The sequence below is a fragment of the Pseudomonas orientalis genome (assembly GCF_001439815.1).
In the GTDB taxonomy this organism is placed as follows: Bacteria; Pseudomonadota; Gammaproteobacteria; order Pseudomonadales; family Pseudomonadaceae; genus Aquipseudomonas; species Aquipseudomonas orientalis.
Map to the genome: position 1 here is coordinate 57672 of NZ_JYLM01000011.1, position 115343 is coordinate 173014.

The window sequence follows — 115343 nt, forward strand, 5'->3', positions numbered from 1 at the left end:
TTTCCAGCGTTCCCGCACATGCAGCGGACATTTGGCTGGACGTCGCCACGACCGGCTGGGCCACGCAGAATGGCGGGACCAAAGGCGGCTCCCGGGCTGCCGCGAACGACATCTACAGCGTTAAAAACGCGGCCGAACTGAAAAAAGCCCTCAGCGCTTCGGCAGGCAGCAACGGTCGCATCATCAAGATCACCGGCATTATCGACGTCAGCGAAGGCAAGGTTTACACCAAAACGGCTGACATGAAAGTTCGCGGCCGCCTGGACATTCCCGGCAAGACCACAATCGTGGGCATCGGCGGGAATGCGGAGATTCGTGAAGGTTTCTTTTACGCGAAAGAAAATGACGTGATCATCCGCAACATCACCATCGAAAACCCATGGGACCCCGAGCCGATCTTTGATAAGAACGATGGTGCCGACGGCAACTGGAACTCCGAGTACGATGGCCTGACCGTCGAAGGCGCCAACAACGTGTGGGTCGATCACGTGACCTTTACCGATGGCCGCCGTACCGATGATCAGAATGGTACCGCCAGCAACCGCCCCAAGCAGCATCACGATGGCGCACTGGACGTCAAGAACGGTGCTAACTTCGTCACTATCTCGTATTCGGCATTCAAGTCCCACGAAAAAAACAACCTGATCGGTTCCAGCGACTCGCGCACCACCGATGATGGCAAGCTCAAGGTCACCATCCACAACACCTTGTTCGAAAACATCTCCGCCCGTGCACCCCGCGTGCGCTACGGCCAGGTGCATCTGTACAACAACTACCATGTGGGCAGCACCAGTCATAAGGTGTACCCGTTCTCCTATGCCCATGGCGTGGGCAAGAACTCGAAGATCTTCTCCGAACGCAACGCCTTCGAGATCGCAGGTATCAGCGGTTGCGACAAGATCGCCGGCGATTACGGCGGTAGCGTCTATCGTGACACCGGCTCGACCCTCAACGGCAGCGCACTGAGTTGCTCGTGGAGTTCGAGCATCGGCTGGACCCCACCCTACAGCTACACCCCGCTGACTGCCGACAAGGTCGCCGCGGACGTCAAAGCGAAAGCCGGAGCCGGCAAGCTCTAAGCGATAGTGCAACTTCAGTGAGTTGAAAAGCCCTTGGCGACGAGGGCTTTTTTGTGCGTGCGCCTACTGCACCAGCTGGTTGATCTCGATGATCGGCAACAGTATTGCCAGCACGATCACCAGCACCACCGCGCCCATCACCACGATCATCAAAGGCTCAAGCAGTGCCGTCATGCCCATCGCCCGGCGTTCGATATCGCGAGACAGCGTTTGCGCCGCACGATCGAGCATCGGCGGCAACGAGCCGGTCTTTTCACCGCTGGCGATCAGGTGAATCAGCAGCGGCGGGAATACTTTCTCCACCGCCAACGCCGTGGCCAGGCTGACCCCTTCACGTACCTTCGCAGTGGCGTCACTCACGCTTTGGCTCAAGCAATCGTTGGACAAGGTCTGGCGCGCTGCTTCCAGTGCGCGCAGCAGCGGCACCCCGGCGCCACCGAGGATCGCCAGGGTCGACGCGAACCGCGCAGTGTTGAGCCCGAGCACAAACCGCCCGATCAGCGGCAAATGCAACACGCGCCGATGCCAGCCCAAGCGGGCCACAGGGTTGCGCAGGTACACGCGCCAGCCCCAGAAGCCCGCCACCAGGGCACTCAAACACAGCCACCCCCAACCGCGAATAAAATCGCTGGCGTTGAGCATGGCCAGGGTCAGCCCTGGCAAATCCTGGCGTGCCTGGGAAAACGCGCTGACCACTTGCGGCACCACGTAGCTGAGCAAGAAGATCACGATAGCAACCGACACCAGCCCTACGACCCCGGGATAAATAAATGCGGTGAGGATTTTGCTGCGCAGGTTATTGCGTTCTTCGATGTAATCGGCGAGCCGCTCCATCACTTGGGCCAGATCGCCGGACTCCTCTCCTGCCGCAATCAGTGCACGGTAAATCTGCGGAAAGTCCCGTGGCCGCGCGGCCAGGGCGTCCGCCAGGCGCATGCCGCTACGCACATCGGCACGCACCGCACTGAGGGCCTGGACGATGTGTTTGCGCTCGGCCTGCTCCACCGTGGCGCTCAACGCCGCCTCCAGCGGCAGGCTCGCGCTGAGGAGGCTGGCCAGTTGTCGCGTGGCCCAGGCCAGGTCGTTGTCTGACAGTTTGGCGGCGAAAATCCCGGTATTCGCGGCCCCGTCACTGCTCTCAAGTTGTACCGACAATGCGGTCAAGCCGCGCCGATGCAAAAGGCTGAAGGCTTCACGCGGGCTGTCCGCATCCAGATGCCCGATCTCGACCTTGCCCGTGGCGTCGGCAGCTTCAAAACGATAGCGATTCATCAGGCGTCCCGTGTCACGCGAAGCACTTCTTCGGGCGCGGTCACGCCGCTACTGACCCAGCGCTCGCCGTCCTCACGCATGCTGAACATACCCGCACGGCGTGCTGCGGCTTTGAGCGCCTGTTCATCGGCCCCCTGGTGGATCAGCGTGCGAATGTCATCGTCAATGCAGAACAGCTCATGAATACCGGTGCGGCCGCTGTAGCCCGTGTGGTTGCATACCGGGCATCCAGGCGCACGCCAAATTCCCGGACGGGCCTGATCTTCTTCCTTGCAGTGCAGGCAAAGCCGGCGTACCAGACGCTGAGCCAGAACGCCGAGCATTGACGACGCCAGCAAGAAGGGCTCGACCCCCATGTCCAGCAAGCGGTTGACGGCGGACACTGCGTCGTTGGTGTGCAACGTCGCCAGCACCAAGTGCCCGGTGAGTGAGGCCTGCACCGCAATCTGCGCGGTCTCCAGGTCGCGGATTTCACCGATCATGATGACGTCCGGGTCCTGACGCAGGATCGCGCGCAGGGCCAGTGCGAAGGTCATGTCGATCCTGGCATTGACCTGGATCTGGCTGATACCCGGCAGGTCATATTCCACTGGGTCTTCTACGGTGAGAATATTGCTGGTACTTGCATCCAGCCGTGCCAGGGCGGCGTACAAACTGGTGGTCTTGCCGCTGCCGGTGGGCCCGGTGACCAGTACAATGCCGTGGGGCTGGCGAATCAGGCTGTCGAGCCTGGCCAGCACCGAGGGCGCCATGCCGAGGGTTTCCAGTTGCAGGCGACCCGCCTGCTTGTCCAACAGACGCATCACCACCCGCTCGCCATGCCCGGTAGGCACCGTCGACACCCGGATATCAATAGGCCGCCCGGCCACACGTAGCGCGATGCGACCGTCCTGGGGCAAGCGTTTTTCAGCGATATCCAATTGCGCCATGATCTTGATCCGCGAGATCAGTGCACCATGCAAGGCCTTGCGTGGCGACACTACATCGCGCAGCGTGCCGTCGACCCGATAACGCACCACCGAATGACTTTCGTAGGGCTCGATGTGGATGTCGCTCGCCTCGTCCCGCGCCGCCTGGGTGAGCAAGGCGTTGATCATGCGGATCACCGGTGCGCCGTCCTGGGTGTCGAGCAGGTCGGCGATCTCGGGGATGTCCTGCATCAGTCGGTCCAGGTCCACTTCGTTTTCCGCCGCGCCCACCACGGCGGCGGCACTGCCTGTGTCGGCATAGGCGCCGGCAAGCAGGCCGTCGATCTCGGCATCACCTACTCGCTCCAGGCGCAGGGGGCCGAACTGACGGCGGGCTTCAGCGATCGCCCAGCTCGCGGTGGACGGGCATACCGTCAGCATCGCGCCCTCCTCGCCCTCACGCAGCAGAATACGGTGTGCCTTGGCCCAGGCGTAAGGCAGCGCACTCATACTCAATACACCTCTCGCCCCGCTGGCGCGGCGGCCTGCGGTACCGCGCGGTGCGTCGCGCGTGGTTGGGCACCCCCTATCGGCACGGCCTGGGCCGCCTCGGGCAATTGAGGCGTCTGCATGTCGGGTAATGCCCAGTTATGTTCCGGTTGCAAATGCCCCTGAGCGCGGCGCATGTAGTCGTACCGGTTCAGGGTGATTGCGCGCCCGGCGCCACTGTCGCGGATGATATACGGGCGCAAAAACACCATCAGGTTGGTCTTGGCGATGGCCCGTCGCTCGTTGCGAAACAGCGCCCCCAGCCCCGGAATGCTCGACAGCCACGGTACGGCTTCATTGCTCTGGCTGTAGCCATCCTGGAGCAGGCCGCCGAGGACCATGATCTGTCCGTCATCGAGCAAAATACTGGTGTCGATCGCGCGCTTGTTGGTGACGATGCCGGCCGACGTCGCGCTGCTGGAGGCGCGCTCGTCGATGCTGCTGACTTCCTGGTAGATATCGAGCTTGACCGTGCCACCTTCGGAGATCTGCGGGCGCACATTCAGTTTCAAGCCGACCTCTTCGCGGGTGACGGTCTGGAACGGGTTGTTGCTGGTACCGCCGCCGCCCGTGACGTAGCTGCCGCTGACAAACGGAATGGTCTGCCCCACGAAAATGCTCGCGGCTTCGTTATCCAGGGTCAGCAGGTTCGGCGTCGACAGTACGTTGCTGCCGCCTTTGCTTTTCAGGGCGCGAGCCAACACTTTGAGGTCCATGACCTTGCCAATGCCGGGCACATCCACGCTGCCGTTGATAAAGCCCAGGCTGAGGCCGCCGGGCAGCACGTCAACGCTGGTCTTGCCATTGAGGTTAAAGCCCGTACCGCCCAGGTTGGCTCCGCCGATCACGCCTTTACCGGCCAGGTCGCCGCTTTGCCACTGCACACCGAACTCGTTGGCATCGTCCTCGTTGACTTCAACGATCAGGCTTTCAATGACGACCTGGGCGCGGCGCTGGTCGAGCATGTCGATGACTTCCCGCAGGTTGCGGTACAGCGGTTCAGGGGCGGAAATCAATAAGGTGTTGGTGGTCGAGTCCGCTTGAAGGGTCACCCCGCCGGCGCTGAAGGCAACGTTCTGCTCGCTCTGTTGCTCGCCGGGTTGGCCGGTCGAGCTGCTTGCCATCAGCGCCGACTCATCATTGCCGTTATTGACAGTGCCTTGGCTGCTGCTCTGCCCGATCTGGCTGCCCGTGGTAGTGGCGCCCATCGCGCTGAGCACCGAACGCGCATTGTCGCCCCCTCCCTTGTCGCTTTCACCCGTCAGCAAACCGCGCAGCGACTGAGCCAGTTTTGCCGCCTGGGCATTGCGCAGGTACACCACGTGCAAATTACTGGGGTTGGCTTGGGCGTTATCGAGCTTGTAAATCAAATTACGCGCCAAGTCGGTTCGCTCCGGGCTACCGGCACGAATCACGATGGCATTGGAGCGTGGATCGCCCACCACGGTGATTTTCTGCGTCGCATCGCTGCCCGGCTGTTCCAGCAGTTGCGCAACCATCTCGGCGATATCCACGGCGATACCGTTCTGAACCTGCACCACGTCGGTGTCGATGGCGCTTGGGGTATCGATGCCTGCAATCAACTGCGCCACCCGTGTGAGGTTCTCGGCGTAGTCGGTGACAACGATGGTGTTGTTGCCCGGATAGGCATTGATCGGGTTGTTGGGTGAAACGATCGGGCGCAATACCGGGACCAGGTTCACTGCGTTTTCGTACTGCAGGCGAAACGTACGTGTGAGCATGCCGTTACTGCCGACGCTGTCGGCACTGTAGACCGGCCCGCCCAGCAGCTTGGCATCAGCCTCGGGCACCACCTGTGCGATGCCGCCCACATCCACGACGCTGAACCCTTGCATACGTAACGTCGCCAGCAGCATGTCATAGGCCTGATGCGCCGGCACCTGCCCTTCGGAGACCAGCGTGAGCGTGCCCTTGACGCGGGGGTCGAGCAGAAATTGCTGACCGGTGGCGCGGGACAACGCTCGCACTACCGCTTGAATATCGGCCTCGACAAAATTCAACGTAATGGGTTGATCACCCAAAGGCTTGCTCGGTGCCGTTTGCGTCCGACCGGCAGCGCCGTTGTGCGCGCTGCGGGTGACCTTGTGCAACGGTCGCGGCTGTCGTTCGATCTGCACTTGCGCGCGCTGCCTGTCGACCAACGCATCGCCGCTGCGTTGGGTGGTGGCCAGGGGCAGACCGAGTTCACTGTCCCGCGGCGACTGCGCTGGAGGGAGTGAGCTGCATGCGCCCAGCGCCAGTAACAGAAACGGCGCGGCCGTGCGTACATAATTGGAACCTGACCACTTCATGATGCTTCCTTAGCGCCTTGCATCTGATCCATACGGACGGTTCCCGAGAGCGTGCCAGCCGTGTTATCGGTCGTGGCCTCGCCCGCACGCTGCAGGCGAGCCTCGACCACTTCCAGTGAAAATTGATTGGGGTAACTCAATAGCCAGGCGATCACCGCATCGGCGGGTGCCTCTGCGAACGTCAATTGCCAGGATGCATCACTGGCCTGCAATCGGTAGCGCCCCGCCAGGCCAGCGGTGTCCAGCGATTGCTGCAATGATTGTTCAATGCTCGACCCAGCGGGTATCGCGACCTCGCCAAGCAACAGCTCCAGCGCCTGGTTCTGGGCGCGCAATTTTGGGGTTTCGGTTTGCCAATACTCAATATCCTTGAGCGGTGGCCGGATCAGCAACGACCACACCAACAAGCTCGCGAAGAACACCGTCGCGCCAATCAGCATGCGTTGTTCGCGCGGGACCAATGCCTTCCAACGCCCTCCAAACATCACCCGCAGCTGATTACTCATCGTCGCTTTCCAAGGTGGCATTACGCTCACTCGACACTGCGTCCGCCAGCCTGCTCAACGTCCAGGTGCGCTCATCGCGGTTGGCGGAAAGCCCGGCCTGGTTCAATGTCAGTTGCGCAGCAGCGTCGGCAACGGGAGGTGCCTCGTCCGTCATCCGCACCTGCAACTGGCGCTGGCTGAATGTCATTTGCTCGACGCTGCCCGCCATGAACGGCAACGCAAGCGCGGCTTGCCGCACCAGGAAAGTAAAATCATGAGTAGCCGCCCCGCCCCCTTGCCGGATCGCCAGTTGCTGACGGGCCTGTTGCAAGGGATTGAGAATCACCGGCAGCTCTGGAAATGTTTGCTTTACGCGTTGATTCATCCGTTGTTTGAGCTGCTGCCCTTGCGCCGCTTCGCGGGCAGCATAAAGGTTCAGCCCGACCACCCAAATGCCAACGGCCAGTGCGCAACAGCCTAATGCCCGCCCCCAGCCTGCAGCGTGGGCGGTGCGCTTAGCCACCCCGCCATGCAGCCCCCAGCCAGGGACTGCGCCGCTCCAGCGTTGGTGATCGACGGACCACAACAGCGTTTCGCCAGTGGCTGCGAGCGCCTGCAAGGTGTCCTCAACCAACGGTTCCACGGTCCCCTGCTCAAGGGCGAAACGCAGCAACAACTGACCGTCCACCACACACGCGCTGATCTGCCCCGCCGGTGGTACGGCTAAGCGGTAAGGTGCCGGGTAAAGGCCGCGCAGCTTGAGTCGATGCCGGCCCAATAACTGACCAAGGCGATCGAGGTCGAACGTTGGCAGCCAGCTCAAATGCACCTGCCCGTCCGCGTGGCGGGCACTGTGCGCCACATGCATCTGTTCGCTTCGCCCCAGGATCAGCGCCTGTGCGGCGCAAGTGACAGCCGCACCGATACGAGCCGGTGATAGAGGCGGCAGCGCTATGCGTGTGAGTACCGTATCCATCGGATGAAGGAAACATTCGACGAGCTGAGACTTGGTGGGTTGCCCCAGCTTCTCAAGGGTGCTGATGCCGGTTTGGCTGACCCGTCCCTTGCGGTCCAGTTGTGCGAACTCAAGCTCGCTGTGTGACGTCAAGGTACCCAGCGCAGGCAAGGCAATGCGCAGGCCGGTCATACGCCCAGCCTCGACCAGATGACCTTGGGCATTGCGTCTTCGGGGCGATGCAACAGCGCATCCATATGAACACGGCGCTGATTGCGATGGGCCTGGCCATGAAGCATGAACCACTCACTGGTGACCCCCACGCGCAGTTCATCCACGCTCAGGTTGGGCAATTGCACGCGATTGACGAAGTCACCTCGATTGACAAACCACTGGCCGCGGTCACGTTCAGCGACCAACGCGCCGGCCTGCGACAGTGACAAGCCGGGCACCACCGCCGCCAGGACCTCGGCGCTGGCGGTGTTGCTGTTGACCCATGTGTTGGCCGGAATAATGCTCACGTAACGCGCCAGCCGTGCCAAGAGTCGCTCACTGAGACCGTCAATACCGCGTAGTTGGTCAAGCGTGCGCAGCATCGGCTGGGTGGCGGGTAACAGCGGCCCAGGCTGCCCCGAGGCTGATGCAACCGGCCTGCGCGGGTAAGCCGCAATGACCCGCCGGCTGATGCGCTGCGCCAGGTGGGCCTCGATACCGATCATGTCGCACAGCCGTTCAAAGCTGCGCACCTGGCCAAGATCAACGTGCTCGCGGGCGACTAAATTACGGAGATTGAACTTGCCTTGCTGATCCTCGAGATGACCCTCAAATTGGCCGTCCTGCGCCGTATTGATCGGCCGCGCCCAAGGCTGGTCGAGCCGGGTCAGCGCATCATGCTCGCGGGCATCCCTGAGCAATTGTCTGCTGACTTCCAACCCGCCCAGCAACAATGCGCTGCCCTGCACACGCGCCTGCTCAGCCTCAAGTGAACGGGTAAAAATGCTTTGGCGAGTGAGCATGCCGGCGGCGATCACTGCGACCACCGTGACGATCAACAACGCGCTGATAATCGCCGTACCGCGCTGTTTCGCCACTGTCGGCGACTGCGATTTCATGACGGCGCTTAAAGCTGCCAGGATCCGATATCGGCATTCACGCCGTCACCATCCGGCTGGCCGTCGGCACCGAGAGAGAAGATATCGACCTCGCCGTTCGCGCCGGGATTCAGGTAATGGTAAGGACGGCCCCATGGGTCGTTGGGCAGGCGTTCCAGATAAGAACGCCACTGGGTATTTTTTGCATCCGCCGGGCGCTCCACCAACACCTTGAGGCCCTGGTTCATGCTGGGATAGGTGCCGTGGTCGAGGCGATAAAGCTTGAGCGCCTGCATCAGGCCGGCGACGTCTTGCTTCGCCGCAATCGCCCTGGCCTGATCCGGGCGATCAAGCACTTTGGGTACGACAATCGCGGCCAGGATGCCAAGGATGACGACCACCACCATGATCTCGATCAGGGTGAAACCGTGCTGAGCGTGACGGCCGCCAGACCCATATTTGATGCGCGCGAAATCCATATCCACCATCCTTGGTTTGATCCTAATTCGGCGCGCAGTGTAACAAAACTAACTAGCCGGATAGCAAAATTAATTGGCCGCTGCCCGCGGCTCTGCGAGTGCTATCCTGCGACGTGTTTTTACACCAAGAGTGACCCATGGAGCTGTCGCGCAAGGAGCAAGGTTTTACGTTGATCGAGGTGCTCGTGGCCTTGGCGATCATTGCCGTCGCGATGTCGGCCGCAGTCCGCGTTGCAGGCCTGATGACCCAGAGCAACGGCTTGCTGCGCGATCGTTCGATTGCTTTGTTGTCGGCTCAAGGCAGGCTCGCCGAATTGCGCCTGGACGGACGACTCTCCTCGGGGCACAAAGCGTTTGACTGTGATCAGGGACAATTACAGCTGCTCTGCGAACAAACCATTGCACCGGCTGCCGATGGGCGCCTGTTGCGTGTCACGGTTGAGGTGTCGGAGCGCAAGCGTGAGGCGCCACCGTTGGCGCGACTGGAAACCCTGCTGAATCCGCCAAAGGAAGCGCGCCAATGAGCGTGCTCAAGGTTGGGTCAATCGGGGTAGAACCACGGCGTTCGGCAGCGTGCTGACGGTGATGCGCGAGTTCTGCGGGCCACGCCCAATGACCACACCATCCGCCTCGATGGCCACCAGGCGAACGCCCTGGGCCAACGATTCACCCACCACAAAGCTGCGCGGCGGCCCCCCGTTCAGGCTGAGGATCGCCACCGCTCCCCGCGCACCGGCCATCACGCCAGAGACCTTGATCTCCACCGCAGCCGGCTGGTTGGAAATCCACTGCAGCGCCGTCGTATCCGGGCGAGCGACCAGAACGGGGGGCTCAACCTGCGGCGCCTGGGACTCGGCCGACGTCAGCAAGACAGAAGACCAGACCAGCACACCCGCGAGCGCCGTGGCCAACGCCACTGCCTGCAATAGCCGCGGTGCCGTTAAACGAAAAATAGAGACCAAGACAAAACCTCCCTGTTGTCCTGCGGGGCAGTCTACAGGAGAGATCCATGACGAAGGAGCGTTGTGTCATGAACACGGACAACCAGCGGGGCTTCACCCTGATCGAGTTGATGGTGGTGCTGGTGATCATCGGCATTGCCAGTGCAGCCATCAGCCTGAGTATCAAACCCGACCCGTTGCAGTTACTGCGCAAGGACGCCAACCAAGTGGCCCAGAGGCTGCAAATCGCCCAGGCCGAAGCCCGTGCCGACGGCCGCCCAATCACCTGGCAGGCAGACAGTAAAGGTTTCCGCTTCAGCCGTCGCAGCGAATCAGGCCATGGCTGGGATCACTTTGTGAACGACCCGCAACTGCGTCCCCGGGCCTGGGAAACGCCGTCAATGAGCGTGCGCGTAACCCCCAGACAACGAGTGGTAGTGAATGCCGAATGGTTCGCCTCCCCTCTCCAGTTGCGGCTCTCGGATGGCCAGCACCAACTCACCGTTCAACTCACCGCGACCGGGCAAGTTCGTGTGGCGAACGAACCATGAAAACAGACCAGCACGGTTTTACGCTTATAGAGGTCATGGTGGCGATCATGCTGATGGCCATTGTCAGCCTTATCGCCTGGCGCGGCCTCGACAGCGTGAGCCGGGCCGACAGCCATCTGCAGAGCAGTACGGAGCAGACCCAGGCGTTATTGCGCACATTGAACCAGTTGGAACGCGACCTGGCCCTGCGCGCCAGTAGCGAGCTGCGCACCCCAGGCTTGACCGAGGACGAGCAGCCCGACGCCCTCCCGGCAGTCAGCGTTCGCAGCGCCGACAATCATGATTTCCAACTGAACGTCATCCGTAGCGCAGCACCTCCAGAGATCGGTTTGCAACGCGTGCGCTGGTGGTTGGACGGCGACACCTTGTACCGCGCCACATCAGCGGCCAGTGACCGATACCCCTTACCTGCGCCCAAAAAAGCAGCGGCGGCATTGTCCGGCATCAGTGACCTGCAGGTACGCTTCTGGGAAGCCGGCAAAGGCTGGCGTCAGCTCGCCGGCAACCGCAAGAACGACCCTCTCGGCCTGGAGATCAAGCTGACCCGCCAGACGCCGCAAGGGGAAGAGCGTTATCGGCAAGTAGTGGGCCCCTTGCAATAAAGTCAGTCCAGTGCTCAGCGCTGGACTCTGGGCTTGGGGATACTGGCCGGAGGCTGATGCAAAGTCAGTGCGTCTGCAAGGCACAATCAGTTCTCCGGCAACTTCAGGCGCCAGCCCTGCCCCTCGCGGGTTATCAAGCCCCGCTGCTCAAGGGAAACCAGGTAGTTGCGATGGCCGGTTTCGCTTTTGCGCTGAAACAGCGGCAACACCCGGGGCAAGATACCGGGAGCCAGCATCACCAGGCGTGCCGTCCAGGATTCGCTCGGTCTTACGAACATCTCCAAGCGAGGTTTATCCAGCGCCTTGAGCACGGTTTGAGCCACGTCCTCGGGCATTTGCGGTGGGTCCAGGAACTGCATTTTGTTACCGTCCTCAATCGCCTCGCGCATCAGCATCGGCGTTTCGGTGGCCGATGGGTTGACGATGGTGAACGTGACGCCGAGCCGTTTACCATCCAGCCCCAGGCACAGCATCGCCCCGCGCAGACCGAACTTCGACGCCGAATAAATACAGGTTTCCGGCATTGGGAATAACCCACCCACCGACACGATGGAAATCACCCGACCGTCAAGAGCCTGTTGCAGCAACCCGAGGAACGCCTGAGTCAGCGCGATCGGCACCAGCATGTTGAGCTGCACTTCATGGCTGATCGATTGCATTGAGCGGACTTCGAACGGCGTGTTGCTGAGTATCCCGGCATTATTGACCAGCAGGTCCAGGCGCCCAAACTCATCACGCACATGGTTGATCAGCCCTTCCAGCGCCGTGGCGTCCGTCAGGTCGGCCTGGTAAGTCAGTGCCATCGGTCCAAGGGCTCTGCTTGCCTGTGCCAGGCGATCAGGGTCGATGTCCACCAGCAGACACTTGATACCGCGCCCGATCAGCGCGGCGGCAATCGCACGGCCCAATCCACCCGCGCCGCCAGTGATCAGCGCAACCCAGCCCGTAAACATCCGATTACTCGCCATGGACGCTGACCTCCTGCAATACCGGCGCCGGCTGGGGTGTCATCATTGCCTGACGAGAGGACTGCTTCAGGGCATCGTAGGTATGCTCGCCCAAGGCTGGCCAGTTCAGGTCGGCGCGCAGCTTTTCCAGGTAGGCAAGGAAGGCGCGCGCGTCCAGATACACCGCATGGCGGTCCGACTTGACGAATTGAATACCGCCGCTCAGGTCAGGCTCATCGCGTTGGATCAGTTGTTCGAACTGCAAGGCCGTCGCCGAGCCTTCAAGCTGCGCACGGAAATACGCGGCCAGGGTCAGCGCCTGGGTATCGAAGGTTTTGAACGCGCTGGAGTTCTGGTCCAGATAGCCAATGGCGCAGAGGTTGCGGTGGGTGCGGCTGAACATCGACAGGTACATCAGCGGGCGCCCGTTCTTCCACTCGAAAAACTGCGTCGCGCAATCGGCCCCCCACTGGTAGCCCGTCGCGCACAGCACCAGGTCGACCTGCTCGCGAGTACCATCCTCAAAGACCACGCTGTCGCCTTCAAAGCGGTCAATGTTTTTGCGCACGGAAATATTGCCGTGCTGCAGATGGTGCAGCAGTTGCGAATTGATGATCGGGTGGGTTTCGAACAACGCGTGATCCGGCTTCGGCAGCCCCCAGCGTGTCAGGTCGCCGACCAACAAGCGCAACAGCCCTTTGAACACCGGCCGCGCCAACCACAACGGCAAATGCGGGCCTTCGTTGAACTTGTCGACCGGCATGCCGAACACATGCTTGGGAATGAAATAATAACCGCGGCGCATGCTGATAAAGGCCTGGTCGGCATGGATCGCCGCCTCGCAGGAAATATCCGCGCCGGAATTGCCGGCACCGACCACCAGCACGCGTTTTCCTTGGAACTCACGCCCGGATTTAAACGTGTTGGAGTGACGGATTTCGCCGTTGAACTCTCCTCGGAATGACGGCAGGTTGGGTTTCCAGTTGGTGCCGGTGGCCAATATCACCCAGCGATAGCGCTTTACAACACCGTCGCTGAGCGTCACCCGCCAGCGGTTTTCAGGGTCTTTTTCGATCAGGCTGACCGAGGTATTGAAATGAATCGCCTCGCGCAAGCCGAAGGCGTCGGCGAAACTCCTGAGGTAGTGAGCGATTTGGCGGTGCGAGGGGTAGTCCGGGTAATCCCGGGGCATGGGAAAACCGACGAAGCCGGACAGGTCACGAGAAGAGATGAAGTGCGCCGACTCGTACATCGGTGTACCACTGTTATTGATGTCCCAGATGCCACCCACTTGCGCGTGCCGCTCGAACTGATCGTAGGCGATGTTTTGCGCTTTCAGGGCGCGCGCCGCACTTAAACCACCCGCCCCCGAACCGATGATACAAACGCTGTCGCCCTGATCGATCACAGAGGTATTCCCGAGCGCACTCATGGCTGATTCCTTCCTTTATTGTTAGATAGGCTTTGAACCTGGAATGTAAAGCACGCATCATCCAGGCACGGGGCTTTGGCGGTCAGGAAGGGTTCTTTACCGGACAAATTAGCGCCCAGATACCCGCCTGTTCACAAGCCAAGAGTCCTGCCCATGTTCGAGACTGCCGGTGACGCCCACGATTGGACCCAGCACCCACAGCACAACGAAGCCGTGGTGGTGCCCAACGTTGCACGCGCCTTGCTCAGCCTGGTCAGTGAAAGCGGGCAGTCCACCGAGCGCCTCTGCCGCGGGCTGGGCTTCGGCTACGAGGAACTGCTGGACTTGGACATGCGTTTGTCCTACCGCCAGACCCGCACATTGATCACCCGCGCACAGCGGGCCATGGGCGATCCGGCGCTGGGGTTATCGACGGGGATACGGCAGACGCCGGTGTCATGGGGTTTTGCAGGGCTGGCGATGCTGACCTGCAAGACCCTCGGCGAAGCGATGAGCTACGGGCTGGAGCATCAGGGTGACACCGGGGCCTTGATGGAGCATCAAGCCAGCCGGCAGAAAGAGGCGTTGATCATTGAGGTCAAACCCAAAGTGTTTGACCTGGACATCGAGCCGTTTCTGGTGGAAGAGGCGTTTTCCAGCGCCGTGGCCATTGTGCGACGGCTGGTGGGCCAGCGCTTCACGCCACTGCGCGTCGAACTGGCCTATTCACGCCCGGCCTATGCGGATACCTACAGCCGGGTATTTCGCTGCCCCATCAAGTTCAAGGCCGGCAAAAACCGCTTGATCAGCGAGGCTCACTGGCTGACCACGCGCTTGCCCGATTATGACGACATCACCTGTGCGCCTCTGCGCGCCAAACTCGACAAATTGCTCAACCGTGGCGTGAGTTTCGATGCGCTGATCGAAACGCTACGCAGCCATATTCGCACCCACCTGGACGATCCGCAGGCACTGCAGGCGTATGCCAGCCAGATGAACATGAGTGAACGCACCTTGCGCCGCCGTCTGACAGCCTCCGGGGTTTCCTATAGCGAATTGCTCGACCAGATCCGCCACGAACGCGCCCGAGACTTGCTGAGCAATACCGCCATGACCCTGGCGCAAGTTGCCCATACCCTCGGCTACAGCGACGCCCGCGTGCTGCGGCGGGCGTTCAAGCGGTGGACCGGCACCTTGCCCAGCGAACAGCGCCGGCGTTGAGGGTCAACCCGGTTTATTCAGTGACATGCGTGCCTCACATTGCGCACCCGCCACCTGCGCGCTCGGCAGTTCCTTGCGCAACACCCACAATGTGAGCGACTTGGGCATGACTCTGGCCAGGCGGATCACCCACCTCATCGGCCAGGGAAACAAGTAGTCCCAGCGCTGACTGCGCATGGCATACAACATATGGTCGACGGCTGCCGCTTCGGAAATTTCCAGCGGTGCCGGCATGCCATCGTTCGCCGTTTGCGCGGTGGCGACAAACCCTGGGTAGAGCGATAGAAAGCGAATGCCACGGCCGCCAAACTCGATACGGCAGGTATCGATCAGCAAGCGCAGTGCGCCCTTGGCTGCGCTGTAGGGCCCTTGCAAGGTCACGCCGAGGAAACCCGCGAGGGAGTTGGTGTGCACCACAAACCCATGGCCCTGGCGACTCATCTGTTCCAGGGCCGGGAACAAGTAGTTGACCACCACATCGTAGTTCGAGCGCATGTACGCGGTGACGTCGGCGGCTTTCATTTCGCGCATATCCAACGCGGGCGCGCCGCCGGCATTGAGCACGATCACATCGAGCCGGCCATAGTGCTCGACGATTTCATCCACGAGGCCGGCGGCGGCCTGTACATCCAGGGCATCCACCGCCGAAACCCGGCATTGTCCCCCCTGAAGCGTGATTTCCAGTTGCAGGTCGCTCAGCAATTCCTTGCGTCGGGCCGTGGCCACCACACAGGCGCCCTCCTGCGCCAGACGCACCGCCAGCCCACGGCCCATGCCGGAGGACGCGCCCACCACCAACACCACTTTGCCCGCGAAACTGACGCGCTTGCTCGCCGGGCATCGGCGAAGCAAACCAACCAAGGTCAGGGCAATCAGCGAGAACACGGCGCTGACCAGCAACACGTACTGAGCGTTCTCCCCCACCACCCACTGCGACGCCATCAAAGGCCCGAAGGCGCACCCCAACAGTTGCATGCCCGGCACCAGCGCCGCGACTCGTCCCGAAGGATCAAGCTGCAGTGCGATACGGACCTGGAACGGCGTCAGCATCAGCCAGACCAGGCCAAACGCGCCGCACAACGCCAGGAATAGCCGAACGCCCATGTCGGCGGAAAAATACATGCCCAGGGCAATACCGCCTAACAACACCGCGGCGACGGCCAACAATCCGAAATCCGAAACGCGGCGCACCAGCACAATCCCCAGGCACCCGCCCAACACTTGCATCAGCAGTGTGCCGGAGACGAGCAGTTGTGCGTTTTGTGCATCCAGCCCCACGTATTTGCTTAGCGGTTCAAGGTAAGCCCACAGCCCACCGACGGCGCTCAGTTGCATGAAGGCCAGCCCCAGCAGCAACACATGGTTGAGGCCCCATGAAAAACCGGCATCCGCGGTGCACTGTGCTTGCTGACTGGCCAGGCGATTGGGCTGCCACCGAACCAACACCAGGGACGCCGCCGTCAGTGCCCCCAGGAACACGAAGCCAAAAGACGAGGTGCGCTGAAGCGGCAATACCCAGTACGCCAGCACCGCCGCCACCAGTGCCTGGCCGAGGGTTTGCACCACCATGAACACACCGGCGACGCGATCAGGCGCCGGCCCCTGGATGATCAAGTTGACGGTGCCCCATAACAGCAGGCCTTCGGCCAACCCGGCCAACGACCGCGTCAATGCCAGCGCACCATCCCCGGTGGTATTGGCCGTGACCAGATCCATGCCCGATGCCGCCAGAATGGCGACGACCGTGATCACGCGCAGGCTGAACACCGAACGCAATAAATCCCCCAGGACCACTCCCAAACCCAACGAAAGGATTTCGCCCATCGCGACCAGACCGACACCCTCGAGTGACAGACGGTTTTGCTCCAGCAATTCCCCCAGCAGCAAGGGTTGCAGCCCCACCATCAGCACAGCGATCGAGCCCAGCGCCAAGGCGGCGCTCAGGTGTTTACGGGAAACAGCGGACGACATGTGCATGGCGTTACACCTCTTGAAGGGTTTTAGTAACCGCGATTTTCCGGCGGAATTTCGCCTCGGGCAAAACACTGCGTCGCGCGTTTCTCATCTTTCATCAGGCGACTGTTGGCCACCCGCACGACCCACCAGGGCAGCAGCGTCATCCTGGCCCCGGACGCCTTGGCGAGGGTGAAGGCCTTGGCGCACTTTTCAAACAGCTGCGCATTCATCGCCATTCGCGTACCGGTGGTGCCCAGGACCGCAGGCACGCCCTTGATCAATGCCGCGTTACCGCCGCGCTGCAAGGCCGTGGCAATGTCCTGGATTGAAGCCGCCGGTACGCCCATATGGCCAATATGCCGCGCCTGCTCGTCGAACAGAATAGGCATGACCCCGCCGAAATCCGCAAGGCTACGGGCAAAGTCGCCCCCGCCCAGCAAAATGGCGCCTACGTCCGAGCGGGCATGGTAGATCACATGGTGGATCTGGCTGTCACCCATGACATGCACCGGCCAATCGATACGGGCGGGGCTCAGGTCATCCACCAGCCCCCACCACATGCTTTCCTTCCCCGGAATCCGCAAGGAGACGCTGCTTCCCGCCTGCACCAGGCCGATAAGTCGTTGCTGCAGTTCCAGCCATTGTTGTCGCAGTACATCCTGCATCGTGCTCACCTCACACCAGTTGGAAAACGGCGTCGAATCGCTCGAGCGCGTCGTCGATGACATCATCGGTATCGGCCAGGCTGGTGTAGATCCGGCTGCCGGCCAGCGTGATCAAGCCGTGCGCGGTATACGCGGCGCCCATCTCTTCCATCATGTGCTTGCGCGACTTGGCCTCATTGCGCGCGCGCAGGAGCTTGAGCGGGTTGCTGGTGTCGAGCAACAGCACGCCGGAGGTCTGCAAATGCACGATCGAGCCCATGTTATAGGCCACATACGGCAAACCGCGGCGGTTGATGATTTCTTCCAGCCCCTTGCGCATGCGGTCGCCGGCGCGTCCCGCCAGGGCCGGCGCATTCAGTTTGCGCGCCTCGAGCAAGGCGTAGTAGCCCGCGACGCAAGACAGCGGATTGGCCGACAGCGTGCCACCGACAAACGCCCGGCGCGCCGAGGTGCCGATGCCGCCGGCGAGCAACTGCATGACATCCCTGCGCCCACCGATAGCGCCCGCCATCGGGTAGCCGCCGGTGAGGCATTTGCCCAGCACGGTGATGTCCGGCATCACGTTGAAATACGCTTGCGCACCGCCCAGGCCGGCACGGAAACCGGTGACCACTTCGTCGAAAATCAGCAGCGTGTCGAATTCGTCGCACAGCTTGCGCAGTTGACGGTTGAAGTCCGGATGTACCGGGCGTGTGCCGCTTTCCGGGCCAAAGGGTTCCACCATGATCGCCGCCGTACCGCCGCGCAGACGATTGATCTGCAAGCGCCGACGCAACGCATCCAGGTTATTCGGCGGGCTCTCCTGGGTGTGGGCCGTGGCGCCGCGCGGGATACCGACGGCCTCCATGCGGCCGGTGCCCGGCAAGCGCATGCCATACACCAGTTGGTCACTCCAGCCGTGATACGCGCCGCCGATCTTGATCACCCATTTCTTGCGGGTATACGCACGCGCCAGCCGAACCGCCGCCATGACCGCCTCGGTACCGGAGCCCAACAGGCGCACCATGTCGACGCCGGGCATCACTTCACAGACCAACTGCGCCAGCTTCACCTCGTATTCATGCAGCAGGCCGGTGACCGGGCCGCAGTCGTCGAGGATGCGGTTGACCTGCTCACGAATCGCCGGGTGGTTGGAGCCCAGCAAGGTCGGACCGCCGGCCTGTAGAAAATCGATATAGCGGTTGCCGTCCACATCGATCAGGTGCGCGCCTTTGGCCTGGGCGACAGCGAGCGGGAACGGGTGGTTGAACGCCAGGTTGTGCTGCACGCCACCGGGTATGAATTTCTTCGCTTCCTCGGCGAGGCGTCGCGAGCCCTGGCAGCGCTCGTCGAAGTAGCCCATGACCTTGTTCAGCGCCTCACGCTTCAAGGGGCGAATCGGCTGCTTGACCAGCGCATCGAAACGCCGATACAGCGAGTCGACATCCGGCCATTGCGAAACCGCTGAATCTATCGGCGCAGGCAATGTGATGGGATCAAGAGGTTTGTTCATGATGGGGTCTCGGAAGAAGAGTGGGCTTGGGCAGCGCTGGAACGCACCAGTGCGTCGACCAGACGTGCGACGGCGGCAGGTGACTGTGATTTATGCCGGGACTGTTCGGTGATTTGGCGTAACAGGTAGTCACGGCAAAAGGTCTCGAGGTCCTCAAGGCGCGCCAGGGTGGTCTCGACATCCGGGCCGCAGCACAACACCCCGTGGTTGCGCATCAGGTACGCGTTGTAATCCCAGCGAATGGCCCGGCCGAACTTGCCGGCCAGCCAGTTGGAGCCTGAAGGTGCATACCCGACCAGGGGAATGTGTTTACCCAAGGAATCCCACAGTTCAGGGTTGGGCACATCCATCGGTTCGCCGAGCAAGGTGCAAGCACTGGCTACGGGTTGATGCGTGTGAATGCTGCACTGCACGTCCGGGCGCGCCCGCAGGATTTTTGCATGCAGCCCGCTTTCAACCGTGGGGGCACGTTCGCCGGAGAGCTGCGCCAGATCCTTGAGGCGCAGCACGCAGACATCCTCGGGGCGCATGGTGAAATAGTCAGTGGCCGACGGCGTGACGGCGATGTGTTGCGCATCGATGCGCAACGCGAGATTGCCGCCGGTGGCCGCAAAAAAGCCGCGGTGACACAGATGCTGCGAGAGCTCGACAATTTGCTCTTGGACATGACTCATGAGGCAGTCTCCTGTGGAGGGTTCAGGCGTCGGTAAAGGGGCGCGAGGCGTTTGCGAACCTCCTGAAACGTGGCGAATTGATCGTCGTACAGCGCGCGAGTGGCACGGGACGGTTCAAACAGGCGGTGCGGGCGTTTGAGACTGGGTAGGTCGTGAAACTGCAGCTTGCCCAACGCCACCGCCGCAATGAACGCCGCCCCGCGTGCATTGGTCTGGATCGCGTTCTGCGGCTGCTGGATAACGCGCCCACAGACGTCAGCCATGATCTGGCACCACACGTCCGATTGGGCACCGCCACCGGTGGCCACGATCACATCGCTGGGCTGGCCGAGAAAGCGCGCGAACGGTTCGAACATCCAGCGCGTATTGAGCGCGACCCCTTCCATGAAGGCGCGAATAATGTCCTCCCGTGAGTGCTCCAGTTTCAGGTTGAACAAACCGGCGCGCAGGCTCGGATCACTGATCGGCGAGCGTTCGCCACATAACCAGGGCGTATAGATCAAGCCTCTCGACCCTGGCGGTACCCGTGCGGCGATACGGTCAAGCAAGGCGTAGACGTCCGGTTGCTGTTCATCACTGAGCAGCTCATCCGGGTGGTACAGCACCTTGTCACGCAGAAATGAAAGGTTAGCGCCCGCCGCCGACTGCATGGCCATCGCCAGGTAGCGACCGTTGACCGCACTGGGTACCGCCGCAATGTGGTGACGCACGCTGGTTTTCTTGAAGGGGACATGTGCGCCCACCCACGATGAGGTTCCCAGATACAGGTGTGGGGCAAAGTCACTGACAGTGGCGCCAACGGCCACTGCCGAGGTGTCGACGGCGCCCGCTACCACTTGCGTGGTGCGCGCCAGACCGAGCGCTTCGGCAAGCTCCGGGCGTAAGGTGCCGATAACATCCGTGGAGCGGACCAGCTCAGGCAGTTTGCCCGCCTCGATGCCCAGCGCCTTGACCAGGCCGTCGTCGTAACGGATGCGGTGGGGATCGCGGTTGTCGGTGATCCAGGCGGTCAGCATCGAGTCGTTGGTGGCGCAATAGCGACCCGACAGGCGCAGGTTCATGTAGTCGAGTACGTTGAGGAACTTGTGGGTTCGCTCGTAACGCTGCGGCTCATGATCGAGGATGTAGGCCATGTGCCCGGCCGAATCCATGCCGGACAAAGAAGCCACGCCACCGGTCAGGCGCAGTGAGCGCCAGAGTTTGAGCGGCCCGTACCCGGCCAGGCTGAATCGCCCTCCTCCCATGCGTTTTTTAACCGCACCGGCGCCGCGTTTATCCAGCCACAACATCGCGCGCCCAATGGCCACGCCGTCCCGATCCACGCACACCGTGCCTTCGCTCTGTGTCGAACAACACACCGCGATCACTTGGCGGCGCCTGGCGGGGTCGGCGCCCAACAGTTCGTTGGCGCCGCGCAGGAAGGCATCCCACCAGTCCTGCGGCGCCTGCTCGACACTCAACCCGTTCACATGCAGCGGCACGCTGTGAAACGCCCATGCGCGAATATCGCCTTCCAGTGAAACCAGGGCGCACTTGCAACCGGAGGTGCCGAGGTCCACCGCGAGGACAAGTTGCTCCAGACCGGTGGCCGCCTGAGGCGTCCGGGATAAGAAAAGCGAAGTCATAAAGGTCTACTCAGAAAGTACGCGAAATCGACGCCACCCAACGGTTTTCATCCGTGGCGCGCACATGGCCGTCGTCCTCGGCCATGTACAACTCGCGCGCGCGCGTCTTGGCGGTGACAAAGTCCAGCCCCCAATCGAAGCCCCACAAGTGATGGATCAGGCCGATGTCGTAGTCCGCCGCGTTCGCTTCGGAGAAATTGACGATTTGCTGATAGCCCGCATGCAGCTTGAGCGTGGTGTTCATGCCGAGTGCGTATTTGTAGTCCAGGTCATAGAGCATGCTGCCACGGGAGTTGCGGTCGCCCTTGGCGTAACATTCCAAGCCCTTGGTGGGATCGTCGCGGAACTGCAACTGGGCCCCGCACACGCCACCGGTGTTGGCACCACGGTAGGTTTTTGACAAGACCCGCGCGACTCGACCTTCCAGCGCGCCGTAACCGATTTCCAGCACGGCGAACTGGCTGTTGTAGTTGGTCGTACGCTCATCGGTTGGAGTGAAAGTGTCGAAGTCGAATTTGTTCGGCGCCTTGAACTGCGCCCCCGGGAACATCTCCGCCGCCAGGCCCACGCCGTAGTGCCACGCTTCCGGGTCGCCAAAGCGATAACCGCCGGCGAGCAAGACGCCCAGTCCATCACCTTCAAGAAACTGCTTTTTGCTGACGGTGGTGAACTCGGCAAGCGCGACCAGGCCACTTTCATGGGCAACCTGAACGGTGACGCGGGCGCCGGGATGATTCAAGGAATCCGAAACGCCCCGAGTGCGGACGTCGGATACCGCCTTGGCCGTGACATCGATGGCATAGCTGGCCATTTCGTCGGCGAAGGCCAGGGATGGGCTGACAATGGGCCACAGCAAGGCGGCCATCAGATAATGGTGTGTTGTTGCACGCATGAGGCTCTCCTACAAGAAAGGTCGGATTTACAAAGTGCAAACCGGTGCAGGAGGCAGTGAGGCAATGCGTTCGAATTGCTCTGTCTTGCCGAGAATCTCGGTGCCGACAAAAGCCCGGACATTGAGGATTCCCTCTTTGACCCGAACGACGCCTTTGTATTTTTTATGATCACGGGGGTCGAACACCCAGCCATCGCGCCACGCTTGCTGGTCAAAACGCTCCAGCTGCATGATCTGTACGCCGCAATCGTTTGTGGTGGAGGCCACGTCCTTGACCCAGACCACCTTTCCACACAGCGCGCCAGGCTTGTCGGCGCAATCGTCTACCTTGACCACAGCGTCCTTTTCCGACGTGAGCCACAGGCCCTTGGCCTCCTGTGGGCCCGCTGCCGCATAACCGCTGGAAGAGCACACCAGTGCCAGGGAAAGGAAAAGCCATTGCCGAGCGTTCATAAGTAGTCACCTGTATTTTTTGTTTTAAGAGACCGTCACACTAACGACACATCGGTTATGATAGTCATCGCTACACGATAGTTATAACTACCATTATCGAGCTCAGCAACATTTTTTTTCATTTTGATAAGCTGACTCTTCACCCTTTTTTGCCAGGTACCTATGGTCAAGCCCAACACTGCCAGCGCCCGCGCCGCCGCCACCGGGAAAACCCAGGAACACAAGAAGCCGCCTGCACAGCAACGCAGCACCGAGACCTACGAACGCATCCTGGTCGCCACCGCGCAGACCCTGTGCGACGTTGGCATCGAACGCCTGTCCACCAACCTGGTCTGCGAATGTGCCGGGCTGACGCCGCCGGCGCTGTACCGCTACTTTCCGAACAAATACGCACTGCTGAGCGTGCTGGGTGAACGTCTGCTGGAGAAACAGAACGGCCTGATCGACAACTGGATCACGCCGCAGCTGTTGTCCGGACCGCCCGAAGTCCTGGAGTCGGCGCTCGCCGAGCTGATCCTGGACACCTACCGGGTCACCCAGGCGACGCTGGGCGGCATGTGGATTCTCAAGGGCTTGCGCGCCGTACCGGCACTGGAGCACGTGCGGCTCGACTCCCACCGCAAGGTGTCCGCCGCACAGGCGCAGATCCTCGCGGCGATATTTCCACAGGCCGATCCTCAACAGCTGGCCACCGCTGCCCGTGTCGCGGTGGAGATGATTCACGCCACGATCGAACTGTTGTTCGATGAGTCCATGGACCCCAAAAACGTATGTGCGATGGTCGCGTCGATGATTGTCAGCCATCTGGATCGGTTGGCGCCTGCTCCAAGCGCATGAAGTGAAGTGCGGGCGAACATGGCCGGCGTGAACCCGTTGGCCGGCCGCATCGCACCTTCATCGTCATCCAGACACGCTTTACCCTCCCAGCGGCGAGACCACGCGTCATTTCACTTACCGCTGAACTCATTGGGTCCTTCATGCGCCGTGTCGAAACTGCCCCGCTGCTTCCCGCTCGCGATTACGCCTATTACCACCAGGTGCTGGACGGGGTGCGGTTACCTGCCGCGTTCGTCGACCTGGATGCGCTGACCGCCAACCTCCAGCAGTTGGGCAAACGTGCCGGGCGCCTGCCCGTGCGGCTGGTGACCAAATCCATACGTTCGGTGGAGATGATGCGGATGATCATGAGCGCAGCGCCCTTCGTGCAGGGCCTGCTGTGCTACTCCGCCGCCGAGGCCGCCTGGCTGGCCAGCCTGGGTTTCGACGATATCGTGGTGGCCTACCCGACGGTCGATGCGCGCAGCCTGGTCAAAGTCGCCTGCCAGTTGCGCCGGGGACGCTCGATTACGCTGATGGTCGACAATCGGGCTCAGGTGCAGGCGATCAACGAGGTCGCGGTGACGCAAGGCGTGGTCATGCCGTTGGCCATCGATCTGGATATGTCCTCGGTTTTTCCAGGGCTGTACTTCGGTGTGCACCGCTCGCCGACCAATGACGAGGCGAGTGCACTGGCCCTGGCCGCCGCTATCGCCGCTTCGCAAGGCGTCGAGCTGCAGGGCCTGATGGGCTACGAAGGGCAGATCGCCGGGCTGATGGACGCGGTGCCGGGCCAAGCCATCAAGAATGTGATCATCCGTTTTCTCAAACGTCGTTCCATTGCCCAGGTCAATAAACGCCGTGAGCAGGTGGTGCATGCCTTGCGCAGGGCCGGCCACACTTTGCGGTTCGTGAACGGCGGCGGCACGGGCAGTTTTGAAAGCACCCGTCTCGACCCTTCAGTGACCGAGTTGGCGGCTGGCTCCGGCCTGTACGCGCCGACTCTGTTCGACCACTACCAAGCCTTTGAACTGACGCCCGCCGCCGGCTTTGCCTTGCCCGTGACACGCACCCAGGCCCCCGGCGTGATGGTGTGTTCCGGCGGCGGTTACATCGCCTCCGGGCCTGCGGGCAAGGACCGATTGCCCCAGCCCTGGTTACCTGGCGGCTGGCGTTTGATCGACAACGAAGCCGCCGGCGAAGTCCAGACCCCCTTGCGGGGCAACCTGGATGACGCCTTGAACATCGGTGATCCGATGCTGTTCCGTCACGCCAAGGCGGGCGAGTTGTGTGAACGTTTCGATGAATTGCTAGTGATCAGCAACGGCCGTGTGATGGAACGCGTGCCGACGTATCGCGGCGAAGGCAAGAACTTCTTCTGATGACCCGCGCGCTCCAACCCGCCTCTTCCGGCATCACGCCCAAGGAATACCGTCATGAACCAGCCCATCAGCAGCCTGCCCTCCTCGCTTGAACCCGTGCCGTTGCTCAATGAGCTGTTCACCGCGCAACAAGCCGCCGTGTATGCCCAGGGTGCTCCCAGCTACGCGCAGCGCATCGCTGCCCTGGACGCGGTGTTACGCCTGGTGAGCGATCACCATGATCAACTGTTGGAAGCGGTGAGCGCCGATTTCGGCAACCGTTCGTTCGCCGAGACCCAACTCAGTGAGCTGATGCCCATCGTCAACGGCATCAAGCATATCCGCGCGCACCTCAAAGCCTGGATGCGCCCCAGCAAACGCAAGGTGGGCATCGCCTTCAAGCCCGCATCGGCCAAGGTGATCTATCAACCCTTGGGCGTGGTGGGCATTCTGGCGCCCTGGAACTATCCGCTGACGCTGACCCTGGCGCCGCTGGTGGAAGCACTGGCGGCGGGCAATCGGGTGATGATCAAACCGTCGGAGCTGACCCCGCGCACCGCCGCGTTGCTGCAATACTTGCTGGCCCAGACCTTTCCCGCCGACCAGGTCACCGTGGTCATCGGCGACGCGCAATTGGCCGGGCGTTTCAGTGAGCTGCCGTTCGATCACTTGTTGTTTACCGGCTCCTCCCAGGTCGGACGCCTGGTGATGGCGGCCGCGGCGCGCAACCTGACTCCGGTGACCCTGGAGTTGGGAGGCAAGTCACCGGTTGTGCTCACGGCTGATTTCCCGCTGAAAAAAGCCGCACGCATGATCGCCATCGGCAAGTTGTTCAACGCCGGGCAAACCTGTGTCGCCCCCGATTACGTGCTGGTACCGCGCCAGCTGGTCGAGCGCTTTGCCACCGAATGGATGGCGGCGGCCAAGCAGCTGTACCCCAGCATCGACGGCAACAAAGACTACACCTCGATTATTTCGCGGCGTCACTATGAGCGCCTGTTGAACCTGGTGGATCAGGCCATCGTGGCTGGGGCCAAGGTATGGCAGGACAGCGCGTTCGATAAGACCACCGAGCGCAAAATCCCACCGACCCTGCTGACCGATGTGCCGCTGAGCACCGACATCATGCGCGAGGAAATCTTCGGCCCGCTGTTGCCGGTGGTCGCCTATGACAGCCTCGACGAGGCGCTGGCATTTATCAATACACGTCCCAAACCCTTGGCGCTGTATTGCTTCTCCAACGATCGAAACTGCGTTGAACACGTGGTCCGGCACACACGCTCGGGCGGTGTGACGATCAATGGCACCATGCTGCACGCGACCCAGGACGACCTGCCCTTCGGTGGCGTTGGTGAAAGCGGCACGGGTGCCTACCATGGCTATGAAGGGTTTGTGCGGCTGTCCCATGCGCGTGGCGTATTCAAGCTGAGCCCCTTCAATATGTCCGACAAGGTCGCGGCGCCGTATGGGCGGCTGACACGCCTGGTCACCCGCCTGATGCTGGGCAAATAACCGCGCGACAAGGAGTACGGCATGCTCGGTCCCCTGCGGCACACCGCCGACTTACCGGTCAACCTGCTGCGCAGTCTGGCGCAGCTGATCGCGCAACTGGGCCTGGACCCGGATCGGCTGTGCCTGGGGCTGGGTTTCAACCTCGCGGACCTCGCCAACCCGCAAAGCCGGGTGTCGATCCGTCAGGCGTGCCTGATGATCAAGCGCGCCCTGGACATGACCCAGGGCCGCGACAGAGGGCTGGGCCTGGACATGAGCGCGACCGAGTCCATCGCCTCCATGGGCCTGGTGGGTTATGCGATGTTGACCAGCGCCACCCTCGGCAACGCGATCGCACTGGGCATCGACATGCAGAAGCAGACCGGCGCGCTGTTGAGCTTCGAACACCTTGAATCCCCAGGGCATATCACGCTCCAGGTCGCCTGCGCGTTTCATGAACCCGAGGTCCTGACCTTTCTGGTGGAAGAAGCCTTCGGCATGCTCCTGAATATCGCGCGTACCCTCGCGGGCCCGGCGTTCAGCCCGTCCTCGATCGAGCTGACTTACCCAAGGCCCACCTACGCCGACCACTATGAGCACCTGTTCCGATGCCCGGTGCACTTCGACTGCAAGGACAACCTGTTTGTCTGCGCCAATCACTGGGCCAACACCCCCATCGGTACTCACGATGCGTTGAGCAATCGACAAGTGGTGGAGTTGCTGGAGATGAGTGCCGAACGGGGCGGCGAAATCGAGTTCGTCGAATCCATCGAGCGTATCCTGCGCCGCGATCTGCGCACGCCCCTCAACTTGTCTGCCGTAGCCGCGCAGCTGTGCATGAGCGAGCGCACCCTGCGCCGACGCCTGGCGCAGAATCAGAGGCCCTATCAAGCCATTCTGGATGATCTGCGCAAGCAGCGCGCGTTGTCGTTGCTGGGCAATGTGCGTATGACGCTGGATGAGGTCGCTTATGAGGTGGGCTTCAGCGACGCGCAGAACTTCCGCAAGGCGTTCAAGCGCTGGACCGGGCATGGCCCGCGCCAGACGCGGGCTTGACCACCGTCACTCCCTAGGCTTTTGACTGAACGCTTCCAACCGCAGACCATGCCAGGCGATCGCCAGCAGGCGCAAGCGTTGCGGCCCGTACAGCGCTTGAATAAAACGTTCGAACAGCGTGAATTTACGCTGCGTGTAGGGGTACCAGTTGGCTTCGATCTTGCTGCCGGACTTGTCGATCAGCACCGCCTTGCTACGGGTGAACCCCAGCAATCCCTCCGGCCCGCGCAGTTTGCCGAAGCCGCTTTTCTTTGCACCGCCAAACGGCAAACCTGGGTTGCCCTCGCTCATGTTGACGTTATTGATCGACACCCCACCCACTTCCAACGCACCGGCCACCCGCAGCGCGCGTTGCGGGTCGGCGGTAAACACACTGGCACACAAGCCGTAGTGGGTATCATTGGCCAACTCAATGGCCTGTGCTTCGCTGCTGAAGGCCATGACCGGCAACACCGGCCCGAAGGTTTCCTCGGTCCACACCCGCATCCGGGGCGTGACGCGGTCCAGAATAATTGGCTGCACGGTCAGGCAGTTCGCGCTGGGGATGGCACCGAATCGCAGGCGCGCACCAAGGTTCAGGGCATCCTGGACATGCTCGATGACCTTGTCGCGCTGAAAGTCCACGGTCATGCGCCCGACATCGGCATCGCCATTATCGCCCACACGCACAACAAGCTTTTGCGCCTCCTTGACCAAGTTGTCGACAAAACGATCTTGTATGCTGTGCTCCACCAACAGCCTCTCCACGCCGCTGCAGGATTGCCCGGCGTTGGTGAAACCGCCCCACAGCGCCGCTGCTACCGAGCGTGCGATGGGTGCGTCGGCAAATACAATCATCGGATCCTTACCTCCCAACTCCAGCTCGACCGGAATCAACTCGCGACTGGCCTGGGCCATGATTTTGCTGCCGGTGGGGCCGCTACCGGTAAAGAAGATCTTCGCCGGCTGTTGATCGATCAACGCAGAACCCAGGCTGCCGGTGCCGTACACCACTTGGACCAGCGCTTGCAAAATGGGCGAACACGCCAGGACGCGCTCGACCAACCCCTTGCAGGGTGCATGTTCGGAGGGTTTATAGACCACCGCATTGCCCGTTACGATCGCCGCCGCGATGCCCGTGATTGCGTTATGGAAGGGGTAATTCCAGGGGCAGATGATCAGCACGACGCCCAAGGGTTCGTGCAGCAGCAACGACTGCTTGCCCAGCAGCGTAATCGGCGTCTTGACCTTTTCCGGCCTCAGCAGCCGTTCGGCATTGCTTTCCAGCCAGTTGAGCCAATCGAGGGTGCCGAGAATTTCAGCGACCAGCGCATCCGTTCGACATTTACCCACCTCCTGCATGACCTGCGCGATGATCATCGAGCGATCGGCCAAAATCGTTTGTTTGAGCTTGGACAGCTCCGCCAGACGTGCCCGTATCGACAGCTGAGAATGGGTGCTGAACGCCTGCCGGGCCTTCGCAAATGCGACTTGGGCAGTCTCGGTTTCGCAGGGCTGCGTAATGTCGAGCGGATTAGCTTTCAACTCAAAGGGGGTGTCCATGCAACGCTCCTCGGGATCATCAACCAACCTCCAAGGTAACGGGCTGCAGCATCGTGAGGCAGGGTTGAGACGGACGAAAACCGGTTAAAAACGGCTAGCTGATAACGCCCTGCTGAACCTCAGCTGAAAGCAATGACTATCGGGCTTAAATCATTTGATAAATAACCGCGCCTATTCAGATCATGGCGAGCCTGTTTCGCAAGGCTTGGCCGCCTGTATTGAACCCTCAGGAAACCGCCGTTGACGTTCTCGATTCCCCAGTGTCTTTCAGCCCTCGTGTTAGCTGCCGCTGCGCTGGTCGCGCAACCCTCTCTGGGGGCAAGCCATGCCGACGGTTTTGCCAAAGACGTGACCGGAGGTGGCCAGGCTGGCACCGTGCATCCCGCAACCCTGGACGAACTGAAAAAAGCTCTTTGCGCGAGCTTCGACACCCGGGGCAATTGCACCGATGACACCCCGCGTGTGATTGCTCTGGACCATACGTTTGATTTTCGCGGTTCGGTTGTGTCCGACGGCAGCGCCCAAGTCACGGATGCCGGTTGCATGGCCAACGCCTGCCCCCACGGCGGTGGGCAGTGGGCAATCGACGGCGCCAATCATTTTTGCCAGTCTAAACCGCCGGCCACGGTGACTTATGACAAGGCAGGCTTGCAGCGTTTGAAGATCGGTTCGAACAAGACCCTGCTCGGTGTGGGCGCCCATGCCGGTATCCAGGGCATGGGGTTGTTCATCGGCAGCGGCGCGCACAATGTCATCGTGCGCAACCTGGTCCTCTCGGACATCAATCCCCGCGTGGTCTGGGGCGGCGACGCACTCACGCTGGACGATGCCGATGGCGTATGGATCGATCACGACACCTTTGCGCGTATCGGTCGACAGATGATCGTGACCGGCTGGGGCAGCGCGACCCATGTGACAATCTCCAACAACGAATTCGACGGCCGCACGCCCTACTCCGCGACCTGCGATGGTCATCATTACTGGGTATGGTTGTTTCTGGGCCATCACGACACCCTGACGCTGCTCAACAACTATGTGCATGACACCTCGGGACGCGCCCCTCATTCCGGCGGCATGGGCAATGCCGAAGTGCGCGCGCAACTGGTCAATAACCTGTTTGTTCATCTGACATACCAGGGCGCGGTCATGTCGCGTACCGCCAGCTCCTATCTACTGGTGGAAGGCAATGACTTCGAAGACGTGTCCCACCCGCTGTTCAACGATACCCAGCAACCGGGCAGCGCGTATGCCCTCTTCACGCCCCTCCCACCGTCGCCCGACGATGGCTGCCAGGCTGCGCTGGGCAGGCCCTGTGTCGCCAACCGGCAGCGCCTGAGTGGCGATGATTATCGTCCCCGGGATGCTTCTGTGCTGGAGGCGTTCAAGGCCTACCGTCAATACCTTGTTGCACCGCAGCCAGCCGACATTGCGCGAATTGGCGTGCTGCGCGATGCCGGTGCGGGCCAGCTCACCCCTGGAAACCACTGATGCGACGTGTCCTGCTGCTAATGCTCTGCTCACTGGCGACCCCTGCCTTCGCCGGTTTCGGCTTCACGCGCACCGACTCGCGCATCGTCGTCGACACCGATGCACAGTTGCTGTTCAGCGTGGACACCCGCAATGGCGATCTGGTCTCCCTGCGTTATCGCGGCAGTGAATTGCAGACCACCGAACCCAAGGCCTCGCAGGTCGCATCCGGCTTGGGCAGCGCACAGGTCGAGGCGCATACAGTGGGTGATGTAATCGTCATCAGCGCGCGGGCGGGTGATTTGATCCACTACTACCTGGCAAAAAAAGGCCGCGCGGCCATTTACATGGCGACCTATGCGCCCACCTTGCTGCCTGTGGGCGAGCTGCGCTTCGTGGCGCGGCTCAACGTCGGCAAGCTGCCCAAGGCTGTGCATGGCACCGATTCCAATGTCGGCACGGCGATCGAAGGCAAGGACGTGTTCCTGCTAGCGGATGGCCGCACCAGTTCCAAGTTCTATTCGGCGCAACCGATGATCGACGACCCATTGCACGGCGTAAAAGGCCCGGGTGTCGCGGTGTATATGCTGATGGGCAATCGCGAGCTCAGCTCGGGCGGTGCATTTTTCAAGGATATTGCCACCCAGAAAACCCCGACCACCCATGAACTTTACAACTACATGTACTCCAACCACACCCAGACCGAGCCCTTTCGCGGCGGCCTGCACGGGGTCTACGGGCTATTGTTTACCGACGGTGATGGGCCTGATGCACGCTTGAGCGACCTGGGTTTTGTCGACGATCACCTGGGCCTTGCGGGCTTCGTGGACAGCACCGGACGCGGCACCCTGGCCGGCCAGGTATCCGGTGTGGCCGGTGCGCTGCCTGCAGTGGTGGGTTTGAGTAATGCCAACGCCGAGTATTGGGCGCGCGCCGATGGCAGCGGGCGGTTCGTCGTGACCGGGGTAAAACCTGGATACTACCGGGTCACGCTGTACCAGAATGAGCTGGAAGTCGCGCAAACCACCGCCGCAGTGAGCGCCGGCGGCACCACGCAAACCAGCCTGCAGGCGCAGCCGCCGGCCGGCCAGGTGAAGTGGCAAATCGGTATGCCCGATGGCACGCCGGCGGGTTTTCGCAACGCCCACCTGCTGGCATCCGCCCACCCCAGCGATTCACGCATGGCGCCATGGGCCCCGGTCATCTACAGCGTTGGCAGCAGCCCTGTCGACGCCTTCCCCGCCGCGCAATGGCGCGACGTCAACAGCCCGACCCGCATCCAATTCGTGTTGGCCGCCAACGAGGTGACGGCTTACCGATTGCGCCTGTTTATTTCACTGGCCCAAGCCGGAGGGCGCCCGGCGGTGAGTGTCAATCAGCACTGGGAGGCGCCCGTGCCAGCGGCCTCGAATCAACCTGACAGCCGTGGGATTACTCGAGGTACTTATCGCGGTAACAACAGCGTGTTCGAGATCAATGTTCCGGCCACGGCGCTGCATGCAGGTGTCAACACACTGGAGATCGGCGTGGCATCAGGTAACACGGGAAAAGGCTTTCTTAGCCCGGGCTTTGTGTTCGATAGCGTGCAATGGGTGCAGTAATGATCACCGGCACTCGATTAACCGACTTACCTTCGGCAAGCACGCCGAAATGATAGCTAGCGAGTGGCTGACAGGGGCTGGCCTGGTCATTCTAGGTATCGTGACTGGCTTTGTCGGCACCAATACGGGAGGAAGCGTGTTTCTCACAGTACCGGTCATGATTGGGCTAGGCATTGCACCGCAGTCGGCTGTAGCCACTGCCCGCTTGGCCTCACTGGGCACGATGCTGGCTGGACTGCGTCATTTTCACCAATACGGAAAAATCGATTATGCCGCCGCCTTCCCAGCGGCCCTCCTAGGTCTGCTTGGGGCGCTGGCGGGGGCGAGTCTGCTGATTGAAATCGATCCTCTGCTGCTGCACAAAATAATTGGGGCACTCACGCTGTTACTTGTGTTGCTTTCGCTAATCAAAAAGCCGCTTGCCGGAGAGCCCCACCCTTCCTGGACAAGGCGACTCGCAGGCTATTTGCTGTTCATCCCAGTAGGCGCAATTGGGGGTTATTTGGCGGGCAAGCAAAACTGTCGACGTACATCTACATTATTTTTTTCGCAAAACGATCAGCGAATCCATTGGCACCCGTAAGGTAGGAGGACTGGCTCTGTCAATCGGCTCGTTAATACTCTTCGGCCTGAATGGTATCGTCAACTGGCGGTACGGCGGCTACCTCTTGACAGGCACATTGCTTGGTGCAAACGCCGGGGCACGATTTGCATTAAGCAAAGGCGATGAATGGATGGAGTGGGTATTCAATATCGTGGTGATCGGCTTGGCGTTGAAGCTGCTATTTGGATGATTGGCATTGACAGGTGCCACCAGGAAGTTACTGATCACAAACGCTGACTCCGAGCAACAATACGCCGCAAGAGCCAGGTTATGACACAGTCGTGAATTTCAAGATCAGCTCAAACCCAGATTGATCAATCATTGTTTCGTTGAGCGCCCACGCGATGTAGCAGCTACCTTCAAGCACGCTCAAAATCGCTCTAGCTACGTCCTTAGGGTTGATTCCCACGGTGATCGTATGGGCCATTTGACCTTCGACCAGGTTGTCTTCCAACCAGATAAGATGGATTTCGAAGAACGTTTTCGTCAGTGCTTTCAGACGCGCCGGCAGCACCGATAACTCAGCGGCAAGCGCACCACAAAGAGGCAGCATTCCATTTTTTGAGCTTTCTGAAAAAAATGCAGAGAACGCCCTTAACCGCGCAACAATATCAACATTTTCCTGATTGATCTTCGCCAGGCTTTTAGTGAATCGAAACAAGTAACTGTCAACAATCGCGACGCTCATTCCTTCTTTGGTAGGGAAGTGGTGATGAATACTGGACTTTTTAATACCTACTTCGTCCGCTAGGTCAGCGTAACTGAACGCAGCGTAACCCTTGGTTCGCAACACTTCATGTAGATCGCGATCGCTGTTATGTCCACGACGCCGGTTAAGGTCCACACCAAAAAATACATCCAACCGGCAACAAATGAAGCTCCCTCCCCCATAAACTCCCGGGTGTAAGACACAAAACTGCCGCTTCTCGGACGGTGCATCACCAGCTCACCCAACGCCCGCAAGATAAAGAAAGCAAACACCCCACAGACCAAATACACAATGGCCAATGACGGCCCCGCAATTTGCAACCTCGCGCCGGCCCCCAGAAATAATCCCGTTCCTATTGCTCCACCCAATGCCATCATTTGCACGTGGCGTTTTTTTAGATGCTTCGCATAGCCGGTCTCATGGGAATCGAGCCAGTTCGATCGCGTTACTGATTCGTCATGTCCTGCCAGGGCATTATTCTTTTTCATATTCCACCCACGCTATTGATGTGCAGTTCGTGTTTTTTTCGTGTTATCTAAGATGTCCGCCCACTTCCAGTCCGCAATCCAACACAAGTGCTTTATAACTTGTCACTGATACATCGTGACGCACCTTTTTGAAGCATTTCCTGCGCATTGTTATTTTTTACCGAACACCCCAAACACTAAAAACCTACCATCCACATGAATGCCGTTCAACGAATATTTTATAAAAACCAATACCTTGTTGATTTTTCTAGTCTTTTAAAAAATACCATCCTATTGGTAGACATTTAATTATTTTGATAGCTTAATCCAAGACAGCGTCAGAGACGCGCAGTCAGCCCCTCAGGACATTCTTGGACGGTCGCATGAAAAAATATAAAAGCGTACAAACCCTGCTCGCTCATGCGTCGATCGAGCCCGAGCAGCATCATGGGTTCGTCAACACCCCGGTCTATCGCGGTTCGACAGTGGTGTTCCCCACCTGTGAATCCATGCGCGAAGGCCGCCAGAAATACATGTATGGCCGCTGGAATAACCCTTCGACTGAAGCACTCACCCAGGCCCTGCAGCAACTGGAGGGCGCCCAAGGCACGGTACTTTGCCCATCGGGACTTTCAGCGTGTACGACTGCCATCCTCAGTGTGGTAGGTGCTGGCGACCACCTGCTGATTGCCGACAACGTCTATTCACCCATCAGAGCATTCGTTGAACACGTCGGTAGCCGACTGGGTATTGAAGTCACGTTTTACGACCCGGCCATCGGTGCTGACATCGCAGGTTTTATCCAGCCGAATACAAAAGCCATTTACGCCGAGTCTCCTGGCTCGCTGACCCTGGAAATACCAGACATTCGCGCAATCACTAAGGTTGCCCACGAGCATGACGTTTTGGTTATTGCGGACAATACATGGGGGACCCCGCTTTACTTTCCATCGCTGGAGCTTGGCGTGGACCTTTCGATCATGGCCGCAACCAAGTACATCGTTGGTCATTCCGACGCCATCCTGGGAACTGTCTCGGCGTCGGAGCGAGCCTGGGACAGCCTCAAGAAATATCACTTCAACACGGGATTGTTTGCTAGCCCGGATGACGTCTCACTGGCCCTGCGAGGCATGCGCACGCTGGAAGTGAGACTGGAGCGTCATTTCAAAAACGCGACTCTGGTGGCCAAGTGGCTGGAAACCCGGGACGAAGTGGAGGCCGTTTATTATCCAGCGCTGGCCTCTCATCCGCAGCATCACTTGTGGAAAAGAGACTTCAAGGGGGCCTCAGGCTTGCTTTCGTTCCTGACTAAACCTTCCCCGCAGGCGGCGGCGGATGCACTTCTGGATAATTTATCGCTGTTCTCGATTGGTTACTCATGGGGAGGTTTTGAAAGCCTGGCGATGATTGCAGACCCAACACCCGTCAGGAGTGCTACGACCTGGGCAGCCGACGGGCACCTAGTCCGCCTTCATATTGGTCTTGAAGATCCGGATGACCTGATTGCGGATCTGGAGCGCGGGTTCGAAAGGTTCAACCGTTTACGCGGGTAATACGGTTTTCAGAGGGGGCAGTTCGTTAATATCACACGCCGAATTGAACACCTACCAACCGGATGGTAGCGTTTGTGAAAATTAACGGCCTCCCTCCACCTACGTTAACCGCTATCGAACAGCAGATAATTCGCACTGCTGGCCAGCCAAGGAAATTGAAATGACCTACGATTTTGACCTTTACGTAATCGGTGCCGGTTCCGGTGGCGTCCGAGCGGCGCGTTTTGCCGCTGGGTTTGGTGCAAGAGTAGCCGTGGCCGAGAGTCGCTATTTGGGCGGTACCTGCGTAAACGTGGGCTGCGTCCCGAAGAAACTGCTGGTGTACGGCGCGCATTTCGCAGACGAATTTGAGCTGTCCGCCGGTTTCGGCTGGAGCTTGGGTGAAGCGAGGTTTGATTGGGCAACTCTGATCGCCAACAAAGATCGCGAAATCACCCGCCTGAACGGTATTTATCGCAATCTGTTGTCCAACAGCGGCGCCACGTTACACGAAGGGCATGCAAAAATCGTCGGCCCCCATACCGTCGAGTTAAACGGTGAACGCTTTACCACCAAACACATCCTGATCGCCACGGGTGGCTGGCCGCAAGTACCGGATACTCCAGGCCATGAGCATGCAATCAACTCCAATCAGGCGTTCTTTCTCAAGACATTACCCAAGCGTGTGCTGGTGGTGGGTGGCGGTTATATCGCGGTCGAATTCGCCGGTATTTTCCACGGCCTGGGCGCCAAGACTTCACTGCTGTATCGCGGTGACCTGTTCTTGCGTGGTTTTGACGGTGCGGTGCGCAAGCACCTTCAGGAAGAGCTGAGCAAGCGTGGCCTGGACCTGCAATTCAATGCCGATATCGAGCGCATCGACAAGCAGGCCGACGGTAGCCTCAAGGCCACCCTCAAAGACGGTCGCGTACTGGAAGCCGATTGTGTGTTCTACGCCACCGGTCGCCGCCCGATGCTGGACAACCTGGGGCTGGACAATACCCGCGTTGAGTTGGATGACCGAGGTTTTATCAAGGTCGATGAGTACTATCAGACCGGCGAGCCATCCGTTCTTGCGCTCGGCGATGTGATTGGCCGTGTGCAACTGACACCGGTGGCACTGGCCGAAGGCATGGCCGTGGCGAGACGTTTGTTCAAGCCTGAGCAGTATCACCCGGTGGATTACAACTTGATCCCGACGGCGGTGTTCAGCGCACCCAACATTGGCACCGTGGGCCTCACCGAGGAAGCCGCACGCAAAACCGGCCACGATGTGGTGATCTTCGAAAGCCGTTTCCGACCCATGAAGCTATCGCTCACAGAATGCCAGGAACGCACCTTGATGAAGCTGGTAGTGGACGCCAAGACCGACAAGGTATTGGGCTGTCATATGGTCGGGCCGGATGCGGGTGAAATAATTCAAGGCTTGGCGATCGCATTAAAAGCAGGCGCGACCAAACGCCTCTTCGATGAGACTATCGCCGTGCATCCGACCTCTGCGGAAGAGTTCGTCACCCTGCGCACACCAGTGGCGGGTTAACTGTGGTGCCTTCCCCCGAAGTGTCGACCAAGCCAACAACCCGCCAAGTAGTACTGCTCACCGGGCTGGCGATGCTGGCATTTGCCGCCAATTCGGTTCTTTGCCGACTTGCACTTCGCCACACCGAAATTGATCCAGCAACGTTCACGCTGATTCGCTTGTTCAGCGGAGCAATGATGCTCTGGCTGATCATGGCGATCAAAAACCGTACTGAACGCCCTGCCGGTACATGGCTGGGAGGCTTTACGTTGTTTATCTACGCCTTTGCCTTTTCATACGCTTACCTGCACCTGGAGACAGGCTCCGGCGCACTACTGCTGTTTGGCGCAGTTCAACTCACCATGTTGGGCTTCGGGTACTGGCGTGGAGAGCGGATGCAGGGCGTTGCGATTGCAGGACTTGCCCTCGCAATTGGCGGGCTCATTGCATTGTTGTTGCCTGGTGCAAGCGCACCCGCACCTGGCAGTGCGGCGATCATGCTGCTGTCTGGCGTCGCATGGGCGGCATACTCGCTCATTGGCAAGCGCGCCCATGACCCATTAGCCTCTACAACCGGCAATTTCCTTAGGGCCGTGCCCATGATGCTGGGCGCGGCGATTGTGTTCATCGCCGACGCATCGATCGATATCCAAGGCGTGCTATGCGCGATTGCCTCCGGGACCCTTGCCTCGGGTGTCGGTTATGCCATTTGGTATGCAGCCTTGCGCTCATTGTCATCGTTTCGAGCGGCAACCCTGCAGTTGAGTGTGCCCATACTAGCGTCGTTAGCCGGCGTACTTATCCTGGATGAACCGCTCACCGCGCGCTTGGTCCTGACATCGTTGGCCGTACTGAGCGGGATTGGACTGGTGCTCAGCGCCGGACACTCAGCGCGTGCCTAGAGGTTCACGGTAAGCCTGCCGCGCTGATATAGAGCAATCGCTGCCCATCAAAGCCAAACCGTCGCCAATCTGCGCGAAAAATTTCATTGATAGTAGGTATCAACAAAACAACATTGTACGCCTACCAACTGGATGGTAGCCTTGTTTGCAGTTAAATCCCACGCAAACAGTGAGAATCACCATGCAAGATTGGAAGCAAACCCGCAAAGACATCAACGCTCGCCTGATGGAACTCAATGCACTCACCCCTGAAACCATGAAAGGCATGGCAGCACTCGGTAGCGCTGGGGCCAAGACCAATCATCTGGATGCCAAGACCCGAGAGCTTATTTCCCTTGCCGTCGCAGTGACTACCCGGTGCGATGGCTGCATTGCCTTCCATGCGGCCGAGGCCAAGAAAGTCGGCGTGACCAGCGAAGAAGTCGCTGAAGCACTGGGCGTGGCGATCAACATGAACGCCGGTGCCGCACTGGTCTACAGCACACACGTGCTGGACGCGTTCGACAAGTCATAAGCCTGCACTCCCCTCTTACGACATTGAGATAACTCATGAATAAGCTGTTTGCTCCTTACGATTTAGCTGGCCTGGCATTGGCCAACCGCGTGGTGATGGCGCCGATGACCCGTACGCGCACTCCGGAAAACATTCCCGGCGATTTGACCGTGCTCTATTACGCACAGCGCGCTTCGGCCGGCTTGATCATCACCGAAGGTTTGCCGGTGTCGGAAGAAGCCCGTGGCTATCTGTATACCCCTGGCCTCTACACCGATGAGCAAACCGCAGGCTGGCGCAAAGTCACGGATGCGGTGCACGCTGAAGGCGGCAAGATCTTCGCCCAACTGTGGCACGTAGGCCGTCTGTCACACGTATCGCTGCAACCGGGTAATGCGGCGCCCGTTTCTTCGGGCACCGTTCCCGCCACCACGACCATGGTCTACGCCTGGGTCGAGCCCGGCAAAGAAGGCCCGGTGCTGCCAAGTGCACCGCGCGCCCTGACAACCGATGAAGTCCAGCGCGTCATCCAGGATTTTGTCGCATCTGCGCGCAGGGCGATGGATGCCGGCTTCGATGGCGTCGAGGTGATGGCAGCCAACGCGTTCCTGTTCGATCAGTTCCTGAGCAGCAAACTGAACACGCGTACTGACCAATACGGTGGCTCCATCGCCAATCGCCAGCGCCTGCTGCTGGAGACCGTTGATGCACTGGCCGCCGAAATCGGCGCAGAGAAAGTCGGCGTACGGGTTTCGCCCTTTGGTCGAATCTACGACATGGAGGCCTTTGACGGCGAGGCCGAGGCCTGGATGAGCGTGGCGTCGGCGTTGAACGAACGCGATCTGGCGTACGTGCACCTTAACTACCAGACGACCATTTCTGCAGCCGGCACACCTGAAGGCTTCGGCGCGGTATTCCGTGAGGCCTACCGCGGCACCTTGGTCGGCGCCGGTGGTTTTACCCAGGACCTCGCCGACCAGGAGTTGAAAAAAGGCGAACTCGACCTGATCGCCTTCGGTACTGCCTTCATCTCCAACCCGGACCTGGTGGCACGCATGAAGAACGGCTGGCCGCTGGCCAAACCGGATCCCTCCACGTTCTACGGCGTCATTGGCGCCAAAGGCTATACGGACTATCCGGAATACACGCAAAACCAGGCCTGATCTCACGTCCAACCCAAGGAGCACACCATGCCACTCGTTACCATCAAAGGCATTGAAGGCGTTTTTACCGATGAACAGAAAGCCGAGGTCATTCGCAAAGTGACCGACGCCATGGTTTCGGTGGAGGGCGAAAACATGCGCGCCCTCACCTGGGTCATCTTCGAAGAGGTCAAGAGCGGAGATTGGGGGATTGCCGGCAAGCCCATCACGGCTCAGGAAGTCTTGAAGCTGCAAGCCGGTCAATAAGCGGTTTCAGCTTTAAACACCATAACTCCCGGCTGCTGAGCACTCCCATGCTCAGCGGCCGGGAGTTTTTCCGTTCTGAAGGAACAGCACATTTGTCGGAGTGTACCTCCATGATTCTGATCGTTTTTGCCCACCCCTACCCCGATAAATCCAAGGTTAACCAACTGATGCTCAAGTTGGCCGCCAATAATCCGGATGTCACCATTCGCTCGCTGTACGACCTGTACCCCGACTTCAATATTGACGTCGAGGCTGAACAAAAGGCCGTAGAACAGGCGCAACTGCTGGTGCTGCAACACCCTCTTTACTGGTACAGCTACCCTCCACTGTTGAAGCTGTGGATCGACAAGGTCCTCACCCAAGGCTGGGCCTATGGCAAAGGCGCTACCGGGCTAAAAGACAAAAGCATGCTCTGGGCCGTGACCACCGGCGGCGATCATGATCACTTCGACCTCGGTGATCATCCAGGCTTCGCCGCTCTGGCTCAGCCGCTGCATGCCACTGCCAGCTACTGCCAGATGCGCTGGTTGGCGCCGCAAGCAATACACGGCGCGTACGGTGCCGACCAGACCGCCCTGCTCTCTCAAATACGCCGATACGCTGCCCGCCTGGCTTCTTGGAAGGAAGATTGATATGGAGACTCACAGCCTGATTGAAATGCTTATCTACCTGGGCTCCGCTGCGTTGATTGTGCCTATCGCCGTGCGATTGGGGCTGGGCCCGGTGCTGGGGTATCTGCTGGCAGGCTGCCTGATCGGCCCCTGGGGCCTGAAGCTGGTCACGGATGTGCAATCGATCCTGCACTTTGCTGAAATCGGCGTGGTGCTGATGCTGTTTATCATTGGTTTGGAGCTCGACCCCAAGCGCCTCTGGGCGATGCGGCGGATGGTCTTTGGTGGTGGCGCCTTGCAGATGCTGGTCTGTGGCGCGGCGATTGCTGTGTTTTGCGCAGCCCTGGGCTTGAACTGGAGTGCCGCTTTGTTGGTGGGGCTGACGCTGAGCCTGTCGTCCACTGCGATTGCCATGCAGGCCATGAACGAACGTAACATGACGCCCACCGCCGTGGGCCGCAGCAGCTTTGCCGTCCTACTGTTTCAAGACATCGCGGCGATTCCACTGGTGGCCATGATCCCGCTGTTGGCCGCTAATGGCGGCACGCCTTCCGGTGCCGAGCTGCTGCTGTCCATCGCAAAGATCGTCGGTGCGATTGTGGCAGTGGTGCTCCTGGGGCAATACGTCTCCCGCCCGGTGCTGCGTTTCGTCGCACGCTCGGGGTTGCGTGAAATCTTCAGTGCGGTGGCATTGTTTCTGGTGTTCGGATTCGGCTTGCTCCTGGAAGAGGCCGGTCTGTCCATGGCCATGGGCGCCTTTCTGGCCGGCGTGCTGCTGGCCAGTTCGGAATACCGGCATGCCCTGGAAAGTGATATCGAACCCTTCAAGGGACTATTGCTCGGACTGTTCTTTATCGGCGTCGGCATGTCGATCGACTTCGGCACGCTGATCCATTCACCGCTGTCCGTGATTACGCTGACCCTTGGGTTTATCGTGATCAAGCTGCTGATGATTAAACTCCTGGGACGCTTTTTGAATGTCCCTGCAGAGCAGCGATCCTGGCAGGCGGTGTTTCTCGGCCAGGGCAGTGAATTCGCCTTCGTGGTTTTCGGCGCAGCCACCGTGGCAGGCGTCCTGGTCGACCCGTGGGGCAAAAGCCTGACCCTGGCGGTGGCATTGTCCATGTGCGTCACGCCGCTGCTGATCATCGTGCTCAACCGCCTGGAATCGGCGAACAGAGGCAACGACCGGCCGGCGGATACTATCGACAAGCGCAATCCTCGCGTGATCATCGCCGGTTTCGGTCGCTTCGGCCAAGTTGCGGGGCGTCTATTGATGTCGTGCGGGTTTGAGGTCGTCGTGCTGGATCACGATCCCGACCATATCGAAACGTTGCGCAAATTCGGGGTCAAAGTGTTTTACGGGGACGCAACACGCCTCGATTTATTGCACGCCGCTGGAGCCGACCAGGCTCTGGTGCTGATCAACGCCATTGACGACACGGACGACAACCTGACGCTGACGCGGTTGGCCCAGGAGCATTTCCCATCCTTGAAACTGGTGGTGCGGGCCCGCGACATGGGACACATCATTATGTTGCGCCGGATGGGTATCGAAGCGGTCGAGCGGGAAACCTTCGAGAGCGCTCTGGCGCTGGGACGCAGAGCGCTGGAACAACTGGGTGTGGGGCGTTACGAAGCCCGTGAGCGCGCGGATCGGTTTCGCCGCCTGAACCTTGCGATGCTTGAGGAAATGGCCGCGCAACCACAAGAAGACACCGAATACCAATATGATGCCTACCAACGCGCCAATGCGATGCTGACGGACATCTTCAATGAGGACCGCGCCCATCCTATCGATAACGGGCCTGGTAAGTCCCAATCGGCAACGCGAGCACACCAGGCGGACTAGACTCGATCAGCGAGCCTCTTCCAGCTCCGCCAGTACGGCTTTCTTCAGGGCAGCGACTGAACGTGAGCCAGGCATGACGCGCAGCAACCGTCCCTGGTGAAACACCGCCAGGGACGGTACGGCGCGAATGCCATACATCTGCGCGATGGTCGGCGAGACGGCGACGTCGATTTTCCCAAAGGCGGCCAGGGCGTGGAGCTTGTCTTCCAGCGCATGGAATATGGGTTTCATCTCCTGGCACGGCTTGCACCAAGACGCCGAAAACAACACAACACTGCTGCCTTTGGCAACAAAGCGAGCGAACTGTGGGGCGCTCAATTCAACGATACGGTTCATCGGGACCTCATTGAGCGCTGCCTCTTGTTAGGCCGCGCCACGTTGCCAGTCAAATTTTGCAGCCGTCGATGCCGCAGACCTGGCCGATAAACGCGCCCTCATCGAACCGCGCCTTCTCCTGCATCTTGTTCAGCGCCTCGAGGAATGCCGCCTCAGGCTGAGCGCCGGCGACAGAGAACGCGTTATTGAAGACAAACAACGGCACGCCAGAGCCCAATTGCGCGGCGAAATGTTCGTCTTCTTCCATCTCTACGCGCAGCTCAGGGGACGACCACGCGTGTTCGATTGACTCATCCGATACACCCGCCGCTTTGGCAATGGCCGCCAGGCTGCTGCGATCAAACAGTGACTTGCCGTAAGTTGTGCTCTGTTCATAGAGCGCCTCTACGAGCCGCTTTTTCACCACAGGGTCCTGTACCGCCTTGACCAGAACGTGGGCGTCAGCGGTATCGCCGAACAACAGGGTGCCAAAACGATATTCCAACCCGTCAGACCGTCCGTATTGGGTGACGGCGTCCATCATCGCATCGGCAGAATGAGGATTGCCGAGCTTGCGCTTGAGCGCCGCGATCATGGGCTCCGGGGCTTGATTGGCGGCTAGACGATAGGCTCTGACATTGACTTGCACACTGTCCTTGCCGGAGAACTGCTCCAGCGCTTTTTCAAAACGGCGCTTGGCAATCCAGCACCAGGGGCAAACGAAGTCGGACCAGATATCGACGACGTACTTTTTCGTAGGAGTTTGCATAAGTCATCCTGCACACATAAGTGAAGACCGCATTGCCAGCGTTTCAAGTAAATGGTTGAAACCCGACAAGGGGTCGTTTGATCCGTCCAATGCCCAATTAATGAGACTTGCGCCCTCAAGGGCACCCAGTAACATAGCGGCGTAGACCTCCAGGGGTTTGTCCAGCACCCAGTGATGCTGGCGGGCGGCATCACTGAGCGTGCCTTGCAGCCAATGGAGTTGAGACTCGAAGAAGCACCGAGTGAGCCCCTGCAGCGACAGCGGCAATGCCGCCATTTCCGCGGCCAATGCGCCGCACAGCGGCAACAGCCCCTCGTTGGCGCTGATCACGAAAAGCTGAGAAAAACCACGCAGTCGCAACAGCGGATCGGCATGCATGACCTCAATCGTGACCAGCGTCTCTTCAAAGCGCTGGATGTAGTCCTTGATCAGCTCCGCCCCCAGGCGCTCCTTGGTGGGAAAGTGATGGTGAATACTGGCCTTGCGGATGCCGATCTGCGCCGCAAGATCGGCATAGCTGAACGCTGAATAGCCTTTGGAACGCATGTGTATCTGTGCGGCATTGAGCAGCGCGGCTTTTGTCGTGACAGACATTCGAGCCTCCAGCGGCCAGCGTTCAGCCCTTGATCATCGGCTAAGGGGTATTCAGGCGCGCACGGCCATGACACCGGCGTCCACGTCCCAGATGGCGCCGGTCACCCAAGAGGTTTTGTCCGACAACAGGAACAGGATCGTATTGGCCACGTCTTCCGGCACGCCGACGCGTCCCAGCGGGTGGAAGGCGTTAAGCGATTTCATTGCTTCCGGGATCGCGTCCTTGTCCATGAACCCCTCGTAAATCGAGGTGTGCACGATGCCAGGGGAAACCGCATTGACGCGAATACCCGAATGCGCCAATTCAATCGCCAAGTTACGTGTCAGCGCATGCAAACCGGCTTTGGCCATGGAGTACGCAGAGGCCGGCGAGCCGGCCAGCGCAGCCTGAGCGCCGATGGAACCGACATTGACAATCGAACCTTCACGCTTGGCGGCGAGCATGTTCTTGACCACGGCCTGGGTGATGAAAAACGTCGAACGGTTGAGGGACATGTACATGTCATACTCGGCCGCATCATGCTCGGTGAACGGCTTGGGAACGAAGATCCCAGCGGAGTTGACCATCAGACTGATATCGCTGTGGTTGGTGTTGATATCCTGAAGAACGCTGTGCATGCCCTCTTCGGTCATCAGGTTGGCCACGATCACCGACACGTTACCCAGTGGGCTCAGTTCGTTACGCACCGCATCGGCCTTGTCTTGCTTGCTGCCGGTGAGCACGACACTGCCGCCCGCCTTCAGCACCATGCGGGCCGTTTCCAGGCCCATGCCGCTGGTGCCGCCGACGACCAACAATTTCTTGCCTTTGAAGTAATCGTTCATTACAGACTCCGGACTTCTATGTTTCGTGAGGGTGGCACTAGCGCAATTACTGGCCGTCTGGTGCACACAAGGTGTGATCTATTTGACGGGCGAATCAGCCCTCACGCACTTCCAGCGTCGGCACCATACGAATGGCTTTCGAGAAGTTGGCGTAGTTCACCGACGTTTTCAGCACAACTTTATGCAGCTCTTCAACACGTTCACGAGAGGCATCGGTGTGCAGGCGAATCACAACGCTGACTTCGTCATAGCCTGGATTGACGCTTTCGTCGATGCCCAGGAAACCACGCAGGTCGAGAGTGCCGTCGGTTTCAATTTCCAGGCTGTGGATCTTGATGCCCATCATCGCGGCGTTGGCGGCATAACCGACCGACATGCACGCGTTCAGTGCTGCCATCAGCAGTTCCTGTGGGTTGGGTGCAGTGTTCTGACCCAACAGCTCATTTGGCTCGTCGGCGGCAATTTCGAAGTCACGTGAATAGGTTTCGCCGGCCAGGCTGTAGCGATTGACCTTCGCGACGGAACGGGTCTGCCCCTTCCATTGGGTTTTGACATTAAAACTGGCATGACGCTTGGTCGCATCCTCGGCAACGCCTTGGGCAAACTGCTGGAGTGCGGCAACTTCGATACCGTTCAAGTTAGTGCTCATGTGTACATTCCCCTTCGGATGGACCGGGCGTTCGGCTCGGAATGGAACAAGCCTACCAACTAGTAGGTAATGAAGCAAGAAATTTAACTTACCGCCCTGCCCCTGCTGATTTTTAAACCAAAAAAAACCTCGAATAGTCGAGGTTTTTCAACGCATTAACTTGTCAGTGGGGTTTGGGCAGTGTGCGCATTGCCTCCAGAATAAAATCGAATCCGGATGCCTGCTCGTACTGATCGCTCATCGCCCACGCCACAAAGCTGCCGCCTTCCAGCGTATTCAGGATCAGCCTGGCGACCTTGTTGACGTCCAACTGCGCCTTGAGCTCCCCGTTCGACTGCCCCAGTGCGATATTGGCCTGAAGCCACTCAAGATGTATCTCGAAAAAGTGCCGCGTCAGCGCCTGCAGGCTTTCCGGCAGTGCCATTAACTCGGCAGCCAGCGCGCCGCACAGCGGCAACAAGCCGTTTTGACTGCTCTGTGCAAACATCAGGACAAACGCGTTCAGGCGCGCGACGACGTCGGTATTTTCGTCATTGACCTGCTCCAACTGTTTCTTGAACCGGAACAGGTAGCTCTCGACGATGGCAATCGCAAGACCTTCCTTGGTTGGGAAATGATGATGAATACTCGCCTTCTTGATACCAATTTCAGCGGCAAGGTCAGCGTAGCTGAAGGCTGCATAGCCTTTGGTGCGCAACAGGATCTCAGCGCTGCTTAGAAGGTCGGAACGTGTACTCATGGTGCCGCATCCAGGTTTTATCAATCGAGCATCATAAATCAGTCATCCGTGAGTTGACAGTGTGCGAGCCTCATGCAGAGCGCCCGATGCAGGTAACGGACGCTACAGCGCCGGCCGACGCCGCACGCACGTCGCTGGGCGTACGCCCATAGTGCGCCTTGAAGACTTTGGCGAAATGCGCCTGGCTGGTGAACCCTTGGCGATAGGCAACCTCGGCAATATCCAGCCCGCCACCCTGGGGCTGGCTAAGCAGACGGAACGCTCCCTGCAAGCGCTTTTCCAGAATGAAACGGTGGGGCTGTGTGTCTTCCAAGGCGAACAGCCTGGCCAGGTGCCGTGTGGAAACACCGGTTTGAATCGCTACTCGCTCACAGCTCAACGTCGGATCGGCAAGTTGTTCAAGGATGCATTGCTTGGCTGCCAACAAATAGGAAGCACTCAATGCGTTGATCCGACGATTGCCCATTTGGCCCGCGATGAGAGTGCCCAGTAATTCCAGGGCGTCATCTTGATAGCTGTCTGCCGCCTGGCTGAGCGGCTGCTCGAAAAAACCGCCGGTGCGCTGGCTCAATGTTCTGACCAGTAGCCGCTGGGTGCCGGTGTGCGCGCTGATCTTGACGGCGTTATCAAATCGGCGCAGACAGCGGGAGGCAAACACGTCCTGAGGGATATCGAAGATAAACTTGTGCATCGAGCCGGAGAAACCGAACAGATAGGGCTTGTCGGTGCGATACACCATCATCTCGCCCGGCTCCAGCAAGTGACAGTTACCATTCTGAAAGAAAAACGAAGCACTGCCCATGACCAGCGAGACGAACACCGACTCCTTGGGCACCGAGCGAATCATTGAACCGTCACGTTCTATCACGTGTTGGTTGCCGACAATATGGGCCACCCGCAGACGGTCCAGGCTCAGGTTGTCTTCCTGCGCGCTGAACCCGGTTTCACAGAATGAAGAACACTTCAGACCCACGAGCGTCGATGCGTTGTATTGCTCCCAGAACGCCACGCGCTGGTCCACGGGAAGGTCGTCGGTACTGGCGCGCTGGGTATCGAGCAAAGGGGCGGGTAGAGGCATTTTCGTTTTTCTCTTTCTTATTGACTGCCTGGCCCGCGCAAGGCGGATTACGGGGCCTGCAGCCGCCATTAGCCGCTCCCCCGGACACACTGTCAACCAATAACCGATACAAAGACAGCGCGACGGTTGAAGTGAAAATATCCGTCCGATACAGACAACAATGCCGTCCGTTTCGAACAAACCCTAGCGCCCGCTTCACCCTACAGTGCGCCTCTGTATTCCAACAATCAGAGGCCAACATGCCCGAATTAGCCAGTAACGAATTTTGGAAAGACCTGCAGCCTATCGCGAACTGCTTCAAGCCCGACGCCAAGCCTGAGGTGTACCTGCCCAATGCTGCCAGTGATGATCTGCGGCTCTACGTGCCCTTCACCGAGACCGTCTCTTCCCGCCCCTTATGGATTTCTCCCAGCGAAAATCGCTGGTGCGACATCTTGATGTCCAGCCGGGCCGGCCTGGTCAATCGCCACTACCACCCTCATGAAGTGTTCGCCTACACGCTGTCGGGCAAGTGGGGCTACCTGGAGCATGAGTGGACCGCCACGGCCGGCGACTTCGTCTATGAGACGCCCGGCGAAGGTCACACCCTGGTGGCCTATGAGCACGACGAACCCATGCGCGTGTTTTTCATCGTCAAGGGGCCGCTGATCTGGCTCGACGATCAAGGCGAGTCCACCGGCTACTTCGACGTGCACTCCTACATTGCTCTGTGCCGTGAACATTACGAAAAGGTCGGCCTGGGGGCTGATGCAGTGGACCGTCTGTTCCGTTAAATCCCGTGCTACGGAGAACCACCATGGCTCACAACAATAATAAAGCCAGTTATGAAAATACCCTGCTCTGCGTGTTGTTCCTGACGTTCGGTTTTGTGTTTTTCGACCGCCTTGCCCTGTCCTTCCTGTTTCCGTTCATGGCTAAAGACCTGCAACTGAGCAACAGCCACCTCGGCATGTTGTCGTCGGTGCTCGCCTTGGCCTGGGCCATTTCGGGCACGCTGGTCGGTGCGTGGTCGGATCGCCGAGGGGTGCGTAAACCGCTGCTGATTGCGGCGGTCATTCTGTTTTCCCTGTGCTCGGCCCTCTCGGGGCTGGTCTCGGGATTTCTCAGTCTGTTGCTGTTTCGCGGCATCATGGGGTTGGCCGAGGGGCCGATTCTGCCGCTGTCCCAATCGATGATGGTGGAGGCGTCATCACCACATCGCCGGGGCCTGAACATGGGCTTGCTGCAAGGTTCGGCAGCGGGCCTGTTGGGTGCGGTGATCGGCCCGCCGGTGTTGATCGCCCTGGCCGAAGCCTATGGCTGGCGGCATGCGTTCATTGTATCGCTGCTGCCAGGGCTGCTGATTGCCTGGCTCATCTGGCGCTATGTGCGTCAGGATGAACCCCGCCAGACTCCGGCAATTAATGCCAAACCCACCGGGCATCGCCTGGCCTTGCTCAAGAGCCGCAACATCGTGCTGTGCACTTTGATCAGTTGCGTGTTTCTGACCTGGTTCGTCATCCTGATCTCCTTTACGCCGACATTTCTGGTCAGCGTCCGCGGTTACAGCGCGCCGAGCATGGGCACGATCATGAGTTGCCTGGGCGCCGCCTGGGTCGTATGGGGGTTTGTGGTGCCCAGCATTTCCGACCGTATCGGCCGTCGTCCGACGCTGGTGCTGTTCTCGCTGGTTGCTGCCTGCTGCCCGATAGCCCTGCTATTCGCGCCTTCGCCGATGATACTCGGCGTGCTGATGGTGCTCACCTTCACCGGGCTTGGCTGCTTCACGCTGTTCATGTCCATCATTCCGGCTGAAACCGTCCCGCGTGAAGTCATGGCTACGGCGCTGGGCATGATCATGGGCGTTGGCGAACTGGTGGGAGGGTTCGTGGCGCCGACCATTGCCGGGTTCGCCGCCGATCAGTTCGGGTTGTCGATTGTGATGTGGATCTCCTGCGGCGGCGCCTTGCTGGCGGCTGGGCTGTCCCTGCTGCTCAAGGAAACCGCGCCTCGCGTGCTGCAACGCCGATCAATGCAAGCCTGCACACAGCGTGCGTGATCCGGGATCACCACGCTGCTCCATTTACTCATCACAACAACAATAAAATGAGTCCCAAGACCATGCACCCTACTCTTCGTTTGTGCGCGTTTTTGTTCCTGGTGTTTACCTACCCCCCAGCTTGGGCACAAGACCGTGAAGGTCCACTGGCCGGCCTGGGCGAGCAATTGGCGGGCTACGGCATTCAGCCCCATGTGCAATTCACCAGCCTGTCGATGAAAAACCTCGACACCGGCCCGCGCCCCTACAGCTTCGGCAACAGCGGCGACCTGTATATCGGCGCAGACGTTAACCTCGCCACGCTCGGTGGCCTGGAAGGCGCCGCCCTGCATGTCGAACAGACCGTCTTTATCCTCGATAACGGCACCGGCCAGCCTACCGCAAACAAATGGCAAGGTGCTGCCGGCAGCTATTTCGCAGGCGCGCCGCTGCACAACGACATCGCCAGCAACCAGCTAAGCCTGTTGACCTACGAACAGAAATGGCTTGATGGTCAGCTCGATATGCACATCGGCCGCACCAATGGCCGGCGCTACTTCTACATCTATAACTGCGAAACGGCGGTCACCTGCACCGACCCGATCCTGGACGCATCAAGCGGCATGCTGCCACCGCCCTTCGGCGCCTGGGGTGGCTACCTCAAGTATCAGGTGAACCCAAGCGTTTATGTGCACGCCGGTGCATTCGAATCCAACCCGGTGGACTACCTGAAAAAGCGCAAAGGCCTGGATTTCAGCACCAACGACGCGAGTGGCACCAGCTTTCTGGTGGGCCTGGGCAGCAAGCCCGGCGATGACACTACCCAGTACGAACTGAATGCGTACTTCAACTCTTCCAGGCAGGCCGACCCGTTGACGGGCGACAGCGACCACGGCACCGCCGGAGGCTTCTTCAAGTTTCGCCAGACACTGTGGCGCGGCGGGCAGCAAGGCCTGCAGCTGTTCGGTTCACTGTCAGCAGCGGCCGATAATAAACAACCTTTCAGCCACTTCGCCGAAGCCGGTCTGACCTACTTGGCCCCTTTCGATCGAGCGCAGGACAAGCTCAATCTCAAGACCAGCTACCTGCAAGTCAACGCCCATCAGTTGCAGTTTCAGCAACGCCTGCGCACGGCGGCCGGTGGCGATCCGGAATTGGGCGAGCGCAATGTGTACGCCGTGGAAGCCAACGGCCATTTTGCCCTGACCCGCAACCTGGCCATCGAACCGAGCATCCAGTACATCGTCAATCCGGACAACTTCTACAACCCAGGCGCGACGCAATTGAGCAACAACGGGTTTGTGGTGGGCCTGCAAGTGACACTGGATGTCGGCTCGGCACTGGGCCTGTGAGCATGTGGTTTGGATAAATCTTTTTAACTGAGTCCATGAGGTAACGATGACTATGTTCAGCAGCACTCTGTTTGAAGGCAAGGTCGCGCTCGTCAGCGGCGGGACCTCGGGAATCGGCCAGGCGACCGCCGAGTATTTGGCTCGGCATGGCGCCCGCGTCGTGGCTATCGGCTTGGGTGCCGATGCGACCGTGGTCGCCGATGGGGTTCGGCTCGATCTTCGCGAGGTTAACGTTACCGACGACGAGGCACTCAAAGGCGTCATTGATAGCCTCGACCGCCTGGATATTCTGGTGCCCGCCGCCGGGGGCACGCTGGGCGAAAAGGAGATGGAGTGGGAGGCCTTCAACCAGGTGCTGTCGGTGCAACTCAACGCCGTCTACCGCCTGATCAATCTGGCGCACCCCCTGCTGGCCAGGCAAGGTGGTTCGATCATCAACATTGCGTCGATGTTCTCCTATTTCGGCGGCGGCAAACTCGTGGCCTACTCAGCCGCCAAAGGAGCCGTCGTACAGATCACCAAATCGCTGGCCGAGGCGTATGCCTGCGATCACATACGCGTCAACGCCGTGGCACCGGGGTGGATCACCACACCCTTGCTGGCGAAAATCGATGATCAACCGAGGATTGACCGTTTGCTGTCCCGCACGCCCATGAAGCGGTTTGGCAGTGCCGAAGAGGTCGCCAAGGTGATTGCGTTTCTGGCATCGGATGCGGCGTCGTTCGTGAACGGTGTGATTTTGCCCGTTGATGGGGGCTATCTCACCACGGCGATCTGAAGCTGACGCCTAGTCAACACGCGCCTGCTCTGTCAGGCGCTTTTATTCTGTGTTCTAAAGATTAGGCACAACCTGTCGCTCCGGAATTTCTGTTTTAAACAGTGCCCTACCCCCTGCCCCCGCATCGATATCATCAACCAACTAAACGGTAGACTTTTTAAAACACTCCAAAGCTCAAGTATTCCTACCTATTGTCGATACCAACTTCACGGATGGACACTCTCAACTTAAGGACATCATATGCTCCTGCGAAAACTGAACCTCGCGCCCCGCTCTGCTCTGTGTTTCGGCTTCTTCTGCCTGATAATCATCGCGATGGGCTTACTCGCCTTAAGGCAAGCCGAGTTATTGAAGACGGCCGAAAAGTACGTTGAGACCAACGTCTTGCCCAGCGTAAAACTGCTGGGCCAACTAGACCGGGAATTCGTAGGCATCAGAGGCAACAATGCTCGGGTGCGCAACCCGATCGAGCCTCAGGAGCGCAAAATCAAGGCGCTCAGCGACATCCAACAATCGCGGCAAGTCATCGATCAATACTTGCAGTCTTTGACATTATTTATTGTCACGCCTCAAGGTCGCGAAGCGTTTGAACGCCTGCGTGAAACCAAAAGTGACTATGCAAAAGCGCAGGATCAGTATCTCGCCGCCGTGGCCGCGCAGGAACTGGAAAACGCAGTGTCTATCTCAAATGGGCTGATGAAAGAAGCCGCTGACCGTGTCGAAACATCACTGAACAATCTCATCAGCATTAACGAAAACAAAGCCAAAAAAGCGGGGCGGGACGCTGATGAAATTTATCAGCAAACCCGGATAATGGTGGGCGTTTTCTTGATTGTTTCAGTGGCCGCTTCGTTACTCTTGGCTTGGCTTTACACCCGAAGCCTGACGGTGCCTATTAATGAATCACTGGTGATCGCCCGCCGTATTGCTGCGAATGATCTGAGCCAAGACTTCAATGCGACAGGCTCTGACGAGGCGGCACAACTGGTAAAAGCAATCGCCGCGATGCAGTCAAACTTACGTGATGCCTTGGCACTGATAGGGGACTCCTCCACTCAGTTGGCCGCGACCTCCGAAGAAATGCATGCCGTGACGGAGGGCGCTTCGCGCACCATTCAACGTCAAAATCATGAAATTGAGATGGCGGCCACCGCAGTCACTGAAATGAGCGCCGCCGTGGAAGAAGTCGCAGGCAATGCCGCGTCCACCTCCGAGCTGACCTCACAATCGAGCGCAGCCGCTATTGCAGGTCGTAACCAGGTCAACGAAACGGTCGCGGCCATCAACCTCATGGTCTCCAACGTCCAAAGCACCTCAGGTGAAGTGCAAGCCTTGGCAACCATGGCAACCGATATCAGCAAGGTGCTGGATGTGATCCGAGGGATTGCAGAGCAGACCAATTTATTGGCCTTGAATGCGGCCATTGAAGCTGCGCGTGCCGGCGAAGCCGGTCGTGGCTTTGCGGTCGTCGCTGACGAAGTCAGAGCCTTGGCCCATCGCACTCAAAAATCCACACAGGAAATTGAGCATATGGTTGATTCAATCCAGGCAGGCACAGGCAACGCGGTGACATCGATGAGTCAAACGAGCCTCCAAGCCAGGCAGACACTTGAAATGGCCAATAGCGCAGGCAAGGTGCTCGGCGAAATTACCGATTCGTTGAGTCAAATCAACGAGCGAAACCTGATGATTGCCACTGCGGCCGAGGAACAGGCCCAAGTCGCGCGCGAAGTGGATCGCAACCTCGTCAGTATTCGGGATCTGTCCAGCGAAGCATCGGAAGGCTCAAGTCAGACGGCGATTGCCACCGCTGAACTGACGAAGCTGGCCAACGATCTCAGCCATCTAACCAAGCAGTTCAAGCTCTAGCACCTCAGATGAGGAGTCCCGTCGACCATCGACGGGACGCTCACAGCGCGTCGATGATTGTCGGGTTTAAACGGCCGATACAACCCTTTGCCGCTGCTCGCCAAGCCCATCAATCCACAGGTGGGTCTCATCACCCGGTGACAGCCACTGCGGCAGCGGCTTCATGCCCATCCCCACACCCGGTGGCGTGCCCGTACAGATCACATCGCCCGGCTGCAATGTCATGTAGCGGCTGCAATACGCCACGATTTGAGCCACGGTAAAAATCATGGTTTTCGAATTCCCGGTCTGACGTCGCTCACCGTTGATCTCCAGCCACATATCCAGGTTTTGCGGGTCGGGAACTTCGTCGCGGGTCACCAGCCAAGGCCCAACGGGGCCGAAGGTGTCACACCCCTTGCCTTTGTCCCATTGTGAACTTTGCATTTGGAATGCCCGCTCCGATACGTCGTTGACGACGCAGTAACCTGCAACGTAGCTCAAGGCATCCGCTTCGGACACATAGCGGGCTTCACTGCCGATCACTACGCCCAGCTCCAGCTCCCAATCCAGTTGGGTAGCGCCACGCGGCTGCTGGATTTCATCATTCGGGCCGTTCAGGCAACTGATGGCCTTATGAAAAATGATCGGCTCGCTCGGAATCGCCATTTGCGCCTCTTCGGCGTGGTCGCGGTAATTGAGCCCGATGGCGATGAATTTGCGCACATGCGCCAAGGGCACCCCGTAGCGAACCCCGCGCTCGACCAGGGGCAAACTGGCGATGTCCAATGTCGACAACTGCACCAGCGATGCCGGCGCCAGCACCGCGGCAGTGATATCGCTGACATGCGCGGAAAGATCGCGCACGCGTCCGTTGGCATCTATGACGCCCGGGCGCTCTTCACCGCGCGGGCCAAAACGACACAGTTTCATGCGTACCTCGATTGTCTGTCTGTGGAGAAAATCCATCGCTCAAACGCGAGGGCAATGCCCACGCTGGCGAAGCGAACCCGCCGAATTGAATAAATCCATCATAGAGACTAAAATATATTTCTTGCAACAAAATATATTTTTAGAGATTTGCCCTGCCATGAACGTTCAGCCCGCCAAAAGCCTCACGCAAGCGACCTACGAACGCCTACGCCGTGATGTTCTATCCTGTGTTTTGCGCCCAGGCGACCGCGTCAACGTAAAAGTTGTGGCCGAACGTTATGAGGCCAGTGCGGGAGCGGTGAGAGAGGCGTTGTCGCGAATGGTCTCCGAGGGGCTGGTGATTGCCGAGCCCCAGAAAGGCTTTCGCATTTCTGCCGTTTCACTGGCAGACCTCAACGACCTGACACTCGCCCGCATGGAGATAGAATCAAGCTGCCTTCGGCACGCCCTGGATAGCGGTACCCTTGAATGGGAAACAAGCCTGATCGTCGCGCATCACCGCCTCATAAGAGCTGATCACAATGAAACGGATGAATGGACGGGCGCTCATCATGCTTTTCATGAGGCGCTGGTCAGTGCCTGTCCCAACACCTGGCTATTACGTATTCGCTCGATGTTGTTCGAGCAAACCGCTCGCTATCGCGCGATGTCGATCGCCATGACCGCCACGCAGAGGGACATCAATGGCGAACATCAAGCATTGTTTGACGCAGCCATGGCCAGGGATACCAGCCAGGCCTGTGAACTGTTGCAGCAGCATATCCAGACCACCTCCGTCATGTTGGTTGAAGGCCTGCAAGCGCTTGCGCAGTTTGCAGAGCCTGTTTGATGACGCTCTCGACCGCTCTTGAAGCCTCATACGATCCTGGCATATTGACTGGATTACGACGAAAATCGAGCGCTGGCAAACGGTCTTGTCCGTCCAGGCACGCCAGACTAGCCACTCCAAATCAAGAGGAGTCGGTATGAAAAACTCATATGTCGCCGCGGGCCTTTTTGCCCTTTCACTCATCGCAACCACTGCACAAGCCCAGTCGTTCACGGTGCAAAGCAGCAGTGTCCAGGACGGACATTTTCAACAGCGTCAATTTGCCAATGTGTTCGGCTGCACCGGCAAGAACCTCTCCCCTGAAATTTCCTGGAGCGGTGCCCCGCCGGACACTCAGAGCTTTGTAGTGACCCTGTATGATCCAGACGCACCGACGGGCTCGGGCTGGTGGCATTGGGTGCTGGCTAACGTGCCTGCGACGGTCAACGAACTGAAGGAAGGTGCGGGTAGCGTCGGTGGTACATTGCCCGCCGGTACGCTGCAGGTACGCGGTGACAGTGGTATGCCTGGCTATCTGGGTGCCTGCCCTCCCGAAGGGCAAACCCACCACTACGTGATCAGCGTCTATGCCATGAAAACCGCCACGTTGACGCTCCCGCCGACGGCGACACCGGCGATGCTTGGCTTCATGGTGCCAGGGGGTTCGCTTGCCAAAGCCACGCTGACGGTACAGGGCGGCCGCTGATGTCATTCGCGAACGCTTACGACGCTTTGCGCATCACCCAGCGGCCTGGGGTCGGGACCGCGGGCATCGTTCTTCAGCATGGAAACCTGGAGTTCAAGCGTTTGTATATCGAGAGCCCCGTCTTGATCTATGTCGAGCGGGGCTCGAAAACCGTACGTTGGTCAGGGGGTGAATACCTGATCAACCCAGGCGAGGCGATTGCCGTGGCGGGCGGCCAATCTCTGGATATCATCAATCGGCTGGCCCAGGACGGCAGTTACCAGGCCCACTGGCTGGTGTGGGACGACGCGTTGATCCAATCGAACGCCGAAGCCAATACGCACCTGGTAGCCATTCGATACGCTCAACCCCTCACAGGCGAAGGTGGGCATTTTGCCGAGTCGTTCAAGCGCGCCATCGAGGCGGTACAAGACAGCACGGTGCCGGACCTTGTCGCTCGGCATCGCGTGCAGGAATTGCTGACCTGGATTGGCGTGACGGGTGGGCGGTTCGAACCGCCGCGCCTGCCGACGATGGCGATCAAAGTCCGGCGACTGATCGCCAGCGACCTGGCAAACGATTGGAGTGCGCTGGACGTCGCCTCCACGTTTGCGCTTAGCGAAGCTACGCTGCGGCGCAGGCTGGCGGAAGAAGGCACCACGTTCAGTCGCTTATTGATCGATGCGCGGATGACCTTTGCCCTGCAGTTGCTGCAATCGTCCGCGCAGACCGTCATGCAAATAGCGCTTTGCGTCGGCTACCAGACGCCGTCGCAATTTGCCGTGCGTTTTCGTGACAGGTTCGGCTTTGCGCCCACTGCGGTACGCGGTCATCGACGCTGATTGACTCTTGCGCTCAACGTCTTCATGCGACGCCGAAGGTGCTACCGACCTCTATTCGGATAGCCCCGTACCTTGGTGAAACACCATGCGCCAATCACCTTCGTAGGTTTTCCAAACCGAGCTACGCAGTGATAAAGACTCATCGCCATCAGCACTTTGATGACGGCACAGGTAGGTTGCTAGCGCGACACCATCTGCAAGCACCCGCAATTTGAAATCCTCGATTGTCCTTTTGCTCACTGTCTGGGATTTGAGTCCAGCGATCACCTGCGCTTTCGTCCAGCTTTTGCCGCGGGCTCCAAATTCAACAAAATCTTCGGCAAGCAGCTGTTTAAGCAGCCGATCATTCTTTCTTGCTGCTGGCTCCAGCAACAGCTGCTCAAGGGCCAAAATTTCTAGACGAATGTCCATTTGCTTCACCAACAATTGATTACCTTCGATGCCAGCGTTGCAGGTACGGGCTTCAGATAATGGAGCGAACAACGCCCCCATCGACTCTCAGCGAAGACCCGGTGGTTCCAGAGGACAGCTCCGAGCAAATGTAGATGACCATGTTCGCCACTTCCTCGGTTGTAGTAAAACGGTCGATCAGCGTGGAGGGCCGGGTCGTACTCAGGAAGTTCTTCTCGGCCTCTTGCTGGGTGATGCCTTGCTCCTTTGCAAGCGCCGTCATCCAGTTACCCATGATCTCGGACCGAGTGGGACCAGGCAGGACGGCATTGACGGTAACGCCCGTGCCTTTGGCCAGCTCGGCCAACCCTCTTGACACGGCAAGTTGGGCTGTCTTGGTAACGCCGTAGTCAATCATCTCCTTGGGGACGGCGATGGCGGACTCGCTGCTCATGAACACCACCCTGCCCCAGCCACGTTGAATCATGCCAGGCATGTAGGCCCGCGCTGCCCGCACGCCGCTCATGACGTTGAGTTGGTACAGGTCGATCCATTCGGCGTCGTTCTGTTCGAAGAAGCCCTTCGGGTGCGCTGTACCGGCATTGTTGACGAGGATATCAACGTCCTTGGCCTGCGCTGCCAATGCGGCAGAGCCTTCAGCCGTAGCAACGTCCGCCACAACGCCGATGAATTCAGCGTCGGGCAGAAGGGCGCGCAGTTCTTTGACAGCGGTGTCCACGCGTTCCTGGGTACGCCCGTTGATGAAAACAGATGCACCAGCCCGAGCAAGGCCCTCCGCGATAGCGCGACCGATGCCGGCAGTGGATCCGGTGACGAGGGCCTTGCGGCCGTTAAGTTCGATCTTCATGGGGTTCTCTTTTGGTGGGTTATGTCGATAAGTCAAACCGGCACCTGCGCGAAAGAAGCTGAGCACTTGCCTGGTAGCGACGATCAGATTGTTCACTTGAACGAAGCTCGCTGGAAGGCACGGCAAGCGCCTATCATCTATGCGTTGATCACATATATCTTTGGAGGATCTCCCCGAGAAATGTCCCATTCACCCACGCGAAGGAGGCATGACAATGCACTATGACAACGGCGTTAAGGCTCGGCAGACGGGTAAGCTGCTGTGGATGCAGTGTTTCGTACGTGCGGTGGAGACCGGCAGCTTTTCCGCGACGGCTCGCGAACTGGGCATCGGGCAGCCCAATGTGGGTCGACATATTGGGTCACTCGAATCGGACCTTGCCGTGCGCCTGTTGCACCGGACAACACGCAAGCTGTCGTTGACGACCGAAGGGGAGCGCTATTACATCGAAGCCCGGCGTGTTCTTGACGCCATTGACGAGGCTGAATCGGTGGCCCGCGGCGAAGACGAGCTCCGTGGTTTGATGCGCGTAAGTTGCTCAATGGTCGTCGGTTTGCTGCATGTGCAACCTTTGATCGCGCCATTGCTTGCGCGGTACCCGCAGTTGAATGTCGAACTGCATTTGTCCGACGAATACGTCGATCTGGTCGCAGAGCGCTTCGACTTGGCCGTGCGCGTGGGTACCCTGAAGAGCAACATGCTCGTTGCACGACAGGTCGGCGTATCCGAGCGCGCCGTTTTCGCCAGCACCGAATACCTCGAACGTCATGGCGAGCCTGACACACCACAAGACTTGATGAACCACGAGTGCATACTCAACACCCGTTTGCCCAACGGAGGTCTCTGGCCTTTCGTTGGCAACGAGATCAACATAACGGGTCGGTACCGCCTCAACAACCACGAGGCAATTGTGAGTGCCGTACGCCAGGGCATCGGCATCGGCCTTGCTCCCGTCTGGATCTTTGAAGGAGATCTTCGCGCGGGTCGCGTGAAGGCGTTGCTTCCCCGCCATCCGCTTCCCGCTGCTGAAGTCCACCTGGTTTATCCGGAGCGCAGACTGGTCGCCAAACGGACGCGGATATTCATGGATGCAATCGCCACCGCCTTTGCGGGCAAGACCTGCATGCAGTCCGGACACCTCGATAGACTTCGAAACTCCGGTGCCGCTCAGCTTGAATAATACAACGTGAGCGTTGGCGCTCAGCGCTCTTCAATCACGCAACTGATTTGTCAGAATCCTGGAATTCTCGCGATGACTGCGCTTTGCGAAGACTCGACAGAAATTGCCTGGTCTGGCGGTTGGATCTCGGACAGACGACGCGACATGTTGACGGCGCCGTTGCCACCAGTTGCTTCATCTTGGCACGCGCCGATTTACGCGTAGTCCACATGTAGTTGGGCGCGGTTGAACTGCTGACCATTGCGGTGCCGGGCGCGCCACAGCATCAGCACACCAGCCGAAGCGTCTATTTCACAAATCTCAGGCAAAAAAAAGCCACTCGATTGAGTGGCTTTTTCTTCAATGCTTGGAGCGGGAAACGAGACGCGACAACCCACTCTATCTCCTTGAAAAACCTGCTTTTTTGTTAAAAAACCGGCGTTTCGATGGGACTAATTTTGTACCGCTTTGCGGCCGCTGGCAAGGCCCCCTCGTCAGCCCGGTCGGCGACGGGTGTCAGTCAGGTCCGAGAGGGCTGTGCGGTGTCGCCGACAGCGGCTTCTGAAAACGTCGCCTGGGGTGAAAAAGTGCGGGGCCTGAGTGGTTAAATGGGGTATTCAGGAAGCCATACCGCCGCCGTTGGCCGAGGCCAGCGCGAACCCGCCGTCACCCTCTCCCACCCATGGCCCCAGGAGGTCCACTGTGATGACGATCATGAATCAGCCCCCCGCCCCCCCTGCCCAGGGCACCCTACGCCTGACCCGTGATGAAGTGCGGGTGTTGCAGTACTACCGCACCCTCTCGGAAACCGATCGCGAAGCCACGCGCTGCTTGCTGCAAGTGCTACAGGCCGCGCCGCCCGCACCCGCCCGCCGCCCTGCCAAGGCCAAGGCCAAGCGTACGCCCCCGATCAGGCTGTAGTAAAAAACCATTAAAGCCCCACGGGCTTTCTTGAAGGATGGATCACGCAGCAGCACACGGAGCGATCAGGAATGACCAGCGACGCACGGCGTGATCCTCCAGTGTGCTGCTGCGCATAGGACCCACAACCGACTAAAAAACTGTCAGAGATGACAGTAGACGCCTGCGACTCCCCGTCCGAGAATCAACCCTATGCGGTGACAATCTCCAGTCTCTGATACTGGGCTAGCAGATTTACCGCCAGCAATCGATGAGGGTTCGGTCATGGAGATCACTGAATGCCGCGCCGCAGACAACGTCATCTTGACGCTAAAACCAACGAGCACGCGAAGCAGGCGCCTGCTTTGCGGTCAGCTGCGCCAGATCAATCCGCCTGCCGAATATTTGATCCTGATCGAAGAATGGACGTCTCAAGCCCATTATGTGCGTTTCGAGCAGATTGCAACGTGCGAGCGCATGACAAAAAATCTGCGGGCACGCCCCGCCTGAGCACACCTATCAACCTGCGCTCACGCGTCATCCTGGCTATCGGCCTGTTCACCACCATGGGGCTGGCCCAGGCAGAACGCGCCCTCATCGAGCCGTCGCAGGTACAAGAAGCGATAACGATTGAAACAGCGATTGAAGCTCAAAGTGCCAACGCCGCCCCCGCCGACACCGCTTGGTATGTGGTGCTCAAGGGTACGACACCTGTCCTCATCACCGCGCCTCACGCCACGAAGCCCTATAGGGAAGGCAACTATCGTTTTTCTGACGGGGCAGGCACAGCCGCGCTGGCCAAATTGCTCAATACCTTAACGTGCGCGACCGTCATTTATACCCAATACCGCAGCCCCTCAGACCCCAACTATTACGACGGCAATGCCTTCAAGGCACAAGTCGCCGAGTTGATCAAACAGCAGAAGCCACAGTTATTGATTGACCTTCACGGCAGCAGCACCTCGCGCCCCTACGATGTCGACTTTGGCACCATGGAGGGTGCGTCGTTACTGGGACGCACTGATATTGTCCCGGGTCTGCGCAAAGCGTTGCGCAGGGAAGGACTTCGGAATTTCTCAGACAACTACTTCCCGGCCGCCAAGCATCATACGCTCACACGATTTGCCTCCTCTCTCGGCGTTCCCAGCGTTCAGCTGGAAATCAACAGCACTTGGCTGCTTCCATCGTTGGGGGATATCTATGCCCAACGTTTTGCCCAATTGCTGCAAGGCATCACCCGGTATATTCGAAATAGAACCGACAATCCCGAAGGCGCGTGTCGAGCGGATGTGTTGTGATTCCAACAGCCTTCGGCCCTGTTCTTCAACACTCGCAGCAGAAGCCCTTGAAGACAAAGCTGGATGATCGGCTCGTGGCCTTTTTTATGCCCGCCGATTACCAGAGGCCAGTAAACCTGGCAGATTTATACCTATACATCCGTCCCCAGAACATTACGAATCCCATCCACCACGCTGCTGTCCTTGATCACGTCGCTCAACCAGCTCTCCAGAGGCATATCCCCCCATTTGATAGCGCGCTCAATCAGCAGAGGCACTGGGCTGTGAGGCTCGGTTTGCTTGAAGTACTGGACCACGCCTCGAAGTTGGGCCAACGCTTCCGCACGGGATTGCGGCTCCGTGCGAATAGCCTCAACCGTGGACGGAGTGACCACCGGTTCGTGCTGTGCAGGTATACGTGGCGCCACAGGTTTTGTCGGTTGAGGGGCAACGGCCGGCGCAGGCGTTCGCACCACATCACCGCCGCGCTCCGCCAACAGTCTTTCAGTCAGTTGATTGACCCGAACCAGCGTTTCATCCAGGCGGGTCAGGCGCGGTGCGTCCAGCTCAAACAATACGTCAATCGATGTTTGCAGGCTTCGGCAAACGCTTAGGCATTTCTGCACCTCAGTGTGCCGAGTGTGCAGGTAGTCAACAGCCGTCAACGCGGCCGCCCGCTGGAACATTTCCCCATTGATCTTGCCCTCGGCCAGGCACGCATCCATCGCCTCCGGGCTCTGTCGTCCCCTGTTATCGACTTGAAGTGACTGGTCATACAGGGCTAGGCCGTAGGGTGGGTCCTGGGTTAGAGGAACGCTGGCGACAATATCGGTGAGAGTGGTGCTCAGCCACGCCAAACGTTCGGCTCGGGCCTCCAGTCCCTCGTCAAGGGCAGGATACAACCTTGGCCAATGCCCCTTAAGAATGGCGTCGCACACAGACAAGCCAAATGCGACCCCCTCAAACCGGTGTTGGTGGCCTAGCCCTTCGCACAACCAGGCCACCAAGCGCAGATCTTTGCTCTGCTGGGACAGGCCGTCAGCGCTCAGACGAACGACTTGCTCCCAATCCGCGTGTTTCAGTTCCGCTTGCCACTCACCCTGGGTCAGATAGGACGCATCGGCACGCCGTGCTTCCTTGATCTGATCGAACAGCTCGGAAAAGCTCAGATCGTCACCACCGCCCCCGTCGATAGGTTGGGTCAGGACGACGATGGAATATTCGTGCAAATGTTCAGACATGCTTACCTCTGGCTATCACCGATCATTGCCTCTATACGCAAAACGCCCCACCTCGATACCGAGGCAGGGCGTCGCCTCTACCCTTTCAATCAGGGCAAGGGGTATTGCTTAGGCATGCGTCTTGTTCTTGGTGCGATCCCAGCCGCCCACAACTTTGCCGCCACCTTGACCGTCGCCGCGCTTCTGCTGTACGTACTCGGTCTTGATTCGCGCATAGTTGAACTTGACTTCTTCCTTGGGCAGATCACTGACGTCGGCAGCGTCGTTGCCGGCGTCCATGTTGCCCAGGAACTTGACGGAAGACACCACCACTTCTTCCATGGTGATGGTCAGGTAGGTGACTTTGTCGCCTCCCGCGCGGTTGACGTGCAGCACCAACTCTTTGATGTGCTGACCCTTACAGCAGGTTTCGAACAACTTGGCCGAGGCTTTGTCGACGACCTTACGGATCGAAAAATCACTCAGGTTCACGCGCTCCGATGAGGCGCCGCCGGCCGAGCTGGCGGTGGCGGAAGTGGCTTGGGTGGCGCCATATTCGTAGCCCACCACTTCGATCCAGTCAGCGTGCTTGTCGTCGGTGCTTTCACCAGGAATGCCGTCGATTTTCAGGTATGCATCAAATGCCATTGGGTAAAACTCCTTCATTGGTGTAAGGCGGTGTCCATCCATCAGCGGAACACGGCACCTTTGCGATAAGTCCCATTGCCCAAGCAAATGAGACGTTTACTGGTGTTACCGAGTAGGCGTTCCCGCTCGACAACCAGTATTTTTTTGCGCGCCCCCATGCCGTCATGGCTGTGCGCGCACTTCAATCTCCACACGGCGGTTCGGCTCCAGGCACTTGATCAGCTCCGCGCGCGGCAATGCGCTGTCGCAGCGCACCAAAGGCCGACGACTCCCCTCCCCGATGGCCGTGACCAGCTCCTGGGGTACGCCTTTGCCAACCAGGTAGGTTTTGATGGTCTCGGCGCGCTGGCGAGAAACCCGCAGGTTGCTCTCGGCATCGCCGATTTGATCGGCATGGCCGGCAATCACAATGGTGCCGACGTTAGGGGTATTGAGCAGCTTGGCGGCAATCTGGCTCAGTTGCAGCCGGCCGCTATCCTTCAGGCTCTGCAAGTCCGCCCGACCGAACGCAAACAAGGTGTCCGACTCCAGGGTGATGGTCTCAATAGCCCGCAGTGACTGCGCTAACAGGCTGTTGATGTAGTTGCGCGAACTGGAGACCAGGAACGCGTTGTCCATAATCCTGGGCACGTCCGGCTCGTTGATCTGTTCGATGTAAAACGCGATTTGCCGCCCGGCATACAGGTAGTCGCCGGTTTCGGGCTGAACGGCTCCTGCTTGGGTGGCCAGATGACGGGCAATGCTGGGGTACCAAAAGTCTGGAAGCGTCTGTTTGAGCAACAGCGGGTCCGCCGTGCCCTGCCCGGATTTGGCAAGCATTTGGTAGGTCTTCAGCGTTGTCTTGCCGAACTGAGCGATGGATGACGCGCGGTTGTCCTGGGGCAAGGCCCGCGGCTCAACGCTGTCGATACCGGTCACAGGGTGTTTATCCTGGGTGGTGCGCTGATAAACCTTGAGCGTCGGTAACAGCGATAACGACCGCGTCAGGTTCTCTGCAGCGGGCGTCAGCATCACCCGTTCCAACTCGGCAAAATAATGCTCACGGACCTCTGGCTCGATCAGCCAACCTTGATAAAGCCCCAGACGCAAAGCCCACGGCACGCCGGTTTGACGGTGTTGGTCGTAGTAATCTGCTGCACTGGCGCGCAAACGGTCCAGGCGCTGCCAGGCCGCATACGTTCCCGGTGACTGGGCATCCTGCTCCGCGGCCAGCGCCAAGTCGCCAGCGAGGCCCTTAATGGCCAGCGTGTTCTGCCAAAAAGACACACCCCACGCACCACAAACAGCCAGCGCCAAGACCGCCCCCCCCAGACGCCAACCGCGAAGACGACGATCCTCACGACGGTTACGGCTGTACAGCATCACCAGATGTTGATCCGGAATGATGACCTTCTGGAACAGGCTCTGGATGAACAGCGATTGTGGCTGGGCCGCGCCTTGAGCCGTGCTGGATAGCGGCGCCAGGGCAAACCGTTGGCTGACTTGGCGGTTGTGCTCACCCAACGCTGCACACTGAGCATCCAAGGCGCTGGTGAAATAGAACCCGCGCAGCAAGGTCGACTTCTGATAAGGATTGGCTTGCACCAAGGCGGCGACAAACCCTCTTAAGACCGGTTTGAACGCCATCAGCTCCAGCGGAAAGCGGTACACCGTTGGGTCTTCTCGCGTGATGCGAATGTCTTGCTGCACCAACTGCTCACCCGCCACCTGTTGCCAGTGCCCGGTCCACAGGTCCAGCGCCTGGGAAAAACGCGCGCCCCAGTCGGCGTGTTCAAATTGCGCATGGGGGAAGGTCGTCCCTAGCACTCCTGCTTGGTGCGAAGCGTGCCCCTGCCGGTAAAACTCGCTGAACCCTGGTAACAGGTCACACTTGGTGAAGACCAGATAGATCGGCAGCGTCAGCTCCAGCAACGCCTGTGCTTCCTGCACCCGCTCACGCAACCGCTTGGCCAACTGTTCGCACTCGAGCGGCGAGGCGCTGAGCAGGTCCTCCAGGCTGACCGTCACGATCAAGCCGTTCAGCGGTTGGCGAGGGCGGTATTGACGCAGCAGGGTCAAAAAGCCGCGCCAACGACCCGCCTCCTCCGGGGCGTCCATGTAACGGCCTGCTGTATCGAGCAACACCGCTTCGGCACTGAAAAACCAATCGCAGTTACGCGTCCCGCCCAAACCCACGGTGCGCATGCCCTCACGTTCCGCGTACGGAAAGTGCAGCCCCGATTGCAGCAACATCGAACTTTTACCGGAAGCTGGTTGGCCAATCACCAAGTACCAGGGCAAGGCATACAGCGCATCGCGCGAGTGCCGTCCACGCGTGCCGGCACGCAAGCGAGCGATACTCTGCAATAAGCGTTCACGTAATAGACTGACCTCCTCACGGTCGGCAGGGCTGGCGTTCAATACCGCCTGATCGGCGTCATCACGCAATAGCACTTCCAGATCCTGATACTGCGCGGCCCCACGCTGCAACAACACCACATACAGCGACGAAGACAGCAGAAACCCACCTATCCCCACCATCAGGCTGCCCAGGGAGGTGAATCCCAGCCACACGCCCAACTTCCAGATGACAAAGAGCATCAGGAAGCAACCGACCCCGACCACATAAGGCTGATACTTCAAAAAGTAATACTTGAGCCGATTCATGCGCTCGCCCCCTGTTGCCGCAGCGACGCGAGCAACCTGCGCAACGACTGGTCTGCCCTCACGTCAGGGCATTCAATGCCAGGCTCTGCGTGAAGCAATGAGGGGCAAGACAACCCACCTGCCAGGACGCGATACGCGGTGGCGACATGCCGCGAAGCGAAGCAGAGCAGTCCGGGATGCATAAAGTCGTCCACCAGCACACTGACCGTCGGCACATGGCCATTGTGTTGGCCAGCCCACCAATCGCACCAGAAATCCGCCACGGGCCGCTTCAACCCCCGCTCGGCCGGAAGTGGGAAATGCACCACAGGCGGACGCGCCTCACAAACGCTTTCGCTCAGGCCTTGCAGGTGCGCTTGCAAAGACAAGCCATGCAGGTTGGCGTAGGAGTGCTGCAACGCGTTAGCAATATCGCCTAGCTCGAAGTCATCGAGGAACTTCTGATGCACGCGCTGATACAAGGCGAGATCGGCGCGATCCCAAGGGCGCAGCGTAGCTAAACGGCGAAATACCAAAGCAACCTCTAAACCTTGCGCCGCATCGATCAACAACGGTTTGATCTGGGCGGCGAAGACTTCAGCCAGTGTATGAGCACTGAGCTCGCCATCGGAGCCGCGAACGAGTTGAAAGATAAAGAACGGATAGCGCCTGCCGCTGCTGTCACGTGAACTGACCACCCCGCCCAACAACCAGGCACCGGTTGTACTGACAAAGCTGAAGTAGCACAGAGGCAGTTCGTCAAAACGCGCCTGCCACTGCTCACCGTGATCGAGATCAACCAGGGTGCGTTGCAACCATCGATCGAACTCCGCCACCTCCGGCAGTGCACCATGCAGGCTGACGAAATCCGCGCTGGCGGGGATTTTTCCAAAGCAGCCAATCATGTGCCGTCTGCCCGCGCTGTGCCGCCCAAGGAACCAAGGGACTTCACGTCTCCGAGGTCAGTCAGGCGTACACCGCCATAGTTGCGCAGCACAAGACTGATGTCCCCGCCTTGTGCCTGCCAGGTAAAACGCTGGCGGACCTGGTCCAGGTTGGCGACCTTGGCGCTGTCGTTCATTTTCAACAGGCCCCAACGACCTGGATAATCGAACACGGTCTTGCGCTCCCCAGTCAGCGTCACCACCTCCAGGCGCGCACCAGGACTCTGCGAGTTCCCCGGCCAAGTGAACCGACTCCATTGCGGCTTACCGTTGCGGTAGTGCTGCACCTGACCATCGAGGGTCAGAATCAGATCGGTGAACCGCGCGGACGGTTCCAGCATCACCTCAAACCCATTGCCTGGATCGGACAGGCTGGCAATCACTTCACCCAGTGCGCTGGCCTTCTCGATACCCTGCAGCATGCGTGGACTCACCAACGGCGCGCTGCCAGCCGCGCGGCTCATGCCTAACCCCTCCCCTCCGGCCAGGTTACCGATTTCGTTGCGCTGAAAAGCCGGCATCAGCCCGGTGGTGGGGTCTACAAAGCGCTGCAGATCCTTGACCGAGGCCTCGTTGTCGGCTGCCGGATTAAGTGGGTAGCGATGGGCGAGGTTTTGCTGCCACGGTTTTATAATCTGCTGCGCCCATGCCTTGGCGACCTGTTCGCCGGCCGGAGCCCGTAGGCTTTCCCAGCTAAGCATGATGGGCGCATTGAACAGGCGCTTCAGCGAAGCGGAGAGACTGTTCTGCGATGTCTCGATACTGCTTTCAACATAGTTGCGTAAGGCGGTGATCTCAGTCGGCTGCCCGTCGAGGGTTTCAATAACCAATTGCTTGCTGCTTTTCCCCAGGTCCTGAGAGCGTTCGATATTGCTCAAACGCACCTTGAGTTTGCGCAGTGCTGCCAAATAACGGTCCATGACCGTACGATCCGCGCCGTCCGGATTTTCAGCGGAGAACAAACGCGAGACGCTTTCAAATTGGCTGCTCAGGGCGCCGTCGCTGAACGACAGCGTAGCGGCCAAACCGGCAGCGGCAGACTCTTCCAGCCCATCACCGCTGGGCGGCCGGTCCCACAACGTGTTGTGATGCACCGACATCAGCACCTGCTTGAGTGGCGAGTTATGGACATCGCTCAACGGCGCCAAGTGCTGCAATGCCTCCTCGATCGTACTGAACTGACGCACGCCCGTCCCCGCCAGAAAACGCGTCCAGGCTGCCGCGTAGTCACGTTTGTACAGCGCCAAGAGGTCGCGGATCACATTGACCTTCTGCACGTCCTGGTCCACATCTTGACCTTCGAGCACCCAATCACTGTCATGCCGCAAAGGGCCGCCAAGCAGCTTAAGCAGCGCCGGCTGCACAAATTGCTCCCAGCCCTGACGGGTATAAAGCGCAGGCACCGAATGCGAGGAGAACAGCAAGTTTCGGCCTGAGCCCGAGATCATTTGATTCAGGCTCAGTGCCGGGAACTGCTGATCAGACTCCAGTTGCAGCCTGAGGTATTCACGCTCCACCAGAGAGCTGCTGATCATCAAGGACTTGAGGCTTTGCCGTGCAGCGCTGACGAGGCTGTCATTACGCGACAGAGCCGGCGCATCGCCTTGATGTATCAATTGCGCATAGAGTTCGGTGTTGCTGTTCACTGATGCTGCGTTCAAGCGCAGTCCCATAGGCTGCGCCACCTGGCGCCAAGCCAATGGCAACGCGACAGACAGAAAATCGGTGTCGGGATGTTGCTGCGGAGCGGTCAGAATCAAGTACAGTTTCAGCGCACTGTAAGCTTCGACCAAGGTGGTCGCCTGCGCCTCATTGAGGCGACTTACGACTTGCTCGGAGAGTGCCAGCCCTGCACGTGACAGCGCCGCTTGCCGTTCGATATTCACGCGCTCTGCCACTGCGGCCTGCGCCCCACGCGACACTTTTTTTGGCACGACAACTTCATGCGGCTCATGGGTCAGCTGTGCGGCCAGCTCGTTCAAGTCATGCAACTGCAGCTGCAGGTGCCGACTGATCGGGGCCAACACTTGGCGCTGTAGCTGTGCACTGTAGGCCGCCTGCAGCGGTGCCCGCAGTTCACTCCCCGGATACAACCTGACCGCCAACGCCCACGGATCGTCTCTGTCCTCCTGCGACTTAAGCTGCTGCAACTGCTCGCGTAACATCTCAAGAGTCGCCAGCGCATCCGCGCCTGAGGTCTGATGAGCCTTGAGGTCATGTGCCAGCTCGGTCAGCCACAACCGCGTGGTATGAAAGGCACTCGCCTGCCACAATACCCCCCCCACCGCGACCAACACTGCGCCGGTCAAGAGCGCTGGCCGCCACGCATGGCGTGCCCCCTGCCGGGCGCGGTAAAGGCCCAGCTCCCTATCCGGGAACAGGATGTTGCGAAAGACGCCGGTTATAAAATAGCTCTTCTCACCGGTATGGCTGGCGACCGCTTGCCCAGCAGGCTTCAAGCCATAGCGCTCGCTCAGTTCATCTTCATGAATGGCCGGCAGCGCCCGCCCATCCTGCAAGGCGCTGGTAAAGTACAGGCCGCGTAACAGCAAAGGCGCTGGTGTGCAATCGACACCGCCAAACGGCGCCAGAAAATCTGCCAGTACGCCGGACAAATCCGCCAGATAGCGCGGGAACTGTAAACGCTCAATGGCATCGTCCGCCGAATGCGAAACCTGCGCTCCCACGTGTTGATTGAGGCGCTGTAGCAGGGCACTGAACTTGCCTTCCAATACCTGACGCACGCCCTGCTTGCGCAGCGCGCCCAACTCGAAGGTCATCCCCAGCGGCTGTTGGCGGGCCTCGGCATCCAGCCCATCAAACACTGCATTGAAACCGGGTAGCAGGTCCGTCTTGCTGAGCATCAGGTAGACCGGTGGGCTCACCCCCAGGCTGTCACCGTATTGCTGAATACGCGCCACCAACTGTGCGCAGAGAACCCCGCGCTCCTGCGGACTGGCCAACAGTATCTCCGGCAAGCTGACGACCAGCACCAAGCCATTGATCGCAGGTCGCCGCCGCTGGCGCTTGAGCAACTTCAGGAAACCGGTGAACTCGTGCGCAGACTGGTCGTCGCTCAGATAGCGACCCGCCGTATCGATCATCACCGCCTCGGGGCTGAAGTACCAGTCACAATGTTGGGTCCCGCTCTGCAGCCCCGGCGTCGACCCGCCAGCCACCCGTGCCGATAAGCCTGCCCGGGTCAGCAGCGAGGTTTTACCCGAGGCCGACAAGCCGATGACCAGATACCAGGGCAGATCAGACAAGGCCGCCGAACCACCGCCCCCCGCTTCCGGCGCAGCCCGCAGTAATTTCACGGCATGTTGCAACCGCTCACGCAGCACTTGATGATCGCGAAATTCGCCACCCCGCTGCTCGCGGTCAACTTCAACATTGAGCAGGTGTTCCAGGTTACGTTCAGTACGAATTCGTCCGTACTGGCGCAGTACTACCCACAACAAACAAGAGGCACTGAACAATGCCATGCCAACCCATACGGCTTCCCGTTCTATAACGGTCCACAGCAGCACCGCGCCGCCGAGCGACAGTCCCAACAGCCACACCAGCAACCAGAGAAACCAGAAACTTTTGATAATTCGAAAGAGTGTCTTCATTACATCCTGACCTGAAGTGTCGACTGAGGCTTAAACGCCGAACAGGCGAGTGAGTTGTTCGGCGAGCAACGCTACGTCGCGTTCAAGCAACCAACGCAGCACCCAAAATACGATGCCGCAGCCTGCCGCCAACAGCGCCACATACAGCCACATCGGCACTTCGTAGCGCAGCAGATGCGAGACTTGGTCCGGCAACGCCCAGTCCGGTGACAGCGCCTGCGGTACCTGTTGTCCCCTGGCCAAGTCCTGCCCAAGGCTGTTGGCGATGTAAGCCAACTGCTCTTTCTGTTCCAGGCTGTACCGGCCCTCGAAACCCAGCGCCAGGCACAAGTGATAAACCTCCAGAACATCGCGATTGCCTTTTACGTCCTCACGTAGTTGCGTCAGTTTTTCGAACAAGCCCTCACCGGCCAGGTGCACGCCGAAATACTGAAACTGCAAGCTGTGTACTTCGAAATGTGAGCGCAGCGGACTTTCACCCGCGCGTAATACGCTCTCGTCCAGGAAGGCGCACAGTGCGTACTGCGTGTCCTTGACCTGCTCGACGCTGTAGCCGGCGGCTCGGGCATCGTGCTCCAGGCCAGTGAAGAACTGGTCCACACTGCGGACAAATTGGGTGACGTCCTGCGCCTGACTGCCGCGACGGATCAACAAGGCCATGGACAGAAAATCGCGGACGAGGTCCTTCATCAAGAGTTTCTCTACGGGCGCGGCAACAACGCCCAAGGTCTGTGCAAAGGTCATTTGGGCACCGCCATCAGTTCAAGCTTGAGGTTTTTGAAAGCATTGGGGACGTAGAAACAAATAGCCTGGGCAGCCACCATCCGTTCGTAGACTTTGCCCTGGGGTTCAATTGCGAAATAGTGGTTATCCAGGCGCAGGGGAATCGCACTCGGCAGTCGCGAAACCGGGTTGAGCACCACGCCAGGCATGGCAGCATTGACCACCACTTCAATTTCTTCCGGAGCACCGACCTTGAACGCACGGGGCACCAGCTCCAGCAAGGTCACACCGGGCATATCGGCATGGACGGCGATATAGAAGTCCGCATCGGCCAACCGAGGATCGCGCAATCGCCCGGTGTAGAAGGAAGGCTTGTTCTGCTCCAGGTCGATGACGATGCACTGGTTGGGCACGACGTTGTCCAGCAGCTCCCGGATCAGCGTGTCCAGTTTCAGTAATCCCGGTGCTGGATCCTGGTGGTCATAAACCGGGAGATCGCCAAGTTCACCGCGCAAGGAAAACGTCAGCAAGCTGCCGGCCAGCGCGGCCAGGCAGCGATAAAGTTGTTCCGGGTGTACGCCCGGATGCTGGAGCAGATGAGCCAACTCCGGGTAGGCGCGGTTCACCGTGTTCAACAACCAGAACAAGGTAACATCGCTGCTACCGAACTCCGCCAGTTGATCACCGCGCTCGCGCCGCCGCGCCCCTAGCATCTGGCTTTTGCCGTGCAGCACTGCAAGCAGGCGTTGGCCGATCATCAGGGGCGTACGATGCGCGCCCAAGTGCAAGGTGGGCGGTACAAACTGCTCATCGCAGCGAAAACCGCCCACGGTGTCCCGTGCAAGTCGCAATAAAGGACACGCCGTATAACCGTCGAGATCATCGCCTTCGACCAACATCACGGCATTCAAACGCAGCCGGGTGATCTCGCTCTCCAGCTCACCTTCGTTCAGATCAGGCAAGGCGTCGAATCGTTTGCAGAAACGCCGCGGCCCCTGAGACGTCATGGCCTCATCCTGATAGTTGGCACCGGCAGGCTGCGGTAACCTCAACGCGACATAAACCCTGAGGTGTTTTTCCTTGAACAACACGTTCAAGTCTCGGGCGAGCGGCAGCGGGTCGTGCTGCGGCGCGTCGAAGGCAGTGCCGTCGGGAAATACCAGTTTCAGACGCGTCAGTTGCAATCGCCCTTCGGCCAATGCGTCGCCATCTACTTCCAGGGCCTGCACCCCCCAGTAAAACGGAGTACTTCGCAACGTGGCCTGAGCCTGTTGATGCTGATGAAAGGCGTCCTGATACTGGAAGTGTTGGGGCAGCATGAACATGCCCTCGTACCACATGACCTGATTATGCTGGCTCATAGCGGGGCCTCACCGGGCGCCGGCGATGACAGATCATCCCCGTCAGCCTTCACCTGCGCAGTCTCCAAGCCTCGATCTCGCCACTGCGCAACCTCATCCAGCACATCGACCCCACGTGCGGCCATCACCCGCGAGCCATCGAGCACGACACGCACACCGTCCGGAGAAAACCACAGGCCATCCTTGCGCAACGAATCCGCCGCGTACGCGATCTTCCAGGGTTGCCTGGAGGGTTCCTGGAAAAAGGCCGCAACCCCGACAAAGCGAGTGGCCTCGCCCAACGGCCAGTTTTCGACCTGGCCGATGCCGGGCAGAACGGTCAGTTCGCGTGCATCCAACATCGTCGAGCCCAGTGTCTGTTGCGGCACTCCCCACAAGGCATCCGCACTTGCTGCCGCGAACGACTCCAACCGGGACAACTGATACACCCGTACGACGACAGACAGCGGCTGCCCATCTGCCCCCGCATTCAGTTGGTTGCCGCCATCGATGGTCATGCGCAGGCGATCAGGGCTGCTGAACATCATGTCGCTCATCCACGAGTCGCCCATCTTTTTCCCTGCACGATCAGTCACTCCGCACGCACTCAGGGCGAGCGTGAGCAGCACCAAGATTCCTATCCGGTACATAGTTTCCTCACAGTTTCCGTATTAAGGGCTGCAGCAGGAGCATCCTGCGCAGCCGTTGCTAACTAAGGCTAACCACACATTCGCCATGGGTATTAACGTCGATATCCGCACGCTGGATGGGCAACTGCCGAGCCATGCGCTCCAGCACACAACTAGCCAACTCCGGTATCAGGGTGCCGGTCAGAATGTTGTCGATATTGCGGGCACCGCTATCCACTTCAGTGCAGCGCGACGCCAACGTCTTCGGCACAATCTCGGCAATGTGCAAAGGCACCTGGTAATGACGCTCGAAGCGTTGACGGATACGTGCCAACTTAAGCTCGACGATGCGTTCAAGCACGGCGTCTTGCACCGGGTAAAACGGCACCACTTGCAGTCGTCCTAAAAAGGCGGGCTTAAAGGCGTCGTGCAACTCTGGCCGCAGATCGACGATAAGTCGCTCAGGACTGGGCAATACGGAGACGTCGTGGCAAGTACGCAGAATATGGTCGGTCCCCACGTTGGAGGTGAGCAGGATCAGCGTGTTGCGAAAATTGATGGAGCGCCCTTCGGCGTCGTCCAACACGCCCTTGTCGAACACCTGGAAAAACAGCTCCAGCACATCCGGATGGGCTTTCTCAACCTCGTCGAGCAACACCACGCTGAACGGTTTGCGCCGTACGGCTTCGGTCAGGACGCCCCCTTCGCCATAGCCCACATACCCCGGCGGCGAGCCTTTGAGCGTGGCAACGCTGTGGGCCTCCTGGTACTCGGACATGTTGATGGTGATCAGATTGCGTTCACCCCCATACAAAGTATCGGCCAGGGCCAACGCGGTTTCGGTCTTGCCTACCCCACTGGGGCCGAGCAGTAGAAAGACACCGATTGGTTTGTCAGGGTCCTCCATATGCGCCCGTGAAACCTTGATACGCTTGCTGATTGCTTCCAGCGCGTGGCCCTGCCCCAGCACCCGTTCGGCTAGCAGTTGGGGCAGCTGTTGAACCGTATCAATCTCATCGCGCAACATTGTGCCCAGTGGAATACCTGTCCAACCGGCAATTACTTCGCTGACGGCGGCGCCATCGACTTGGCCGTGGACCAACGGCTTCTCGCCCTGGACTTCAGCCAACTGTCCCTTCAGGCGTACCAAGGCATCAGTACTGCCGGGATCGGTCGCTTGGCGCAACTGCGCGCTCAGCACATTTACCTCATCAACCAGTACCCGTTCACGTTGCCACTGCTCGGACAACGTCTCAAAGCGTTGCTGTGTCAGCGTCATCGCTTGCGTCAATTCGTCGAGCCGGCGCTGATGCGCTGCCCCGGTGCGTGCCTCCTGCTCCAACAGCACACGCTCATGGGTCAATTGTTCAAGCTGCGAAACACAGTCTTCCAATGCCGCCGGTGGAGTGGATTGCGCCAGCGCTACGCGCGCGCAAGCGGTATCCAGCACGCTCACCGCCTTGTCTGGCAACTGTCGCCCACTGATGTAGCGGCTCGATAAGCGCACGGCCTGGATCAGCGCTTCATCCAGTACGGCGACACCATGATGCGTCTGCATTTTCTCCACGAGTCCGCGCAGCATGATCACCGCCTGCGCTTCATCAGGTTCTTCAACTTTGACGACCTGGAAGCGACGCGCCAACGCCGCATCCTTCTCAAAGTACTTCTTGTATTCGGCCCAGGTAGTGGCAGCGATCGTGCGCAACTCGCCACGCGCCAGGGCTGGCTTGAGCAGATTGGCGGCGTCATTCTGGCCAGCCTGGCCGCCAGAGCCGATCAAGGTATGGGCTTCATCGATAAACAGAATGATCGGATGCAGGCTGCGCTTGGTTTCGTCAATCACGGCCTTCAACCGTTGCTCAAACTCTCCTTTCACTCCGGCGCCCGCCTGCAACAGTCCTAAATCGAGGGTGTGGATGGCCACCTCACGCAACACAGTCGGTACTTCGCCCAGGGCGATGCGCAACGCCAGCCCTTCCACCACGGCGGTTTTACCCACCCCCGCTTCACCGGTCAGAATGGGGTTGTTCTGCCGCCGACGGGTCAGGATGTCGATCATCTGGCGCACTTCCTGATCGCGCCCCAACACCGGATCAATTCGGCCTTCCCGGGCACCCTGGGTCAGATTCACGGTGTACTGGTCCAAAGCGGGCGTTTTACCCGCTGCGGTCGCCATCGTAGAGCCTGATGGCTCAAGGGCAACAGCCTCCGCGGTGCTTGAGATCAGTTGCGCAAGACGATTACGCAAATCATCCGGATGAACCTTTTCCAACTCCGCTGCCGAAGCCAGCACCCAGCGTCGAAGTTCCTGATCATCAAGCAAGGCAAGTAGCAGGTGGCCGCTACGCACACGATCCTCGCCGTACTCAATGGAGGCCACTACCCACGCCCGTTCAATCCATCGTGCAATCTGCGGCGACAGCGCCGGCGTACGTGTGTTGCCGACCTTGAAGCCAGACAAGGCGGCGCGCAACTGAGCCTGCAAACGTTCTGTCACAACCTCATAATGGTGCAGGATAGGACGCACATCGCAATCATCGATGGCCAGCAGCTGCAGCAGCACATGCTCTACTTCCACGTCGTAGTGACGCTCGTTAAAGCACAACGCGGCGGCATCCTCAGTGGCACAGCGACTTAGGTCATTCAATTTGGCAAACAGGGTCTTCAGGTTCACAGCAGCGTGCCCTCATAAGGAATACGAAAAATCGCGCAACGGTCAGGAGTGGTTTCCCGTGCAGGACGTTTCAGCCAGCCCAGCCAGCCCAAGGCCAGCAGGCCACTTCGTCCCAGACGTGCCTGGGGTACCGCGTCGGCGCGTAACACGGGGGCGATTTCAATGTCCAGGAAGGCGCCGATGTAGAAGCGCGCCAGCTCCACTAACTTGCGATGGTCATCGGTACCGGGCTGAAACCGCTGGTACTCCTCCAGACTGAGCGGCCCCAACTCGATGCGAAGGCAGGACTGATAGTCCCAGACGCGATGGCCCATCACTGCGCCACGCCCCAGCACTGCGTTGCGACGTCCCAATTGGCTGCGTTGTGTGGTCGGCAATCGCAGCCAGCGCCCCACGAAGCTCTTCACGGCACAGGGCACGGCGAAATAGTAAGCAAGCAAGCATTCCAGGTTCTGGGGCGTGCGCCGCTGCTGGGCCAGCAGGCCGGAAAAGTAACTGAAGACATCCCGTGGCAAGGCCGTACCGTATTTTTCCGATGGGTCCCGCTGAACACGATCACCTACTCCCAACAACGTATGCAGATAGCGATCAAAGTCCGATCGCCCCTTGCGTTCGTACTCGATATGGAACTTGTACTTCTGCCAAGCCTGATAAAACAGCGCCGTCATGCGATGAGAAAACAGGTCCAGAAAGGCGTGCCCAGCGTCATCGCGGTTTTGCATGTGACGGGCCATCAACATTTCGGTATAGGGTCTGGGTAACACACCGCAAGGCCCCACCAGTCCCATGAACGTGACCTGCACCTCGGACAGCGGCAAGCCCGACAAAGAGGTGCGCTCAGGTCGCTCAAAGCGCAGATCACTGACATCGCTGGCGGGGAAGTTCAACGACAGCAGCGACCGAAACCGCAGTGGGTCATCATGGGGGCGTGCTTCAGGATCGGTACGTCCCGTCTTGCTGTAATGAAGTCGCAGCAAACGCACCAGTTGAAAGAACTCAAACCGGTACGGCTGTGACCGCGCCTGATCGATCAGACCAGGGCTTGAGCGCCGGTTCTTGGTGGCCATTGCACGATTCTCTTTTCTCGTTGACGAGACTGCAGGGTGAGTTGGGTAAAGCTGTTGAGCGAGCAATACAGCCCGAAGAAATGATCCAGCACCTGGCCGAACAGGAACACGCCACCGCCGATGTACTGGCTTTCATCCAGCTCCAAGGTCAGGCCCACGCCACGCACCACGCCAGGCCGCGGATGGCCAACCAACGCGACCGTCGGCTCACTGCGCAACGAAACAATGCCGTTGATCTGCTTTTGCAACGCCGAGGATTGCCGATAGTTGTAAAGGCTCAGCAGCTCCAGCAAAACGTCGCGTCCGCCGTGGGCCAATGACAGATGGTTGAGTGACAAATGCGACACCAAGCGCCACAGCAGTCCCTTGCCCTGTGGCAAGCGCACGGAGGGCGTGGGTTTACGCAGGCAGCGAATACGCTGCACCACCGAGTCGCGCTCAAGAAAGAAATCGCTCCCCGTGCCGCCATAGGGCAGCAAGGTTGGTAAGTCGCGATTACTGCACATCAACGTCAAGCTGAGAGTGTCGTCGGCGCTGTCAATCAACTCCAGCTCCCGATCCACCAAGCGAATCGACAGGTCAGTGCCGGTTTGTTGAGCGTGAGTTGCAGATCGACGCCGCGCGATCCAATAGCAACCGCCTTCGGTCAGCGAATCACGAGGCTCAAAAAACGGTCGGCACACCTCGATCTGCTGCTGCCGCCCGGCTTCCTTGACTCGCGCAACCCGCTCAATCGACACGACTTCGGCGTAGCGATGCTGGCGACCATCCGGAACCACCGGGTACTCGTGCTGAGTGTGAGTCAGCTTGATCGGCTCGGCCTGTTGGCGGAACAGATTGACCACCGGCGCACAGTTGAGCTTGAAATGAGCGGCATTGACGTTTTGTGCCAGCCTGGTCAGCCGCTCCGGCACATCGTATTCAGCGAAGTACAGGTTGACCTCCACCGCATGCACGGCCCTCCCTGCCAGCACACGCCCCAGCCCCTCAAGGTCAAAGAACATGAACTTGTCGGGAAAGGTGAAATACTCGTGCAGCAGCCGGTAGCCCAGGAAGGAACGTTCAGAATAGTCAATCAAGCCTTCCTCGGCGGCATACCCAACCGTCTTCACTGTACTCAGTGGCAGTGCAACCTCACGCCGCTGCCCTGCCTCGGTGAATACGAGCGTCAGCCGGGCCACGTTGTTGAACAACAGCTCATAGAGGTGAAGCGTCAGGGTGCTTTCACCATCAATAAAAAACCTCAGGGGTTGCAATGCGAGATCACCGAAACACGTATCCGTAGTGGTGCTCAGGCTGATACGCAGACGCGCCTGGTGCTCGGTCGTGCGACTGCTGAAAGCCGAACGCTCAAGCTCCAAAAATGTCGCGTCGGTTACCCTGACAGGCCAAATCGTTACGGGATAGCACGTGCGGAACAGGCACGAAATGCCATCAACTTCTTGAGATTTCAGCTCGCTATGGCGCTCAATGCAGTAGCCGTCAGTGACAGCACTGCTATCGCTGGCAGAGAACTCGACAATCGACAATGAGGGGGTCGGTCGCAGGTAGTGCGGGTACATCACCTCCAGGAAGGCCTCGACGATTTCCGGAAAATCGTCATCGAGCTTCTTGTGCACGCGCGCGGCAAGAAACGAAAACGCTTCAATCAGGCGCTCCGCATGCGGATCCTCGCATTGGTCGCCGTCCATCAACAACCGTGAGGCAATCTTCGGATACTGTCGCGCAAATTCCTGCCCGAGGGTACGCAGGTGCGACAGTTCCTTTTCGTAGTAAGGCAACAGATCGCTATGCATCAGTTCAAATTCTGCACGGTGTAAGCCTGAGTATTGACCTGCAACACGGCGTCAAAGGACACCTGGCGCGTGGTCTCGGGCAAACGCAGCAAAGCGTCTACACGAAAGGTCAGTTGGCGTTGTTGCGGCAATGAGTCCAGGAGCTGAACACGGACCTGACGAAAACGACGATCACCGCTCTCGATGGCCTGCTTGAGTTGCAGCCGAATCTGCGTGCGATCCTCCGGGTTGAGCAACCCTTTGCTGGTGAAGTCAGGCAAGCCGTACTCCAGCAACGAACCGCGCAGCTGAGGAAATGCATCCAGTGAATGTGGCTGCATGTTCTGCCGCGTGTTCACAAGAGTTTCCAGGTCGCGTACCAGGCTGGCGGTGTAATCTGCCAGCGAATAGAGCCGCTGTGTACGCCCCTCAACCGGCTGATGTGGAGCTTCGTCACTCAACCGATCAAACAAGGTCGGCAAGAATCTAGCAGGCGTATTCATGAGGCCATCCTGGCACGGGTGCAGATCAACTGCGGGTGGATTTCGGCAATTCGGCGACCAGACGCAATGACGCCGTCAGCTCATCCAGTTGGTAATGGGGGCGCAGGAAGCTCACCGACTTATAGACGCCGGGTTTACCCGGCACTTCAAACACCTCGACCCGGGCTTCGCGCAGCGGGTTCTTGGCTTTGGCTTCCTGGCTGGCGGTGTCATCCAGCAACACATAGTTGGAAAGCCAAGTGTTGAGGAACGACTCCACGTCTTGGCGAGAGGCAAAACTACCGACCTTGTCGCGCATGATTGCCTTCATGTAATGGGCGATCCGCGAGGTGGCGAAGATGTACTGCAATTGCGCCGAAAGCCTGGCGTTGGCGTTGGCGACATCGGTGTTGTACTGCTTCTGCTTTTGCATCGACTGTGTGGCGAAGAACGCTGCATGGTCGGTGTCTTTGCGGTGTACCAACGGCACGAATCCCAAATCCGACAGTTCTTTTTCACGGCGGTCGGTGATGGCGATTTCCGTTGGGCATTTGAGCGCCACCTCGCCGTCATCGGTCATGAAGGTGTGGCTGGGCAATCCTTCAACCAGGCCACCGCCTTCCACGCCACGAATGGCGACACACCAGCCATAACGCGAAAACGCCTGGGTAACCTGGGTCGTCAACGCATAGGCTGCGTTGACCCACAAGTATTTGCTGTGGTCACGACCGTCGACGTCTTCCTTGAAGAGGAACGACTCAACCGGCACGGTATCCGGCCCATAAGGCAAGCGTCCCAAGACGTGCGGGAGAACTAACGCGGTGTAACGTGAATCTTCACTGGCCCGGAAGGACTTCAGCTTGGTGTACTCGACCGTATCGAAGATCTTGGCCAGGTCCCGGGGGCCCGCCATTTCCGTAAACGAGTCCCAGCCGAACATTTCGGGAGAGGCTGCCGAGATGAACGGGGCATGCGCAGCGGCTGCCACATGCGATATCTCTTCCAGCAGATACATGTCCTCTGGACTACGGCTGAACTTGTAATCGCCCATCAACATGCCAAACGGAGCACCGCCAAAGGTCCCGTACTCTTCCTCGTACACCTTCTTGAACAAGGCACTCTGGTCAAACTCAGAGGCGGCCTTCAAGTCGCGCACCAGGTCCCGCTTCGAGGCATTGAGCAGCTTGATCTTCAGCGTGGTGCTGGTCTCGGTGTTGTCGACCAGGTATTTCAGCCCGCGCCAAGACGCCTCCAACTGCTGAAACTCATCGGCGTGCATGATCTCGTTGAGCTGCTCGGACAACAGCGCATCAATATCGGCGATGCGTGCATCAAGCACGGCCATCAAATCCTTGCTGGGTGTAACCGCACCCTCCAGCACCTGCCCGACCAATTCGCCAATGAGGTCACGGGTACGCGTGCGTTCGGTCTCGGAACGGGCCACACGGCTTTCGGAGATGATGCTGTCCAGCAAGGATGTCTGTGGCGCAGCTGTTTCCAACGGCTGCTGGGAGACCTGCGCATTGAGTGACGGATCAGCAGTCATGATCGGCTCCCTGTGCAGCGACGGAACTAGCCTGCCCCTGACGCCCAAACTCTTGACCCAACGCCTGGAGCTTTGCAGGGTCCTGAATAACCGCCTGCAACATCTCCTCCAGCTTGTCGTTACCCCCCATCTTGTTGCGCAAATCGGCCAGCTTGTTACGCAATTCCAGAAGCTTGCGCAACGGTTCGACTTGCTTGACGACATTCTGCGGTTCGAAGTCGTCCATCGCATTGAAGTTCAGCTCGACACCCAGCTGCGTACCGTTTTTGGCCAGGCTGTTGTCGACCCGATAGCTCAACCGAGGCTTGATGCCCTTGAGCACGCCGTTGAAATTATCGCGATCGATGAGTACAAACTTACGGTCCTTCAGACGCGGCAGCGGCTCCAACGGATGCCCTGAGAAGTCTCCCATCGCGCCCACCACAAACGGCAGCTCCTTTTGCTCGATGGCATCTCCGACTTCAACGTCATAGGTAATCTGCACACGCGGCGCACGGATGCGGTCAAGCTTGTGCTGGGTGCTTTCCATCTTTGCCATTTGGCGAACTCCTTAATCGTTTTTCATCCGTTCTAGTCCTACATCGCAGCGGAACTTGCTTCTGCGAAATTGCGACGTTGGCCAAGCTGACACAAGCGCAAACACACAACTTTTGCAAACTATTGGATGCTGAACTAACGCAACCGAAGCGACTCAAAGCGCCTCATCAAACGTCGCACACCGTAACTGGCGAAATCAGCATGCACAATCAGACCTGTTACTTTCTCAAGTAGCCTGTTTCCATTTGAATTGAAGGAATATTCCTACGATCGATAGTGTTTTAATTTTTATGGAAAGGTAACTTTCTGAAACAGTTCGATCGTCGCCATACTGTCCACGCGAGCCGCCTTACACACCAGCCGCTCTAGCTTGTGGGATTAGGCAGAAATCTCAAAAAAATATTCTTTCCCCAACATAAATTTTTCACAAAATGCAGTACAGATAGTTCGCCTCGTTACAATTTCCCAGCTTGACAAGCGTTTTTCAAGAAGGTCTCCTTTGCGACTTCAACTGCAAGTGAATCCCTGCACGAGCATCACTAATGCTCATGGCTAAAACATTCGCGCAAAGGCGTTTACAGGTACTTAAGGATGAGCAATAGACTGTATTCCTGCTCGGTGAATGACCCGCTGGGTGAGGGCACACATAGTGGGTTACTTGGGCATGGCACACTGCCTTGGCCGAGCTTAATCGCTGAGCGCCAGTTTCCTACAGACATATCTATTAGTGGCTTTTACGCGACTGACGAACTGAGCGCGGCACACTTCATGGTGGCAACGCTTAGCGATCCGGATAACGGACTGGACGCTCAGGAGCACGAGCAGATGGCGTTGCACCTGAGTTATCTACTTTCAAAAGTAAAAGCTGCTGGGTATGTCACGGCGCGTGAAGTTAAGGAGCTACATCAGAAGGTGCAGTCGATTCCGGTGATTGGACCGGCGCTCTTCTCTCTCTCCAGTTTACCTAGCACTACAGCTGCACTCGCAGGCCTTATACATGCGCCTTTCAAGGCTGGACGACTAGTAGACATGCTAGATCTGTCACCCGAGCTCAAACGGCAGTTGGTTAATTGGGCAAATACCCGTGGAAAACCAGGAAGCGTTTCAGCCAAACGAGCCTTTAAACAACGAATCAAGCTGGTGCGAATTCAAGGGCAACTGCATTTCGAGGTGCCAGCCAATGCACGTGCTCAGTTTTATACAATCGGTGGAAAAACTGCATCAAATGCTATCCGACTTCCAATTTATCAAGCTGCCGAAGCTCTACGCAGGAGGGTTCCAATCACTCCCAGTGCCTACAGCGCCCGGGGTATTGGCCGCATACTCACTGGTACTACTGCTGGAGCTCTCCTAACCGTTGGACCACAAGCCATTATAGATGGAACCTCATCAAACGGCTTTAATGACTTCCTGAATAAAAGTGCTTATAGCCAGTCCACTAATGTAGGAATTATAATTTTAAGTTCGGTTGTTGGGTTGGCGGGACTATCTGCGATGGCCACTATCGCTATCGTTATAGCCGGAGGCATCATCATTCACGCCCTCATGAATATGGGAGAGTATAGCGCTAACGAGCGAATAGGTGATGCATTAACAGGAACGACACGATGATCCGCACAGACAAGCAATATTTCCTACACAACCTCAATAGCGCCGTCTTCGCATACTGCGTACTCGGGACAATGCTTTTAATATTATCACCTTCAGAACTTCACCTCCTAGGTGTAGCGTTAATTGGACTACTATTAATCAAATACGTTCACTGCGCCTACATCACCGAAAGCTTCACCAGATGCATGTCGTTTATGCTGCACCTACTACTATTTTTTGTTTCCGCATTCTCATACGTCATCACATCCGCCCTCATCAACGAATATTTAATCACTTCTCTCACGACGTCTTTCGTGATTGGTTTTATTTCCCCCGCAGTGCACGCCATTCAGTACTTCCACGCTCGGTCTCGAAAGCATTTCAACTCTCCTTTTACAATCAGTGAATCGCGAGTCAAAACAACATACCCTAAGAATGTTTTATCTCCACGTAAGCATTTCGTGATTGTCGGAGCCTGCACAGGATTAATATCTATAATATTCCCGTACCTGGAGAAATTTGAGTTCACCCTCCTATTTTTCGGAGTGTCAACGCTCATTGGTTGCACGTACATTTTTTACTATATGCGCAATACTGTTTCCGGGCTAAAGCAGCTAAAGCAGCACCAAAAAAAAGCAAATATCATCTTAACCTTCTGCAATATCGAAGAAATTCGCGAATTGAGAAACGCCTCATGGATAGGTCGTAGTGTGCAATGGATTTTCAAGTAAAAAGCCATGGCCCCCTCGCCCACATTTGAAAGACCAACGTCACACAGCCCAAACCACCTAGGATTCGCACAAATGGATCTGGAATCAATATTTGCTCCTCAAAATCATCGTTTAATCAAACTGACAACACCGACTTTGGAGCTTCAAGAGTTACTGCTGGAGAACTTCAATGGCACTGAGGGTCTCTCACTGCTGTTTAACTTTACCCTATCAATGCTCTCCCAAGACCCAGCACTTGAACTCAAGACACTGATCGGCAAACCTGCCTGCTTAGAGATCGAACTTGCCGATGGCGGAGCCCGCCACGTGCATGGCTATATCACCCAGTTTGGCAATTCCGGCAGCCAGGGCAACCTGACCCATTATTCGGCAACACTGACCCCTTGGCTGTGGATGCTCGGCAAACGCTTTAACTCACGCATTTTCCAAAATCAGTCCATTGAGCAAGTCATCAGCTCGGTTTTTGCTGACTACACACCGCTTGCCCAATACGAGTTCCGCTTGCTGGGTGATCTGCCGTCACGGAGTTACATCACCCAGTACCGAGAGTCTGATTTGAATTTCGTGCTGCGCTTGCTTGAGAGTGAAGGCCTGTTCTTTTATTTTGAGCACAGTGCCGACCAGCACACCCTGATCATCACCGACGCTTCCAACCTGCTCAAGCCATTGTTGCAGCAGCCCACCATTCGTTATCACAGCACGTCAATCAACGAGACCGCTGACTCGATCTTCCGATGGGGCAGTCGTCGCCAACTGCAGTCTGGAAAGATTGCCGTACAGACATTCGACTACAAACAACCGGATCACCTTTTACCGGTAAACCTGCAAAGTCTTAATCAGCAGGGCGATGTCACCGCTTACGAGATCTATGACTTCCCAGGGCAATACACTCACGCAAGCAGCGCCGATGGTGAACGCCTTGTACGCCACCGCATCGAAGCCTTGGAAGTGCAGGGAAAAATATTTGGAGGTGCCAGCAACTGCCGGGCGATGTGCCCCGGCTTCACCTTTGAACTAACCCAGCACCACGAACATGACCGCGACACGATAGAAGACCGGCAGTTTCAGTTGCTCACCGTGAACCATCACGGCAGCAACAACTACCTGACCGGCAGCGAGGCCGGTTACGAGAATAACTTCACCTGCATCCGCAAGAAGATCCCTTTCCGTGCACAACCACTGACCCTTCGCCCCACCGTTCACGGCCCGCAAACGGCCATCGTGGTCGGCCCGCCCGGTGAGGAGATCTTCACGGACGATCTGGGCCGGGTGAAGGTCCATTTCCACTGGGACCGAGAGTCACGCGGCGCCAACAGCCAGCGCAAGAAAGAAGAGAGTTCCTGCTGGGTTCGGGTCTCGCAAACCTCTGCGAGCGGTGGCTTCGGCAGCATCCACATCCCCAGGGTTGGCGATGAAGTAGTGGTGTCGTTCCTGGACGGCCAGCCCGACCGCCCACTGATCACCGGCAGCGTTTACAACAGCAAGAACACACCGCCTTGGAGCTTGCCGGCCAACAAGACGCAGAGTGGTTTTCTTACCCGCTCGACCAAGGGTTCTGGGGCCAATGCCAACTCGCTGTTATTTGAAGATAAGCAGGGCAGTGAGCGCATTTCGGTGCACGCCGAGCGAAATATGGACACCGAAGTTGAACATGACGAAAGCCTTAGCATAGGCAACAACCGTGTCACAAACGTAGGCGGCAGCCACACCGAAACGGTTAGGAAAGATGCTGCGATTACAGTGTTGGAAGGTGACTTTACCCTTACCACAACCCAGCAAGGCATTCACCTGTATGCCAAGACAACGGTGATCTTGCAGGTGGGGAACAGCAGCATTGTCATGACCCCTGAAAGCATTGCACTCAAGGCAGATGCAATTCTCATTGAAGGTAGCCAAGGCACCACAGTGCAAGGCAAAACCGTTCACATCAATCAGGATTCCTAAGGCGCCATGATGAGACAACGCAACCTGTACGACCGGCTCAGCGAGAGGCGTTTGGCCGAACACAATGTTCCAACGGTTGAGGCAGATGAGCCTCCTGCGCCCGAGATCGCTGCATCAGCGCAAGACATAACAAGCGAGCTGCAGCCCGAGCACTGCTCCCTCATTCTAGCGGGCTTGCAACTGACGTTCCCGGAGAATCTCACCCCTACTCGCGCTGAAATCACACTGTACAAACAAGGTCATCCAGTCTCGATCAACCTGCAACGGCTCCCGGTCCCGGACAACCATACCCTGGAGCGCGCCATGGACACCGAATGTGCAGAGCTTCAACACCACTGCAAACAACTCCACATCTTGAGGCGCAGCGAACGCACGTTGGCAGGCGCCCGCGCCTTGGTGCTCGACTACCGCTTCACACGCGAAAACGAAGAAAAGCACGGTCGCAGTGTCGGTGCCTTGCTCCCCGTAAACGGGCACACCCACCGGCAATGGTTCTGTATCAGCTGCGTATTCGGATGCCGCCATGAGGCGCTGTCCGATTGGCTTCCCGAGTTCGATGCCTTACTCGACACCTTGACCAGTGCTTAACCCCTCCCCATCTTGATTTGCGCAGGATTGTTTTGTCATGGACTACCCACTACCGGAAGGTCGTATCACCCTGCCTCAGGGCTTTGAAGATCGCAGCGTCAACATGTTTATGTTGGGGAGCAGCATCCCTGCTCCGCTGAGCATCACCCTCTCCCGCGACAACACGCTGCCCGGCGAAGAACTGAGTACCTACTTCGAACGGCAGATCAAACTAATCAGCGCCAAGTACAAGGGTTACACGGTGCTGGGCCGCTCGGCGGCAGTACTGTCCCAAGCCGATCCGCTCCCTGGCTTGCAGGTTGACGCCTATTACTTCAATGACCGTCAGGCCTTCTTCCAGCGCCAGGCTGCGTTCGAAGTGCAGCCAGGGCGAGTACTGGTGTTTTCCACAACACGCCCAGGCGAGTTCAGCGCACAACAAAACACGGATTGGCTCACGCTGTTGAACAGCTTTGTACCCGAACCCGGGCTTACTACCACCACTTCCGAGCAGGAGTAGCCCGGCATGTTTGAGGCTGCTCGTTGGGACGATGAGATTGTTCACACCAGTGCTTTGACCGGTTTTTTGATTGGGGCTGCTATCGGGTTGGCGATGGTAGCCTTCGCCGCTATCGCCATAGGTACGGGTGGCCTGGGTGCCTGTTTGCTGATAGGCCTGCTTGGCGCGCTCGGCCCCATGATGCCTTCCCTGGGGGAATCGATTGGCAAGCACTTCAGCTCAGTAGCGGGACGCATCACCACGACCTCGCGCAATGTGTTTATCAATGGCAAGCGGGCAGCCATCGCCAAGTTCAGTGAACTGACATGCGACCAGCATACCGATCCGTTGATTGCCGAAGGATCCTCCAACGTCTTCATCAACAGCTTCCCCGCTGCGCGCAAGGGTGACAAGACCACCTGCGGGGCAACCATCGACGGCGGCTCCTCCAATGTATTCATTGGCGGCGGACGCGAACAATACCTGCCGGTGAGTGATGAGGTGCCTGCTGGGCTGAGAGTTACAGTCGATGTGCTGATGGTATTGGCTTCACTGAGTCGTGCAAGAATCCCAGCGATGTCACCGCGTAGCCTGCTCGCGGCTATGAAAGCAGCAAAGCCGTGCATCAAACGCTACCTCGCTGGATACGCTGCCGGAAGCGTGCTGGAGAACTATGTGCTCAGCCCTGCAATGGATCGCGCAGCGGGAGCCATTTTCGGAAACCCGGTTGACGCAACCAACGGCCGCAAATTCTTGCTCGAAGAACAAGAGACCGACTTCATTCTGCCGGGGCTGATGCCCATTCACTGGTCTCGCTTCTACGCCAGCGACTTGAACGTGGACAGCGTGCTTGGCCAGGGCTGGGTGCTGCCATGGGAGCAGTCCCTGCACCAGAACGGCGAATTCATCTACCTCAGCGATAACCAAGGCCGCAGCGTCCCCTTTGTCGTGCTGGAGCCAGGCGAACGCATCTACTCCCCCCATGAACGGTTGACCCTGGTGCGCAGCCAGGGCGGCCACTACCTGCTACAAACCCTGGACAACACCTTCTTCTACTTCGGTGAAGTCACCGAAGACGGCAGCCCCGCCCCGCTGCTACGCATCGAGAACGCACTGGGCCACTACATCGCGCTGACCTACAACGAGATCGGCCAACTCACCGACGTAACCGCCAGCGGCGGTTGGCGCATGCACTTGCACTATGAGCACCCGATGGGACGCCTCACCGAGGTCAAGCGCGTCGTCGACAACCTGCCCGTGGAAACCCTCGTGCGTTATGGCTACGACGCCAACGGGCAGCTCAACCAGGTTATCAACCGCAACGGCGACATGGTTCGCCAGTTCGTCTACGAAGACGGCCTGATGGTCGTTCACCGCAACGCGCTGGGTTTGGCTTGCCAGTACCGCTGGCAACACCTCGGCGGCCAGGCGCGTGTGGTCGAGCATTGGACCAGCGATGGCGAGCACTATCACTTCACGTATGACCTGGAGGCCCGCACTACGCGCATCACCGATGTTTTGCAGCGCGAAGCTCAGGTCACCTATAACCATGACAGCCGGGTCATTGCCAGCCGGGACTTCGGCGGCGAACACTACACGATCGATCTGGATGACTGCGGCAACTTGGTCGGCCTGACGCTGCCGGGCGAACAGCGCCTGGCCTTTCAGTACGATGAATACTCGCGGCTGATCGCCGAAACAGATTCCCTCGGCCGCACCACCGAGTACCGCTATCACTTCAACACCCCGTTGGTCACGCGGGTCCGCGCACCGGACGGCGGCACCTGGCAAGCAGACTATGACCGTGCCGGCAACTTGATCTGCGAAACCGATGCCGTGGGCCAGGTCACGCGGTACGCCAATAGCGACGATGGCCTGCCCCACACCATTACCGACCCACTGCACAAAACCAAGACTCTGAGCTGGAACGCCTTTGCCCAGCTCACTCGCTATGAGGATTGCTCCGGCAAGGTCACCACCTATCGCTACGACGACCGCCAACATCTGATCGCCGTCACCGACGCCCTGCGCCAAATCACCAGGTTTCAGTGCACCGCGCAAGGCGAAGTGCAGCGTATCGAACACCCCGACGGCAGCGTAGAAAGCTTCGAGTACAACTCGTTGGGCCAGGTAATCGCCCACACTGACGGGGCTGGCCATGTCACCCGTTTGCACCGAAACGCCCGCGGCCTCCCTACCCAACGCCGTAACGCCGAAGGCCAGCGCACGCAGTATGAATACGACAAGGCCCAGCGTCTGGTGGCTCTGGTCAACGAAAACAACGCCACCTACCGGTTTGACTACGACAGTGCCGACCGACTGATCAGCGAATTGCGTGTCGACCAGTTGCAGCGCCAGTTCACCTACAACGCCAGCGGCCATCTGCTCTGCGTCGACGAAACCGGCCATGACGACAGCGGCGAGCGCCAGCAGCGTCGCACCGACTTCGAACGCGACGCGGCCGGCCGCCTGCTGAGCAAGATCACCGCCGAGGCGCGTCACGACTACCACTACGATGACGCCGATCGCCTGTTGAGCATCGCGCGTCAGCCCAGCCAGCAGGGCAAACGCCTGGGGGTGCAGCCTGAAATCCTGCGCTTCAGCTACGATCCGCTGGGCCGCCTGATCGAAGAGGCCGGGTCACAAGGTGTGTTGGGTTACCACTATGACCCGTTGGACAACCTCAGCACCCTGACCCTGCCGGATGGCCGCGCCCTCAACCACCTGTATTACGGCAGCGGGCACCTGCACCAGATCAACCTTGACGGCAAACTGATCAGCGACATCGAGCGCGACGACCTGCACCGTGAAGTGCTGCGCAGCCAGGGCCGCCTCAGCAGTTGCTTTGGTTACGACGTGCGCGGGCGCAAGCAGTGGCAATTCGCGTCGCGCCGGGGTGCAGAACACCTGTCACGGGTGCTGCAACCGCAGCGCGACACCCACGACCTGTTCGACGATCCCGGCAGTTACCTGCAGCGCCGGTATCACTACGACAAGGCCGGGGAACTGACCAGCAGCAGCGACCGCCAGCGCGGTGCCAGCGTCTACCGCTACCTGAAAACCGGCGACCTGCTCAGCCGCAGTACAAAAGAACACCTGAACAACGAACACTTCGAGACCGACCCGGCCGGCAACCGCCTCGACCCCCAGCGCAGCACCCGTTTCGGGCATATCAAGGACAACCGCCTGCGGCACTGGCAGCAGTACCACTACCGCTACGACGCCTGGGGCAATGTGATCGAGCGGCGCAGCGCAACTCAACGCCAACTATTCGAATACGACAGCGAGAACCGTTTGGTGCAGGCCCTGCGCTACGGTGATGGCAAGCTGCTGAACGAGGCCCGTTACCAGTACGATTCCCTGGGCCGGCGCACGCACAAGCAGGTGGAGATCGAAGGGGTACCCACCACCACGCAGTTCCTCTGGCAAGGCTTGCGCCTGCTGCAAGAGACCTGCGGCGGCCGCCAGCAGCTGTATATTTATGAACCCGACAGCTATGCGCCGCTGGCGCGGGTGGATCGCACAGACGGCGGCAAACCCAGCCTTTACTACTTCCACACCGACCAGATCGGCACACCGCTGGAGGTCACGAGCGCCCAGGGCGACCTGGTCTGGCAGGCCCGCTACAAGGCCTGGGGCGAGGTGGAACGGTTCGAGGTGCAGAGCATCGAGCAGCACCTGCGCTTTCAGGGGCAGTACTTCGACGCGGAGACCGGGCTTCACTACAATACGTTTCGCTATTACGATCCGGGGGTGGGCCGCTTTACCACGCAGGATCCGATTGGGTTGCTGGGTGGGGATAACCTGTATCAGTATGCGGTGAATCCTACGGGGTGGATTGATCCGTTGGGATTAGACACAGTTCGACTGCGTCATTACACAAGTAATCAAGGAATTAAGGGCATACAAAATGACGGTATAATTAGAGCATACGATCAGAATAAAGTTTTCACAGAGAAAGCCAAAGGCAAACCACTTAGCGCGGCAGACGCCGCTGAAAAATACGGTATAGCGAAGAAAGATGCACGAAACTATGTAGAGTTCGACATGGACACATCGAAAGTCACTAAAGTGTCAAACCCTCTGACACAGGCCACCGAATATGTTATCGATGGTGATGTGGATCTAAAAAAATCGAAACCGAAATTTTTTAGCAGGTGCTAACAATGCAAATTGAAAACAACCAAGCCATTGTAATTATTGAAGACCTCGAAAAAATTAGAGTTTCGCTCGCCAAATTAGGAGCAAGCAACCCTGACAACATCGAGCAACTCTCACTAAATCTACTTCACTATTTTATAAAAAACGAAATTTTCAAAAAAATAAGCTCCGCGCATAAAATTTTGGTTGAGAGCGCAGAGCGCGATGAACTATTAAATAGCCAGCTCGACGATTTTTTTGAAAAAATCACCTACCCTCCACTTGAGACTAACATCACCGCATCAGACTTGAGCGAAATAATTAAACAAAAACAAAAAATATAGAAGGTACGATAAAGATCTTAGTTAAGCAGTAGGCCAGGATTCGTGTACATGGTTCAACTTGATTACAGCATCCCGGCCAGCCTACTCAATACCGCAACGCTGAAGATCAGTACATCAATTGGTAGCCCAGATCAGCGAACTGCGCGTCGACCAGTTGCAGCGCCAGCTCACCTACAACGCCAGCGGCCATCTGCTCTGCGTCACCGAAACCGGCCACGACGACAGCGGCGAGCGCCCGCAGCGTCGCACCGACTTCGAACGCGACGCGGCCGGCCGCCTGCTGAGCAAGATCACCGCCGAGGCGCGTCACGACTACCACTACGATGACGCCGATCGCCTGTTGAGCATCGCGCGTCAGCCCAGCCAGCAGGGCAAACGCCTGGGGGTGCAGCCTGAAATCCTGCGCTTCAGCTACGATCCGCTGGGCCGCCTGATCGAAGAGGCCGGGTCACAAGGTGTGTTGGGTTACCACTATGACCCGTTGGACAACCTCAGCACCCTGACCCTGCCGGATGGCCGCGCCCTCAACTACCTGTATTACGGCAGCGGGCACCTGCACCAGATCAACCTTGACGGCAAACTGATCAGCGACATCGAGCGCGACGACCTGCACCGTGAAGTGCTGCGCAGCCAGGGCCGCCTCAGCAGTTGCTTTGGTTACGACGTGCGCGGGCGCAAGCAGTGGCAATTCGCGTCGCGCCGGGGTGCCGAACACCTGTCACGGGTGCTGCAACCGCAGCGCGACACCCACGACCTGTTCGACGATCCCGGCAGTTACCTGCAGCGCCGGTATCACTACGACAAGGCCGGGGAACTGACCAGCAGCAGCGACCGCCAGCGCGGTGCCAGCGTCTACCGCTACCTGAAAACCGGCGACCTGCTCAGCCGCAGTACAAAAGAACACCTGAACAACGAACACTTCGAGACCGACCCGGCCGGCAACCGCCTCGACCCCGAGCGCAGCACCCGTTTCGGGCATATCAAGGACAACCGCCTGCGGCACTGGCAGCAGTACCACTACCGCTACGACGCCTGGGGCAATGTGATCGAGCGGCGCAGCGCCAACCAGCGCCAGCTGTTTGAATACGACAGCGAGAACCGTTTGGTGCAGGCCCTGCGCTACCATGATGGCGCGCTGCTGAACGAGGCCCGCTACCAGTGCGACTCCCTGGGCCGACGCACGCACAAACAGGTGGAGAGCGAAGGGGCACTCACCACCACGCAGTTCCTCTGGCAAGGCTTGCGCTTGCTGCAAGAAACCTGCGGCGGCCGCCAGCAGCTGTATATCTATGAACCCGACAGCTATGCGCCGCTGGCGCGGGTGGACCGCACCGAGGGCGGCAAACCCAGCCTCTACTACTTCCACACCGACCAGATCGGCACACCGCTGGAGGTGACGAGTGCCCAGGGCGACCTGGTCTGGCAGGCCCGCTACAAGGCCTGGGGCGAGGTGGAACGGTTCGAGGTGCAGAGCATCGAGCAGCACCTGCGCTTTCAGGGGCAGTACTTCGACGCGGAGACCGGGCTTCACTACAATACGTTTCGCTATTACGATCCGGGAGTGGGCCGCTTTACCACGCAGGATCCGATTGGGTTGCTGGGTGGGGATAACCTGTATCAGTATGCGGTGAATCCGACGGGGTGGATTGATCCACTTGGATTAAATGCATGCGGGACGACCAAAGGCAACGGCAAGTTTACCGAGCCAGCACTGCCACCAAAGTTAATCGCACAACATGGAGATGTTAAAATTGTCCACTACACCCGAAGCGGGGATCATGGCCCAGCACATTTGCACGTCAAAGGAGGCGGCAAAGAGACAAAAATCGGTCAAGCAGGTAAACCAATAAAAGGCGCTCCCACTCCAACTACCGAGCAGCAGGCTGCCATTGATGCCAATAAATCAGCAATCAGAAAATCAGTTGACAAAATACAACGCTGGTTCAGATTCCAAAATCGCTAATAGGAGGCCGATAAAAAATGAAAGATGTATGGGTATTTAATGGTGCAATGGCCCGCTTTCCATCGGCATTATTCACTTCACTTGAAGATGCAAAAGCTTGGATAAAGCATAATAAGCTTACAGGAGTTTTAACCAAGTACCCTGTCGACATAGGCGTTTATGACTGGGCAATCAAAAATAGCTTCTTCCGCCCAACAGAAGCCAAACATAGCGAATCATCATTCATTGGCAATTTTACGTGCGCCTCCATGGATCATCTTCACTTCGAGGATGGAGAGGAGGATTGAAAACCACTCACCACCTATCGCTACGACGACCGCCAACATCTGATCGCCGTCACCGACGCCCTGCGCCAAACCACCCAGTTTCAGTGCACCGCGCAAGGCGAAGTGCAGCGTATCGAACACCCCGACGGCAGCGTAGAAAGCTTCGAGTACAACTCGTTGGGCCAGGTAATCGCCCACACTGACGGGGCTGGCCATGTCACCCGTTTGCACCGAAACGCCCGCGGCCTCCCTACCCAACGCCGTAACGCCGAAGGCCAGCGCACGCAGTATGAATACGACAAGGCCCAGCGTCTGGTGGCTCTGGTCAACGAAAACAACGCCACCTACCGGTTTGACTACGACAGTGCCGACCGACTGATCAGCGAACTGCGCGTGGACCAGTTGCAGCGCCAGTTCACCTACAACGCCAGCGGCCATCTGCTCTGCGTCACCGAAACCGGCCATGACGACAGCGGCGAGCGCCAGCAGCGTCGCACCGACTTCGAACGCGACGCGGCCGGCCGCCTGCTGAGCAAGATCACCGCCGAGGCGCGTCACGACTACCACTACGATGACGCCGATCGCCTGTTGAGCATCGCGCTTCAGCCCAGCCAGCAGGGCAAACGCCTGGGGGTGCAGCCTGAAATCCTGCGCTTTAGCTACGATCCGCTGGGCCGGCTGACCGAAGAAGCCGGGCCGCAGGGCCCCTGGGTTACCACTGACCCATTGGACAACCTCAGCACCCTGACCCTGCCGGATGGCCGCGCCCTCAACCACCTGTATTACGGCAGCGGACACCTGCACCAGATCAACCTTGACGGCAAACTGATCAGCGACATCGAGCGCGACGAAGTGCTGCGCACTAGGGCGCCCTGCACAATCACAGCTCTATCCAGTCAGCCTTGAGAGATCGCTCCTACACCTTCGCCAAACACTTCCGACGGCCCCATCTGAAATACCCAACAGTCACGAAAAATAACGAGCCCTTTTCTACAATAAACGTTATGTATTCAGTTGTTATGGGCAAGAAGCCCACGTCTCCATTCATCTCATGAAGAACTTGGATCATGCTAAATACTTCGCTTTTCCCCTCATTACGTACCGCCCTCGGTACAGCCCTGCGGCCCCGACAGCTCAATCGAGAGGAAGAGCGCCTGGTCCATTACTACCGTTGCTTGTCGGAACAGGATCGTGAAGCGGTGCGCTGCCTGATGTTTGCAGTCAAGGAAACCAGCGGGGCCGAACGCCTTCACCCATAAAAAGTGACACCGTCATGGGTCTGCGAACGATGAAGTACCTGCGGAGTTGGACACGTTGCCAAGAGCCTGCCCCATGGAACTTTCCTGCCCAGACAAAGCACGCCTGCCGACCCCACAAACAACGCCATCACGTGCGTGATTGTGACCGCGACCTCGCCGCCGAAACGTTCTACCTTGCTAGAGTACGAAGCCCCATCACCGTGGAGGATCTGCATATCCCCATGCCCGCCATCGTCACCCTCCAGCCTCGATTTCCCTTCGGTGGCCTGACCTTCTCCCGCTGTGTGGACGCCCTGATCCGACAGGATCTACTCGACCCGCTGCCCTATGTGCGCCGGCACATCTGCGGCGACTGGGGCGATGTGCGCGCAGAGCATCGGCGCTACAACGATGCAGCTCTGGAGCTAGGCGGCTACCTGCTGTCGTCCTACGCCATCAGTGAGGACTTGGCCCTCTGTGTCTTCACCGAAGCGGACCGGAACCTTACTGCAGTGTTCCTGCTGGATGAGTACTGACCATCGGCCACAAAACCGGCATAGGCCTGATGCGGTTTGATGGACACCCACCGCCAAGCATCAACCACGCTACCCCCATGTTCGCTGGCGTCGCCGGCAACGTCCCAGGCGGTCATAGCCTTCAAGACTGCGATGCGCCAACGGCGCATTGGCCACGTCATACCTTCATTCTTCCGTCATCCCAAGGGACGCCCGCCCTTGCGGTTGGGGAGTCCTGCTGTTGCAAGGAGACCACCATGTCATTGCTTCAAAGGCAGCGATCTGAAGCCGGTGCTGGCAGAGGCTATCGCCAATCAATGTTCCATCATTCTGGTCAAGGATCAGGGCGTCTACTGGCTCGCTGAGAGGGGCGAGCGCCAAGCCAATGGTCGGCAAAAGCTGATTGCCTATGCGGTCGGCTGCAACCCCGATGTCGACGCGTTCGACGACTGGTGGGCGTTGGCCCGCAACGAGCTGGGCGACGACGATTTCGGTGAGCATTTCGACCCGCAGTCGGAGGCATTCACGCGCATCGTCAACGGTGAGGACGATCTGGAGCTGGCCGCCACGGCGACCCACCTGACGCTGCGAACCGTCACGTCGTAATCCAATCACACATCAGACCTTGAGCCCCCGCCTGCCGGGGGTTCTTTGCTGTGTGCTCCAGCATCAGCAAGGTTCTTCGCTATTCTTTTGTTGCCAGGAATTTTTCCCCGCCCCCTGTTTCCAGCCAGTCGGCATTGACGCTAAACAGCCTGGCTATCTTATCGAGTTGCGAGTGTGGGATGCCCCGCGAAAACCAATTGGTCAGCCGCTGGGGACTGATCTTTAAAAACAGTGCGAAATCCATTGGCGCGATCTTGCACTCACTCAACAACACCCGCAGACGCACGCCGGAGCATTCCGCGCTGACAGCCCGAAGCGTCATTGATCGTCGCTCCGTACACGCGTCTTCCCTTGCTCAAAGACCATTCCTTGCTCCTTGTGTAACGCCATATCTTTTTCGCCCCGTTCACAACACGGACTCACTGAGTATAAACACGGCCTCCATCAGGTCCAGTTCCTATGCCGCAAAGCCCAACCCCAACGCGACAGCCACGCCTGCTGTAGCCGATTTCCTTCAGCCCCAGAACACTCTGCCGTGGGTTCCGTCTCGATTTCTTCCAGGTGATTGTGAGGGCAATTACGCGCTCCTAGACTCCACCGCCGTGGGGCAAAGCCCTGTCCCCTCGATGATTTCCACAGGCGGCACGTCGCACAATTCCTGCCGCCGCCACTCGCAAGGAGCCACACCCGTGACCAAAACCTCAACCGCCCTTCTACTGCTTGCAATGACCGGCCTGCTGGCAGGCTGCGCGACGAACCCTAATGTTCTGCAGATACACAAAGTCACCGCCGAAACGATCGGCCTGGCCTCCACGGATGAGCTGACCATGGGCCCGGTCACCAAGGGCAAGGAAGACTTCCTGGGCGGCGCTGAACTGACATTCAAAGCCACGACGGCGAAAGGACGCGTGTTCAACTGCTCAACCTTCATGACTCCGGGCATCCTGCTTGAGCCACCGACTTACTCGCGACTGACCTGCACGAAGTAAACCCACCATTCGTTGCGGGCAGCGCGCGCACCGGCTATCCACATAGATACAGGCATGAAGCGTTTCAATCGCAATCCGCATCTGGCTGATTGAGAAACACCAGCACGCACAAAATGGCTGCATAGAATTTGAACGCTGCGTTCTGGCCATTCCATTCCTGGGACTGCCACATCAGGAACCACTCACCGCCAATCACCATAAAGCCGAAGAACCACACCAACAGGCCCGCGACGGCGCAGGCCTTGGCGCGGTTGAACTGTTGACCATTGCGGTGCCGGGCGCGCCACAACATCAGCACACCAGCAGCCAACACCATGGCGGTCAGTGCTTCGCCTGCAATGATCAGCCAGTAAGCGCCGTGCCATAGCTGCGGGACGGTGATCGCACGCGACATGGCAGCGTTGTCGGGGAAGGTGGTGTCCATGCTCAGTACGTGCCGGACGAAGTTGAAATTCGAGGTGTAGTCCGTGAGGTTATTGAATGCTGCCAGTGCGGCGAAGGCCGCCAACATCGCGACCAGGACCACCTTTGCGTAACGAGTGACCATGCTGATTTCCCTGAAAATGCCTGAAAGGCTCAGCACGTTACACCTGCGTCGGCCCGCAGAATCCGCCAGGTATCTGTTGATGATGTAAGAGTCTGCCGAATCGACTGTGAGCGAACCAGGTGGAGAGCGAGAGCCGGAACGAGGCGCTCTACTCCAACATAAAAAGACGCCAAAGCGTCTATTCCACAAATCTCAGGCAAAAAAAAGCCACTCGATTGAGTGGCTTTTTCTTCAATGCTTGGAGCGGGAAACGAGACTCGAACTCGCGACCCCGACCTTGGCAAGGTCGTGCTCTACCAACTGAGCTATTCCCGCTTGGTGATGCGCATTCTATAGAATCCTTGGCACCCGTCAAGCCCTTGATTCAAAAAAGTTTTATTTCTTTTCAACGGTGGTGCGCAGGTGCGGCCAGGCGGCGCGCAGGTATTGCAGCATGGACCACAGGGTCAGGCCCGCCGCGACCAGCAGCAACGCGTAGCCGGTGAGGACCCAGAATGAGAAGTCCGACGGGTTGGCCAGCAGGATGACCAGCGCGAGCATTTGCGCGGCAGTTTTCCATTTGCCCATGTTGGAGACGGCGACGTGGGCGCGGGCGCCGATTTCGGCCATCCACTCGCGCAGGGCCGAGACGACGATCTCGCGGCCGATGATGACGGCGGCCGGCAGGGTCAACCACAGGTTGCCGTGCTCCTGCACCAACAGCACCAGGGCCACGGCGACCATGAGTTTGTCGGCCACGGGGTCGAGGAACGCGCCGAAGGGCGTGCTCTGTTCCAGGCGGCGGGCCAGGTAGCCGTCGAGCCAGTCGGTGGCGGCGGCAAAGGCGAATACCGAACTGGACGCGACGTAGCTCCATTCATAGGGTAAATAGAACAACAAAATGAAGATCGGGATAAGCAGGACGCGTAGAACGGTGATCAGATTAGGGATATTCATCGGCACAACTGGCTACGAGGTGAGAAGGCATTCTATTCGCTGTGCAGATTGGCATAAATCAATTCAGCGAGCTTTTTACTGATACCGGGTGCTTTGGCTATTTCGTCAATGCTGGCACGGGAGAGCTCCTGCAAGCCACCAAAATGTTTAAGCAAGTCGCGACGCCGGGTCGGGCCTACACCTGCGACCCCTTCCAGGGTTGAGGTCCGACGTGTTTTGCCGCGGCGCGCACGGTGACCGGTGATGGCGAAACGGTGGGCTTCATCGCGGATCTGTTGAATCAGGTGCAGGGCCGGGGAGTCGCCCTTCAAAGTGAACTCATGGGCGGCATCATTCAAGTACAACGTCTCGAAACCGGCCTTGCGCGTGGTGCCCTTGGCCACGCCAAGCAGGATCAGGTCGGGCACGGCCAGTTCGTTGAGGACGTCGCGGGCCATGGATAACTGGCCCTTGCCGCCGTCCACCAAGAGGATATCGGGCAACTTGCCCTCCCCGTCCTTCAACTTGCTGAAACGCCGCGTGAGGGCCTGGTGCATGGCGGCGTAGTCATCGCCGGCGGTGACGCCTTCGATGTTGTAGCGCCGGTAGTCGGCCTTGATCGGGCCTTCGGGACCGAACACCACGCAGGAGGCCACGGTGGCCTCGCCGCTGGAGTGACTGATGTCGTAGCATTCCAGGCGCTGCGGTGGCTCGTCCAGATTGAGCACCTCGGCCAGGGCCTCAAAGCGTGCGGCAACGTGCTGTCGATTGGCCAGACGTGCGCCCAGGGCCTGTTCGGCGTTGGTCACGGCCAGTTGCTGCCAGCGGGCGCGGGTGCCGCGAACGCGGTGGCTGATGTCCAGTTCGCGACCGCGCAGTTCGTGGATCGCCTCGATCAGGGTCGGGAAATCTTCGTGGACCACGTTGACGATAAGCTCCGAAGGCAGGTCGCGCTCGGGGCTGCTTACATAGTACTGGCCGAGGAACGCCGCCATGACCTCGGAGACGTCTTCGTCGATCCCGGTCTGCGGGAAAAAATTCTTGCTGCCCAGCACTCGCCCGCCACGCACGCTGATCAGGTGCACACAGGCACCTCCCGGATTCACGAACGCGGCGATCACGTCGACATCGCCGGTGCCACCTTCCATGCTTTGCTGATCCTGGACGCGGCGCAACAAGGAGATCTGGTCGCGCAGTTCGGCGGCCTTCTCGAAATCCAGGGTACTGGCGGCCAGCTCCATGGCCCCGGACAGCTCATCGGTGAGCGCGTTACTGCGTCCTTCGAGGAACATCACCGAGTGACGCACATCCTCGGCGTACTCGGCGGGCTCAACCAGGCCCACGCAGGGCCCCTTGCAACGCTTGATCTGGTATTGCAGGCATGGCCGTGTACGGTTTTTGTAGAAGCTGTCTTCGCATTGGCGCACAAAGAACGTTTTCTGCAGCAGGCTCAGGCTCTCACGAATGGCACCCGCGCTGGGATAAGGCCCGAAATACTTGCCCTTCTGCTTCTTCGCCCCACGGTGAATGCTCAGCCGTGGGAATTCGCCGTCCGACAGGAACACGTAGGGATAGGATTTATCGTCGCGCAGCAGGATGTTATACGGAGGCCGCCATTCCTTGATCAATGTCTGCTCAAGCAGCAGCGCTTCGGTTTCATTGGCGGTGATGGTGGTTTCGACCTGGGCGATCCGCGAAACCAGGGCAGCGGTTTTCGGCGCAAGACCGGTCTTGCGAAAGTAACTCGCCAGACGGTTTTTCAGGTTCTTGGCCTTGCCCACGTACAGCAGGCGCGCCTCGCTGTCGAACATGCGGTATACGCCAGGGCGGCCGCTGCAAGTCGAGAGGAAGGCACTTGGATCAAACGGTGTGGTCATGTCAGGCGCTGGCGTCCACCATGCCGTGACGCACCGCGAGCAGGGTCAACTCAACATCACTGCTGATGGCGAGTTTCTCGAAGATGCGATAGCGGTAGGTGTTCACGGTCTTGGGCGACAGGCACAGTTTGTCGGAAATCGACTGCACCTTCTGGCAACCGACGATCATCAAGGCGATCTGGATTTCCCGCTCCGATAGTGCGTCGAACGGTGAGTCGCTGGTGGGCTGGAAAGATTTGATAGCCAACTGCTGGGCAATCTGCGGGCTGATGTAGCGCTGCCCCGCAAATACCAGGCGAATGGCTTGTACCATCTCCGCGAGGCCGGCGCCTTTGGTGAGGTAACCGGCGGCCCCCGCCTGCAAGAGACGTGTAGGGAACGGGTCTTCCTCGCACACGGTCACCACCACAACCTTGATATCCGGATGGCTGCGCAATAATTTGGTGGTGGCGCCCAGACCACCGATACCCGGCATCTTGACGTCCATCAGCACCACATCGGGTTTCAACTCCCGGGCCTTGATCAGAGACTCCTCCCCCGACTCGGCCTGGCCGACTACTTGCAGGCCATCGATGTCAGCCAGCATTCGTGTAATGCCTGTACGAACGAGATCATGGTCATCGACTACTAGCACCCTAATCAAGCAGACACCTCGCGATATGGTCTTTATAGGTTGCTGAACACCTTAGCAAAAAACCAGGGCGCAGACCTAGCCGCAGGCGTCATATATATGGAGTTTGACCGCTCGGCACGCGTCCACCAGGCGGTGGACGGCCGGATTTGCTGGGCAAAAGGTCAGGAATCCTGCGGATGCGGCTTGGTTTTTCCATTGCGAGAAAGAGAATGCTCGGCCAGGGTCGACGTCAGGCGGCGGATTGCATCCTGGTCTTCCTTGAACATCGCCCGATAATCGACCAGTACTTTCTCTTCAAGCTGGCTCAGATTTTCCAGTTGAATCGGTGTGGCAGTCCCGGTCAACACGTACAGGATATCCACGCCTCTCTCGGCCACACGAGACAAATAATCGGCTTTGGGCGCACGCCCACCGCTTTCGTATTTGCCTTGCGCGTTGGCTTCAACGCCTCCAATTTCACCAAAAACTTTTTGCGACAGGCCAAGTCGCTCTCTTTCTTGCCTTAAACGCGAACCGATTCCACTCATTTGGATGTATGATCCTATTTGGCACACCCCAAGAGGTGACACTCTCATCTCTTCGTTAAACGAACTTGAACGGTTTTGAACTATGCCCGGAATCCGTACTGCTGCACAAGCCAAGGCCTGGCTGGAACATCAAGGAAAGTCAGTCCAGGCGTTCGCGCGTGAACACGGCGTCGATCCGGCCACCACCTATCAAGTGCTCGCTGGGCGCAAAAAGGGACGGCGTGGGGAGGCCCATAAGGTAGCGGTCCTTTTGGGCATGAAAGAGGGGATTATCCTTGCTGACACTGACGGCCAGAACAATGATCAGGAAGTCGGCTCCTGACCCAGTATGCGCTTATCAGGATCCCGCGCAGGTTTTTAGCTTGAGCGACAGACGCGCTCCATTCGCCAGAAGCTGTCTTCTTCACCGACAACGCTGAATCCCATGCGCTCATAGAGCGTTTTGGCCGGATTGGTCTTGAATACGGTCAAACGCAACAGCCCCAGCGTCCGCGCCTTCAACGCCATCTGTTGCAGCACCCAGCTACCGGCGCCGAGCCCACGGTGCCGCTCGAGCATATGCAGTTCGCGGATATAGAGCGCTTTGCTGTCACGACTCAGGCTGATAAACCCCAGCACGCTTTCATCCTGGCAAATCATCCAGTTTTCCCGACCGGCCCAGGCTGTATCGAAGCCATCGTTGGACCACAGCAACTGGTTTTGCACGTAATAATGGCTCATCGCCTGATGCGTCAGAGTGCGTGCAAAGGACAAGTCCTGATCTGTTGCAGCGCGCAAATGGAAAGTCATTTACGAAGCGCCCCCAGCGCACCAAGGGTCAAGGCAGTCATGGTCGGTTCCCGGCACTCAATGTAGAGAGCTTCAGCATATCGGTACTCGCCACATAGCCGTAAGCCCCCCTGCTCCATTGAAATTACTGATTGAATCCATCCGCGCAGCTCTAGTAAGCTGCCCACCATCATTTGGAGACTTACCATGTTGCCACTCATCCACACTGAGGTTTGCCCTGTCGCCAGCGCCTTGCGCTCGGTGTCGGCTACCCGTGTGAAGGGTTCGAGCGCACTGGTCAGCTTTTATTTTGGGTATTGGTTTAGCCACTGGCGCGCCTGATACCTGAAATCGGCGCCCACTACTCAAGGGGTCGCCTGCCAGAGAAATCTAACCCCCGGTCGGCTTCCCGATCGGGGGTTTTGTTTTTTCAGGCCCTGATAATTTTGTTCGATCAAACACACTTGAAGGAATCACCACATGAACTACGCCACTTATTACCGCTACGACACTTGCGCTGCATGGCGATTTAGCCAGCTCCGTTCGGGACAGCCTGCCGCCTCCGATCGGTCACCTCTTGGTGGCAAGCCAACACACGTAGCCAATCCGGCCAATTGTCGAACACCCCAGTAGGCCAGGCGTGCGGGATTTGCCCGCCGCCTGCCCAGGAAACCTTGAATATGAACGCCTCTGTCGCCGCTTTACCCGTCTGCACCCTGAACAGCGCCAATGAAGCCCTGACCCAGCGCCTGCCCAGTGCCCATGAGCTCAAGCATCAACTGCCCCTCAGTCCGTTCCTCAATGAACAGGTGCATGCCCATCGCCAAGCCGTGCGCGCCATCCTCAATGGTCAGGATTCACGCCTGCTGGTGATTGTCGGCCCGTGCTCGATACACGACCCGCAATCGGCCATGGAATACGCGCGCAACCTGAAGAAGCTCGCGCTTGAAGTCAGCGACCAGATGCTGCTGGTCATCCGCGCCTACGTCGAAAAACCCCGCACCACCATTGGCTGGAAAGGCCTGGCTTACGACCCGCACCTCGACGGCAGCGATGACATGGCCGCAGGCCTGACCCTGTCGCGGGAGCTGATGCGTGAAATGCTGCGCCTGGGCTTGCCGGTCGCCACCGAGCTGTTGCAACCCATGGCCGCCGGCTACTTCGATGACCTGCTCAGTTGGGTCGCGATTGGCGCGCGCACCACCGAATCGCAGATCCACCGCGAAATGGCCAGCGGCCTGGGCATGCCCGTGGGCTTCAAAAACGGGACTGACGGTGGCGTTGCGATTGCCTGTGACGCGATGCGCTCGGCCTCGCACCCGCACCGCCACTTCGGCGTCGACAGCCAGGGGCACCCGGCGATCATCCAGACGCCGGGCAACCCGGACACCCACCTGGTGTTGCGCGGCGGTCATCGTGGGCCAAACTACGATGCCCAGAGTGTGTCCCAAGTGAAGAACGACCTGGCCAGGTCCAAGGTCGCGGCACGGATCATGGTCGATTGCAGCCATGCCAACAGCGGTAAGGACCCGCTGCGCCAGCCGGCGGTGTTCAACGAGGTACTGGAGCAGCGCTTGCAGGGCGACACGTCGTTGATCGGCATGATGCTCGAAAGCCACCTGTTCGAAGGGTGCCAGCCTCTGAGCCCGTCAATGAAATACGGCGTGTCGGTGACCGATGGCTGCCTGGGCTGGGCGGGCACCGAGCAGTTGCTGCGCAGCGCCGCCGAGCGCCTTCGCGACTAGGCTCCGATTGCCGGCTGGCGGGATAATGCCCTTAACCACGGCAACACCCGCAAGCCGGCCATGGCCCTGGGCGGGTCGATGATCTCCATGAAATGTTCGAGGTTGACGTTATCCGGCACACCCGGCAGGCGCACCGATACGGTCGGCATGGCGTCGGCGGGTACGCTCAGGTCCAGGTTGTCGTATACCAGCACATGGCGTGCCTGAGGGTTGGGCCCGCTTGCATGGGCCGCCAGTGCCGCATTGATGATCAGCACATCGAAGGGTTCGGCCGGAATGGCGGTAAGAATCTGGACTTCTTCGAACGTTTGTACCGGCACAATCCGGTGGTAGCCCAACTGGTTGAGCATTTTTTCGATGTACAACCGTTGCAAGTGCAGATCATCGGCGATCAGGATGGTCAGTGCTTTGTTCGGCATGGCAAACCCCTGGGCAGGCAGCGCTCGTCAGTGAGCGTCGCCCATTCTCCAGACAAATCCAGAAGACAAAATCAGGCATATTCCCCCTTCACGTAGGATTTCTCCCAAAAGCTGCAAATGGCCATTAATCGGGGTCAAGGCTGATTGCAATAAAGGCTCAGCCCTCCATGCAACGCGATGATCGCTTCCTGTACAGCATCGGTCGCCGCCTCCAACGTGCTGCGGTCTTGCCGTTCACAGACGCCCTCCAGCGCTTCACAGCGAGCAATCAGCACCTGTGCCTTGACCATTCGCGCACCGCCCTTGGCCCGATGTGCAAGGTCGTGCAGCCTGGCGAAGTCAGCCTTGTGTCGCAACGCCGGCAATAGCGCCCGGTCTGCCTCCAGGCTGTCGAGCAAGGGTATCAACAGCTCTGTGAGCGCGTGATGGTCCTCCCCCGTCAACGCGATCAGGGTACTCAAGTCAAACGTCGCTGCTTCAGGGCTGGGGGCGTAAGTGGAGCGCGATGCCAGCGCCACGCGCAAATCTTCAATCCCGGTGGGTTTGAACAGACAGCCATCCATACCGGCTTGCCGGCAGCGCTCGGCCTCCTCGGGCTGCGCATTGGCGGTGAACCCCAGGAGCAGGCACGGCGCCAGGCCTCGTTCACGCTCCAATGCGCGGATGTCCCGCGCCAACTGGTAGCCATTCTTGAGCGGCATATTGCAATCGGTAATGACGCCATCGAACTGCCCCGCGCGCCACTGCTCGAGCCCTTGAACTCCGTCCTCGGCCGTGGTGATGCGGTGGCCCAGGAAACTCAGCTGCCGAGCCAGCAGCAAACGGTTGGCCGGGTAGTCGTCCACCACCAGGATACTCAAGGCATGAGGCGGCGTGACTGCAGCGCTCGGCGCCGTCCCTTCCTGCGGCAATGCAGCCGTCATGACCAGGGTCAACGTCACATCCAACCGGGTGCCCTGCCCCAGCACGCTGCTCAAGTCCAGCCGTCCTCCCATCATTTCGCACAAGTTGCGGCTGATCACCAGCCCCAGGCCCGAGCCGCTGCGTGCCGACTGTTCACTATTGCTGCCCTGGATAAAGGGGCTGAACAGGCGCAACTGGTCCTGGGCACTGATACCGATGCCGGTGTCCTGTACCCACAATTGCAGTTTCAGGTGCTCCCCTTCGAACGCCGCATGAGCACCGAGCGTGACCTGGCCGGTGTGGGTAAATTTAATTGCATTGCTTAGCAGATTCGACACCACCTGTTTGAAACGCAGTGGGTCAACCAGGACCACGCGATCGATCGATGGATCAAGTTCAACTTGCAGCGCCAACCCCTTGGCTCGTGCCAAACCTTCGAACACGCGTGCCACCGACGTCAGTAATTCGTGCAGATTGGCCGGTTCCAGGACCAGCGACAGGTGACCGGATTCGATCCGTGCGATATCCAGAATATCGCCGATCAACTCCAACATGCCGCGCGAAGCCTCCGAAGCCACCTCCAGGGCGTCCCGATCTGCCAGGCCCTGTTCGGCATTCCTCAGGGCCAGCTCGATCATGCCGATCACCGCGTTCATTGGCGTGCGGATCTCGTGGCTCATGGTCGCCAGAAAGGTGGTCTTGGCCCGGTTGGCGGCGTCGGCATCGTCCTTGGCTTCCTGCAGTTGACCCAACAACTGTTGGCGCTCACTGACGTCCACCCAGCCGGCAATCATGCCCACCACTTTCTCGTCCCCGTCGCGGTAGGGCAGCATCCATTGATAGATAGTCAAGGCCTCGCCACTGGGCAACTTGAGTATACGGTCATGAATCTGTGGCTCGCCTTCGGCCATCAAACGCAGGTAATCCTGATGGAACGACTGAGCCTGTGGCAGGTTGCCGGCGTCGGTTTCAACCACGGTTTTACCAATCACGTCTTCAAGCTTGTAGCCAAACACGTCCAGGTAAGCGTTGTTGCAGGCCATCAAGCGCCCTTGCCGGTCACGCACATAAATCGGATGCGGGGTGCCGTCGATCAACACGCTCATAAAGCGCATCTGGTCGCTCAAGGCCCGTTCGGCCTGGACGCGCTTGCGAATCAGACTGCGCAGATAGATGGCCCAGCTCAGCGTGACGATCAATAACAGCGCGGCCAGCCCGAATCCCTGAATGATCACGTTGCGATGCCGCAGCCAGTAACTGTCTTCGATAATCACCTCGCTGCGCCACTGGGCAATCATCTCGTCCATTTCCTGCGGGGTGATGCTCAGCAGCGCCTTGTCGAGGATCGAATAAAGCTCCAGCTGACTGCGATTGACCCCGAACGTGATGCGCGCAGGTTCGGAGCCGACCGTGCTGGTGATACGCAACTTGTCGCGGTAGTACCGGGCGATGATGTAGCGGGCACTGATCAACGAATTAACCGCCCCTTCCGCTTCACCTTTGGCCACCATCGCCATGGCCTCTTCGGAGTTCTCGACGTCAATGAACACGACGCCTGGAAAATCCCTGGAGATTGTATCGCGCAGCCCGTTGCCCCTGATCATCGCCAGGCGTTTACCCACCATATCTTCCAAGGTGTTCGGTCCGTGCTCATCACCACGGGTTACCAGCACCAAGGCATTGGTCAGGTAGGGCCGAGTGAACCGTACCTTTTCCGCACGATCGACACTGGGGGTCACGACCGCCAACATATCCGCCTCGCCCAGACTGACCTGATCGATCTGGCGCGGTATCGAGCTACCCGGCACCACATCGAACTTCAATCCGGTGCGCAGACTGATACGCGAGAGCACCTCGGCACTCAGCCCTTCGAACTGTCCCTGATCATCTACGATTGACAGCGGCAGGAGTTTATCGAGCACTGCAACCTTGACGCGAGGGTGTTTGAGGAGCCAGCGCTGTTCACTGGCACTCAAGTGCAGCCGGCCGGTACCGACGATGCCAAGATTACCGCCGCTCCAGCGGCGCAGGATTTCTATCTGCTCACCGGCGGGAATCGCTTCGATTGCCGCGTTGATGATGGGCGGCAGCCGCGTATTTTCCAGGGCGAACGCAAAGGCGAACGGACTGACTTCCAGCGTGGAAAAATCCGCCATGCGCACAATATTGAACTGGTTTCGATTGATCAGGTAATTGGTACTGATGGCGTCGCCCAGGTACACATCGGCGCGACCGAACGCCACGGCCCCGATGGCTTCAAAGGCCGAGGAAAACAACTCCAACCGGGCATGGGGGTAATACGCACGCACCATGTCAGGTTTCAAATAATGATAGAGCATCGCGATGCGCTTGCCCGTCAGGTCGTCATTGAGCGCCCGACTGTCATTGGCGCGTGTCACCAAGGTGGGTTGGTCATTGGCGTAGGCGCGGGATAACGTCAGCTCTTTGTCGGCCGCTTCAAACCCGTTTGCTGAACCAAGGAAGTCGACATCGCCGCGCTTGAGGGCTTCGATCACTTCATCGCGGGTTTCGTAACACCGAACCTCAATGGGGATATTCAGGGCCTGGCTGATCAGCGCGGCAAAGTCAGCGGTAATACCCTCAAGCTCTTCACGGTTGTTGGTCAGGTCAAAGGGCGCGTAATCGGGCGCAGACACCCCCATCAGCAACCTGCGCCGTTCGCGCAGCCAGCGCCAGTCGGTCTCTTGCAGCGTGACGATGGGAGGGTCAATACGAGAGTGGCCCAATAGCCGCAACACATTGGGCTCATCAAGGGCCATCGCGACCATGGGCAACAGGCTCAACCAGAGAAACGTGGCAAACCGCTTGAACGCGATGGCGACCATTTCAAATCAGATCAGATGATTGCGCTGGGCAAATTTGGACAGGTGCACCACTGAGGACATCCGTAACTTCTCCTTGAGACGTGTCTTGTAAGTGCTGATGGTCTTGTGGCTCAACAGCATGTCCTCAGCAATTTCCTTGTTGCCCAGCCCCAGGGCCAGCTTCTGCAAGACGGTCAATTCACGGTCCGACAGGCATTCGATCATCTGCCGTTCGGTTTCCTGCAGGTCGTCACGGCGTACCGAGCTGGTGGGCAGGCTCGGGAAACAGCTATAGCCTGACTGGATCGCTCGGATGGCCTTTTGCAGCTCATCCAGCTCGCCGGTCTTGGCTACGAATCCCATGGCCCCGGCGCGCATGCAACGGGTGGAAAAAAACACGGCCAGGTAGGAGGTCAGCACCAGGATCCTGCACGGCAGGCCCAGGGCCTTGACCCGGCTGATCACCTCCAACCCTCCCAGCTTGGGCATCGCCAGATCAAGGATGATCAGCTCGGGACGTTGCTCCCGCGCCAATTGCATTGCATCTGCACCGTCACCCGCCTGATAGATCTCATCGAATCCTTCCTCCTTCAGCAGATATTTGACCGTCGCACGTATAAACGGATGGTCATCCACGATTAATGCTTTGCTCATACACACCCCTAGGCGGTCGAAGTACCCTTACATATCAAATGGGACCCGGGTACCTGTGAGATATGACAGTTCCGACAAACGGTACTGCACCCTCCTCAGGACGATAACCACTCGCAGCCTGGCCCCTTCCATTGAAACATCACGAGCAATCACGGCCGGACCAGAACGGGCGGCCAGCCGTAAGTGCCCAACCTTATCAATGCAATGACGTTTTGATTGAAGGGATAGTCCTGACTACTTGTAGGATTTTTCCTCACGAAAAGCCTAGTCGATATCGGCTCAAAGGACGGTTCAGGCACACGGGTCAGTCGGTGGTACTTGGGCTCCAGAACGCCTGCACCACCAGGCTGGAGGTGGAAATACGCGCCACCAACGCGTCCAGCTCGTCACCGTCAACCGACGTCGCGACGAGGGTGGCCTCGATTTCGACTTCTTCGTTGCCGAAGGGTCGTACATCAACATCGCTGGCCGGGTAGTTGCATCGCGCCAGCTCGGCTTCCAGCAGCACCATGACTGCCTGTTGCTGGCTACGCCGCGCGATGACATAGAGGATGTTGGTCACCTCGGCCGAGACCACGTCCAACGGCTGACGGTTGATGTTATTGACGATCGGACGCAGCAAGGTATTGGCCGCCAGTACGAACAGCGTTCCCAGCAATGCCTCGAGAATCAGGTCGGCCCCCGCACAGGCACCGACCGCCGCCGATGCCCACAGGGTGGCGGCCGTATTGAGCCCGCGCACATTGCCCTCCTCGCGCATGATTACACCGGCCCCCAGAAAACCGATACCCGACACCACGTACGCGACCACGCGCACCGCGCCTTCGGCGCCGCCCAGGCGATTGGCCATGTCGACAAAAATCGCAGCGCCGACCGCCACCAGCACATTCGTACGCAAACCGGCGGTGCGTTGGCGGTATTGGCGTTCGAAGCCGATCAGACCGCCGAGAACAAACGCGGCGGTGAGACTGACGACGGTGTCGACCAGGGAGTCGAGGTTGATGTTATTGATTGCCTGCATAAAAAAATCTCCATGACTGCCGGGGCAACCGGGCCCCTGTTACTGCCAGCCAAACTTGCGGATGTAGTAGCCCTTCACCGCCTGGGTCAGTGCCATGTACGCCAGCAGAATCACCGGCAGGAACACAAAGTACAGTGACGGCAGAGCCTGCAGTTTGAAGTAATGCGCCAGTGGCCCCATCGGCAGAAAGATCCCGACGGCCATGATCACGCCCGTCATCACCATCAGCGGCATCGCCGCACGGCTTTGCAGGAACGGGATTTTCGGGGTGCGGATCATGTGCACGATCAACGTCTGGGTGAGCAGCCCCACCACGAACCAGCCCGACTGGAACAGGGTCTGGTGGTCCGGGGTGTTGGCATCGAACACATACCACATGAGTGCGAACGTGGTGATGTCGAAGATCGAGCTGATCGGCCCGAAGAACAGCATGAAGCGGCCCACATCCGCCGGCTGCCAGCGTTGCGGCTTGGCGAGCATGTCTTCGTCGACGTTGTCGAATGGAATGGCGATCTGCGAGATGTCATACAGCAGGTTCTGCACCAGCAGGTGCATCGGCAGCATTGGCAAAAATGGAATAAACGCACTCGCCACCAGCACCGAGAACACGTTGCCGAAGTTGGAACTGGCGGTCATCTTGATGTACTTGAGCATGTTGGCGAAGGTGCGCCGGCCTTCCAGCACGCCCTCTTCCAGGACCATCAGGCTCTTTTCCAGCAGGATGATATCGGCGGCTTCCTTGGCGATGTCGACCGCGCTGTCCACCGAAATGCCGATATCCGCCGTACGCAGCGCTGGCGCATCGTTGATGCCGTCACCCATGAAGCCGACCACATGCCCGTTGGCCTTGAGCAGGCGCACGATGCGTTCCTTGTGGCTGGGCGTGAGCCTGGCGAACACATTGGTGGTTTCCACCGCCTGCGCCAGCTCGGCGTCGGTCATGTCTTCGATAGCGTTGCCCATCAGCAGCCCCTGCTGCTCAAGGCCCACTTCACGGCAGATCTTCGCCGTGACCAGTTCGTTGTCGCCGGTCAGTACCTTCACCGCTATGCCGTGGGCTTTCAGGGCCTTGAGCGCGGGTGCAGTGCTTTCCTTGGGCGGGTCGAGAAACGCCACATAGCCGATCAGGGTCAGGTTGTTTTCATCCGCAAGCGTGTAGGTATCACGCCCGGCCGGCATCGGCTGCGCCGCGACTGCCACTACGCGCAGGCCTTCTTCGTTGAAGGCGGCGGTCACTTGGCGAATGCGCGCCAGCAACTCTTCGCTCAACGCTTCATTGACGTCGCCATGGCGCACACTGGTGCACACCGACAAAATCTCTTCCACCGCGCCCTTGCAGATCAGCAGGTGCGGCTGGTCCTGCTCGGCCACCACCACCGACATGCGACGACGGTTGAAGTCGAATGGGATCTCGTCGACCTTCTGAAACGCGGTGCCGACTTTCAATTCACGATGGATCTCGACGTGCTCGAGCACGGCCACATCCAGCAGGTTTTTCAAACCGGTCTGGTAATAGCTGTTGAGGTAGGCCATTTCCAGCACATCGTCAGACTCCTGGCCCCACACATCCACGTGACGCGCCAGGAAAATCCGGTCCTGGGTGAGCGTGCCGGTCTTGTCGGTGCACAACACATCCATGGCGCCGAAGTTCTGGATCGCGTCCAGGCGCTTGACGATGACCTTCTTGCGCGACAGGAACACCGCGCCCTTGGCCAATGTCGAGGTGACGATCATCGGCAGCATTTCGGGGGTAAGGCCCACCGCAATCGACAGCGCGAACAGCAGCGCTTCGGTCCAGTCACCCTTGGTGAACCCGTTGATGAACAGCACCAGCGGCGCCATCACGAACATGAAGCGGATCAGCAGCCAACTGACCTTGTTGACCCCATGCTGGAACGAGGTGGTGGCGCGGTCGGTTGCCGTGACCCGTTGCGCCAATGCACCGAAATAGGTGCTGTTGCCGGTAGTCAGGATCACCGCCGTGGCGGCACCGGACACCACGTTGGTGCCCATGAACAGGATGTTCTCCAGCTCCAGCGGGTTACGGGTATGGGCGTCCTGCTGATGGGCGAACTTCTCCACCGGCATGGATTCACCGGTCATCGCCGCCTGGCTGACGAACAGGTCCTTGGCACTGAGTACGCGGCAATCGGCGGGAATCATGTCGCCGGCCGACAACACAATCAGATCGCCCGGCACCAATTGCCTGATTGGCAGTTCAAGGCGCTTGGCCGCGTCCCGGCGCAGCACGGTCGCCGTGTTGCTGACCATCGCCTTCAAGGCGTCGGCGGCCTTGTTCGACTTGGCCTCCTGCCAGAAGCGCAACAGGGTCGACAGCACCACCATGGAGAAAATCACCGTGGCCGCCTTCATGTCCTCGGTCAGCCAGGAGATAACCGCCAGCAAGGTCAGCAGCAGGTTGAACGGGTTTTTATAGCAGTGCCACAGGTGCACCCACCACGGCAGCGGTTGCTCGTGCTCGACCTCATTGAGCCCGTATTGCCCGCGCAGGGCGTCGGCCTCCTGGGTGTTCAGGCCCTCGGCGTGGCTGCCCAGCGTGCCCAGCAGTTGCACGGCACTGCCGTTGGCCGCGGCCACCAGGGTTTGCGCCAGGCTGGGCGGAACTTCGCGGCTGACACTGGCGTCGGTCACGGTCTCCAGCATCGCCAGGCGGCGAAAGTGCCGGGCGATATGCCGGGTCCGCAGGAAGCCGGCGAAGAACTCTTTAAGCGTCGTGAGGTTCATGGTGTTACTCCTGCGCGAGGAAAAACCCGTCGTGCAGGTACTGGCCGTCCGTGCCGGGCCGGTCAAAGACAGGCACAGCCGAACCTGGCCCGCCCGCCGTAAAAGGCAGGCGCGTCCGTAGCATCCCGAGGTTACCCAGGTGCTGGTCAGCGTCGATGAGAGAGGATCAGGCAGACGCCAGGACTGGCCACTGCCGGGATGCCGCTTCTCGCTTTGTGAGGCGAGACAACGGCATCTGGAAGATGCGCGTTACCTTGCCAAGTATGTGCCGGTTACCGAAACCGGCCGACGACTGTCACTCGAACAAGTACCCACTGAGGGTCTCCGCTATTGATGAAAACGCGCGAAGCTTACGCCGCGATGTTGGCCGAGTAAACCGTAGGAAAGTGCCTGCGCCGGGAATGACAAGTTTCTTCAGGATGGGTTCAGGAACGCCGTCCTCCACCACACCGCTGAGCAAATGTGGGAGGGGGCTTGCCCCCGAAGACGGTGCATCAGTTCGAATTCACTGCCTGACACACCGCATTCCCAGGCAAGCTCTACCTATGAGCCAGGTGTCGTGCTTTCATTCATGAGCCTGCCGGCTATCTTGAATTTCCCCATCAAGGCAGAACAGCGGGACACGGCCATTGAGGGAAGGCAAATAACGCCACCGATAAACACGAGCAGACGAAGCTGGCTGCCGCTGCAGAAATGCCGAAACCACCTCTGAGGCAATAGCCAATGCTAATTGCTGGCCTGGACATTGATGCCTTCCCGAGCCGAAGCTGAAGGTTCGTCGTTGCGCCCGCTTGAGCAAGAAGCTGTCGGGGTCCGGATTGGCGCAGGGGTCTCGGTTGGCAGCAGCGAGCAACAATAAAATGGTATCGCCCGCCGCTAAAACGCTGTCGCCAATCGTGCAGCGCTTTGCAACAAACCGCCGGGTGTTTTGTACCGGCGAATCATAACGCGCTACCTCCGCCACCCAATCAGCGACGAGTTGGGGGGTGGTTTGCATGCCTTCAACCAGGTCAGGATGACGTTGGAGCGCGATGAGGGAATTGCCGATCAGCCCCGCAGTGGCTTCGCAGGTCTGTGACAATAGCCCGATCAGATTGGCTATCAACGCGTCATCGTCTTTCCAGGCTGAGGCTTCGTAATCACCATAAAGACGGCTCAACAGGCCGCCACCCTCATCATCGTTACCCAGCAGCGCCTGGAACAGCTGGCTCAGCCGAGCCGCCCCGCAATGGGCTTTACTGAGTTGAGCCTTGTCACTTAACGGCGAAAGGCAGGCGACAAAATCCCGTGTCATCTGCGCGACTTCTTGTAGCTGGCTGGATGTGAAGCCTATCAAGGTCGCAATGACCGACACCGGTAACGTGAACATCCACGCATTCGGGTTATCGCCCGAGACATCCAGTGTTTCAACAACCTGCGCCACGATGCCTGCGATGTTTTCCGTGCCCATCGAGGTCAAGGTGGGTTCGATAACTCTGCGGGGGCACTGGTGTTGCGCCCCCTCGTTCATGCGCATCAAACGACCGAAAATATCGCCTGCGGCGCCTTGTGCAATGGCCGCCGGAATCGGCTCGTGCACTGGACGTACAAGGCAATCGGGATGCTCCAGAATGGCCTCGACAACGCAGGCACCACTGGCAATCCATAAACCAAGATTTGCATCGAATGACAGCGCCCTTTGCTGCCTGATGCGTGCGTAATAACCGTAGGGGTCGACATGGGTTGCGGCTTCAAACGGCGTCATTTGGCGGTCCTTTTCACAAAGAACGGCTACTATCGAACAATCGTCACACCAACAATTCGCTCAGGAACGAAATATGGATTCCCAACGCAATGACACCGCCATTTCTCGTGTCGCCGGCGCCATTGCGGAACCCGCGAGGACAAGAATGCTGTGCTCGCTGATGGACGGTCACGCCCGTACCAGCACCGAAATGGCCGTCATCGCCGACGTCAGTGCCTCCACGGCAAGCGCGCACCTGGCAAGGCTTAAAGAGGACGGTTTGATCAAACTGCACACCCAGGGCAGGCACCGCTACTTCAGCCTGGCGGACGCGCACGTAGCCCAAGCTATTGAAGCCCTGATGGTGATCAGCCGAAACGCGCAGACCGCATTTGTTTCGACGACTCCCACTCGGTTGCAGTTGGCACGCACCTGTTATGACCACATGGCAGGATCCCTGGCCGTACAACTGCACGACTGTTTCATCGACTCGGGCTGGTTGACCCTGTCGGATGCGGGTGACGGTATGTATCAGCTCACCGTGCAGGGCGAAAAAGGGATGACAGGGCTCGGTGTCGAGATAGAAACCGTAAGGGCACAGCGACGTCGTTTCGCTTGCTCATGCCTGGATTGGAGCATGCGCCGTCCCCACCTCGCCGGCGCACTGGGCGCCGCTGTTCTACAGGCCGTTACAAGCCGCAAATGGGTTATCCAGGACCTCGATAGTCGGGCGTTGGCTTTGACGCCCAAGGGGCGAAAGATGCTGTACGACAGGTTTGGGATCAAGGTTGAAGACAAGGTGCTGGAAAAATCAGGCACCGCGCCCTGGTGAGACCTGTACATGCATCTCTTCAATCATCCCGAGTCAGCACTTCCAACAATTCAATCTCGAAACGCAGGTTGCTGTTTGGCTTGATATGCGCGCCCATCGAACGCTCGCCATAGGCCAGATGCGCCGGTACATACAACGTGCGCACACCGCCGACCTGCATGCCCATCAAGCCCTGGTCCCAGCCCCTGATCACGCGGCCGGTGCCGATCACGCACTGGAACGGCTTGCCCCGCTCCCAGGACGAATCGAACACCGTGCCGTCTTCCAGGGTGCCGGTGTACTGGGTGGTGATCAGCGCGCCCTTTACCACGGTTTTGTCGGTGCCCAGGCGGATGTCGGTGATCTGCAGTTCGTCGTTGCTCATGGGGGTCTCGTTAAAAGGTGAAGGGCTGGGGTTTTCCCAGAAACGGCTGGGTTTGGCAAGTGTAGGAACAGTCGGAACAATGACATTTCCCTTTAACTTGAAGGACGTTTCCGAGAGAATCCCAACCGCTTGCGCCGCCCACATTGCGTGGCTAGTCTTCGTCGGTCACTGCCAATTCAGTGACTCGGGGTTTGGTAGACCGCGAATGATTAGGCGCTAAGCGCCCCCTTCTGCAAGGCGCTTTTTTTCGGCCCTGCGTTATGGCGGCCGTGCGCAGGGCACCTTCGGGTGCACCGGGTCCTAATCACCGGTCTACCAATCTGCGTACGGCCACCACCCTAAAAGTCGTTTGGTAGCGATGGTGGTGGCCTTCTAACTTCGATTAGGAGTCAAACCATGGAAAAGCTCGTCCCCGCACCACCCGCCCCAGAACTGCAATTCTTCGCCACCACACCCGACCTCAGCTTCGAAGACGCCCTGGCCCATGCCAGCAGCGTGTTGCGTTGTGCAGCCGTTGCCGCGCAGACGGCGGGTGAGCAGTTGGATGGCACTTCGCGCACCCTGGTGATTTCGGTCATGCACCTGGTGGAGATGGCCAGCGTGATGGTGGATCGTTCGCTGGAATGCATACTGCCGGCCTGACGCAACTAAAAAATGTGAGAGGGGGCTTGCTCCCGATTGCGGTGCATCAGTCACAACATCAGTGGCTGACATTCCGCTATCGGGGGCAAGCCCCCTCCCACATTTGGACAGCAGCCCATCAGTTAGATAGCAGTGGGCTGTGAGGCTGTCGGCGGCTTCGCCACAGGT

The 115343-nt window shown here is 58.8% G+C and carries 106 protein-coding genes, 1 tRNA gene and 1 pseudogene (1 of these 108 only partly in view); 49 read left to right on the forward strand and 59 right to left on the reverse strand.

The annotated features are described in order from the left end of the window. On the forward strand, positions 1-1079 hold the 3' portion of the coding sequence (locus TU82_RS22955) for a pectate lyase family protein (protein WP_057725534.1). Its footprint begins 64 nt before the window's first position; 1079 of the gene's 1143 nt are visible here — the last part of the coding sequence; the start codon falls outside the window, past its left edge; the stop codon is at positions 1077-1079. Positions 1080-1142: 63 nt separating this feature from the next. Here the strand turns inward: TU82_RS22955 and gspF are convergent, their stop codons facing one another. From gspF to gspG, 7 genes are read right to left on the reverse strand one after another with little or no spacing between them, the layout of a single operon-like run. Beyond that, positions 1143-2351 (reverse strand): type II secretion system inner membrane protein GspF, encoded by a 1209-nt coding sequence (gene gspF, locus TU82_RS22960; protein ID WP_057725535.1) that lies wholly within the window; start codon positions 2349-2351, stop codon positions 1143-1145. Beyond that, entirely contained in the window at positions 2351-3769 is a 1419-nt protein-coding gene (gene gspE, locus TU82_RS22965; protein ID WP_057725536.1) for a type II secretion system ATPase GspE, read from the reverse strand. The genes gspF and gspE overlap by 1 nt, the downstream gene beginning before the upstream one ends. Positions 3770-3771: 2 nt before the next feature. Further along, complete coding sequence (gene gspD, locus TU82_RS22970) at positions 3772-6120, reverse strand: type II secretion system secretin GspD (protein WP_057725537.1); 2349 nt, start codon at positions 6118-6120, stop codon at positions 3772-3774. Further along, positions 6117-6626 carry a type II secretion system protein M gene (gene gspM, locus TU82_RS22975; protein ID WP_173667464.1) on the reverse strand — a complete coding sequence of 170 codons (510 nt, stop codon included), beginning with the start codon at positions 6624-6626 and terminating at the stop codon, positions 6117-6119. Before gspM ends, gspD begins: the two co-directional genes overlap by 4 nt. Next, positions 6619-7752, reverse strand: coding sequence for a type II secretion system protein GspL (gene gspL, locus TU82_RS22980; protein WP_057725539.1), 1134 nt, complete (start codon positions 7750-7752; stop codon positions 6619-6621). Before gspL ends, gspM begins: the two co-directional genes overlap by 8 nt. Continuing rightward, on the reverse strand, positions 7749-8672 hold the full coding sequence (gene gspK / locus TU82_RS22985) for a type II secretion system minor pseudopilin GspK (RefSeq protein WP_057725540.1): 924 nt from the start codon (positions 8670-8672) through the stop codon (positions 7749-7751). The genes gspL and gspK overlap by 4 nt, the downstream gene beginning before the upstream one ends. 8 nt (positions 8673-8680) lie before the next feature. Continuing rightward, positions 8681-9130, reverse strand: a complete 450-nt coding sequence (gspG, locus tag TU82_RS22990; protein ID WP_057725541.1) for a type II secretion system major pseudopilin GspG — start codon at positions 9128-9130, stop codon at positions 8681-8683. Positions 9131-9267: 137 nt separating this feature from the next. Between gspG and gspI the strand changes: the two genes are divergently transcribed. Continuing rightward, positions 9268-9654 (forward strand): type II secretion system minor pseudopilin GspI, encoded by a 387-nt coding sequence (gene gspI, locus TU82_RS22995; protein WP_057725542.1) that lies wholly within the window; start codon positions 9268-9270, stop codon positions 9652-9654. Between the two features lie 6 nt (positions 9655-9660). Here gspI and TU82_RS23000 read toward each other — a convergent pair whose 3' ends face one another. Further along, the gene (locus TU82_RS23000; protein ID WP_057725543.1) at positions 9661-10092 is read right to left on the reverse strand and encodes a type II secretion system protein N; all 432 of its coding nucleotides are present in this window, start codon (positions 10090-10092) and stop codon (positions 9661-9663) included. A gap of 68 nt (positions 10093-10160) precedes the next feature. Here TU82_RS23000 and gspH point away from each other — a divergent pair, with 68 nt between their 5' ends. Together gspH and gspJ are read left to right on the forward strand one after the other, a co-directional pair. Continuing rightward, positions 10161-10622, forward strand: coding sequence for a type II secretion system minor pseudopilin GspH (gene gspH, locus TU82_RS23005; RefSeq protein WP_057725544.1), 462 nt, complete (start codon positions 10161-10163; stop codon positions 10620-10622). Then, on the forward strand, positions 10619-11224 hold the full coding sequence (gene gspJ / locus TU82_RS23010; protein ID WP_057725545.1) for a type II secretion system minor pseudopilin GspJ: 606 nt from the start codon (positions 10619-10621) through the stop codon (positions 11222-11224). The genes gspH and gspJ overlap by 4 nt, the downstream gene beginning before the upstream one ends. Positions 11225-11310: 86 nt before the next feature. Here the strand turns inward: gspJ and TU82_RS23015 are convergent, their stop codons facing one another. Together TU82_RS23015 and TU82_RS23020 are read right to left on the reverse strand one after the other, a co-directional pair. Next, the gene (locus tag TU82_RS23015; protein WP_057725546.1) at positions 11311-12192 is read right to left on the reverse strand and encodes an SDR family NAD(P)-dependent oxidoreductase; all 882 of its coding nucleotides are present in this window, start codon (positions 12190-12192) and stop codon (positions 11311-11313) included. After that, positions 12182-13603, reverse strand: a complete 1422-nt coding sequence (locus TU82_RS23020) for a flavin-containing monooxygenase (protein ID WP_057725547.1) — start codon at positions 13601-13603, stop codon at positions 12182-12184. Before TU82_RS23020 ends, TU82_RS23015 begins: the two co-directional genes overlap by 11 nt. Positions 13604-13756: 153 nt before the next feature. Here TU82_RS23020 and TU82_RS23025 point away from each other — a divergent pair, with 153 nt between their 5' ends. Further along, positions 13757-14803 carry an AraC family transcriptional regulator gene (locus tag TU82_RS23025; RefSeq protein WP_057725548.1) on the forward strand — a complete coding sequence of 349 codons (1047 nt, stop codon included), beginning with the start codon at positions 13757-13759 and terminating at the stop codon, positions 14801-14803. Between the two features lie 3 nt (positions 14804-14806). Here TU82_RS23025 and TU82_RS29030 read toward each other — a convergent pair whose 3' ends face one another. The 7 genes from TU82_RS29030 to TU82_RS23060 are packed head-to-tail and all read right to left on the reverse strand — an operon-like array spanning position 14807 to position 22560. Further along, on the reverse strand, positions 14807-16780 hold the full coding sequence (locus tag TU82_RS29030) for an SDR family NAD(P)-dependent oxidoreductase (protein ID WP_057725549.1): 1974 nt from the start codon (positions 16778-16780) through the stop codon (positions 14807-14809). A gap of 23 nt (positions 16781-16803) precedes the next feature. Continuing rightward, on the reverse strand, positions 16804-17424 hold the full coding sequence (locus tag TU82_RS23035) for a hypothetical protein (protein WP_057725550.1): 621 nt from the start codon (positions 17422-17424) through the stop codon (positions 16804-16806). 10 nt (positions 17425-17434) lie between these two features. Continuing rightward, the gene (locus TU82_RS23040; protein WP_057725551.1) at positions 17435-18916 is read right to left on the reverse strand and encodes an aspartate aminotransferase family protein; all 1482 of its coding nucleotides are present in this window, start codon (positions 18914-18916) and stop codon (positions 17435-17437) included. Continuing rightward, positions 18913-19590 (reverse strand): class II aldolase/adducin family protein, encoded by a 678-nt coding sequence (locus TU82_RS23045; RefSeq protein ID WP_057725552.1) that lies wholly within the window; start codon positions 19588-19590, stop codon positions 18913-18915. The genes TU82_RS23040 and TU82_RS23045 overlap by 4 nt, the downstream gene beginning before the upstream one ends. After that, positions 19587-21215 (reverse strand): xylulokinase, encoded by a 1629-nt coding sequence (locus tag TU82_RS23050; RefSeq protein ID WP_057725553.1) that lies wholly within the window; start codon positions 21213-21215, stop codon positions 19587-19589. The genes TU82_RS23045 and TU82_RS23050 overlap by 4 nt, the downstream gene beginning before the upstream one ends. Positions 21216-21225: 10 nt before the next feature. Further along, complete coding sequence (locus TU82_RS23055; protein ID WP_057725554.1) at positions 21226-22107, reverse strand: TorF family putative porin; 882 nt, start codon at positions 22105-22107, stop codon at positions 21226-21228. A 27-nt stretch (positions 22108-22134) separates the two neighbouring features. After that, a complete protein-coding gene (locus tag TU82_RS23060; RefSeq protein ID WP_003173760.1) occupies positions 22135-22560 on the reverse strand; it encodes a DUF2147 domain-containing protein in 426 nt (141 codons plus the stop codon). Positions 22561-22722: 162 nt separating this feature from the next. Between TU82_RS23060 and TU82_RS23065 the strand changes: the two genes are divergently transcribed. The 4 genes from TU82_RS23065 to TU82_RS23080 all read left to right on the forward strand — a co-directional run bounded on the left by TU82_RS23065 (position 22723) and on the right by TU82_RS23080 (position 27284). Then, positions 22723-23397, forward strand: coding sequence for a TetR/AcrR family transcriptional regulator (locus TU82_RS23065; protein WP_057725555.1), 675 nt, complete (start codon positions 22723-22725; stop codon positions 23395-23397). Positions 23398-23537: 140 nt separating this feature from the next. Further along, positions 23538-24758 carry an amino acid deaminase/aldolase gene (locus tag TU82_RS23070; protein ID WP_057725556.1) on the forward strand — a complete coding sequence of 407 codons (1221 nt, stop codon included), beginning with the start codon at positions 23538-23540 and terminating at the stop codon, positions 24756-24758. 54 nt (positions 24759-24812) lie between these two features. Further along, a complete protein-coding gene (locus tag TU82_RS23075; RefSeq protein ID WP_057725557.1) occupies positions 24813-26249 on the forward strand; it encodes a coniferyl aldehyde dehydrogenase in 1437 nt (478 codons plus the stop codon). A gap of 21 nt (positions 26250-26270) precedes the next feature. Further along, positions 26271-27284 carry an AraC family transcriptional regulator gene (locus TU82_RS23080; RefSeq protein WP_057725558.1) on the forward strand — a complete coding sequence of 338 codons (1014 nt, stop codon included), beginning with the start codon at positions 26271-26273 and terminating at the stop codon, positions 27282-27284. Positions 27285-27290: 6 nt separating this feature from the next. Here TU82_RS23080 and TU82_RS23085 read toward each other — a convergent pair whose 3' ends face one another. Continuing rightward, a complete protein-coding gene (locus TU82_RS23085) occupies positions 27291-28826 on the reverse strand; it encodes an aldehyde dehydrogenase family protein (protein ID WP_057725559.1) in 1536 nt (511 codons plus the stop codon). Positions 28827-29066: 240 nt separating this feature from the next. On the opposite strand from TU82_RS23085, the gene TU82_RS23090 reads away from it, so the two are divergent. Genes TU82_RS23090 through TU82_RS29370 form a run of 4 tightly spaced genes read left to right on the forward strand, consistent with a single transcriptional unit; the run spans position 29067 to position 32688 of the window. Beyond that, entirely contained in the window at positions 29067-30314 is a 1248-nt protein-coding gene (locus TU82_RS23090; RefSeq protein ID WP_420892995.1) for a pectate lyase family protein, read from the forward strand. Next, positions 30314-31894, forward strand: coding sequence for a rhamnogalacturonan lyase B N-terminal domain-containing protein (locus tag TU82_RS23095; protein ID WP_057725560.1), 1581 nt, complete (start codon positions 30314-30316; stop codon positions 31892-31894). The genes TU82_RS23090 and TU82_RS23095 overlap by 1 nt, the downstream gene beginning before the upstream one ends. A 49-nt stretch (positions 31895-31943) precedes the next feature. Beyond that, entirely contained in the window at positions 31944-32477 is a 534-nt protein-coding gene (locus tag TU82_RS23100; protein ID WP_231982746.1) for a sulfite exporter TauE/SafE family protein, read from the forward strand. Further along, the gene (locus TU82_RS29370) at positions 32386-32688 is read left to right on the forward strand and encodes a sulfite exporter TauE/SafE family protein (RefSeq protein WP_276307136.1); all 303 of its coding nucleotides are present in this window, start codon (positions 32386-32388) and stop codon (positions 32686-32688) included. The genes TU82_RS23100 and TU82_RS29370 overlap by 92 nt, the downstream gene beginning before the upstream one ends. 78 nt (positions 32689-32766) lie before the next feature. Here the strand turns inward: TU82_RS29370 and TU82_RS23105 are convergent, their stop codons facing one another. Beyond that, on the reverse strand, positions 32767-33186 hold the full coding sequence (locus tag TU82_RS23105) for a TetR/AcrR family transcriptional regulator (protein ID WP_231982826.1): 420 nt from the start codon (positions 33184-33186) through the stop codon (positions 32767-32769). Between the two features lie 59 nt (positions 33187-33245). Further along, a complete protein-coding gene (locus TU82_RS28290) occupies positions 33246-33695 on the reverse strand; it encodes an amino acid permease (protein ID WP_231982745.1) in 450 nt (149 codons plus the stop codon). 362 nt (positions 33696-34057) lie between these two features. Here TU82_RS28290 and metC point away from each other — a divergent pair, with 362 nt between their 5' ends. The 8 genes from metC (at position 34058) to kefC (ending at position 41992) form a co-directional block, all read left to right on the forward strand. After that, positions 34058-35227 (forward strand): cystathionine beta-lyase, encoded by a 1170-nt coding sequence (gene metC, locus TU82_RS23110; protein ID WP_057725561.1) that lies wholly within the window; start codon positions 34058-34060, stop codon positions 35225-35227. 160 nt (positions 35228-35387) lie between these two features. Continuing rightward, positions 35388-36746, forward strand: coding sequence for a glutathione-disulfide reductase (gene gorA / locus TU82_RS23115; protein WP_057725562.1), 1359 nt, complete (start codon positions 35388-35390; stop codon positions 36744-36746). A gap of 20 nt (positions 36747-36766) precedes the next feature. Further along, entirely contained in the window at positions 36767-37627 is an 861-nt protein-coding gene (locus TU82_RS23120) for a DMT family transporter (RefSeq protein WP_478212331.1), read from the forward strand. Between the two features lie 181 nt (positions 37628-37808). Continuing rightward, entirely contained in the window at positions 37809-38141 is a 333-nt protein-coding gene (locus tag TU82_RS23125; protein ID WP_057725563.1) for a carboxymuconolactone decarboxylase family protein, read from the forward strand. Between the two features lie 35 nt (positions 38142-38176). Continuing rightward, complete coding sequence (locus TU82_RS23130; RefSeq protein WP_057725564.1) at positions 38177-39283, forward strand: alkene reductase; 1107 nt, start codon at positions 38177-38179, stop codon at positions 39281-39283. Positions 39284-39310: 27 nt separating this feature from the next. Next, positions 39311-39529 (forward strand): tautomerase family protein, encoded by a 219-nt coding sequence (locus tag TU82_RS23135; protein ID WP_057725565.1) that lies wholly within the window; start codon positions 39311-39313, stop codon positions 39527-39529. Between the two features lie 110 nt (positions 39530-39639). Beyond that, complete coding sequence (kefF, locus tag TU82_RS23140) at positions 39640-40161, forward strand: glutathione-regulated potassium-efflux system oxidoreductase KefF (protein WP_057725566.1); 522 nt, start codon at positions 39640-39642, stop codon at positions 40159-40161. Position 40162: 1 nt separating this feature from the next. After that, entirely contained in the window at positions 40163-41992 is a 1830-nt protein-coding gene (gene kefC / locus TU82_RS23145; RefSeq protein ID WP_057725567.1) for a glutathione-regulated potassium-efflux system protein KefC, read from the forward strand. Positions 41993-41998: 6 nt separating this feature from the next. Here kefC and TU82_RS23150 read toward each other — a convergent pair whose 3' ends face one another. From TU82_RS23150 to TU82_RS23180, 7 genes are all read right to left on the reverse strand, one after another. Further along, complete coding sequence (locus TU82_RS23150) at positions 41999-42328, reverse strand: thioredoxin family protein (protein WP_057725568.1); 330 nt, start codon at positions 42326-42328, stop codon at positions 41999-42001. A 49-nt stretch (positions 42329-42377) separates the two neighbouring features. Beyond that, entirely contained in the window at positions 42378-43076 is a 699-nt protein-coding gene (locus TU82_RS23155) for a DsbA family oxidoreductase (RefSeq protein ID WP_057725569.1), read from the reverse strand. 3 nt (positions 43077-43079) lie between these two features. Beyond that, positions 43080-43670 (reverse strand): TetR/AcrR family transcriptional regulator, encoded by a 591-nt coding sequence (locus TU82_RS23160; protein ID WP_057725570.1) that lies wholly within the window; start codon positions 43668-43670, stop codon positions 43080-43082. A gap of 51 nt (positions 43671-43721) precedes the next feature. Beyond that, a complete protein-coding gene (locus TU82_RS23165; protein WP_057725571.1) occupies positions 43722-44495 on the reverse strand; it encodes an SDR family NAD(P)-dependent oxidoreductase in 774 nt (257 codons plus the stop codon). Between the two features lie 94 nt (positions 44496-44589). After that, complete coding sequence (locus tag TU82_RS23170; RefSeq protein ID WP_057725572.1) at positions 44590-45144, reverse strand: OsmC family protein; 555 nt, start codon at positions 45142-45144, stop codon at positions 44590-44592. 163 nt (positions 45145-45307) lie between these two features. Then, complete coding sequence (locus TU82_RS23175) at positions 45308-45883, reverse strand: TetR/AcrR family transcriptional regulator (RefSeq protein ID WP_057725573.1); 576 nt, start codon at positions 45881-45883, stop codon at positions 45308-45310. A gap of 70 nt (positions 45884-45953) precedes the next feature. Further along, on the reverse strand, positions 45954-46961 hold the full coding sequence (locus TU82_RS23180; protein WP_057725574.1) for a helix-turn-helix domain-containing protein: 1008 nt from the start codon (positions 46959-46961) through the stop codon (positions 45954-45956). A 239-nt stretch (positions 46962-47200) separates the two neighbouring features. On the opposite strand from TU82_RS23180, the gene TU82_RS23185 reads away from it, so the two are divergent. From TU82_RS23185 to TU82_RS23205, 5 genes are all read left to right on the forward strand, one after another. Beyond that, positions 47201-47734 carry a 2,4'-dihydroxyacetophenone dioxygenase family protein gene (locus TU82_RS23185; RefSeq protein ID WP_057725575.1) on the forward strand — a complete coding sequence of 178 codons (534 nt, stop codon included), beginning with the start codon at positions 47201-47203 and terminating at the stop codon, positions 47732-47734. A 23-nt stretch (positions 47735-47757) separates the two neighbouring features. Next, on the forward strand, positions 47758-48999 hold the full coding sequence (locus tag TU82_RS23190) for an MFS transporter (RefSeq protein ID WP_057725576.1): 1242 nt from the start codon (positions 47758-47760) through the stop codon (positions 48997-48999). A gap of 62 nt (positions 49000-49061) precedes the next feature. Then, complete coding sequence (locus tag TU82_RS23195) at positions 49062-50330, forward strand: carbohydrate porin (protein WP_057725577.1); 1269 nt, start codon at positions 49062-49064, stop codon at positions 50328-50330. A 46-nt stretch (positions 50331-50376) separates the two neighbouring features. Next, on the forward strand, positions 50377-51108 hold the full coding sequence (locus tag TU82_RS23200) for an SDR family NAD(P)-dependent oxidoreductase (RefSeq protein WP_057725578.1): 732 nt from the start codon (positions 50377-50379) through the stop codon (positions 51106-51108). Positions 51109-51348: 240 nt separating this feature from the next. Then, entirely contained in the window at positions 51349-52977 is a 1629-nt protein-coding gene (locus TU82_RS23205; protein WP_057725579.1) for a methyl-accepting chemotaxis protein, read from the forward strand. Positions 52978-53043: 66 nt separating this feature from the next. On the opposite strand, the gene TU82_RS23210 is transcribed toward TU82_RS23205, so the two are convergent. Beyond that, complete coding sequence (locus TU82_RS23210; RefSeq protein WP_057725580.1) at positions 53044-53889, reverse strand: fumarylacetoacetate hydrolase family protein; 846 nt, start codon at positions 53887-53889, stop codon at positions 53044-53046. On the opposite strand from TU82_RS23210, the gene TU82_RS23215 reads away from it, so the two are divergent. From TU82_RS23215 to TU82_RS23225, 3 genes are all read left to right on the forward strand, one after another. After that, positions 53888-54718 carry a GntR family transcriptional regulator gene (locus TU82_RS23215; protein WP_231982744.1) on the forward strand — a complete coding sequence of 277 codons (831 nt, stop codon included), beginning with the start codon at positions 53888-53890 and terminating at the stop codon, positions 54716-54718. The two genes, TU82_RS23210 and TU82_RS23215, sit on opposite strands and share 2 nt — an antisense overlap. 136 nt (positions 54719-54854) lie before the next feature. Continuing rightward, on the forward strand, positions 54855-55403 hold the full coding sequence (locus TU82_RS23220) for a YbhB/YbcL family Raf kinase inhibitor-like protein (RefSeq protein ID WP_057725582.1): 549 nt from the start codon (positions 54855-54857) through the stop codon (positions 55401-55403). Next, positions 55403-56224, forward strand: coding sequence for a helix-turn-helix transcriptional regulator (locus TU82_RS23225; protein ID WP_057725583.1), 822 nt, complete (start codon positions 55403-55405; stop codon positions 56222-56224). Before TU82_RS23220 ends, TU82_RS23225 begins: the two co-directional genes overlap by 1 nt. Positions 56225-56275: 51 nt before the next feature. Here the strand turns inward: TU82_RS23225 and TU82_RS23230 are convergent, their stop codons facing one another. Both TU82_RS23230 and TU82_RS23235 read right to left on the reverse strand, forming a co-directional pair. Continuing rightward, positions 56276-56716 (reverse strand): nuclear transport factor 2 family protein, encoded by a 441-nt coding sequence (locus TU82_RS23230; protein ID WP_169794973.1) that lies wholly within the window; start codon positions 56714-56716, stop codon positions 56276-56278. Then, positions 56688-57482: an SDR family NAD(P)-dependent oxidoreductase gene (locus TU82_RS23235; protein ID WP_057725584.1), complete on the reverse strand. Its 795-nt coding sequence runs from the start codon at positions 57480-57482 to the stop codon at positions 56688-56690. Before TU82_RS23235 ends, TU82_RS23230 begins: the two co-directional genes overlap by 29 nt. Positions 57483-57696: 214 nt before the next feature. On the opposite strand from TU82_RS23235, the gene TU82_RS23240 reads away from it, so the two are divergent. From TU82_RS23240 to TU82_RS23255, 4 genes are all read left to right on the forward strand, one after another. Beyond that, positions 57697-58662 (forward strand): LysR family transcriptional regulator, encoded by a 966-nt coding sequence (locus tag TU82_RS23240; RefSeq protein WP_072024036.1) that lies wholly within the window; start codon positions 57697-57699, stop codon positions 58660-58662. Between the two features lie 684 nt (positions 58663-59346). Then, positions 59347-59562, forward strand: coding sequence for a hypothetical protein (locus TU82_RS23245; RefSeq protein ID WP_057725585.1), 216 nt, complete (start codon positions 59347-59349; stop codon positions 59560-59562). A gap of 264 nt (positions 59563-59826) precedes the next feature. After that, the gene (locus tag TU82_RS23250) at positions 59827-60051 is read left to right on the forward strand and encodes a hypothetical protein (protein ID WP_057725586.1); all 225 of its coding nucleotides are present in this window, start codon (positions 59827-59829) and stop codon (positions 60049-60051) included. Continuing rightward, complete coding sequence (locus tag TU82_RS23255; RefSeq protein WP_156421691.1) at positions 60009-60839, forward strand: ketol-acid reductoisomerase; 831 nt, start codon at positions 60009-60011, stop codon at positions 60837-60839. Before TU82_RS23250 ends, TU82_RS23255 begins: the two co-directional genes overlap by 43 nt. Positions 60840-60970: 131 nt before the next feature. On the opposite strand, the gene tssA is transcribed toward TU82_RS23255, so the two are convergent. The 14 genes from tssA to tssB form a co-directional block, all read right to left on the reverse strand. Then, on the reverse strand, positions 60971-62059 hold the full coding sequence (gene tssA, locus TU82_RS23260) for a type VI secretion system protein TssA (protein ID WP_057725588.1): 1089 nt from the start codon (positions 62057-62059) through the stop codon (positions 60971-60973). A gap of 108 nt (positions 62060-62167) precedes the next feature. Further along, the gene (locus TU82_RS23265) at positions 62168-62686 is read right to left on the reverse strand and encodes an Hcp family type VI secretion system effector (protein ID WP_057725589.1); all 519 of its coding nucleotides are present in this window, start codon (positions 62684-62686) and stop codon (positions 62168-62170) included. Positions 62687-62848: 162 nt separating this feature from the next. Continuing rightward, on the reverse strand, positions 62849-65332 hold the full coding sequence (gene tssM / locus TU82_RS23270) for a type VI secretion system membrane subunit TssM (RefSeq protein WP_057725590.1): 2484 nt from the start codon (positions 65330-65332) through the stop codon (positions 62849-62851). Beyond that, the gene (tagF, locus tag TU82_RS23275; protein WP_057725591.1) at positions 65329-66216 is read right to left on the reverse strand and encodes a type VI secretion system-associated protein TagF; all 888 of its coding nucleotides are present in this window, start codon (positions 66214-66216) and stop codon (positions 65329-65331) included. Before tagF ends, tssM begins: the two co-directional genes overlap by 4 nt. Then, positions 66213-69869, reverse strand: coding sequence for a type VI secretion protein IcmF/TssM N-terminal domain-containing protein (locus TU82_RS23280; RefSeq protein ID WP_057725592.1), 3657 nt, complete (start codon positions 69867-69869; stop codon positions 66213-66215). Before TU82_RS23280 ends, tagF begins: the two co-directional genes overlap by 4 nt. Positions 69870-69899: 30 nt before the next feature. Next, positions 69900-70613, reverse strand: coding sequence for a DotU family type IV/VI secretion system protein (locus tag TU82_RS23285; protein ID WP_057725593.1), 714 nt, complete (start codon positions 70611-70613; stop codon positions 69900-69902). Continuing rightward, entirely contained in the window at positions 70610-71953 is a 1344-nt protein-coding gene (gene tssK, locus TU82_RS23290) for a type VI secretion system baseplate subunit TssK (protein WP_057725594.1), read from the reverse strand. Before tssK ends, TU82_RS23285 begins: the two co-directional genes overlap by 4 nt. Further along, positions 71950-72582 (reverse strand): type VI secretion system lipoprotein TssJ, encoded by a 633-nt coding sequence (tssJ, locus tag TU82_RS23295; RefSeq protein ID WP_057725595.1) that lies wholly within the window; start codon positions 72580-72582, stop codon positions 71950-71952. The genes tssK and tssJ overlap by 4 nt, the downstream gene beginning before the upstream one ends. 58 nt (positions 72583-72640) lie before the next feature. Continuing rightward, positions 72641-75235 (reverse strand): type VI secretion system ATPase TssH, encoded by a 2595-nt coding sequence (gene tssH / locus TU82_RS23300; protein ID WP_057725596.1) that lies wholly within the window; start codon positions 75233-75235, stop codon positions 72641-72643. Continuing rightward, a complete protein-coding gene (gene tssG / locus TU82_RS23305) occupies positions 75232-76302 on the reverse strand; it encodes a type VI secretion system baseplate subunit TssG (RefSeq protein ID WP_057725597.1) in 1071 nt (356 codons plus the stop codon). The genes tssH and tssG overlap by 4 nt, the downstream gene beginning before the upstream one ends. Next, positions 76266-78098, reverse strand: a complete 1833-nt coding sequence (gene tssF / locus TU82_RS23310) for a type VI secretion system baseplate subunit TssF (protein WP_057725598.1) — start codon at positions 78096-78098, stop codon at positions 76266-76268. Before tssF ends, tssG begins: the two co-directional genes overlap by 37 nt. Further along, positions 78098-78580, reverse strand: a complete 483-nt coding sequence (gene tssE, locus TU82_RS23315) for a type VI secretion system baseplate subunit TssE (protein WP_057725599.1) — start codon at positions 78578-78580, stop codon at positions 78098-78100. Before tssE ends, tssF begins: the two co-directional genes overlap by 1 nt. A gap of 25 nt (positions 78581-78605) precedes the next feature. Further along, positions 78606-80105, reverse strand: a complete 1500-nt coding sequence (gene tssC, locus TU82_RS23320) for a type VI secretion system contractile sheath large subunit (protein ID WP_057725600.1) — start codon at positions 80103-80105, stop codon at positions 78606-78608. Continuing rightward, positions 80095-80643, reverse strand: a complete 549-nt coding sequence (gene tssB, locus TU82_RS23325; protein ID WP_057725601.1) for a type VI secretion system contractile sheath small subunit — start codon at positions 80641-80643, stop codon at positions 80095-80097. Before tssB ends, tssC begins: the two co-directional genes overlap by 11 nt. A 590-nt stretch (positions 80644-81233) precedes the next feature. Between tssB and TU82_RS28770 the strand changes: the two genes are divergently transcribed. The 11 genes and pseudogenes from TU82_RS28770 to TU82_RS23380 all read left to right on the forward strand — a co-directional run bounded on the left by TU82_RS28770 (position 81234) and on the right by TU82_RS23380 (position 95045). Further along, entirely contained in the window at positions 81234-82253 is a 1020-nt protein-coding gene (locus TU82_RS28770) for a hypothetical protein (RefSeq protein ID WP_156421692.1), read from the forward strand. 782 nt (positions 82254-83035) lie between these two features. Next, the gene (locus tag TU82_RS23335; protein WP_057725603.1) at positions 83036-84907 is read left to right on the forward strand and encodes a type VI secretion system Vgr family protein; all 1872 of its coding nucleotides are present in this window, start codon (positions 83036-83038) and stop codon (positions 84905-84907) included. 9 nt (positions 84908-84916) lie between these two features. Continuing rightward, positions 84917-85495 (forward strand): DcrB/PsbP domain-containing protein, encoded by a 579-nt coding sequence (locus TU82_RS23340; protein WP_156421693.1) that lies wholly within the window; start codon positions 84917-84919, stop codon positions 85493-85495. 37 nt (positions 85496-85532) lie between these two features. Further along, positions 85533-85994: a DcrB-related protein gene (locus TU82_RS23345; RefSeq protein WP_057725605.1), complete on the forward strand. Its 462-nt coding sequence runs from the start codon at positions 85533-85535 to the stop codon at positions 85992-85994. A gap of 6 nt (positions 85995-86000) precedes the next feature. After that, the gene (locus TU82_RS23350) at positions 86001-90137 is read left to right on the forward strand and encodes an RHS repeat-associated core domain-containing protein (protein WP_057725606.1); all 4137 of its coding nucleotides are present in this window, start codon (positions 86001-86003) and stop codon (positions 90135-90137) included. Between the two features lie 2 nt (positions 90138-90139). Then, positions 90140-90457, forward strand: coding sequence for a hypothetical protein (locus TU82_RS23355; RefSeq protein ID WP_057725607.1), 318 nt, complete (start codon positions 90140-90142; stop codon positions 90455-90457). 118 nt (positions 90458-90575) lie between these two features. Then, positions 90576-92420 carry an RHS repeat-associated core domain-containing protein gene (locus TU82_RS23360; protein WP_057725608.1) on the forward strand — a complete coding sequence of 615 codons (1845 nt, stop codon included), beginning with the start codon at positions 90576-90578 and terminating at the stop codon, positions 92418-92420. 47 nt (positions 92421-92467) lie between these two features. Further along, a complete protein-coding gene (locus TU82_RS29635) occupies positions 92468-92707 on the forward strand; it encodes a DUF7710 domain-containing protein (RefSeq protein ID WP_428838890.1) in 240 nt (79 codons plus the stop codon). Between the two features lie 9 nt (positions 92708-92716). Further along, positions 92717-93565 (forward strand): annotated as a pseudogene (locus TU82_RS23370) (type IV secretion protein Rhs); the annotation flags it as partial. 601 nt (positions 93566-94166) lie between these two features. Next, complete coding sequence (locus TU82_RS23375; protein ID WP_057725657.1) at positions 94167-94460, forward strand: hypothetical protein; 294 nt, start codon at positions 94167-94169, stop codon at positions 94458-94460. Positions 94461-94730: 270 nt separating this feature from the next. Then, positions 94731-95045 (forward strand): DUF3085 domain-containing protein, encoded by a 315-nt coding sequence (locus tag TU82_RS23380; protein ID WP_057725611.1) that lies wholly within the window; start codon positions 94731-94733, stop codon positions 95043-95045. A gap of 79 nt (positions 95046-95124) precedes the next feature. Here TU82_RS23380 and TU82_RS23385 read toward each other — a convergent pair whose 3' ends face one another. Beyond that, a complete protein-coding gene (locus TU82_RS23385; protein ID WP_057725612.1) occupies positions 95125-95367 on the reverse strand; it encodes a helix-turn-helix domain-containing protein in 243 nt (80 codons plus the stop codon). A 367-nt stretch (positions 95368-95734) separates the two neighbouring features. Between TU82_RS23385 and TU82_RS23390 the strand changes: the two genes are divergently transcribed. Further along, a complete protein-coding gene (locus TU82_RS23390) occupies positions 95735-96034 on the forward strand; it encodes a hypothetical protein (RefSeq protein ID WP_231982743.1) in 300 nt (99 codons plus the stop codon). Between the two features lie 64 nt (positions 96035-96098). Here TU82_RS23390 and TU82_RS23395 read toward each other — a convergent pair whose 3' ends face one another. The 6 genes from TU82_RS23395 to TU82_RS28305 form a co-directional block, all read right to left on the reverse strand. Then, positions 96099-96581 carry a DUF2165 family protein gene (locus TU82_RS23395; protein WP_057725613.1) on the reverse strand — a complete coding sequence of 161 codons (483 nt, stop codon included), beginning with the start codon at positions 96579-96581 and terminating at the stop codon, positions 96099-96101. A gap of 239 nt (positions 96582-96820) precedes the next feature. Then, positions 96821-96896, reverse strand: a tRNA-Gly gene (locus TU82_RS23400). A 60-nt stretch (positions 96897-96956) separates the two neighbouring features. Next, on the reverse strand, positions 96957-97517 hold the full coding sequence (pgsA, locus tag TU82_RS23405) for a CDP-diacylglycerol--glycerol-3-phosphate 3-phosphatidyltransferase (protein WP_003190391.1): 561 nt from the start codon (positions 97515-97517) through the stop codon (positions 96957-96959). 32 nt (positions 97518-97549) lie between these two features. Then, positions 97550-99373, reverse strand: a complete 1824-nt coding sequence (uvrC, locus tag TU82_RS23410) for an excinuclease ABC subunit UvrC (protein WP_057725614.1) — start codon at positions 99371-99373, stop codon at positions 97550-97552. Position 99374: 1 nt separating this feature from the next. Further along, positions 99375-100016: a response regulator transcription factor GacA gene (gene gacA, locus TU82_RS23415; RefSeq protein WP_017530522.1), complete on the reverse strand. Its 642-nt coding sequence runs from the start codon at positions 100014-100016 to the stop codon at positions 99375-99377. A gap of 152 nt (positions 100017-100168) precedes the next feature. Further along, entirely contained in the window at positions 100169-100534 is a 366-nt protein-coding gene (locus TU82_RS28305; protein ID WP_082632077.1) for a helix-turn-helix domain-containing protein, read from the reverse strand. Positions 100535-100616: 82 nt separating this feature from the next. On the opposite strand from TU82_RS28305, the gene TU82_RS23425 reads away from it, so the two are divergent. Next, on the forward strand, positions 100617-100856 hold the full coding sequence (locus TU82_RS23425; protein ID WP_057725616.1) for a DNA-binding protein: 240 nt from the start codon (positions 100617-100619) through the stop codon (positions 100854-100856). A gap of 35 nt (positions 100857-100891) precedes the next feature. Here the strand turns inward: TU82_RS23425 and TU82_RS23430 are convergent, their stop codons facing one another. Beyond that, on the reverse strand, positions 100892-101323 hold the full coding sequence (locus TU82_RS23430; RefSeq protein ID WP_057725617.1) for a GNAT family N-acetyltransferase: 432 nt from the start codon (positions 101321-101323) through the stop codon (positions 100892-100894). Between the two features lie 659 nt (positions 101324-101982). On the opposite strand from TU82_RS23430, the gene TU82_RS23440 reads away from it, so the two are divergent. Beyond that, complete coding sequence (locus TU82_RS23440; RefSeq protein WP_057725619.1) at positions 101983-103047, forward strand: 3-deoxy-7-phosphoheptulonate synthase; 1065 nt, start codon at positions 101983-101985, stop codon at positions 103045-103047. Here the strand turns inward: TU82_RS23440 and TU82_RS23445 are convergent. The 6 genes from TU82_RS23445 to TU82_RS23470 all read right to left on the reverse strand — a co-directional run bounded on the left by TU82_RS23445 (position 103044) and on the right by TU82_RS23470 (position 113358). Next, entirely contained in the window at positions 103044-103466 is a 423-nt protein-coding gene (locus TU82_RS23445; RefSeq protein ID WP_057725620.1) for a hypothetical protein, read from the reverse strand. The two genes, TU82_RS23440 and TU82_RS23445, sit on opposite strands and share 4 nt — an antisense overlap. Positions 103467-103600: 134 nt before the next feature. Next, a complete protein-coding gene (locus TU82_RS23450) occupies positions 103601-107215 on the reverse strand; it encodes a transporter substrate-binding domain-containing protein (RefSeq protein WP_057725621.1) in 3615 nt (1204 codons plus the stop codon). 6 nt (positions 107216-107221) lie between these two features. After that, positions 107222-107848, reverse strand: a complete 627-nt coding sequence (locus tag TU82_RS23455) for a response regulator transcription factor (protein WP_057725622.1) — start codon at positions 107846-107848, stop codon at positions 107222-107224. A gap of 304 nt (positions 107849-108152) precedes the next feature. Beyond that, positions 108153-108869 carry an MgtC/SapB family protein gene (locus TU82_RS23460; RefSeq protein WP_057725623.1) on the reverse strand — a complete coding sequence of 239 codons (717 nt, stop codon included), beginning with the start codon at positions 108867-108869 and terminating at the stop codon, positions 108153-108155. Between the two features lie 39 nt (positions 108870-108908). Further along, complete coding sequence (gene mgtA / locus TU82_RS23465; protein WP_057725624.1) at positions 108909-111614, reverse strand: magnesium-translocating P-type ATPase; 2706 nt, start codon at positions 111612-111614, stop codon at positions 108909-108911. Positions 111615-112179: 565 nt separating this feature from the next. Continuing rightward, entirely contained in the window at positions 112180-113358 is a 1179-nt protein-coding gene (locus tag TU82_RS23470) for a cytochrome P450 (RefSeq protein ID WP_057725625.1), read from the reverse strand. A gap of 73 nt (positions 113359-113431) precedes the next feature. On the opposite strand from TU82_RS23470, the gene TU82_RS23475 reads away from it, so the two are divergent. After that, on the forward strand, positions 113432-114169 hold the full coding sequence (locus TU82_RS23475) for an ArsR/SmtB family transcription factor (RefSeq protein WP_057725626.1): 738 nt from the start codon (positions 113432-113434) through the stop codon (positions 114167-114169). Between the two features lie 19 nt (positions 114170-114188). Here TU82_RS23475 and TU82_RS23480 read toward each other — a convergent pair whose 3' ends face one another. Beyond that, the gene (locus TU82_RS23480) at positions 114189-114533 is read right to left on the reverse strand and encodes an FKBP-type peptidyl-prolyl cis-trans isomerase (RefSeq protein ID WP_057725627.1); all 345 of its coding nucleotides are present in this window, start codon (positions 114531-114533) and stop codon (positions 114189-114191) included. Positions 114534-114929: 396 nt separating this feature from the next. Here TU82_RS23480 and TU82_RS23485 point away from each other — a divergent pair, with 396 nt between their 5' ends. Then, the gene (locus TU82_RS23485; RefSeq protein ID WP_057725628.1) at positions 114930-115175 is read left to right on the forward strand and encodes a DUF6124 family protein; all 246 of its coding nucleotides are present in this window, start codon (positions 114930-114932) and stop codon (positions 115173-115175) included. The last annotated feature ends 168 nt before the right edge of the window (positions 115176-115343 follow it).

Coding starts and splice junctions, on each gene's coding strand:
- gspF (WP_057725535.1), bottom strand. CDS start 2,351: ATGAATCGCTATCGTTTTGAAGCTGCCGACGCCACGGGCAAGGTCGAG.
- gspE (WP_057725536.1), bottom strand. CDS start 3,769: ATGAGTGCGCTGCCTTACGCCTGGGCCAAGGCACACCGTATTCTGCTG.
- gspD (WP_057725537.1), bottom strand. CDS start 6,120: ATGAAGTGGTCAGGTTCCAATTATGTACGCACGGCCGCGCCGTTTCTG.
- gspM (WP_173667464.1), bottom strand. CDS start 6,626: ATGAGTAATCAGCTGCGGGTGATGTTTGGAGGGCGTTGGAAGGCATTG.
- gspL (WP_057725539.1), bottom strand. CDS start 7,752: ATGACCGGCCTGCGCATTGCCTTGCCTGCGCTGGGTACCTTGACGTCA.
- gspK (WP_057725540.1), bottom strand. CDS start 8,672: ATGAAATCGCAGTCGCCGACAGTGGCGAAACAGCGCGGTACGGCGATT.
- gspG (WP_057725541.1), bottom strand. CDS start 9,130: ATGGATTTCGCGCGCATCAAATATGGGTCTGGCGGCCGTCACGCTCAG.
- gspI (WP_057725542.1), top strand. CDS start 9,268: ATGGAGCTGTCGCGCAAGGAGCAAGGTTTTACGTTGATCGAGGTGCTC.
- gspH (WP_057725544.1), top strand. CDS start 10,161: ATGAACACGGACAACCAGCGGGGCTTCACCCTGATCGAGTTGATGGTG.
- gspJ (WP_057725545.1), top strand. CDS start 10,619: ATGAAAACAGACCAGCACGGTTTTACGCTTATAGAGGTCATGGTGGCG.
- TU82_RS23015 (WP_057725546.1), bottom strand. CDS start 12,192: ATGGCGAGTAATCGGATGTTTACGGGCTGGGTTGCGCTGATCACTGGC.
- TU82_RS23020 (WP_057725547.1), bottom strand. CDS start 13,603: ATGAGTGCGCTCGGGAATACCTCTGTGATCGATCAGGGCGACAGCGTT.
- TU82_RS23025 (WP_057725548.1), top strand. CDS start 13,757: ATGTTCGAGACTGCCGGTGACGCCCACGATTGGACCCAGCACCCACAG.
- TU82_RS29030 (WP_057725549.1), bottom strand. CDS start 16,780: ATGCACATGTCGTCCGCTGTTTCCCGTAAACACCTGAGCGCCGCCTTG.
- TU82_RS23035 (WP_057725550.1), bottom strand. CDS start 17,424: ATGCAGGATGTACTGCGACAACAATGGCTGGAACTGCAGCAACGACTT.
- TU82_RS23040 (WP_057725551.1), bottom strand. CDS start 18,916: ATGAACAAACCTCTTGATCCCATCACATTGCCTGCGCCGATAGATTCA.
- TU82_RS23045 (WP_057725552.1), bottom strand. CDS start 19,590: ATGAGTCATGTCCAAGAGCAAATTGTCGAGCTCTCGCAGCATCTGTGT.
- TU82_RS23050 (WP_057725553.1), bottom strand. CDS start 21,215: ATGACTTCGCTTTTCTTATCCCGGACGCCTCAGGCGGCCACCGGTCTG.
- TU82_RS23055 (WP_057725554.1), bottom strand. CDS start 22,107: ATGCGTGCAACAACACACCATTATCTGATGGCCGCCTTGCTGTGGCCC.
- TU82_RS23060 (WP_003173760.1), bottom strand. CDS start 22,560: ATGAACGCTCGGCAATGGCTTTTCCTTTCCCTGGCACTGGTGTGCTCT.
- TU82_RS23065 (WP_057725555.1), top strand. CDS start 22,723: ATGGTCAAGCCCAACACTGCCAGCGCCCGCGCCGCCGCCACCGGGAAA.
- TU82_RS23070 (WP_057725556.1), top strand. CDS start 23,538: ATGCGCCGTGTCGAAACTGCCCCGCTGCTTCCCGCTCGCGATTACGCC.
- TU82_RS23075 (WP_057725557.1), top strand. CDS start 24,813: ATGAACCAGCCCATCAGCAGCCTGCCCTCCTCGCTTGAACCCGTGCCG.
- TU82_RS23080 (WP_057725558.1), top strand. CDS start 26,271: ATGCTCGGTCCCCTGCGGCACACCGCCGACTTACCGGTCAACCTGCTG.
- TU82_RS23085 (WP_057725559.1), bottom strand. CDS start 28,826: ATGGACACCCCCTTTGAGTTGAAAGCTAATCCGCTCGACATTACGCAG.
- TU82_RS23095 (WP_057725560.1), top strand. CDS start 30,314: ATGCGACGTGTCCTGCTGCTAATGCTCTGCTCACTGGCGACCCCTGCC.
- TU82_RS23100 (WP_231982746.1), top strand. CDS start 31,944: ATGATAGCTAGCGAGTGGCTGACAGGGGCTGGCCTGGTCATTCTAGGT.
- TU82_RS23105 (WP_231982826.1), bottom strand. CDS start 33,186: ATGAGCGTCGCGATTGTTGACAGTTACTTGTTTCGATTCACTAAAAGC.
- TU82_RS28290 (WP_231982745.1), bottom strand. CDS start 33,695: ATGAAAAAGAATAATGCCCTGGCAGGACATGACGAATCAGTAACGCGA.
- metC (WP_057725561.1), top strand. CDS start 34,058: ATGAAAAAATATAAAAGCGTACAAACCCTGCTCGCTCATGCGTCGATC.
- gorA (WP_057725562.1), top strand. CDS start 35,388: ATGACCTACGATTTTGACCTTTACGTAATCGGTGCCGGTTCCGGTGGC.
- TU82_RS23125 (WP_057725563.1), top strand. CDS start 37,809: ATGCAAGATTGGAAGCAAACCCGCAAAGACATCAACGCTCGCCTGATG.
- TU82_RS23130 (WP_057725564.1), top strand. CDS start 38,177: ATGAATAAGCTGTTTGCTCCTTACGATTTAGCTGGCCTGGCATTGGCC.
- TU82_RS23135 (WP_057725565.1), top strand. CDS start 39,311: ATGCCACTCGTTACCATCAAAGGCATTGAAGGCGTTTTTACCGATGAA.
- kefF (WP_057725566.1), top strand. CDS start 39,640: ATGATTCTGATCGTTTTTGCCCACCCCTACCCCGATAAATCCAAGGTT.
- kefC (WP_057725567.1), top strand. CDS start 40,163: ATGGAGACTCACAGCCTGATTGAAATGCTTATCTACCTGGGCTCCGCT.
- TU82_RS23150 (WP_057725568.1), bottom strand. CDS start 42,328: ATGAACCGTATCGTTGAATTGAGCGCCCCACAGTTCGCTCGCTTTGTT.
- TU82_RS23155 (WP_057725569.1), bottom strand. CDS start 43,076: ATGCAAACTCCTACGAAAAAGTACGTCGTCGATATCTGGTCCGACTTC.
- TU82_RS23160 (WP_057725570.1), bottom strand. CDS start 43,670: ATGTCTGTCACGACAAAAGCCGCGCTGCTCAATGCCGCACAGATACAC.
- TU82_RS23165 (WP_057725571.1), bottom strand. CDS start 44,495: ATGAACGATTACTTCAAAGGCAAGAAATTGTTGGTCGTCGGCGGCACC.
- TU82_RS23170 (WP_057725572.1), bottom strand. CDS start 45,144: ATGAGCACTAACTTGAACGGTATCGAAGTTGCCGCACTCCAGCAGTTT.
- TU82_RS23175 (WP_057725573.1), bottom strand. CDS start 45,883: ATGAGTACACGTTCCGACCTTCTAAGCAGCGCTGAGATCCTGTTGCGC.
- TU82_RS23180 (WP_057725574.1), bottom strand. CDS start 46,961: ATGCCTCTACCCGCCCCTTTGCTCGATACCCAGCGCGCCAGTACCGAC.
- TU82_RS23185 (WP_057725575.1), top strand. CDS start 47,201: ATGCCCGAATTAGCCAGTAACGAATTTTGGAAAGACCTGCAGCCTATC.
- TU82_RS23190 (WP_057725576.1), top strand. CDS start 47,758: ATGGCTCACAACAATAATAAAGCCAGTTATGAAAATACCCTGCTCTGC.
- TU82_RS23195 (WP_057725577.1), top strand. CDS start 49,062: ATGCACCCTACTCTTCGTTTGTGCGCGTTTTTGTTCCTGGTGTTTACC.
- TU82_RS23200 (WP_057725578.1), top strand. CDS start 50,377: ATGACTATGTTCAGCAGCACTCTGTTTGAAGGCAAGGTCGCGCTCGTC.
- TU82_RS23205 (WP_057725579.1), top strand. CDS start 51,349: ATGCTCCTGCGAAAACTGAACCTCGCGCCCCGCTCTGCTCTGTGTTTC.
- TU82_RS23215 (WP_231982744.1), top strand. CDS start 53,888: ATGCGTACCTCGATTGTCTGTCTGTGGAGAAAATCCATCGCTCAAACG.
- TU82_RS23210 (WP_057725580.1), bottom strand. CDS start 53,889: ATGAAACTGTGTCGTTTTGGCCCGCGCGGTGAAGAGCGCCCGGGCGTC.
- TU82_RS23220 (WP_057725582.1), top strand. CDS start 54,855: ATGAAAAACTCATATGTCGCCGCGGGCCTTTTTGCCCTTTCACTCATC.
- TU82_RS23225 (WP_057725583.1), top strand. CDS start 55,403: ATGTCATTCGCGAACGCTTACGACGCTTTGCGCATCACCCAGCGGCCT.
- TU82_RS23230 (WP_169794973.1), bottom strand. CDS start 56,716: ATGGGGGCGTTGTTCGCTCCATTATCTGAAGCCCGTACCTGCAACGCT.
- TU82_RS23235 (WP_057725584.1), bottom strand. CDS start 57,482: ATGAAGATCGAACTTAACGGCCGCAAGGCCCTCGTCACCGGATCCACT.
- TU82_RS23240 (WP_072024036.1), top strand. CDS start 57,697: ATGCACTATGACAACGGCGTTAAGGCTCGGCAGACGGGTAAGCTGCTG.
- TU82_RS23245 (WP_057725585.1), top strand. CDS start 59,347: ATGACGATCATGAATCAGCCCCCCGCCCCCCCTGCCCAGGGCACCCTA.
- TU82_RS23250 (WP_057725586.1), top strand. CDS start 59,827: ATGGAGATCACTGAATGCCGCGCCGCAGACAACGTCATCTTGACGCTA.
- tssA (WP_057725588.1), bottom strand. CDS start 62,059: ATGTCTGAACATTTGCACGAATATTCCATCGTCGTCCTGACCCAACCT.
- TU82_RS23265 (WP_057725589.1), bottom strand. CDS start 62,686: ATGGCATTTGATGCATACCTGAAAATCGACGGCATTCCTGGTGAAAGC.
- tssM (WP_057725590.1), bottom strand. CDS start 65,332: ATGAATCGGCTCAAGTATTACTTTTTGAAGTATCAGCCTTATGTGGTC.
- tagF (WP_057725591.1), bottom strand. CDS start 66,216: ATGATTGGCTGCTTTGGAAAAATCCCCGCCAGCGCGGATTTCGTCAGC.
- TU82_RS23280 (WP_057725592.1), bottom strand. CDS start 69,869: ATGAAGACACTCTTTCGAATTATCAAAAGTTTCTGGTTTCTCTGGTTG.
- TU82_RS23285 (WP_057725593.1), bottom strand. CDS start 70,613: ATGACCTTTGCACAGACCTTGGGCGTTGTTGCCGCGCCCGTAGAGAAA.
- tssK (WP_057725594.1), bottom strand. CDS start 71,953: ATGAGCCAGCATAATCAGGTCATGTGGTACGAGGGCATGTTCATGCTG.
- tssJ (WP_057725595.1), bottom strand. CDS start 72,582: ATGTACCGGATAGGAATCTTGGTGCTGCTCACGCTCGCCCTGAGTGCG.
- tssG (WP_057725597.1), bottom strand. CDS start 76,302: ATGGCCACCAAGAACCGGCGCTCAAGCCCTGGTCTGATCGATCAGGCG.
- tssF (WP_057725598.1), bottom strand. CDS start 78,098: ATGCATAGCGATCTGTTGCCTTACTACGAAAAGGAACTGTCGCACCTG.
- tssE (WP_057725599.1), bottom strand. CDS start 78,580: ATGAATACGCCTGCTAGATTCTTGCCGACCTTGTTTGATCGGTTGAGT.
- tssC (WP_057725600.1), bottom strand. CDS start 80,105: ATGACTGCTGATCCGTCACTCAATGCGCAGGTCTCCCAGCAGCCGTTG.
- tssB (WP_057725601.1), bottom strand. CDS start 80,643: ATGGCAAAGATGGAAAGCACCCAGCACAAGCTTGACCGCATCCGTGCG.
- TU82_RS28770 (WP_156421692.1), top strand. CDS start 81,234: ATGAGCAATAGACTGTATTCCTGCTCGGTGAATGACCCGCTGGGTGAG.
- TU82_RS23335 (WP_057725603.1), top strand. CDS start 83,036: ATGGATCTGGAATCAATATTTGCTCCTCAAAATCATCGTTTAATCAAA.
- TU82_RS23340 (WP_156421693.1), top strand. CDS start 84,917: ATGAGACAACGCAACCTGTACGACCGGCTCAGCGAGAGGCGTTTGGCC.
- TU82_RS23345 (WP_057725605.1), top strand. CDS start 85,533: ATGGACTACCCACTACCGGAAGGTCGTATCACCCTGCCTCAGGGCTTT.
- TU82_RS23350 (WP_057725606.1), top strand. CDS start 86,001: ATGTTTGAGGCTGCTCGTTGGGACGATGAGATTGTTCACACCAGTGCT.
- TU82_RS23355 (WP_057725607.1), top strand. CDS start 90,140: ATGCAAATTGAAAACAACCAAGCCATTGTAATTATTGAAGACCTCGAA.
- TU82_RS29635 (WP_428838890.1), top strand. CDS start 92,468: ATGGCCCGCTTTCCATCGGCATTATTCACTTCACTTGAAGATGCAAAA.
- TU82_RS23375 (WP_057725657.1), top strand. CDS start 94,167: ATGCCCGCCATCGTCACCCTCCAGCCTCGATTTCCCTTCGGTGGCCTG.
- TU82_RS23385 (WP_057725612.1), bottom strand. CDS start 95,367: ATGACGCTTCGGGCTGTCAGCGCGGAATGCTCCGGCGTGCGTCTGCGG.
- TU82_RS23395 (WP_057725613.1), bottom strand. CDS start 96,581: ATGGTCACTCGTTACGCAAAGGTGGTCCTGGTCGCGATGTTGGCGGCC.
- pgsA (WP_003190391.1), bottom strand. CDS start 97,517: ATGAATATCCCTAATCTGATCACCGTTCTACGCGTCCTGCTTATCCCG.
- uvrC (WP_057725614.1), bottom strand. CDS start 99,373: ATGACCACACCGTTTGATCCAAGTGCCTTCCTCTCGACTTGCAGCGGC.
- TU82_RS28305 (WP_082632077.1), bottom strand. CDS start 100,534: ATGAGTGGAATCGGTTCGCGTTTAAGGCAAGAAAGAGAGCGACTTGGC.
- TU82_RS23425 (WP_057725616.1), top strand. CDS start 100,617: ATGCCCGGAATCCGTACTGCTGCACAAGCCAAGGCCTGGCTGGAACAT.
- TU82_RS23430 (WP_057725617.1), bottom strand. CDS start 101,323: ATGACTTTCCATTTGCGCGCTGCAACAGATCAGGACTTGTCCTTTGCA.
- TU82_RS23440 (WP_057725619.1), top strand. CDS start 101,983: ATGAACGCCTCTGTCGCCGCTTTACCCGTCTGCACCCTGAACAGCGCC.
- TU82_RS23445 (WP_057725620.1), bottom strand. CDS start 103,466: ATGCCGAACAAAGCACTGACCATCCTGATCGCCGATGATCTGCACTTG.
- TU82_RS23450 (WP_057725621.1), bottom strand. CDS start 107,215: ATGGTCGCCATCGCGTTCAAGCGGTTTGCCACGTTTCTCTGGTTGAGC.
- TU82_RS23455 (WP_057725622.1), bottom strand. CDS start 107,848: ATGAGCAAAGCATTAATCGTGGATGACCATCCGTTTATACGTGCGACG.
- TU82_RS23460 (WP_057725623.1), bottom strand. CDS start 108,869: ATGCAGGCAATCAATAACATCAACCTCGACTCCCTGGTCGACACCGTC.
- mgtA (WP_057725624.1), bottom strand. CDS start 111,614: ATGAACCTCACGACGCTTAAAGAGTTCTTCGCCGGCTTCCTGCGGACC.
- TU82_RS23470 (WP_057725625.1), bottom strand. CDS start 113,358: ATGACGCCGTTTGAAGCCGCAACCCATGTCGACCCCTACGGTTATTAC.
- TU82_RS23475 (WP_057725626.1), top strand. CDS start 113,432: ATGGATTCCCAACGCAATGACACCGCCATTTCTCGTGTCGCCGGCGCC.
- TU82_RS23480 (WP_057725627.1), bottom strand. CDS start 114,533: ATGAGCAACGACGAACTGCAGATCACCGACATCCGCCTGGGCACCGAC.
- TU82_RS23485 (WP_057725628.1), top strand. CDS start 114,930: ATGGAAAAGCTCGTCCCCGCACCACCCGCCCCAGAACTGCAATTCTTC.